This window comes from Telluria sp. RB2R28, assembly GCF_059685835.1.
Genome location: NZ_JCASIK010000001.1, coordinates 1255149 through 1370491, shown reverse-complemented (window position 1 = coordinate 1370491; position 115343 = coordinate 1255149). Strand labels below are relative to the sequence as shown.

The 115343-nt window shown below is 65.4% G+C and carries 98 protein-coding genes and 2 pseudogenes (1 of these 100 only partly in view); 46 read left to right on the top strand and 54 right to left on the bottom strand.

Annotation, left to right across the window (positions count from 1 at the left end):
* Positions 1 to 35 precede the first annotated feature (35 nt).
* The 3 genes from AC56LV_RS06070 to AC56LV_RS06060 all read right to left on the bottom strand — a co-directional run bounded on the left by AC56LV_RS06070 (position 36) and on the right by AC56LV_RS06060 (position 3543).
* The gene (locus AC56LV_RS06070; protein ID WP_499556489.1) at positions 36 to 764 is read right to left on the bottom strand and encodes an MOSC domain-containing protein; all 729 of its coding nucleotides are present in this window, start codon (positions 762 to 764) and stop codon (positions 36 to 38) included.
* A complete protein-coding gene (locus AC56LV_RS06065; RefSeq protein WP_499556488.1) occupies positions 715 to 2184 on the bottom strand; it encodes a M28 family peptidase in 1470 nt (489 codons plus the stop codon). The genes AC56LV_RS06070 and AC56LV_RS06065 overlap by 50 nt, the downstream gene beginning before the upstream one ends.
* Positions 2185 to 2322: 138 nt before the next feature.
* Positions 2323 to 3543, bottom strand: a complete 1221-nt coding sequence (locus AC56LV_RS06060; RefSeq protein WP_499556487.1) for an alkene reductase — start codon at positions 3541 to 3543, stop codon at positions 2323 to 2325.
* Positions 3544 to 3674: 131 nt separating this feature from the next.
* Between AC56LV_RS06060 and AC56LV_RS06055 the strand changes: the two genes are divergently transcribed.
* From AC56LV_RS06055 to AC56LV_RS06040, 4 genes are all read left to right on the top strand, one after another.
* Entirely contained in the window at positions 3675 to 4766 is a 1092-nt protein-coding gene (locus AC56LV_RS06055) for a sensor histidine kinase (protein WP_499556486.1), read from the top strand.
* Positions 4763 to 5548 (top strand): LytR/AlgR family response regulator transcription factor, encoded by a 786-nt coding sequence (locus AC56LV_RS06050; RefSeq protein WP_499556485.1) that lies wholly within the window; start codon positions 4763 to 4765, stop codon positions 5546 to 5548. Before AC56LV_RS06055 ends, AC56LV_RS06050 begins: the two co-directional genes overlap by 4 nt.
* Before the next feature lie 517 nt (positions 5549 to 6065).
* Positions 6066 to 6854: a ferritin-like domain-containing protein gene (locus AC56LV_RS06045; protein ID WP_499556484.1), complete on the top strand. Its 789-nt coding sequence runs from the start codon at positions 6066 to 6068 to the stop codon at positions 6852 to 6854.
* A gap of 1 nt (position 6855) precedes the next feature.
* Positions 6856 to 9267 carry a DNA polymerase II gene (locus AC56LV_RS06040; protein ID WP_499556483.1) on the top strand — a complete coding sequence of 804 codons (2412 nt, stop codon included), beginning with the start codon at positions 6856 to 6858 and terminating at the stop codon, positions 9265 to 9267.
* Here AC56LV_RS06040 and AC56LV_RS06035 read toward each other — a convergent pair.
* The 6 genes from AC56LV_RS06035 to AC56LV_RS06010 all read right to left on the bottom strand — a co-directional run bounded on the left by AC56LV_RS06035 (position 9264) and on the right by AC56LV_RS06010 (position 14526).
* Positions 9264 to 10448: an FAD-dependent oxidoreductase gene (locus AC56LV_RS06035; RefSeq protein WP_499556482.1), complete on the bottom strand. Its 1185-nt coding sequence runs from the start codon at positions 10446 to 10448 to the stop codon at positions 9264 to 9266. The genes AC56LV_RS06040 and AC56LV_RS06035 overlap by 4 nt on opposite strands.
* A 98-nt stretch (positions 10449 to 10546) precedes the next feature.
* A complete protein-coding gene (locus tag AC56LV_RS06030) occupies positions 10547 to 11353 on the bottom strand; it encodes a hypothetical protein (protein WP_499556481.1) in 807 nt (268 codons plus the stop codon).
* A gap of 79 nt (positions 11354 to 11432) precedes the next feature.
* Entirely contained in the window at positions 11433 to 12932 is a 1500-nt protein-coding gene (locus tag AC56LV_RS06025; protein ID WP_499556480.1) for a M13 family metallopeptidase, read from the bottom strand.
* A 2-nt stretch (positions 12933 to 12934) separates the two neighbouring features.
* Positions 12935 to 13474: a hypothetical protein gene (locus AC56LV_RS06020; RefSeq protein ID WP_499556479.1), complete on the bottom strand. Its 540-nt coding sequence runs from the start codon at positions 13472 to 13474 to the stop codon at positions 12935 to 12937.
* Positions 13475 to 13546: 72 nt separating this feature from the next.
* Entirely contained in the window at positions 13547 to 14305 is a 759-nt protein-coding gene (locus tag AC56LV_RS06015) for a hypothetical protein (protein WP_499556478.1), read from the bottom strand.
* Positions 14306 to 14325: 20 nt separating this feature from the next.
* A complete protein-coding gene (locus tag AC56LV_RS06010) occupies positions 14326 to 14526 on the bottom strand; it encodes a hypothetical protein (protein ID WP_499556477.1) in 201 nt (66 codons plus the stop codon).
* A 542-nt stretch (positions 14527 to 15068) separates the two neighbouring features.
* Here AC56LV_RS06010 and AC56LV_RS06005 point away from each other — a divergent pair.
* The 5 genes from AC56LV_RS06005 to AC56LV_RS05985 all read left to right on the top strand — a co-directional run bounded on the left by AC56LV_RS06005 (position 15069) and on the right by AC56LV_RS05985 (position 21235).
* Entirely contained in the window at positions 15069 to 16028 is a 960-nt protein-coding gene (locus AC56LV_RS06005; protein WP_499556476.1) for a chemotaxis protein, read from the top strand.
* A 50-nt stretch (positions 16029 to 16078) separates the two neighbouring features.
* Entirely contained in the window at positions 16079 to 17008 is a 930-nt protein-coding gene (locus tag AC56LV_RS06000; protein WP_499556475.1) for a LysR family transcriptional regulator, read from the top strand.
* Positions 17009 to 17126: 118 nt separating this feature from the next.
* Positions 17127 to 18587, top strand: a complete 1461-nt coding sequence (locus AC56LV_RS05995) for an efflux transporter outer membrane subunit (RefSeq protein ID WP_499556474.1) — start codon at positions 17127 to 17129, stop codon at positions 18585 to 18587.
* An 18-nt stretch (positions 18588 to 18605) separates the two neighbouring features.
* Complete coding sequence (locus AC56LV_RS05990) at positions 18606 to 19772, top strand: HlyD family secretion protein (RefSeq protein WP_499556473.1); 1167 nt, start codon at positions 18606 to 18608, stop codon at positions 19770 to 19772.
* Positions 19769 to 21235 (top strand): MFS transporter, encoded by a 1467-nt coding sequence (locus AC56LV_RS05985; protein WP_499556472.1) that lies wholly within the window; start codon positions 19769 to 19771, stop codon positions 21233 to 21235. Before AC56LV_RS05990 ends, AC56LV_RS05985 begins: the two co-directional genes overlap by 4 nt.
* A gap of 31 nt (positions 21236 to 21266) precedes the next feature.
* Here the strand turns inward: AC56LV_RS05985 and AC56LV_RS05980 are convergent, their stop codons facing one another.
* From AC56LV_RS05980 to AC56LV_RS05970, 3 genes are all read right to left on the bottom strand, one after another.
* Positions 21267 to 21731 carry a hypothetical protein gene (locus AC56LV_RS05980; RefSeq protein WP_499556471.1) on the bottom strand — a complete coding sequence of 155 codons (465 nt, stop codon included), beginning with the start codon at positions 21729 to 21731 and terminating at the stop codon, positions 21267 to 21269.
* A 115-nt stretch (positions 21732 to 21846) separates the two neighbouring features.
* On the bottom strand, positions 21847 to 22377 hold the full coding sequence (locus AC56LV_RS05975; RefSeq protein WP_499556470.1) for a cytochrome b: 531 nt from the start codon (positions 22375 to 22377) through the stop codon (positions 21847 to 21849).
* On the bottom strand, positions 22374 to 23441 hold the full coding sequence (locus AC56LV_RS05970) for a catalase family peroxidase (protein WP_499556469.1): 1068 nt from the start codon (positions 23439 to 23441) through the stop codon (positions 22374 to 22376). Before AC56LV_RS05970 ends, AC56LV_RS05975 begins: the two co-directional genes overlap by 4 nt.
* 280 nt (positions 23442 to 23721) lie before the next feature.
* Here AC56LV_RS05970 and AC56LV_RS05965 point away from each other — a divergent pair, with 280 nt between their 5' ends.
* From AC56LV_RS05965 to AC56LV_RS05955, 3 genes are all read left to right on the top strand, one after another.
* The gene (locus tag AC56LV_RS05965) at positions 23722 to 26223 is read left to right on the top strand and encodes a PAS domain-containing hybrid sensor histidine kinase/response regulator family protein (protein ID WP_499556468.1); all 2502 of its coding nucleotides are present in this window, start codon (positions 23722 to 23724) and stop codon (positions 26221 to 26223) included.
* Positions 26224 to 26254: 31 nt separating this feature from the next.
* Positions 26255 to 27700, top strand: coding sequence for an NAD-dependent succinate-semialdehyde dehydrogenase (locus AC56LV_RS05960; protein ID WP_499453977.1), 1446 nt, complete (start codon positions 26255 to 26257; stop codon positions 27698 to 27700).
* Between the two features lie 153 nt (positions 27701 to 27853).
* A complete protein-coding gene (locus tag AC56LV_RS05955) occupies positions 27854 to 29197 on the top strand; it encodes an ATP-binding protein (protein ID WP_499556467.1) in 1344 nt (447 codons plus the stop codon).
* A 324-nt stretch (positions 29198 to 29521) separates the two neighbouring features.
* On the opposite strand, the gene AC56LV_RS05950 is transcribed toward AC56LV_RS05955, so the two are convergent.
* The 7 genes from AC56LV_RS05950 to purU all read right to left on the bottom strand — a co-directional run bounded on the left by AC56LV_RS05950 (position 29522) and on the right by purU (position 37761).
* Positions 29522 to 31024, bottom strand: coding sequence for a tripartite tricarboxylate transporter permease (locus tag AC56LV_RS05950; protein ID WP_332531780.1), 1503 nt, complete (start codon positions 31022 to 31024; stop codon positions 29522 to 29524).
* A gap of 5 nt (positions 31025 to 31029) precedes the next feature.
* A complete protein-coding gene (locus AC56LV_RS05945) occupies positions 31030 to 31494 on the bottom strand; it encodes a tripartite tricarboxylate transporter TctB family protein (protein WP_499556466.1) in 465 nt (154 codons plus the stop codon).
* Between the two features lie 187 nt (positions 31495 to 31681).
* Entirely contained in the window at positions 31682 to 32656 is a 975-nt protein-coding gene (locus AC56LV_RS05940; RefSeq protein WP_499556465.1) for a tripartite tricarboxylate transporter substrate binding protein BugD, read from the bottom strand.
* 250 nt (positions 32657 to 32906) lie between these two features.
* Entirely contained in the window at positions 32907 to 35219 is a 2313-nt protein-coding gene (locus AC56LV_RS05935; protein WP_499556464.1) for a xanthine dehydrogenase family protein molybdopterin-binding subunit, read from the bottom strand.
* On the bottom strand, positions 35216 to 36241 hold the full coding sequence (locus tag AC56LV_RS05930; protein WP_499556463.1) for an FAD binding domain-containing protein: 1026 nt from the start codon (positions 36239 to 36241) through the stop codon (positions 35216 to 35218). The genes AC56LV_RS05935 and AC56LV_RS05930 overlap by 4 nt, the downstream gene beginning before the upstream one ends.
* A complete protein-coding gene (locus AC56LV_RS05925) occupies positions 36238 to 36762 on the bottom strand; it encodes a (2Fe-2S)-binding protein (RefSeq protein WP_258834276.1) in 525 nt (174 codons plus the stop codon). The genes AC56LV_RS05930 and AC56LV_RS05925 overlap by 4 nt, the downstream gene beginning before the upstream one ends.
* A gap of 105 nt (positions 36763 to 36867) precedes the next feature.
* Positions 36868 to 37761 (bottom strand): formyltetrahydrofolate deformylase, encoded by an 894-nt coding sequence (purU, locus tag AC56LV_RS05920; protein WP_499556462.1) that lies wholly within the window; start codon positions 37759 to 37761, stop codon positions 36868 to 36870.
* Between the two features lie 113 nt (positions 37762 to 37874).
* Here purU and AC56LV_RS05915 point away from each other — a divergent pair, with 113 nt between their 5' ends.
* Positions 37875 to 38366, top strand: a complete 492-nt coding sequence (locus AC56LV_RS05915) for a GNAT family N-acetyltransferase (protein ID WP_499556461.1) — start codon at positions 37875 to 37877, stop codon at positions 38364 to 38366.
* A 3-nt stretch (positions 38367 to 38369) separates the two neighbouring features.
* Here AC56LV_RS05915 and AC56LV_RS05910 read toward each other — a convergent pair whose 3' ends face one another.
* On the bottom strand, positions 38370 to 38837 hold the full coding sequence (locus AC56LV_RS05910; protein ID WP_499556460.1) for a hypothetical protein: 468 nt from the start codon (positions 38835 to 38837) through the stop codon (positions 38370 to 38372).
* A gap of 273 nt (positions 38838 to 39110) precedes the next feature.
* Here AC56LV_RS05910 and AC56LV_RS05905 point away from each other — a divergent pair, with 273 nt between their 5' ends.
* Entirely contained in the window at positions 39111 to 39749 is a 639-nt protein-coding gene (locus tag AC56LV_RS05905) for a PEP-CTERM sorting domain-containing protein (RefSeq protein ID WP_499556459.1), read from the top strand.
* A 16-nt stretch (positions 39750 to 39765) separates the two neighbouring features.
* Here AC56LV_RS05905 and AC56LV_RS05900 read toward each other — a convergent pair whose 3' ends face one another.
* Positions 39766 to 40299 carry an ankyrin repeat domain-containing protein gene (locus tag AC56LV_RS05900; protein ID WP_499556458.1) on the bottom strand — a complete coding sequence of 178 codons (534 nt, stop codon included), beginning with the start codon at positions 40297 to 40299 and terminating at the stop codon, positions 39766 to 39768.
* 58 nt (positions 40300 to 40357) lie between these two features.
* Positions 40358 to 41566, bottom strand: coding sequence for an MFS transporter (locus AC56LV_RS05895; protein WP_499556457.1), 1209 nt, complete (start codon positions 41564 to 41566; stop codon positions 40358 to 40360).
* A 108-nt stretch (positions 41567 to 41674) separates the two neighbouring features.
* On the opposite strand from AC56LV_RS05895, the gene AC56LV_RS05890 reads away from it, so the two are divergent.
* Positions 41675 to 42613, top strand: coding sequence for a LysR family transcriptional regulator (locus AC56LV_RS05890; protein WP_499556456.1), 939 nt, complete (start codon positions 41675 to 41677; stop codon positions 42611 to 42613).
* A gap of 18 nt (positions 42614 to 42631) precedes the next feature.
* On the opposite strand, the gene AC56LV_RS05885 is transcribed toward AC56LV_RS05890, so the two are convergent.
* Positions 42632 to 43216, bottom strand: coding sequence for a TonB-dependent receptor domain-containing protein (locus tag AC56LV_RS05885; RefSeq protein WP_499556455.1), 585 nt, complete (start codon positions 43214 to 43216; stop codon positions 42632 to 42634).
* Positions 43201 to 44667, bottom strand: a pseudogene (locus AC56LV_RS05880) (TonB-dependent receptor domain-containing protein); the annotation flags it as partial. The gene AC56LV_RS05885 and the pseudogene AC56LV_RS05880, both read right to left, overlap by 16 nt.
* 365 nt (positions 44668 to 45032) lie before the next feature.
* Here AC56LV_RS05880 and AC56LV_RS05875 point away from each other — a divergent pair.
* From AC56LV_RS05875 to AC56LV_RS05850, 6 genes are all read left to right on the top strand, one after another.
* Positions 45033 to 45347, top strand: coding sequence for a c-type cytochrome (locus tag AC56LV_RS05875; protein ID WP_499556454.1), 315 nt, complete (start codon positions 45033 to 45035; stop codon positions 45345 to 45347).
* A gap of 88 nt (positions 45348 to 45435) precedes the next feature.
* A complete protein-coding gene (locus tag AC56LV_RS05870) occupies positions 45436 to 46167 on the top strand; it encodes a hypothetical protein (protein WP_499556453.1) in 732 nt (243 codons plus the stop codon).
* A gap of 355 nt (positions 46168 to 46522) precedes the next feature.
* The gene (locus AC56LV_RS05865; RefSeq protein ID WP_499556452.1) at positions 46523 to 48109 is read left to right on the top strand and encodes a flavin monoamine oxidase family protein; all 1587 of its coding nucleotides are present in this window, start codon (positions 46523 to 46525) and stop codon (positions 48107 to 48109) included.
* Complete coding sequence (locus AC56LV_RS05860; protein WP_499556451.1) at positions 48106 to 48510, top strand: c-type cytochrome; 405 nt, start codon at positions 48106 to 48108, stop codon at positions 48508 to 48510. Before AC56LV_RS05865 ends, AC56LV_RS05860 begins: the two co-directional genes overlap by 4 nt.
* 40 nt (positions 48511 to 48550) lie before the next feature.
* A complete protein-coding gene (locus tag AC56LV_RS05855) occupies positions 48551 to 49060 on the top strand; it encodes a RidA family protein (RefSeq protein WP_499556450.1) in 510 nt (169 codons plus the stop codon).
* Positions 49061 to 49127: 67 nt separating this feature from the next.
* On the top strand, positions 49128 to 51617 hold the full coding sequence (locus AC56LV_RS05850; protein ID WP_499556449.1) for a TonB-dependent receptor plug domain-containing protein: 2490 nt from the start codon (positions 49128 to 49130) through the stop codon (positions 51615 to 51617).
* Here the strand turns inward: AC56LV_RS05850 and AC56LV_RS05845 are convergent.
* Positions 51590 to 51781, bottom strand: a complete 192-nt coding sequence (locus tag AC56LV_RS05845; protein WP_499556448.1) for a hypothetical protein — start codon at positions 51779 to 51781, stop codon at positions 51590 to 51592. The two genes, AC56LV_RS05850 and AC56LV_RS05845, sit on opposite strands and share 28 nt — an antisense overlap.
* A gap of 101 nt (positions 51782 to 51882) precedes the next feature.
* On the opposite strand from AC56LV_RS05845, the gene AC56LV_RS05840 reads away from it, so the two are divergent.
* A complete protein-coding gene (locus AC56LV_RS05840) occupies positions 51883 to 52584 on the top strand; it encodes a pirin family protein (RefSeq protein ID WP_499556786.1) in 702 nt (233 codons plus the stop codon).
* 63 nt (positions 52585 to 52647) lie between these two features.
* On the opposite strand, the gene AC56LV_RS05835 is transcribed toward AC56LV_RS05840, so the two are convergent.
* The gene (locus AC56LV_RS05835; RefSeq protein WP_499556785.1) at positions 52648 to 53571 is read right to left on the bottom strand and encodes a LysR substrate-binding domain-containing protein; all 924 of its coding nucleotides are present in this window, start codon (positions 53569 to 53571) and stop codon (positions 52648 to 52650) included.
* Between the two features lie 193 nt (positions 53572 to 53764).
* Here AC56LV_RS05835 and AC56LV_RS05830 point away from each other — a divergent pair, with 193 nt between their 5' ends.
* Entirely contained in the window at positions 53765 to 54370 is a 606-nt protein-coding gene (locus AC56LV_RS05830) for a DedA family protein (protein ID WP_499556447.1), read from the top strand.
* An 80-nt stretch (positions 54371 to 54450) separates the two neighbouring features.
* Here AC56LV_RS05830 and AC56LV_RS05825 read toward each other — a convergent pair whose 3' ends face one another.
* The 6 genes from AC56LV_RS05825 to AC56LV_RS05800 all read right to left on the bottom strand — a co-directional run bounded on the left by AC56LV_RS05825 (position 54451) and on the right by AC56LV_RS05800 (position 64687).
* On the bottom strand, positions 54451 to 55383 hold the full coding sequence (locus AC56LV_RS05825) for a diguanylate cyclase domain-containing protein (protein WP_499556446.1): 933 nt from the start codon (positions 55381 to 55383) through the stop codon (positions 54451 to 54453).
* Positions 55380 to 58853, bottom strand: coding sequence for a hybrid sensor histidine kinase/response regulator (locus AC56LV_RS05820; protein WP_499556445.1), 3474 nt, complete (start codon positions 58851 to 58853; stop codon positions 55380 to 55382). The genes AC56LV_RS05825 and AC56LV_RS05820 overlap by 4 nt, the downstream gene beginning before the upstream one ends.
* A 32-nt stretch (positions 58854 to 58885) precedes the next feature.
* On the bottom strand, positions 58886 to 59704 hold the full coding sequence (locus AC56LV_RS05815; RefSeq protein WP_499556444.1) for a carotenoid biosynthesis protein: 819 nt from the start codon (positions 59702 to 59704) through the stop codon (positions 58886 to 58888).
* A 181-nt stretch (positions 59705 to 59885) separates the two neighbouring features.
* The gene (locus AC56LV_RS05810) at positions 59886 to 61244 is read right to left on the bottom strand and encodes an oxygenase MpaB family protein (RefSeq protein ID WP_499556443.1); all 1359 of its coding nucleotides are present in this window, start codon (positions 61242 to 61244) and stop codon (positions 59886 to 59888) included.
* Between the two features lie 39 nt (positions 61245 to 61283).
* Positions 61284 to 63530: a TonB-dependent receptor gene (locus AC56LV_RS05805; protein ID WP_499556442.1), complete on the bottom strand. Its 2247-nt coding sequence runs from the start codon at positions 63528 to 63530 to the stop codon at positions 61284 to 61286.
* 203 nt (positions 63531 to 63733) lie between these two features.
* Positions 63734 to 64687, bottom strand: a complete 954-nt coding sequence (locus tag AC56LV_RS05800) for a DMT family transporter (RefSeq protein ID WP_499556441.1) — start codon at positions 64685 to 64687, stop codon at positions 63734 to 63736.
* Between the two features lie 214 nt (positions 64688 to 64901).
* Between AC56LV_RS05800 and AC56LV_RS05795 the strand changes: the two genes are divergently transcribed.
* On the top strand, positions 64902 to 65870 hold the full coding sequence (locus AC56LV_RS05795) for an IS1595 family transposase (RefSeq protein WP_499556440.1): 969 nt from the start codon (positions 64902 to 64904) through the stop codon (positions 65868 to 65870).
* 11 nt (positions 65871 to 65881) lie between these two features.
* On the opposite strand, the pseudogene AC56LV_RS05790 reads toward AC56LV_RS05795, so the two are convergent.
* A pseudogene (locus AC56LV_RS05790) lies at positions 65882 to 67415 on the bottom strand (methyl-accepting chemotaxis protein); the annotation flags it as partial.
* 92 nt (positions 67416 to 67507) lie between these two features.
* Here AC56LV_RS05790 and AC56LV_RS05785 point away from each other — a divergent pair.
* Positions 67508 to 68065 (top strand): hypothetical protein, encoded by a 558-nt coding sequence (locus AC56LV_RS05785; protein ID WP_499556439.1) that lies wholly within the window; start codon positions 67508 to 67510, stop codon positions 68063 to 68065.
* Between the two features lie 381 nt (positions 68066 to 68446).
* Positions 68447 to 69082 (top strand): TetR/AcrR family transcriptional regulator, encoded by a 636-nt coding sequence (locus AC56LV_RS05780; RefSeq protein WP_499556438.1) that lies wholly within the window; start codon positions 68447 to 68449, stop codon positions 69080 to 69082.
* Positions 69083 to 69147: 65 nt separating this feature from the next.
* On the opposite strand, the gene lpdA is transcribed toward AC56LV_RS05780, so the two are convergent.
* The 4 genes from lpdA to AC56LV_RS05760 are packed head-to-tail and all read right to left on the bottom strand — an operon-like array spanning position 69148 to position 74182.
* Positions 69148 to 70551 (bottom strand): dihydrolipoyl dehydrogenase, encoded by a 1404-nt coding sequence (gene lpdA, locus AC56LV_RS05775; RefSeq protein ID WP_499556437.1) that lies wholly within the window; start codon positions 70549 to 70551, stop codon positions 69148 to 69150.
* A 3-nt stretch (positions 70552 to 70554) separates the two neighbouring features.
* Positions 70555 to 71898 (bottom strand): dihydrolipoamide acetyltransferase family protein, encoded by a 1344-nt coding sequence (locus tag AC56LV_RS05770; protein WP_499556436.1) that lies wholly within the window; start codon positions 71896 to 71898, stop codon positions 70555 to 70557.
* Between the two features lie 2 nt (positions 71899 to 71900).
* A complete protein-coding gene (locus AC56LV_RS05765) occupies positions 71901 to 72947 on the bottom strand; it encodes an alpha-ketoacid dehydrogenase subunit beta (protein WP_229424618.1) in 1047 nt (348 codons plus the stop codon).
* Positions 72948 to 72949: 2 nt separating this feature from the next.
* Positions 72950 to 74182: a 3-methyl-2-oxobutanoate dehydrogenase (2-methylpropanoyl-transferring) subunit alpha gene (locus tag AC56LV_RS05760; RefSeq protein ID WP_332532000.1), complete on the bottom strand. Its 1233-nt coding sequence runs from the start codon at positions 74180 to 74182 to the stop codon at positions 72950 to 72952.
* A 242-nt stretch (positions 74183 to 74424) separates the two neighbouring features.
* Here AC56LV_RS05760 and AC56LV_RS05755 point away from each other — a divergent pair, with 242 nt between their 5' ends.
* A complete protein-coding gene (locus AC56LV_RS05755) occupies positions 74425 to 74982 on the top strand; it encodes a DinB family protein (RefSeq protein WP_499556435.1) in 558 nt (185 codons plus the stop codon).
* A 144-nt stretch (positions 74983 to 75126) separates the two neighbouring features.
* Here AC56LV_RS05755 and AC56LV_RS05750 read toward each other — a convergent pair whose 3' ends face one another.
* The 5 genes from AC56LV_RS05750 to AC56LV_RS05730 all read right to left on the bottom strand — a co-directional run bounded on the left by AC56LV_RS05750 (position 75127) and on the right by AC56LV_RS05730 (position 80552).
* The gene (locus AC56LV_RS05750; RefSeq protein WP_499556434.1) at positions 75127 to 75804 is read right to left on the bottom strand and encodes an outer membrane beta-barrel protein; all 678 of its coding nucleotides are present in this window, start codon (positions 75802 to 75804) and stop codon (positions 75127 to 75129) included.
* A 165-nt stretch (positions 75805 to 75969) separates the two neighbouring features.
* Positions 75970 to 77328, bottom strand: coding sequence for an amino acid permease (locus AC56LV_RS05745; RefSeq protein ID WP_499556784.1), 1359 nt, complete (start codon positions 77326 to 77328; stop codon positions 75970 to 75972).
* 316 nt (positions 77329 to 77644) lie between these two features.
* Positions 77645 to 78346: an MBL fold metallo-hydrolase gene (locus tag AC56LV_RS05740; protein ID WP_499556433.1), complete on the bottom strand. Its 702-nt coding sequence runs from the start codon at positions 78344 to 78346 to the stop codon at positions 77645 to 77647.
* A 42-nt stretch (positions 78347 to 78388) separates the two neighbouring features.
* Positions 78389 to 79207: a TlpA family protein disulfide reductase gene (locus AC56LV_RS05735; RefSeq protein WP_499556432.1), complete on the bottom strand. Its 819-nt coding sequence runs from the start codon at positions 79205 to 79207 to the stop codon at positions 78389 to 78391.
* A 19-nt stretch (positions 79208 to 79226) separates the two neighbouring features.
* Positions 79227 to 80552, bottom strand: a complete 1326-nt coding sequence (locus AC56LV_RS05730) for a hemolysin family protein (RefSeq protein ID WP_499556431.1) — start codon at positions 80550 to 80552, stop codon at positions 79227 to 79229.
* A 265-nt stretch (positions 80553 to 80817) separates the two neighbouring features.
* Here AC56LV_RS05730 and AC56LV_RS05725 point away from each other — a divergent pair, with 265 nt between their 5' ends.
* The gene (locus AC56LV_RS05725; protein ID WP_499556430.1) at positions 80818 to 81054 is read left to right on the top strand and encodes a hypothetical protein; all 237 of its coding nucleotides are present in this window, start codon (positions 80818 to 80820) and stop codon (positions 81052 to 81054) included.
* A gap of 16 nt (positions 81055 to 81070) precedes the next feature.
* Here the strand turns inward: AC56LV_RS05725 and hmgA are convergent, their stop codons facing one another.
* On the bottom strand, positions 81071 to 82366 hold the full coding sequence (hmgA, locus tag AC56LV_RS05720; RefSeq protein WP_499556429.1) for a homogentisate 1,2-dioxygenase: 1296 nt from the start codon (positions 82364 to 82366) through the stop codon (positions 81071 to 81073).
* Positions 82367 to 82537: 171 nt separating this feature from the next.
* On the opposite strand from hmgA, the gene AC56LV_RS05715 reads away from it, so the two are divergent.
* From AC56LV_RS05715 to AC56LV_RS05695, 5 genes are all read left to right on the top strand, one after another.
* Positions 82538 to 83443: a LysR family transcriptional regulator gene (locus tag AC56LV_RS05715; RefSeq protein WP_499556428.1), complete on the top strand. Its 906-nt coding sequence runs from the start codon at positions 82538 to 82540 to the stop codon at positions 83441 to 83443.
* A gap of 33 nt (positions 83444 to 83476) precedes the next feature.
* Complete coding sequence (gene hppD, locus AC56LV_RS05710) at positions 83477 to 84586, top strand: 4-hydroxyphenylpyruvate dioxygenase (protein ID WP_499502380.1); 1110 nt, start codon at positions 83477 to 83479, stop codon at positions 84584 to 84586.
* 66 nt (positions 84587 to 84652) lie between these two features.
* On the top strand, positions 84653 to 85009 hold the full coding sequence (locus tag AC56LV_RS05705; protein WP_499556427.1) for a CidA/LrgA family protein: 357 nt from the start codon (positions 84653 to 84655) through the stop codon (positions 85007 to 85009).
* Positions 85002 to 85739: an LrgB family protein gene (locus AC56LV_RS05700; protein ID WP_499556426.1), complete on the top strand. Its 738-nt coding sequence runs from the start codon at positions 85002 to 85004 to the stop codon at positions 85737 to 85739. The genes AC56LV_RS05705 and AC56LV_RS05700 overlap by 8 nt, the downstream gene beginning before the upstream one ends.
* 69 nt (positions 85740 to 85808) lie before the next feature.
* Complete coding sequence (locus tag AC56LV_RS05695) at positions 85809 to 86837, top strand: patatin-like phospholipase family protein (RefSeq protein ID WP_499556425.1); 1029 nt, start codon at positions 85809 to 85811, stop codon at positions 86835 to 86837.
* A 73-nt stretch (positions 86838 to 86910) separates the two neighbouring features.
* Here the strand turns inward: AC56LV_RS05695 and AC56LV_RS05690 are convergent, their stop codons facing one another.
* Positions 86911 to 87513 carry a hemerythrin domain-containing protein gene (locus AC56LV_RS05690; protein WP_499556424.1) on the bottom strand — a complete coding sequence of 201 codons (603 nt, stop codon included), beginning with the start codon at positions 87511 to 87513 and terminating at the stop codon, positions 86911 to 86913.
* Positions 87514 to 87841: 328 nt separating this feature from the next.
* Between AC56LV_RS05690 and AC56LV_RS05685 the strand changes: the two genes are divergently transcribed.
* Both AC56LV_RS05685 and AC56LV_RS05680 read left to right on the top strand, forming a co-directional pair.
* Complete coding sequence (locus tag AC56LV_RS05685; RefSeq protein WP_499556423.1) at positions 87842 to 88846, top strand: manganese catalase family protein; 1005 nt, start codon at positions 87842 to 87844, stop codon at positions 88844 to 88846.
* Positions 88847 to 88936: 90 nt separating this feature from the next.
* Positions 88937 to 89845 (top strand): ZIP family metal transporter, encoded by a 909-nt coding sequence (locus tag AC56LV_RS05680; protein ID WP_499556422.1) that lies wholly within the window; start codon positions 88937 to 88939, stop codon positions 89843 to 89845.
* A 50-nt stretch (positions 89846 to 89895) separates the two neighbouring features.
* Here AC56LV_RS05680 and AC56LV_RS05675 read toward each other — a convergent pair whose 3' ends face one another.
* The 3 genes from AC56LV_RS05675 to AC56LV_RS05665 form a co-directional block, all read right to left on the bottom strand.
* Positions 89896 to 92790, bottom strand: coding sequence for a putative bifunctional diguanylate cyclase/phosphodiesterase (locus tag AC56LV_RS05675; protein ID WP_499556421.1), 2895 nt, complete (start codon positions 92788 to 92790; stop codon positions 89896 to 89898).
* Positions 92791 to 92801: 11 nt separating this feature from the next.
* A complete protein-coding gene (locus AC56LV_RS05670) occupies positions 92802 to 93641 on the bottom strand; it encodes a phosphate/phosphite/phosphonate ABC transporter substrate-binding protein (RefSeq protein WP_499556420.1) in 840 nt (279 codons plus the stop codon).
* A 342-nt stretch (positions 93642 to 93983) separates the two neighbouring features.
* Positions 93984 to 95324, bottom strand: a complete 1341-nt coding sequence (locus AC56LV_RS05665) for an MFS transporter (RefSeq protein ID WP_499556419.1) — start codon at positions 95322 to 95324, stop codon at positions 93984 to 93986.
* A 162-nt stretch (positions 95325 to 95486) separates the two neighbouring features.
* Between AC56LV_RS05665 and cyoA the strand changes: the two genes are divergently transcribed.
* The 8 genes from cyoA to AC56LV_RS05625 are packed head-to-tail and all read left to right on the top strand — an operon-like array spanning position 95487 to position 102687.
* Positions 95487 to 96494 carry a ubiquinol oxidase subunit II gene (gene cyoA, locus AC56LV_RS05660; protein WP_183552478.1) on the top strand — a complete coding sequence of 336 codons (1008 nt, stop codon included), beginning with the start codon at positions 95487 to 95489 and terminating at the stop codon, positions 96492 to 96494.
* Positions 96495 to 96496: 2 nt separating this feature from the next.
* A complete protein-coding gene (gene cyoB / locus AC56LV_RS05655; protein ID WP_499556418.1) occupies positions 96497 to 98506 on the top strand; it encodes a cytochrome o ubiquinol oxidase subunit I in 2010 nt (669 codons plus the stop codon).
* Positions 98499 to 99137, top strand: coding sequence for a cytochrome o ubiquinol oxidase subunit III (gene cyoC, locus AC56LV_RS05650; protein ID WP_499556417.1), 639 nt, complete (start codon positions 98499 to 98501; stop codon positions 99135 to 99137). The genes cyoB and cyoC overlap by 8 nt, the downstream gene beginning before the upstream one ends.
* Positions 99134 to 99520: a cytochrome o ubiquinol oxidase subunit IV gene (gene cyoD, locus AC56LV_RS05645; protein ID WP_499556416.1), complete on the top strand. Its 387-nt coding sequence runs from the start codon at positions 99134 to 99136 to the stop codon at positions 99518 to 99520. Before cyoC ends, cyoD begins: the two co-directional genes overlap by 4 nt.
* An 8-nt stretch (positions 99521 to 99528) precedes the next feature.
* The gene (locus AC56LV_RS05640; protein ID WP_499556415.1) at positions 99529 to 100350 is read left to right on the top strand and encodes an SURF1 family protein; all 822 of its coding nucleotides are present in this window, start codon (positions 99529 to 99531) and stop codon (positions 100348 to 100350) included.
* 51 nt (positions 100351 to 100401) lie between these two features.
* Positions 100402 to 101751 carry an ATP-binding protein gene (locus AC56LV_RS05635; protein WP_332532023.1) on the top strand — a complete coding sequence of 450 codons (1350 nt, stop codon included), beginning with the start codon at positions 100402 to 100404 and terminating at the stop codon, positions 101749 to 101751.
* Complete coding sequence (locus AC56LV_RS05630) at positions 101738 to 102277, top strand: response regulator transcription factor (protein ID WP_183552464.1); 540 nt, start codon at positions 101738 to 101740, stop codon at positions 102275 to 102277. Before AC56LV_RS05635 ends, AC56LV_RS05630 begins: the two co-directional genes overlap by 14 nt.
* A gap of 2 nt (positions 102278 to 102279) precedes the next feature.
* Positions 102280 to 102687 carry a c-type cytochrome gene (locus AC56LV_RS05625; protein WP_499556414.1) on the top strand — a complete coding sequence of 136 codons (408 nt, stop codon included), beginning with the start codon at positions 102280 to 102282 and terminating at the stop codon, positions 102685 to 102687.
* A gap of 39 nt (positions 102688 to 102726) precedes the next feature.
* Here AC56LV_RS05625 and AC56LV_RS05620 read toward each other — a convergent pair whose 3' ends face one another.
* The 4 genes from AC56LV_RS05620 to AC56LV_RS05605 form a co-directional block, all read right to left on the bottom strand.
* Positions 102727 to 103251: a PEP-CTERM sorting domain-containing protein gene (locus tag AC56LV_RS05620; RefSeq protein WP_499556413.1), complete on the bottom strand. Its 525-nt coding sequence runs from the start codon at positions 103249 to 103251 to the stop codon at positions 102727 to 102729.
* Positions 103252 to 103400: 149 nt separating this feature from the next.
* The gene (locus AC56LV_RS05615) at positions 103401 to 104984 is read right to left on the bottom strand and encodes an ATP-binding response regulator (RefSeq protein WP_499556412.1); all 1584 of its coding nucleotides are present in this window, start codon (positions 104982 to 104984) and stop codon (positions 103401 to 103403) included.
* Between the two features lie 79 nt (positions 104985 to 105063).
* Positions 105064 to 105825 carry a ZIP family metal transporter gene (locus tag AC56LV_RS05610; protein WP_499556411.1) on the bottom strand — a complete coding sequence of 254 codons (762 nt, stop codon included), beginning with the start codon at positions 105823 to 105825 and terminating at the stop codon, positions 105064 to 105066.
* Positions 105826 to 106040: 215 nt separating this feature from the next.
* Positions 106041 to 106541, bottom strand: a complete 501-nt coding sequence (locus tag AC56LV_RS05605) for a MarR family winged helix-turn-helix transcriptional regulator (RefSeq protein WP_499556410.1) — start codon at positions 106539 to 106541, stop codon at positions 106041 to 106043.
* Positions 106542 to 106657: 116 nt separating this feature from the next.
* On the opposite strand from AC56LV_RS05605, the gene AC56LV_RS05600 reads away from it, so the two are divergent.
* Positions 106658 to 109480, top strand: a complete 2823-nt coding sequence (locus AC56LV_RS05600; protein ID WP_499556409.1) for a bifunctional diguanylate cyclase/phosphodiesterase — start codon at positions 106658 to 106660, stop codon at positions 109478 to 109480.
* 77 nt (positions 109481 to 109557) lie between these two features.
* On the top strand, positions 109558 to 112071 hold the full coding sequence (locus tag AC56LV_RS05595; RefSeq protein ID WP_499556408.1) for a penicillin-binding protein 1A: 2514 nt from the start codon (positions 109558 to 109560) through the stop codon (positions 112069 to 112071).
* Here the strand turns inward: AC56LV_RS05595 and AC56LV_RS05590 are convergent.
* Positions 112046 to 112594: a M23 family metallopeptidase gene (locus tag AC56LV_RS05590; RefSeq protein WP_499556407.1), complete on the bottom strand. Its 549-nt coding sequence runs from the start codon at positions 112592 to 112594 to the stop codon at positions 112046 to 112048. The two genes, AC56LV_RS05595 and AC56LV_RS05590, sit on opposite strands and share 26 nt — an antisense overlap.
* Positions 112595 to 112722: 128 nt before the next feature.
* Here AC56LV_RS05590 and AC56LV_RS05585 point away from each other — a divergent pair, with 128 nt between their 5' ends.
* Positions 112723 to 113208, top strand: coding sequence for an META domain-containing protein (locus AC56LV_RS05585; RefSeq protein WP_499556406.1), 486 nt, complete (start codon positions 112723 to 112725; stop codon positions 113206 to 113208).
* Here the strand turns inward: AC56LV_RS05585 and AC56LV_RS05580 are convergent.
* Positions 113198 to 114988, bottom strand: coding sequence for an ATP-binding protein (locus tag AC56LV_RS05580; RefSeq protein ID WP_499556405.1), 1791 nt, complete (start codon positions 114986 to 114988; stop codon positions 113198 to 113200). The two genes, AC56LV_RS05585 and AC56LV_RS05580, sit on opposite strands and share 11 nt — an antisense overlap.
* 166 nt (positions 114989 to 115154) lie before the next feature.
* Positions 115155 to 115343, bottom strand: partial view of a glucose 1-dehydrogenase gene (locus AC56LV_RS05575; RefSeq protein ID WP_499556404.1) — the 3' portion only. The gene runs 651 nt beyond the window's last position; 189 of the gene's 840 nt are visible here — the last part of the coding sequence; its start codon lies beyond the right edge, outside the window; it ends in the stop codon at positions 115155 to 115157.

Genomic DNA, 115343 nt, shown 5'->3' with positions numbered 1-115343 from the left:
ACAACAATCGATTGCTGCGTCCGGGGTCCGGACTGTCAGGCCAGCGTCTGGGCGAACAGGCCTGAGCCGTCCCAGCGGGGCAGGGACGAGACGGTTCGGGCAGCCATCGCCCGGCTGGCGCAGGCAGGGCCGAGGGACGCAAGCAGGCGCGGGAAGGCGCGGCAATACGTCGACTGGATGCCGGCCAGGCGCGCCAGCATCGCGTAGTCGATTACGGTGTCAGCCGGCATCGCGTCGATCACCTGCGCGACGCGTTCGTGCCAGTCGTCCGACCACGCCGGCAGCAATGGCCCCAGGTCGCGTACGGTATCGCCGGTACGGATGGCGCCGTCCTGCACGACGCGCGCCAGCACGCCACGCCTGGCGCCAATGCGGGCGGCAACCTGCGCGCCATGCAGATCGAGCCGGCCGCACGCTTCGCACGCGAACATCAGGCGCACCTGCGCCCCGTCGCCGATCTGCAGCACGGTGCCGGAGGGCAGGGCGTCGATGGGGGTGTCGAGCAGCAGGTTTTCGCGCAGCGCGTGGGGAGCGAGATCGAAGTCGGCATAGGTCGCGCTGCTTGCCAGCAGCAGCTGGCGGGGCGATGCCGGGTCGCGGTGGCGGTCACCGTCGATCCCCGCGCCGGCGACGAGCGTGAGTTGCTCGACCGCCTGCGGCGCGGCGCTGCCGGGCGGGCGGATCGACAGGCAGGCCAGCTTCACCCGCTCACCTTCACTTTGTTGCTTGCAGCGCAGCCGCCGCAGCGCGGTACTTGGCCGCATTGGGCACGCTTGTCCACGCCGGCTTGACCGGATCGTTGGCGATGTCCTGCAACGCGACGGCGATCATGCGGTTCACGCTGGCCAGGTTCTCGTAGTCGACCTTGTCCCAGGTGTCGTCCTTGCCGTGGTAATCAGGAAAGCCGAACGCGACGCACAGCGTGTGGGCCGGCACGCCGGCATCGGCCAGCGCCTGGTTGTCGCTGCGTGCAAAATAACGGTCGCTATTGGTCGGATGCTTCCAGAAGCGGATGCCGGTCTGCTCGCCCGCGCGTTGCAGCGTCGTGCCGACGGTCGAATAGTCAAAGCCGGTCATCGTGGCGGAGCGCAGTTGCGGGCCTTCGCTGTCATCGGTGCGGCCAAGCTGCTCGAGGTTCAGGTTCATCACGGTGTCCTTCAGCGGGAACACCGGATGCTTTGCGTAGTAGCGCGAGCCGAGCAGCCCCAGTTCTTCGCCGAACAGCGCGACGAACACGATGCTGCGGCGCGGCCGCTCCTTTTGCGCTGCCATGCCCGCGGCGATCTCGATCACCGACACGGTGCCGCTGCCATCGTCGTTGGCGCCGTTGAAGATTTCGCCGTCGCGGATGCCCAGGTGGTCGTAGTGCGCGCTGAGCATCACGTAGGTGCTGTTCAGGGCCGGGTCCGAACCGCGCAGCACGCCGATCACGTTGCGCAGTTTGGTCGGCGCGATCCCGGGTGCGACGATCTTCGCGGCGACGGTCGCGCCGCCTTGTTCGAGCGCGCTCGCGGCATCGGCTGCATGCACCAGCACGACCGGTGCGCCACCTTTCGCCACTGCCACGCTCGGGTCGATCAGCCAGCCGCCCTGCGTGCGCGCCTGGCGCCGTTCGCGGTCGATCAGCACGATCAGCGCCGGCTTGCTTTTCAGTTTGGCTTGCAGCGCGGCGCCTGCGCCAGGGATCGCGGCGGCCGGCACGACCAGCACCTTGCCGTTGGCTTTGTCCGGATCGTCCAGCGCCGCCTGCCAGGTCATGAAGACGGCAGGCGTGCGCGCCAGCGTGACCGGATCGACGAAGTTGGCCGATGCGCCCGTGCCGTCGAGGGTCATGGTCTTGCCGCCAGCCGTCACCGTCAACGCGATGTCCTGCGGGCTGCGTTTTGCGTATTGCCAGTTCGCGGTCTGGAAGTAGCCGTCGTCGCCCGCCGCTTCGAGCCCCGCGCGGCGGAACTGCGCCGCGATGTATTCGGCTGCCAGGTCAACACCGCGCGACGGCGTGCCGCGTCCTTCGAGCAGGTCCGACGACAGGAACGACAGGTGGCCGCGCAGCGAATCGGCCGAGATGCCCGAGGTCAGCGCATCGCGCCCAGAAGTCTGCGGCCCCTGGGCCGAGGTGGCGCACCCGGTCAGGGCGAGGGCGAGGGCGATGGAAATGGACAGCGCGGAGGCAAGGTGACGCATGCGAGGACTTCGGTGGATTGATGAGGATGGCAATATGACATGGTGGGGTGAAGCAGGTCAACCGGGATATGCGCATCCACCCAGTGAGAGCGCCGCGATGGCGCATCCCGTTTCAACCCACCATACGTCAGGCCTGCGTCAGGCCTGCGCAGCGTACGGCGGGTAATCGATATAGCCCTTGGCGTCGCCACCGTAGTAGGTGCTGCGGTCCGGCTCGGCCAGTGGCCAGCCGTTGCGCAGGCGAGCCACCAGGTCGGGGTTCGAGATGAACATCTGGCCGAACGCCGCCAAGTCGATCACGCCATCGTCGATCATCTTGTCGGCGCGTTCGCGCGTCATGCCGCCGGCCAGGATCAATGCAGTCTCGGGCAGCGTGGGGCGGAAGGCGCGCAGCAAGTCCTGGATCTTGTCGGACACGGTCGGCCCGGCCGCCTTGTCGCTCATGCCGTAGCCCGATTGGTCCATGATATGGACATAGGCGATGCGGCGTTCGCCCAGCGCCGCGACCAGTGCCGTATAGGTGGCGCCGATGTCGTCGTACAGCGGCATGTCGAACAGGCGGCCGTAGGGCGACAGGCGGATGCCCACGCGTTCGCGGCCGATGCGGGCAACGACCGCATCGACGACTTCGAGTGCGAAGCGCAGGCGGTTGTCCATCGTGGCCGCGCCGTACTCGTCATCGCGGTCATTGACCAGCGGGTTGAGGAACTGCTCCAGCAGATAGCCATTGGCGCCGTGGATCTCGACCCCGTCGAAACCGGCCTCGATGGCGTTGGCGGCGGCATTGGCAAAATCCTGCACCACGCGCGCCACTTCGTCGGTGGCAAGCTGGCGCGGTTGGGTCGTTGCCACCATGCCCGGCGTGCCGTCATCCTTGACACCGTAGGCCATGGCGCCTTGCGCGATCTTCGAGCTGGCGCCCACCGGATCGATGCCATCGGTCTGGATGCTCGGGTGCGACACGCGGCCCACGTGCCAGAGCTGCGCGAACATTTTTGCGCCGACGGCGTGCACGGATTGGGTCGTCAGGCGCCAGCCGGCGATCTGCGCCGGCGTGTAGATGCCGGGATTGAACAGGTAACCCTGGCCTTCGCGGGAAATGGGCGTGCCTTCGCTGATGATCAGGCCAGCGGTGGCGCGCTGGGTGTAGTACAGCGCCACGGTCTCGGTGGCGACGTCGTCCGGCGCACGCGCCCGGGTCAGGGGCGCCATCACGACGCGGTTGACGAGGGGAAGTGAAGCGAGCTTGAATGGCGAGAATAACTGGTGCATGGCGTCCTGGTAGCGTTGTGGATGGATGCGGCCAGCATAAATGAATTTGCAGAATGGAATGATGGGCACGCTAGCGAATCGGGCCATCGCGCGCTGCGAAGCCGGATTCACTCCCGCCTTACGCCAGTTCGTCGCACCGCCTCTTGCCGCTGGCACGCCGGCTCGGCACAATGGACTGTCCCTGTCCTTATTGCCGTTATTTTCTGAAGCGAGTCCGCATGGCCAGCCTCTCCCCGCCGATCCACCAGCAACGACGTGCGCGCCTGCGACGCCTGCTGACTGATTTGCCGCTGTCGATCGGCATCAGCGTGCTGCTGGCGTGTTTCATCAGCCTGGTCACGGGACGCTTCCTCGAAAACATGCTGGTGTCGGTCCTGATCGGCATCGTGGCCTTCACGATCGTGTATGGCGGGCGCCTGCTGCTCATCCGGCGGCCGGTCTGGCGCCTGCGCGAATGGGCGATGTTCGCTGCGCTCGCCGTGCTGGCCGCGCCGGTTGCCCATTTCACCGGCCTGTACACGGCCGGGCTGCTGCTCGGCATTCGTACACCCACGCTGGCGGAATACCCGTCCGTGGACCGCATCAGCATGATCGTCTTCACGTTCCTGGGCACGACACTGATGGTCGTGCTGATCATGAACCGCGAACGCGTGCGGCGTGCCCAGGAAGAGCAGGCCGCGGCAGACCTGCGCGCGCAGGTCATCGAACGCCAGGCCTTGCAGGCGCAGTTGCGCTTGTTGCAGGCCCAGATCGAGCCGCACATGCTGTTCAATACGCTGGCCAATCTGCAGGGACTGATCGCGCTCGACCCGGCGCGGGCCAGCGACATGCTCGACCAGCTGATCCAGTATCTGCGCGCCACGCTGAGCGTATCGCGCAGCGAGACCACGACGCTCGAGCAGGAGTTCACGGCCATGGGAGCGTACCTGGGCCTGATGGGTGTGCGCATGGGCGAGCGGCTGCGTTACCGGCTCGACCTGCCGCCGGCGCTGCGTGCCGCGCGCCTGCCCACGATGCTGTTGCAACCGCTGGTCGAGAATGCGATCGTGCACGGCGTGGAGCCGAAGATCGATGGCGGCGAGATCACCATCAGTGCGGCGATCGAGGGCGACAGCCTGGTGCTCGACGTCCGGGATACCGGTCTGGGTCTGGGCCAGGCGCCTGCGCGGCGTGGTGGTGGCGTCGGCGTGGCCACGTCGCGTGAACGGCTCGACGCCCTGTATGGTGAGCGCGCATCGATGACCTTGAATCCAGCGGAGCCACAAGGTACGCTGGCCCGATTGACCCTGCCTCTGGAGTTCGAACAATGACCCGCGCGCTGATTGCCGAAGACGAACCGATCCTGGCTGCCACGCTGGCCAGGACACTACAAGGCCTGTGGCCCGGCCTCGACATCGTCGCGACCGCACCCAACGGCGTGGTCGCTCTGGAGCAGGCCCTGGCGCTGCGACCGGACGTGCTGTTCCTGGATATCCGCATGCCGGGCCAGAGCGGTCTGGAAGTGGCCGAAGAACTGGCCGAGCGCTGGGAGGGTCCGGCGCCGTTTCCGCACATCGTGTTCGTCACCGCGTTTGATGACTACGCGGTGCAGGCATTCGAGCACGCGGCGTTCGACTACGTGCTCAAGCCGGTCAGCAGCGCGCGGCTGGGCAAGACCGTCGAGCGCCTGCGTGGGGCGCTGGAGGCGCGCACGGCGCTGGCGCCGGATGCACTGGGCCAGCTGCTCGGGCAGTTGCAGGCGCTGGCGCCACGCGCCGCACCAGGCGAGCGCTTGACGACCATCCGGGCGGCGGTCGGCAACGCGGTGCGCATGATTCCGGTGCCGGACGTCGTCTACTTCCAGGCGATCGACAAGTATGTCAATGTGGTCACGGCGGACGCGGAAGCGCTGATCCGGGTGCCGCTGAAGGAACTGCTGCCGCAACTCGACAGCGTGCAGTTTCGTCAGGTAAGCCGCAGCACGGTGGTCAATATGGGATGCGTGACCAGCGCGGTGCGCGATGATCTGGGCAAGGTGATGCTGACGTTGCGCGGCCGGCCGGAAAAGCCGCGTGTGAGTCCGGTGTATGCACATTTGTTCAGGCAGATGTAGCGGGATGGGCGCTGCGACATCACTCGACGGCCGGAACGAAGAATATGCGCTCTACCTTGCCGTTTTCCTTGTCGGTTTCAAACACCAGCAAATAGCCTTTTGTATACACGCTTTCGACGGTTGCTGGCCCGACGCGTAGGCAGGATTCGTGTCATAGTCATAGTAGCCCGTAGGGCGGCCAAGCAGCGCCACGATGTCACTGCCGTTCGACCGCTTCAAGTCATGTTTCTTTAGCAGCGATGCCGTCATCTCTCCGCGCTGCAAGCTCGACGCCGTGGCCCAGACAACGGTTGTAAACTCACGGTCACCGAGCTTGCTTGCCTGGTCTTCGACAGAATCGCGACAGCCGGCGAGCAAGGCTGCGATCAGGACAATATAGAGACAGAAGCGCATAATTTTTATATGTCCCGGTAGTTTCTCGATGTCGAGTATCCCAAGCCCTCATTGCGGATGAATTGGGAACCATCAACGACGGTAGATTGAGTAAAATGCTGCTCTCGATTTGCTAGGCCACACCATGGAACTCCGCGCCACCGCGCTGCACGCACTGCTCGACGCCGACCCCGCCGCCAAAGCCAGGGCGGTCGCCGCGCTCTCTGCTGCGTGCAAGTCCGGTCAGGTCGCCATCGACACTCAGGCCGTCATGACGGCGCCGCCCGGCATCCCTGGCCGTCCGGCGCGCCCTGAACTGGTGCCGCCGCTGCAGGTGGGCCGCCGCTCGATGGGCACGCCGGAAGGGCGCGCGATGCTGGTCCACGCGCTGGCGCACATCGAGTTCAATGCCGTCAATCTGGCGCTCGATGCCCTGTGGCGCTTCGACGGGATGCCCGAGCAATACTATCTCGACTGGTTGCTGGTGGCGGACGAAGAGGCGCTGCACTTCACGATGCTGAGCGACCATCTGGGCACGCTCGGGTATGCGTACGGCGACTTCCCGGGCCACGACAGCCTGTGGGAGATGGTCGCCAAGACCAGTGACGACGTGCTGGCGCGCATGGCGCTGGTGCCGCGCACGCTCGAAGCCCGGGGCCTTGACGCGATCCCGCCGCTGCGCAAGAAGATCGCGCAGGCGGGCGACCTGGCTGCGGCGCTGATCCTCGACCGCCTGCTGGTCGACGAAGTGGGGCATGTCGAAATCGGCAACCGCTGGTATCTCGAGCTGTGCCTGGCGCGCGGCCTCGAGCCGATCGCCACCTACGACGAACTCACGGTGCGCTACAAGGCGCCCGTGCTCAAGGGCCCATTCAATATCGAAGGGCGCCGCGCGGCCGGTTTTTCCGAGGCCGAGCTGGAACGCTATCGCTGACATGGACGATGCGGCGCCGGACAGCACCGGCTTTCTGCTGACGCGCCACTGGCGCGACACGCCTGCCGGCTGCGAAGTCGAGTTCTGGCTCGCTACCGATGTCGGCCCGCGCTGCGTGCGCATCCCGGTGCAGACCCCGGTCGCGTTCATTCCTGAAGCGCAGCGCGGCACTGTCGAACAGCTGCTGCAGGATGAACGGGGCTGGGAATTGCGCCCGCTCGACCTGCTCGATTTTCAACACCGGCCCGTCGCCGGGCTGTACTGCCGCAAATACCGCCAGCTGATGCAGATCGAACGGTGCCTGCGCCAGCATGGCCTGGACGTGTTCGAGGCCGACGTGCGCCCGCCCGAGCGCTACCTGATGGAGCGTTTCATCACCGCGCCCGTCGTGTTTGCGGGGCAGCCGGTCGAGGGCAATCCGCACCTGCTGGTCGAAGGCGTGATGAAGCCCGCGCCCGGTTACCGGCCGACCATCCGTACTGTGTCGCTCGATATCGAGACCACGTTCCAGGGCGAGCTGCGTTCCATTGCGCTCGAAGGCTGCGGGCAGCGCCAAGTGTACATGCTGGGGCCACCCAATGGCGTCGATGGCCCGCGCGATTACGATCTCGCCTACTGCGCCACGCGGCGCGAGCTGCTCGATCGCATGGAAGCGTGGTTCGTGCAGCATGACCCGGACGCGATCATCGGCTGGAACGTGATCCAGTTCGACATGCGCGTGCTCCAGCGCCATGCCGAGGGCATGAAGCGTCCGCTGCGCCTGGGCCGCGACGGCAGCGCGATCGAGTGGCGCGAAGCTGGTGGCAAAGGCGGTGGCAAAGGTGGCGGCCAGGAACACTACTTCATCTGCATCGCCGGGCGCCTCGTCATCGACGGCATCGACGCGCTGCACTCGGCCACCTGGACCTTCCCGTCGTTCAGTCTCGAAAACGTCTCGCGCACGTTGCTGGGCGTTGGCAAGGCGATCGACAATCCCCATGACCGCATGGCCGAAATCGACCGCATGTTCAACGAGGACAAGCCGGCGCTGGCCTATTACAACGTCATGGATTGCGAACTGGTCACCCGCATCTTCGACAAGACCCGGCTGCTGGACTTCCTGCTCGAGCGGGCCAGCGTGACGGGGCTGGCGGCCGATCGCAGCGGTGGTTCGGTGGCCGCGTTCGAGCATCTGTACATGCCGCTGCTGCACCGCCAGGGCCGGGTAGCGCCGAATATCGGCGACGTCGAGGGCGCTGACAGCCCGGGTGGCTTCGTGATGGATTCGCGCTCGGGCCTGTACGACTCGGTGCTGGTGCTGGACTACAAAAGCCTGTATCCGTCGATCATCCGCACCTTTTTGATCGACCCGCTGGGCATGATCGAGGGCCTGCGCGAGCCCGAGGACACCACGGTGCCCGGCTACCGGGGCGGGCGATTTTCGCGCACCCGGCACTGCCTGCCGAACATCGTCACGCAAGTCTGGGCGGGCAGGGAAGCGGCCAAGAAGGCGCAGAATGCGCCGCTGTCGCAGGCGCTCAAGATCATCATGAATGCCTTCTACGGCGTGCTCGGTACGACGGGCTGCCGCTTTTTCGATCCGCGCCTGGCCTCGTCGATCACGATGCGGGGCCACGACATCATGCATCGCACGCGCGCGCTGATCGAAGAGCAGGGCTACCAGGTCATCTACGGCGACACCGATTCGACCTTCGTCTGGCTGGGCGCGCCGCATGCGGAAGACGATGCGCGCCGCATCGGGAACACACTGGTCAATCATGTGAACGGCTGGTGGAAGACGCATCTGGCAGATGAACTGGGCATCGACAGCGCGCTCGAACTGGAATACGACGTGCACTTTCGGCGCTTTCTGATGCCGACCGTGCGCGGTTCGGACGAAGGCAGCAAGAAGCGCTACGCCGGGCTGGCCACCACGCCTGACGGTGGTGACGAGATGGTCTACAAGGGCCTCGAGACGGTGCGCAGCGACTGGACGCCGCTGGCGCAGCAGTTCCAGCAAGGCCTGTATGAACGAATCTTCAAGGGCGAACCGTACGAGGACTTCGTGCGCGAGCTGGTGGCGCGGATGCTGCGTGGCGAGTGCGATGACGATCTGGTGTACCGAAAGCGCCTGCGGCGCGCGCTGGACGACTACGAACGCAACGTCCCGCCGCACGTGCGCGCCGCGCGCATGGCCGACGAACACCACCTGCGCAACGGCCGCCACGCGCTGTACCGCAAGGGTGGCTGGATCCGCTACGTGATGACGCACGATGGGCCCGAGCCGCTGGAGCTGCGCCGCTCGCCGATCGATTACGAGCATTACCTGACGCGCCAGCTCGAACCGATCGCGGACGCGATCCTGCCGTTTTTGGGCGACAGTTTCGCCAATCTCACCCGCCACATCACCAGTGGGCAGGGCGCGTTGTTCTAGGCTGCGGCCCAGGCCTGGCGCAGGCAGCGGCGCGGCGCGGCTATGCTGCGGTACATGAGGTAGCGGCTGCCCGGGACCTTCAGCGCGCCGGCAAACAGCAGGTCGCGCCACAATCCCTTGCCGTCAAGCTGGAAGCATGGCGTGAGCGTCCGGCTCAGGGCCTGGTAGGCGCGCACGGTGCGCAGGCGGCTGGCCGAATAGCGCAGTGCCCCGGCGGCCGCACCGTGCACATCGACGCAACGGGCCAGCACCAGCGCATCCTGCACCGCCAGCGTCGTGCCCAGGCCCAGTTGTGGACTCATGGCGTGGCCGGCGTCGCCGACGATGCAGATCGGGCCGGATGCCAGCCGTGACGGGCGCGCGTGGTGGTAGCGGGCAAACGCCAGCTGGCTGTGCGAATGGAGACGGTCCACGACCGGCTTCGATTCGGGCCAGAGCGCGAGCAGTTCCCGTTTCCAGTCATCCAGCGGTGCGGCGCGCCAGGCGTCATAGCGGTCGCTGCGCAGACTCCAGAACAGCGACACGCGCAGCGCGCCGTTCACACGCTCGGTCGGCATGATGCCGTACATGCGCTCGGTGCCGCCGTAGCGCTGCGCCAGCAGATGCGCATCGGGCCAGTCGTCCAGGTCGATCAGGACCCACAGCGCGCCCCACGTGTACTGGTGCGAGGCCACCGCCAGGCCGGTGGCCGCAGGCAGTATCGACGAGGCGCCGTTGGCGATCACGACAAGGTCGAAGCGGTGCGACATGCCACCCGCATCGACGGTGCCAGCACCGTTCTCGACGCCGATGGCGCCCACGGGGCAGCCGAAGTGCAGATGCACGCCCAGCGCGTGGCATTCCCGTTCCAGCACGCCGCCCAGCGCCGAGCGGCTGACGGCGCGCGCCTGCAGGCCGGTATAGGGAATGTCGACCAGGGTCCAGCCACGCTCGCACTGGCCGACGAGGCGTTCGATCGGCAGGCTGATGGCGTTGAACGCTGCGCCCACGCCCAGTTCATCGAGCGCCGCCACACCCTGCGGCTGAATCAGCACACCGGCGCCAAGCGTTGCCAGCGCCGGGTGTTTTTCAAACACGTCGACCGTGTGTCCGGCCCGGGCGAAGGCAATTGCCGTGGCCAGGCCGGCAGTGCCGGCGCCGATGACGCCGATATGCAGGCGCGTGGCGGGTGATGCAGCCATAGGTATCCTTGTGGAAATAGTTGCACAAGTATATGCGCTGCAGGCAAAGCACGCCCGGCCCCGGAGGGCGCCACCCTAGCAGGAGGCGCTGTACAACGTCAGCGGCAACGTCGATGGCTGCCGATATCGGACAGGCTGTCGACGCGGCCATCCACCGTGATGGCCTGCAGGCACTGTCGGGTACGGCCATTCCACCAGATCGTGCCTTTGCTATCGCCGCCCGACTGGAAACCATCGACGCGGATGAACCCGCGCGACTCGAGGCTGTTCTCGGCGCCCGAAGCGCGGGCGCCGTTCAGGTCGGACACATCCACTGACGGCGCATAACCGCCGCCCCAGCGGTGATCGTCGCGGTAGGATGAATTCTGGCCACGTTGCCGGACCCCGCTTTCGTAGCCGGCGCTGTAGGCAACCGTGCGTGAATAATTGTGGTACGGCTGGTTGTACATGCCATCGTTGTGACCGCGCTCGTAATCGGCTTCCTGCTCCCGGTCCGGGTAGTGCTTGCCATTGTCGTGGTGACCCGACTTGTGCGACGCGAGCGCTGCGATGAGCGCGATGGCGCTGACGGCGCCGATTGCGACTGCCGCATTGTTATTGTCACTTTTCTGGTTGCAGTCGCTGTTGGCCACGTCGGAGATCGCCGCGAACCGGCCATCGCTGGTCCTGACCATCACGCACTGCTTGCGCGAGGCATTCCACCAGTAGGTGAAGGAGGCGCTACCGGACTGGTGGCCGGTGATCGACACCCAGCCCCGCGATTCGAGTTCGCTCTCGCCACCCGCGGCGCGGGCGCCGACCAGGTCGCGCAGGTCGTCGGCGCTGGCAGCAATGGACACCGTTGGCGTCAAGGCAGTGGCCAGTGCCACGCATGCCACGACAAGTTGCTGCATCGTTTTCGTCATCAGCGATCTCCCAGGAATCATCGGTCAAAGAAAGCCAGCGCATCAAGTAGTTCACCAGATCCGGTTCACCAAATACGGCTCACCAGATTTTTACCCGTTTTTCCGGCGCGAGATACAGCTTGTCGGCTGGCTTGATATTGAATGCCTTGTACCAGGCGTCGATATTGCGCACGATGCCATTGACCCGGAACTCGCCGGGACTATGCGGGTCGGCCAGCGTGCGGCGGCGTGTCTCGCCCGCGCTCGTGATGTTGCGCCACAGCTGTGCCCAGGCCAGGAAAAAGCGCTGGTCGCCGGTGTAGCCATCGAGAATCGGTGCATTGCCGCCCTGTTTCTCTTGCACGAAACTGCGGTAGGCCGCGTGGGCAACCGACAGGCCACCCAGGTCGCCAATATTCTCGCCAAGGTTCTGGCGGTCGTTGATCTTCAGGCCAGGAAGCACCTCGTACCCATCGAACTGGACCACCAGGCCCTGCGTGCGCTTCTCGAATTCGCGGCGCGACGCCTTTGACCACCATTCGCGCAGCTTGCCGTCGCCGTCAGAGCGACTGCCCTGGTCGTCGAAACCGTGGCCGAATTCATGGCCGATGACGGCCGCGATCGAGCCGAAGTCCACCGCAGCGTCGGCGTTTGGATCGAAAAAGGGCGGCTGGAGTATCCCGGCAGGGAACGTGATCGAATTGGCCGATGGCGTATAACCCGCATTGATCTCCTGGGGGCTGTAGGGGAACTCCCATTTTCGCGTTGGTTCATTCAGCTTTTGCAGGTAGTCGGCGCGCATCCAGTCGAACAGCCGGCGATAGTTTCCGACGAGGTCATCGGCTGCAATGCGGACGTTCGAACGGTCATGCCAGCGCTCGGGATAACCAATGTAGCGCGTGACCTTGTCGAGTTCATCCAGCGCCGCGGCGCGGGTTGGCGCATCCATCCAGTCGAGCTTGCTGATCCGGTCGCGGTAGGTGGCGCGCAGATAACTCACCATTTCTTCGACCTGTGCGCGTTCCGCGGCCCCGAAATACCGGGCGACATAGATACGCCCGATCTCTTCGCCCAGGGCTGAACCCACGGCCATGATGCTTTCGAGTTCGGCGGGGCGCCGCTGCGGCGTATCCTGCAGCCGCTTGCTGTGGAAGTCGAAATGCGCCTGCACCCAGGGTTCCGACAGCGAATCGGCCCATGCATCGAGCGTCTTGAAGACGAGGAAGGTCTGGAGGTCGGCGGCCGGCGTGGCGGAAAACAGCCGGGCCAGGTCGCGCACCGCCGTATCGGTCGTGACCTTGAATTTCGGTTGCTTGGTGTACTGCAGTTCTGCCAGATACACAGCCCACGGGAAGCCCGGCGCGAATTTTTTCAGTTCACCTGGCGTCATGACACGGTTCATCCGGACCACGTCACGGCGTTGCGCCACGGTCCAGTGCAGCCTGGCGATCGCGGTTTCCAGCGCCAGCACCTTGCTGGCGCGGGCATCGGCATCTGCAAATCCGGCGCGGCGAAAGCTCGCTGCGATGTAGTCGAGCAGGGCCTTGCGGTGCCCGATGTACGGCTCGGCCTCGGTCACGTAGTAGTCGCGCGACGGCATGGTCAGGCCACCGACGCCGAGCGCGCAATCTGCCGCGTCGGGACGGCCGCATCGGTCATGGGGCCGGCCGGGAAGAAGCCGTCGATCCAGGGGTAGGCCATGATCCGGGCCAGTTCCCGTTTGTCGGTGGTGCCTGCGATGATCGAGAGCGTGCTGGCAATCGGCGTGATGCCCAGCGCGTCGCGGCGCGCCTGGTCGGCATGCGAGCGGTGGAAGTCGCCGATCAGCTGCTCGGGGCTGCCGGGCGTCTCCGTCGTTTCGCGCGCCTGTGCGACGATGCCGGCCACGCGTTGTTCGGTGGACAGATAGACTTCGACGAAGAAATCGATGGCGGGCAGGCCGGGCGGCGCCGTGGCGGTCTTGAGCCACCCGGCATTCACATAGCGGTAGAAGTCATCGCCCGGTCGCACCGTGGTGGACAGGGCGGCCGTGTCGACGCCCCATTGACCGATCGCCGCCTTTGCGGCGGGGGCGGCCAGCGCCCACGGCCCCATGCAGAACGTCAGCGTCAGGGCGAACAGAGTACGGAGTACGTGTTTCATGTCGCTTCTCCCGCAGTGGTTGGCAGTCGCTGGCAGTGGACTCACCGAGGCACGGTATGACAGCAGGCGCGCTTACCCGCCGCCGACGAACGCGTCGGGGACCCGATAAACTTCGATCGTGCCAATCCGGATGATCTGGAGGTCGCCTTGTCGTTGCACCTCCAGGCTGGCGGCAGCATCGCTGCCCGTTGCCTGCCCGTTCGTGAAGAAAATGCGCCGGTGGCCCCCGGCGGGCGTGGTGAGCTCGATGGTGGTGGTGCCCCCCGCGCGGCGAATGACACCTGCCTTGCAGGGACCAAGCCTGCCGCCAGCCGACGTCGTGCAGGTAATGTCTGCTGTCGCGTGGTAGCGGGTGCCGGGAACCAGCGCGTCGCCAGCGGACGGCGCGCTGGCGGCTGGCATGGTGGCGGCTGACATGATGGCTGCTGACGCGTCGCGAAGATCGATGCGCAGCGTGTAACGGGCGACCTCGTTGCGGCGCGCGGCATTGCGCATCAGGTAGACCAGCACACGGTACGATCCGTCGACCGGCACCGGGGCGGCGAAGCGATTGCCGCTTGATGAGCCCACGAACAGTGCTTCGCCGGTGCTGTCCGGCGCAATGACATTGATATACGCCGATGCATTGGTCGGTTTGAAATCCACCGTCAGCAGTTGTCCTGCGCGCGCAGCGACCAGGTAGCCGTGGTCGGCGTCCCCCTTGATCGTGCCGCTCAGCGTGACGGTGTGGCGGCCAGGGGCGAACACGACATTGGTCTGCTGCTGGGCCGCGGCGGGGGCTGCCAGCAGCAGGCTGATGGCATACAGTGCGGCGAAAAGGGCATGCGACATGGGGCCTTTGGACGCACCTGTCATGGGCGCAGCGGTATCGACACCAGCGTGATGCCGTCGACGGTAGCGATGAATTTGCCGCCGAGTTGCAGCGCGTCGCCTGGCGTCGGGCACCCGACGAGGACGGCGGTGTGGTCAAGGAAATTGATGGTGGCCGCGCTTTCACCGACGCGCCGACAGGGTGCACCGGATGCTGGATAACCGTCGCCGAGGGGCGTCAACGTGTTTGGCCACGGTGTGGGCCATGCCGCCGGCCCAGCGACAGCTGCCGAAGCAGCATTGGCTGGCAAAGTGGCATGCGCTGCCGGCCGCTGAACGCAGGATCCCAGCATGAGTGTCGCGGCAAGTGCTGACACGGTGCATTTGCCATATAGATGCATGGGTCGTCCCCTTCCACCAACGAGTTCGCCAATGGTGCTGCAATCGCCATCCCTGATCCGCCTCCAAACGATACTGGCGCTGTTCTAAATCTCCTGTCAATACTGCGCTATGCAGTGCGGGCAGTTCGCCAGCCGGGTCCGATTGCGCGGGATCGCAGACGCGCTGACAGGGGCGCATGCGCACAGGTTCGGGTGTATTCTTCGCCCATGGCCACCGGGCGGCGAGCGACTGTATGGCAGTCCGGAACGGTAGGTGTGACAATTCGTGGTTTTTTTGCACCGACCGACGCTAAATCTGCGACGCTTTCGGTCTGTAATGACCCAAGGGCCTGCAGCCCGTCTACAATGATTTCCGGACAGCATTACTTTTGACAGGATCAGCCATGAAATCGGTACAACAAGAAGTCGATGAGCGCAGCAATCTGACGGGAACCAACAAGTTCGAATTGCTGCTGTTCCGCCTCGGTGGCGATGCAGAGGGCAATCATAACGAACTGTTCGGGATCAACGTCTTCAAGATACGCGAGATCGTGGCGATGCCCGAAATCACCGCCGTCGCCGGCGCACCGCAGCACGTGCTGGGCGTGGTCAATCTGCGTGGCCACATCATCCAGGTGCTCGACCTGCCGGGCATCACCGGCGTCACGCCCAAGACGGGACTGAACATCATGCTGGTGACCGAATTTGCGCGCACCACGCAGGCGTTTGCCGTCGAGAGCGTCGAAGAAATCGTGCGTCTCGACTGGAGCCAGGTGATGACGGCCGAGAACACCGCCGGCACCGGCATGGTCACCAGCATCGCCCGCCTGCCGGAAGCCGAGGGCCAGCCGGCCCGCCTGGCCCAGGTGCTCGACGTGGAAACCATCCTGCGCCGTCTGAACCCCGAGCAGGACCGCCAGGACCTGTCGCAGGCCGTGGGCAACAAGATCTCGATCAAGCCGGGCAGCGTCATCCTGGCGGCCGACGATTCGGTCGTCGCCCGTGCGCTGATCGAGCAGGGTCTGGACGCGATGGGCCTGCCGTTCATCATGACCAAGAGCGGCAAGGAAGCCTGGGACCAGCTGGGGTCGATCGCGGCCGCTGCCGAAGCCGAAGGCCGCACGGTGTACGACCGCGTCGCGATGGTGCTGACCGACCTCGAGATGCCGGAGATGGATGGCTTCACGCTGACCCGCAACATCAAGTCGAGCCAGCGCTTCGGCAACCTGCCGGTGGTGATCCATTCGTCGCTGTCGGGCACCACCAACGAGGAACACGTCAAGAACGTGCGCGCCGACGCCTACGTCGCCAAGTTCTCGGCCGAAGACCTGTCGCGCACACTGCGCAAGGTGCTGGGCGCTTAAGCCAGCTCAGGGGGGATCACGCCGCGCAGGCCCGGTGCTATGATGCGGCCGTGATTCCCGACCTGTCCCAGTTACTGATCCTCGACAGCCTGCTGCGCGAGGGCAGCCTTACCCGCACTGCCGAACTGCTCGGCATGAGCCAGCCCACGGTCAGCCGCGCGCTGGCCCGCTTGCGTACCCACTTCGACGACCCGCTGTTCGTGCGCAGCGGCCAGCGCATGGTCGCGACCACGCGCGCGCTGGCGCTGGCCGGTCCGATCGCGGCCGTGCTCGACGCCGCACGCGAACTCGACAGCGGTCCCGCTGTCTTCGATCCGCTCACCGCGCAGCGCTCGTTTGGCCTGTACATGGTCGACGGCGCCGTCGTGAACATCCTGCCGCAGCTGCTGGCCGGACTGGCGCGCCTGGAAGATGGCGCCACTGGATTGCAACTGCGCAGCGTCCACATCGACCCCGGCGCGATCGAGGCGCAGCTCGAGCGCGGTCACATCGACCTGGCCATCGGCCGCTTCCCGCAACTGGTCAACAATATTCGCCGGCGCAAGCTCTGGACCGACGAGTACGCGTGCGTGATGCGGGCCGGGCATCCGTGCGCCGGCCAGCTCGATCGCGATGCTTATCTGACGCACCGTCACGTGCTGATCGAGATGGAGCAGACAAGCCAGCACAACGGGGCCGTCACGCGCAAGCTGGAGACGCTGCTCGCGCCGTCGCGCATCCTGTGTCACGTGCCCAGTTACACGTCGGCGGCCCACATCGCGCTGCATACCGACGCCATTGCCACCATTCCGCTGCGCCTGGCCCGGCCGCTGGCGCGCGACCTGGGCCTCGTGCTTGCGCGCCTGCCCATCGACCTGCCGCCCGTGCATCTGGCGCTGTACTGGCACGAGCGCAGCCATCGCGATCCCGCCAATGTCTGGCTGCGCGCGTTCGTGCGTTCCACGCTGACCGCGTCGCACCCGGCATCCGCAAACGCCTGAGGCACCAGGTGCATGCAGGTCATGCAGATTCTGCATGACCTGCATGCACCTGGCGGCATGGCCGGCACGGGCGGCGCCGCGTAAGCTTCGGCCTTCCCGAAACAAGCCGAGGCACACCATGCTTCAACCCACACGCACGCCGGGCCGGAGCGCATGCCGCCTGGCCCTGGGCGCTGTAATCCTGTTACTGACTGGCTGCGTGTCGATGGGGCCGCAGCCCACGCCGGCCCGCCTGAATATCGATGCGGCGGCGCATTCCACGCGCACGCTCTCTGGACAGGCCCTGTCGGCATCTGCACCTGCTTCCTGGCCGGTGCAGGACTGGTGGCGCGCCTACGGCGACCCGCAGCTCGACCAACTGGTCGATGGGGCGCGCGAGGCCAGCCCCACGATTGCTGCCGCACTGGCGCGCGTGCGCCAGGCGGCCGCCCTTGAAGGCCTGGCGGCCGCCGCACTGGCGCCGCAGGCCAGCGCCACGGCGCATCCGGTGCGCCAGCGCTACAGCGACAACGGCAGCGTACCGAAACCGCTCGCAGGCAGCTGGCAGTGGGCGAACGACCTCGGCGTCAGCCTCGGTTACGAACTGGATTTCTGGGGCAAGAACGCGGCCGGCGTGGCCGCCGCTGCGGGACGCGTGAATGCACGCCAGGCCGAAGCGCAGGCAGCGCGCCTGGCCGTGGCCGGCGCCGTCGTGCAAGCCTATCTGCAGCTGGACCACCTGTACACGCGGCGCGACCTGGCCAAACAGGAGCTGCGCCAGCGTACCCGCATCGCTGACCTGGTACGTCAGCGTGTAGCGGCGCAACTGGACAGCAAGGCGGAACTCCGGCAGGCCGAGATTGGCGTGCCGTCGGCGCGCGGCGAGATCGCGGCGCTCGACGAAGCGCTGGCGCTGACGCGCGGCCAGCTCGCGGCCCTGAGCGGGCAGGGGCAGGATGCTGCCGAGACGATCGCGCGGCCGCACCTGGCGCCGGCCCGGCCACCCGGCGTGCCGGCGGATATACCCGCCGCGCTGCTCGGGCGCCGGCCGGAGCTGGTGGCGCTGCGCTGGCAGGTCGAAGCAGCCAGCGGCGACATCGACGTCGCCAAAGCGCAGTTCTATCCGACCGTGAACCTGAGTGTCTCGGGGGGCCTGGCCAGCCTGGGCTTCGACCGGCTGGTGCAGGGTGGCAGCCGCACGTTTGCCGCCGGTCCGCTCGTGACCTTGCCGCTGCTCGATGGCGGGCGCCTGCGCAGCAATCTGGCGGCGCGCAACGCCGACTACGATCTCGCCGTCGCGCAGTACAACGGCGCCGTGCTCGAAGCGCTGCGTGACGTGGGCGCGCAACTGACGTCGCTGCGCTGGCTGGGCGAGCGCCGGCGCGAGCAGGACGCGGCGCTTGGCGCGGCCGAAGAAGCCTACGCGCTGGCCGAGCAGCGCTACCGCGCGGGCCTGGGCAATTTTGTGCAGGTCTTGATTGCCGAAACCCAGGTCGTCGCGCAGCGCCGTGGCCAGGCCGACCTCGCAGCCCGTGCCTACACGCTGGACGTGCATCTCGTGCGGGCGCTCGGCGGGGGCTTTCAGGCCGCCATCCATTAAGAATGCTGGAATCATCACATGACTGAACAAACCAATCAGCCGCAAAGCCGGCGCAAGCTGGCGCTTGGCCTGTCCGCCGCCGTGCTGGCGGCTGCCGCCGGCATTGCCTGGTCCTCGCCCGGGGTGCTGGGCATCGGCTGGAACAGCCAGCAGACGGAAGACGCTTACGTGGAGGGCAATCTGGTGCACGTCACGCCGCAGGTCGCGGGCACCGTCACGCGCATCGCTGCGGACAACACGGATTTCGTGCGGCCGGGCGAGGTGCTGGTCCAGCTCAATGACGTCGACGCCCGGCTGGCGCTGGACCGCGCCGAAGCGGCGCTGGCCAGGTCGGCGCGGCAAGTGCGCTCGCAACTGGCCGGCGTCGGGCAGCTGCGCGCCACCGTCGTGCAGCGCGAGTCCGACCTGGCCAGGGCAGAGAGCGATCTGGCGCGCCGCCGTCAGCTGGCCGATACGGGCGCCGTGTCGGGCGAAGACATCCGCCATGCCGACGATGCCGTGGGCGCCGCCCGCGCAGCCTTGAACGCCGCGCGCCAGCAGGTGGATGCTGCGCGCGCGCTGGTCGATGGCACGACGCTCGAACGGCACCCTGACGTGCTGTCGTCGATTGCCGGCGTGCGTGACGCGTCACTGGGCCTGGCCCGCACGACGCTGGCCGCACCGGTGGGCGGCATCGTCGCCCGGCGCAATGTGCAGATCGGCCAGCGCGTGGCGCAAGGCGCGCCGCTGATGGCGATCGTCCCGCTCGACCAGATGTGGGTCACGGCCAACCTGAAAGAGACGCAGCTGAAGGACGTGCGCATCGGCCAGCCGGTGGCCGTGACGTCGGACGTGTATGGCGCCGACGTCGTGTTCCACGGCCGAGTAGTCGGCCAGGAAGCCGGTACCGGCAGCGCCTTTGCCGCGGTGCCGGCGCAGAACGCGACCGGCAACTGGATCAAGGTCGTGCAGCGCGTGCCGGTGCGTATCGCGCTCGATGCGCAGGAGCTGGCGCGCCATCCGCTGCGCCTGGGCCTGTCGATGAAGGTCGCGATCGATACCAGCCGCGCCGATGGTCCGAGCCTGATGCAGGCCGGCGCGGTGCGCCATTCGTACGAGACGGTCGTGTTCGAGACGGAATCGCACGGCGCCGACGCGGCGATCCGCCGCGCGCTCGGCGCGCCAGCGGCCGTGGTGGCGCGTTGAACGCAGCCGCTGGCGTTACGACGCCGCGCCCGGCGCTGCTGGGCGCCATCTTCGTGTTCAACCTGATCGAGTTCCTGTCGACGGGGATGACGGTGCTGGCCGCACCCGCGATCATGGGCCATATCGGCGCCTCGCCCGAGGAGTACGCGACGGTCTCGGCGCTCTACGCCGCCGTGGCGGTGCTGGCGATTTCGCAGATGACCGTGCTGCTGCAGCGCCTCGGCTGGCGCAACTACTTGCTGGGCGCCGTGCTGTTCTACCTGGTCGGCGCGTGGGTGTGCGCCACTGGCGCCAGCGTGGCCGGGTTTGCCGGCGGCCGCGTGCTGATGGCATTGGGCGGCGGCGTGTTCATGACGGTCTCGCGCATGATGGTCAACCTGATCCCGCCATCGCCACAGCGCCTGCAGGGCATCGCCGCGTATGGCGCCGCCTTGTCGGGCGGGCTGGCGCTCGGGCCCTGGGTGGCCGCGAAGATGCTCGGCCACGAGGCGTGGGGCGGGATGTTCCTGGTGCTGGCCGCGCTCGCGACGCTGGGCGCATTGATCACCGCGCGCTGGATGCCGCAGGACGCCGTCACGCTCGATCGCGCCTCCGGCGGGTCGCCATCGCGCATGCATGCCATCGATGCGATGCTGCTGGCAGCCGGCGCGGCCATCACGCTGTACGCGTTGCAGCACCTGACGTATGACTGGCATGGCGAACGCGGATCGCTCCTGGCGCACCTGGTGCTGGGACTCGCGCTGCTGGCCGCGTTCGGGTTGCTGCATGCGCGCCGCAGCGCGCCGTTCCTGCACCTGGGCGTGCTGCGCAGCCCACGCTATCGCTTGGGCCTCGTCATCTTCAGCGTCTGTTACGCGATGCTCGGCATGGTCAACACGCTGCTGCCGCAGGTGGTGCAGAAGGGCCTTGGCGTGGGGCTGGAGCAGGCCGGCGAACTGCAGGGAACGGGGTTGCTGGCCACGGTCATCGCGTTCTTCGTGATGCTCGAACTGGTCAAGCGGCGCCCGCATCCGACCAAGTTTTTCGTCACCGGCTTTCTGATGCTGGCCTTGCTCGGCTGGCGCTTTGCGACGCTCGACCCGCGCGCCTATGCGTGGGATGCAGTGATCTTCTGGCTCGGCCTGTTCGGCGGCTTTCTGACCCTGGGGATGGCGACGACGGCGATTCACGCCTTCAAGGAGCTGCAGGCGGACAATGTGGTGTTCTCGAACGCCCAGCAACTGAAAAACATGCTGGGGCAGGCCGGCCTCGCGCTGGGCGTGGGCATGACCAATATCGGACTGCAGGAACGCACGGCGCTGCATGCATCGCGCCTGGCCGATAAATCATCGCTGCTGTTTGGTGGCGGGGCCGAGCTGGCACGGCAAGCCGGCCTGCTGGCAGGCCAGGACCTGTTCTGGATCGTGATGTGGGTGGGGCTGGGAGGCGCGGCGCTGCTGGTGTTGCAGCGCCGCTTCGACTAGGGACGCGGGACGTGCGCTGCGCGCAGCCGGATCAGCGGCGACGCGAAGGACCGGTGAAACGGTCGGCCAGGACGGCGGTAACAACAGCCTGCAGCACGTGGATCGCCCAGCGCTCGCCGGCCTTGCGCGGGCCGGCCTTGACTTCACCCTCGGTGATGCCCAGGACCGGCGCGATGGCGCCGATATTCACGGCGTACAGCGCCGTGCCGTACAGCGTGCCGATGGCGGCCGGCGACAGGCTTGGGGCCAGTTCGCGCAGCTTGGGGACGGCGGCGGCAAATGCGGCCGAGGCGCCCAGGTGATTGACGAATTCCACGGCGCTGGTGCCGGCGTCGCCGATGACGGCGCGCGAGCCCGTCACGTCGTCGATCCAGTCGACCGCATCCCGGTCGAGCGTTTTGGTGAGCACACCGGACTTGCGGCCTGCGACCATGACCGCTGTCGTGACCACGCCTGCGATCAAGCCACCCACGATGGCTGCTGTGTATTTTTGCATGAACGTCTCGCTTGAAAAGTGAATCCGCAGCGGGGCGCCCGTGCGCCTGCTGCAGATGGAGTCAATACGATACGTGGCCGGATGCGCGGGCTCGGTGCGGTGCTGCACCGATAACTCAGTCGCCCTTGGCCATCTGCCCGAACACTTCGTCACGCCGGACCCACACGTGGTACAGCGCCGCGCCCAGGTGCGCCAGGATCGTGAAGAACAGCACATATGCGAGCACACCGTGCAGCGGACGCAGGAAGCCGTACATGGTGGGGCTGTGCGGCAGGATCGCCGGCAGGTTCACGCCGTCGAACAGCACGATCGGATAGCCGCCGGCCGACAGCATGGCCCAGCCGATCAGCGGCATGGCCAGCATCAGCGCGTACAGCGCCCAGTGCGACGCGGTGGCCGCCCACACCTGGGTGCGCGGCAGATCGGCCGGCAGCGGCGGCGGTGTATTCAGCAGCCGATTCACGAGGCGCACGATCGCCAGCAGCAGGATCGCCAGGCCCAGCGGGCGGTGCAGGTCGAGCAGAAATTCGCGGTGGCGCAGCGACACCACCATGGCGGCGCCGACGAACAGCATCGCCAGGATCGCGACGGCCATCGACCAGTGGAGTATGCGGGCGAGCAGGTTGAAGTGGCGTGGGCGGTTCATCGCACGCTCCCGGTGTGGAGGTTGCCCGTGCTGATTTCACGCTCGCGGCGGTTGAACGAGACCGAGTAGATCGACGAACGGGCATGCAGGACCGGATCGTCTGTGCCTGCAATACCCTTCGGCAGGATCAGCGGATCGAAGTTCAGATCGAGGCATGGGCCGGCGACCTGCGGCTCGGCGCGCACGAGCGTGAGCGTGCCGGCGATCGTCTCGGGCCGCGTGTCGGGCCAGGCTTTGGAGGGGTCTTCGATCGGATCGCCCGGTTCGGCGAACTGCATCACCATGTCCCATTTCAGCGGACCGGCCGCCAGGCGGCGATCGAGATCGGCCGCCAGGAAGTCGCGGTCGGCGGTCTTCAGCTGCTCGGGGTCGGCCGCCACGAACGGCGTGTGCGGGCGCATCGACCAGCGCACGGCGCGCGTCGCGCCAGCGGCATTGGTCAGGCGAAACGCATTGACGCCATTGAAGCGCGTGTTGGCCAGGCTGTCGGGCGTCGCCGCACTCTTGGACCATGCCATGAACTTCTTGATCTCCGGATGGGCAGCCAGCACGGCGTCCATCTTCGCCGGATCCGGCTTGCCGGTCGCCGGGTCGGGCAGGCGGGCGGCGTTCAGCGCCTGGAAGGCTTCCGGGGTGGATGCGGCGAAGAACGGGAAGCTGTTCATCGCCATGCGCCACTCCTGGCCGTCGTCCGTTTTCAGTTGCAGCGCCATGCCGCGCACGGCTGCCTTGTTGTCGGGCGAATGCGGGTCGTTGCCGGGGCTGGAAAAGCGGCCCAGGACCGGCGTGGACGGCTGCGAAAACACGCGCGCCGTGGACAGTTGCGCGGCGGCGGGCGTTGGTGCAAAGGTGCCAACGATGCAGATGCCCTTGGCGTGCGCACGGCGAAAGCCTGGTTGCTGCGTGCCGGAGGCTTCGGCGGTATTGACCATCGTTTGGGGGGTGACGTTCTTGTTGCCGAACCAGCCGCCGATCCAGGCAAACAGGACGGCCAGCGCGATGATGATCAGCGCGATCGGGAGCAATAACAGCGGGGAGCCGTGGCGTGGCTTGGGCGGTGACATGGAAGGAACTCTCTTGAAAGGTCTTGGTACATACAGCCGGGAAATTCGGTGGCGAATTGTCGCATGATTAACAAATTGATGCGTGCCATCCCCTGCGGCGCCGTTGCATCGGCGGTACTGCTGAGCGTAACGGTGCAACGCGAACCGCGAAATTGTGCAAAAATTCCGGAGGTCATTGATGACGTTCCACACTATATATTTACATGCGCCAACGTAATTACATGCTTGTCAAGCTGCCCCAGGCGCCCGTCATCCTGTTACGTGTCACTGAGGAAGGGGCGTGACCGCGGCGCACACCGACATCGCGGCATTCGACTGGAGCGGGACCCCACTGGGTGCACGCGCAGCCTGGCCGGCGGCACTCGAAGCCGTCTTCGGCATGATGCTGGCAACGCCCGTGGCGATGTGCGCCACCTGGGGCCCGGAGCAAACGCTGCTCTACAACGCAGCATACGTGCCGTTTCTCGGCAAACGCTATCCGGGCGCGCTGGGGCGACCACTGCCCGAGGTCTGGTCGGAAATCTGGGACGACATCGGTCCGCTAGTGGCGCGCGTGATGGCCGGCGAGGCGGTGAGTTTCACCGATCTGCCGCTGGTCATGACGCGCAGTGGCTACGAAGAAGAGACGTGGTGGTCGTTCGCGTACAGCCCGCTGCGCAGCGAGGGCCACATTGCTGGCCTTCTCAATATCGCCACTGAAACGACGGCCGGCGTCATTGCCGCCAGAGAGCGCGACGCTGCGCAGACCCAGCTCATCAAGCGCAATATCACGCTGGAGCAGGAGATTGTCGCGCGCAGGGAGGCGGCCAGCCGGCTCGCCACCGTCATCGAGCACCTGCCGGTGGGTATCTGCCTGTTCGACATGGCTGGGCAAGCCATCCTGAACAACCCGGTGTTCCTGACCTTTGTCCCCGGTTTCTCGCCCGCGCATGGCCTGCAGCGCGCCTGGGAACACTGGCGCGGGTTCGATGCGCAGGGCCGCTTGCTGGCGCCCGACGACTATCCGAGTGCGCGCGCCTTGCGCGGCGAGCTCGTCACGCCGGGCGACGAATTTCTGCGGCGCGCGGCGGACGGCACGGAAACCTGGGTCGCCGTCAGCGCCGTGCCGCTGATCGACAGCGCCGGCGCGCAGGCCGGCATCATCCTGGTGTTCGACGACATCGACCAGCGCAAGCGGATCTTGCTCGATCTCGAGCGCCAGGTGGCGGAGCGGGCGCAGGATCGCAATGCGCTGTGGACGCTGTCGTCGGACATCATGCTGCGCTGTACATTCGACGGGGCGATCACGGCCACCAATCCGGCCTGGTCGTCCGTGCTGGGCTGGCGCGAGCACGAGTTGGTCGGATCGAATCTGTTCGACCTGATTCATCCGGACGATATTGCCCATACGGTTGCCGGTGCGCGCGAGTTGGCGGAAGGGATTGGCCATCAACGGTTCGACAACCGCTACCGCCATCGCGATGGCAGTTACCGCTGGATCTCGTGGTCGACCCGTGCACACGATGCGATGATCAATGCGGTGGGCCGCGACATCACGCGCGACCAGGAGCAGATGGCCGAGCTCGAGGCAATGCAGAACGCCTTGCGCCAGAGTCAGAAGATGGAAGCGGTCGGCCAGCTGACCGGCGGCCTGGCACACGATTTCAACAATCTGCTGGCTGGTATTTCCGGCGCGCTGCAGCTGATGCAGATGCGCATGCAGCAGGGGCGCTTCAATGAGTTTGATCGTTACATTGCGACGGCGCTGGGCGCGTCCAAGCGGGCCGCGGCCCTGACCCACCGCCTGCTCGCGTTCTCGCGCCAGCAAACCTTGATGCCCAAGCCGACCAACGTGAACCGGCTCGTCACCGACATGCAGGAGCTGGTCCAGCGCACGGTGGGCCCGGCCGTGCGAATCGAGGTAGTGTGCGTTGCCGATGCGTGGCCGGCGCTGGTCGATGCGTCGCAGCTCGAAAATGCGCTGCTGAACCTGTGCATCAATGCGCGCGACGCCATGCCCGATGGCGGCGCCATCACGGTCGAAACGGCCAACAAGTGGATCGACGAGCGCGTCGCGCGCCAGCAGAACATGGCAGAGGGCCAGTACCTGGCCTTGTCCGTCAGCGATACGGGTGTGGGGATGGCGCCGGACGTCGTGGCGCGCGCGTTCGAGCCTTTCTTTACGACCAAGCCGATCGGCCAGGGCACGGGCCTCGGACTGTCGATGATTTATGGGTTTGCCCAGCAGTCGGGTGGCCAGGTGCGCATCTATTCCGAAGTGGGGCAGGGCACGACCGTGAGCATCTATCTGCCGCGGCATTACGGCGCTGGCGCCACCGAGCTGGAACCCGACGTCGCGGCGCCCACGGCGCTGACGCAGTCGGGGCAGGTGGCCACGGTGCTGGTTGTCGACGATGAGCCGACCGTGCGCATGCTGGTCATCGACATCCTGCAGGATCTCGGCTTTGGCTGGATCGAGGCGGCCGACAGCGCGACGGGTCTCAAGATGCTGCAATCGGATGCGCGGATCGACCTCCTGGTAACGGACGTGGGGCTGCCCGGCGGCATGAACGGGCGCCAGATGGCCGACGCCGGGCGTGCAGTGCGGCCCGGCCTGCAGGTCTTGTTCATCACGGGCTACGCGGAGAATGCGGTACTCAATAACGGCTACCTCGATCCGGGAATGGCGGTGCTCACCAAGCCGTTTTCGATGGAGGCAATGGCCGCGCGCATCCGTTCGATGGCCGAGACGAGCGCCGTCGAAGCGATGGGGTCCTCTGCAGGGAGTCGCTATCCACGGTAAGATTGTCGTCCTTACCACAGGACCACTTACCATGACGACTTCCAGCTACCCCGATACCCGTCTCCTCATCGCCAACGAATGGCACGACGCCAGCGGCGGCAAGACCATCCCGGTAATCAATCCGGCCACCGGCCAGCCGATCGGCAAGGTCGCCCACGCCAGCATCGCTGACCTCGATCGCGCGCTGGCCGCCGCCCAGAAGGGCTTCGAGACCTGGCGCGCCGTGCCCGCCGCCGAACGCGCGGCGATCATGCGCCGCGCCGCGACGCTGCTGCGCGAGCGCGCCGGCGACATCGCGCGCCTGCTGACGCAGGAGCAGGGTAAACCACTGGCCGAAGCCAAGGGCGAGGCCCTGGCCGGCGCCGAGATCATCGACTGGTTCGCCGCCGAGGGCATGCGCGTGTATGGCCGCATCGTCCCGTCGCGCAACCCGGCCGCCCAGCAGCTCGTGCTGAAAGAGCCGGTCGGCCCGGTTGCTGCGTTCACGCCCTGGAACTTCCCGATCAACCAGATCGTGCGCAAGCTCGCTGCAGCGCTCACGACCGGCTGCTCGTTCCTGTGCAAGGCCCCGGAAGAAACCCCGGCTTCGCCTGCGGCGCTGCTGCAGTGCTTCGTCGACGCCGGCCTGCCGCCGGGCGTCGTCGGCCTGGTGTTTGGCGATCCGGCCGAGATTTCGGGCTACCTGATTCCGAGCCCGATCATCCGCAAGGTGACGTTTACCGGCTCGACGCCAGTGGGCAAGCAGCTGGCCGCGCTGGCCGGCGCGCACATGAAGCGCGCGACGATGGAGCTGGGCGGCCACGCGCCGGTCATCATCGCGGAGGATGCCGACGTGGCGCTGGCCGTCAAGGCGGCGGGCGCGGCCAAGTTCCGCAATGCCGGCCAGGTCTGCATTTCGCCGACCCGCTTCCTCGTGCACAACGCCGTCAAGGCCGAGTTCACGCGCGCACTCGTGCAGCACGCCGAAAGCCTCAAGCTCGGCGATGGCATGGCCGATGGCACGACGCTCGGCCCCCTGGCCAACGCGCGCCGCCTGGATGCGATGGCCAAGGTGGTCGACGATGCGCGCACTCGCGGCGCCACGGTGGCAACGGGCGGTGAGCGCGTGGGCACCAGCGGCAACTTCTTCGCGCCGACGATCCTGGCCGACGTGCCACTCGACGCCAGCATGTTCAACGACGAGCCATTCGGCCCGATCGCCGGCATTCGCGGCTTCGACAGCCTGGAAGACATGATCGCGGAAGCCAATCGCCTGCCGTACGGCCTGGCCGGTTACGCGTTCACGCGCTCGATCAAGAACGCCCAGTTGCTGATGAACCGCGTCGAAGTGGGCATGTTGTGGATTAACCAGCCCGCTACGCCAAGCGCCGAGCTGCCATTTGGCGGCATCAAGGATTCGGGCTACGGCTCGGAAGGCGGCCCGGAAGCGCTGGAATCGTATCTCAACACGAAGGCCGTCTCGATGGTGGGCGTGTAATTGGCAGTGTCGCGTTGCGGCGGGATCGGGTGTAACAATTTGTAGGATAATGCGCCGTGGTGGCGGGGTATAATTCGGCCCGCCACCGGCCTCTGCACTCTTCAGATGCCACTTATTTCTGTAGAGTGACACCATGATCTTTCCCCAGCGCGCATGACGCAGGCCATTTTGACGCTCAATGTCGATACCGAATTCGACGTGATCGTCGCGCGCCAGCGTGCGCGCCAGATCGCCGGCGCCTGCGGCTTCGGTTCGGTCGACCAGGCCCGTATCGGCACGGTCGTGTCCGAGCTGGCGCGCAACATCTTCAACTATGCCGGCGCCGGTTCCGTCTCGTTCGTGGCCGAGGGGGCCGTGGCGCCGCAGCATCTTTCCATCACGTTTGCTGACCGCGGGCCGGGCATCGCCGATGTCGGGCACATCCTGTCCGGCGCGTACCGGTCGACCTCGGGCATGGGTGTCGGCATTCTGTCGGCCCGCCGGCTGATGGACCAGTTCGACATCGACAGTGGGCCCGCCGGCACCCGGATCACGGTTGGCAAGCGCTTTCCTGTCAACGCCGGTTTCATCAGTGCTGACGGGTTCGGCCCGCTGGTGGCGGGGTTCGAAACGCTGCCCAATCATGCGGCCTTGTCCGAAGCGCGGCACCAGAACCGCGAACTGGCCGACGCCCTTGGCGCGCTGCAGGCGCGGCAGGAAGAACTGCAACTCGTCTCGACCCGCCTCGAAGAGCGCAACCGCAATATCGAAGCCCTGAACGACCTGCTGGACGACAAGGCTGCCGCGCTGCAGAAAGCCGATCGCAGCAAGGACGAATTCCTCGCCACACTCAGCCACGAATTGCGCGGGCCGCTGTCGGCGGCGGCCATGGCGGCAAGCATGCTGCTGCCCGAGGGCGTCACGTCGCAGCGCGCCAACCAGATGGGCGAACTGATCCGGCGCCAGGTCACGCACATGAGCCGGCTGGTCGAGGATCTGCTGGACGTCTCGCGGGTGAGCCGCGGCCTGGTGCAACTGGAAAAAGCGCCGGTGGAACTGGCTGACGTAATCGCCGCGGCGCTCGAGCAGGTGCAGTCGGCCGCAAACCAGAAACGGCACCGCCTCGAACTGGCAGCGGGTGCGCCCAGCCTGCCGGTGCTGGGCGACCGCACGCGCCTGATCCAGGTGGTGAGCAATCTGCTGACCAATGCGATTCGCTACACGGACAGTGGCGGCATCATCCGTGTCGCCCTGGAAAAGCGGGGCACGATGGCAGCGCTGCGGGTCACCGACAACGGCATGGGCATCGCGCCCGACCTGATGCCGCGCCTGTTCGACCTTTACGTTCAGGCCGAACGTTCAGCCGACCGCACCGGCGGCGGCCTCGGCCTGGGTCTGGCCCTCGTCAAGAACCTGGTCGAAGCCCACGACGGCACCGTCACCGCCCACAGCCCCGGCAACGGCCAGGGCAGCACCTTCACCGTCCTCCTCCCCCTGCACACCGAACGCCGCGAATAACCGCTCGGCCCAGCCCGATCCGACCATCCAATTAGGGTCAGAGTCGAATTATTGAGCAATAAATCTCTCTACATTGTCCGTGTGCAATGCCGTCAGGCAGCATTCCGCGCGGCTATTGCTTTCCAATTGGGGTCGGAGTCAGATTGTTTGACAACATTGAGGAATTGCCCAATAAGTCGACTCTGACCCTAATTGTTCAGTATCTGGTGACGGGGGTGGGGCGGGGTGAAGCGTGCTCTCGGGCGTAAACGGCGACCGCCCGGGCCGGCCTGGGGGCCGGCGCCGGGCGGCGCGGGTGGTGCGGGTTGACGTTGGCTTGGTGCCTTAGTCTTCCTGGAAGGCTTCTTCGCGTTTCTTGCGCAGTGATGGCAGCAGCACGACGATCATGGCGGCGGCGGCCAGGCCCAGCATGACGCCCGAGATCGGACGCTCGATGAATACCATTGGGTCGGCGCGCGAGAGCAGCAGGGCGCGGCGCAGGTATTCTTCCATCATCGGGCCGATGATGAAGCCGAGCAGCATCGGCGCGGGCTCCAGTTCGAGCTTGGCGCACAGGTAGCCGAGCAGGCCGAACAGCGCCATCAGGTAGACGTCGAAGGTGCTGTTGTTCAAGCTGAACACGCCGATCGCGCAGAACATCAGGATGGCCGGGTACAGCATCTGGTACGGCACCATGATCATGCGCACCCAGATACCGATCATCGGCAGGTTCAGCACGACGAGGAACAGGTTACCGACCCACATCGAGACGATCAGGCCCCAGAACAGGCCAGGCTGCTCGGTCATGACGGCCGGACCAGGCTGGATGCCCTGGATGATCATCGCGCCGATCATCAGCGCCATCACTGGGTTCGATGGAATGCCCAGCGTCAGCATCGGGATGAACGAGGTCTGCGCGCCGGCGTTGTTGGCCGCTTCCGGCGCCGCAACACCTTCGATGGCGCCCTTACCGAAGTTGGCCGAGTTTTTCGACACTTTCTTCTCGAGCGAGTACGACGCGAACGAGGCCAGCATGGCGCCACCGCCCGGCAGGATGCCCAGCAGCGAGCCCAGGCCCGTGCCGCGGATGACCGGCCACATGATGCGCTTGAAGTCTTCCTTGTTGAGCATCAGCCCGGTGACTTTTTTCATCACCAGGTTGCGGTCTTCGTTGTGCTCGAGATTACGGATGATTTCGCCGATACCGAACATGCCCATCGCGACGATGACGAAGTTGATGCCGTCAGCCAGTTCCGGCATGTCGAAGGTGTAGCGCGCCGAACCCGAGTTGACGTCGGTACCGACCACGCCCAGCAGCAGGCCGAGCAGCACCATGCCAATGGCCTTGAGCAGCGAGCCGCTGGCCAGCACAACCGAAGCGACCAGGCCCAGCACCATCAGCGAAAAGTATTCGGCCGGGCCGAATTCAAGTGCCAGATCGGCCAGTGGCGGCGCGGCCAGGGCCAGCAGGACCGTGGCAACGGTACCGGCGAAGAACGACGAGATCGCCGCAGTGGCCAGCGCCTTGCCGGCCTGGCCGTTGCGGGCCATCTGGTAGCCGTCCAGTGCCGTCACCACCGACGAGGATTCGCCCGGCAGATTGACCAGGATCGCGGTGGTCGAGCCACCGTATTGCGCGCCGTAGTAGATACCGGCCAGCATGATCAGCGCCGACTCTGGCGGCAGGCCGAACGTGGCCGGCAGCAGCATGGCGATGGTGGCGATCGGGCCCAGGCCCGGCAGGACGCCCACTGCGGTGCCGACGAACACGCCGACCAGGCAGTAGAACAGGTTTTGCATGGACAGGGCCGTCTCGAGGCCCAGTGCGAGGTTACTGAAAATTTCCATATGATTTAATTCCCACCGAGCCAAGGGCCAATGATCGGCATCGGCAAGCCAAGCAGCTTGACGAACAGACCGATTGCAAACAACGTCATGCCCACGGCCAGCGCGAGTGACTTCTTCAATTCAAATTTATCGCTGGCGTACGAGCTGATCAGGATCAGCAGGAAGCCCGCAGGCGCCAGTCCGGCATTGCGCACCAGGAAGCCGAACAGCAGCACGGCGGCCAGCACGATAATCAGTTCGCGATAATAGATGCGGCCGATCGCTTCGCCAGGACGGAAGAACGAGCGCACGAACGAGGCAACGCCGATCAGCGAAAGCAGGGCGCCCAGCACGATCGGGAAGTAGGCCGGACCCATGCGGCCGGCACTGCCCATTTCGTATTCCTGGCCGATGATCACGGCGCTCAGACCGAAGAATAGAAAGACAATGCCGCTCCAGAAGTCTTTCGGATGGCGGATAAATGCTGGCACGGTGGTGGTCCCCTTTATGGTGTTGCAGATGCGGTGATGCAGATGCAGTGGTTCGAAAAGCGTGAATGCAGATCACTGATGCAGCCCCGCGCGACGACGATGACAACGACGCTGGCCAGGCTCCAGATGCGACGACGCCGCACCGCAGCCGGACAGGACGGCGCGGCGCGAAGTCGTCAATGCGGCATCAGTCGGCGAAGGCGCCGGCTTTCTTGATGATCGGGCCCCACAGGTCGATCTGCTGCTTCAGGTGCGTGCGCAGGGCTTCCGGCGTGGCTTGATTGGTCGGAACCGGCTCGGTACCCAGGTCGGCGAAGCGCTTGACCACGTTCGGATCGCGCAGTGCGGTGCGCAGGGCGTTCGACAGCGCGTCGACAGTTGGCTTCGGCGTGCCTTTCGGCGCGTACAGACCGTGCCAGACACCGACTTCGAAGCCTGGCAGGCCAGCCTTGTCCAGCGTCGGCAGGTTCGGCAGCGAGGCGACCGGGGTCTTGGTCGTTACGCCGTAGGCCTTGATCTTGCCGCCCTTGATCTGGCTGGTGGTGTTGGTGGTCTGGTCGCACATGAAGTCCACCTGGCCGCCCAGCAGGTCATTCATTGCCGGACCGGTGCCTTTGTACGGGACGGTGGTCAGCTCGACGCCCATCGCGGTCTGCAGCAGCATGCCGCACAGGTGCGACGCCGAACCCAGGCCGGCGTGTGCGTAGGTAACCTTGTCCTTGTTGGCTTTCACGTACGTGATCAGCTCTTTCATGTCCTTGGCGGGGAAGTTCGCCTTGGCGACAACGGTCATTGGCACGTCGGTGATCAGGCCGATCGGTTCGAAGCTGGTGATTGCGTCATACGGCAGCTTGCGGTACAGCGCTGGCGCGGTCGACTGGCCGATGTGATGCAGGAACAGCGTGTAGCCGTCAGGCGCGGCCTTGGCAGCGCGCGCAGCGCCGATGGTGCCACCGGCACCGCCGACGTTTTCGACGATGATCTGCTGCTTGAGCGTGTTGCCCATCGACTGCGCCACGAGGCGCGCGACGGTGTCGGTCGGGCCACCAGCCGCGAACGGCACGATCATGGTGATGGTCTTGGTCGGGTAGGCCTGGGCATGGGCCAGGCCCGTGCCGAAAGCGGTCAGGCAGGCGGCTGCGCACAGCATCTTGAGCTTCATGGTGTCGTCCTCGGATCTCATTTTTGGTTTAGTTTGGCAACCGGCACTATGACTGTGCCGTGCTCCCTGTGGCGTTGTCTTACGCACCAGATGTTTTACCAGCAAACATATTGTTGTGCAACTACGTGGAAACACGTATGTGGTTTGCATGACGCTCTTTTCAGCAAAAACGAATAGAGAGAAAACGCAAAACCGAAAACAAAAAACGCCATCCGAAGATGGCGTTTTTGGTCGCTGCAGCGCCGTATTGTCAGACCGGCGGCTGCACCGGGAGTTCCCGGTCGCCGAGCAGCAATTTCGCTGGCGTCATCGGTGTTGTGCGCAGGCGCGTACCGGTGGCATGGAAGATGGCGTTCGAGATCGCCGCCGCCACGCCCACGATGCCGATCTCGCCCACACCCTTGGCGCCCAGCTGCTTGCTCACGATGCGATCATCCTCTTCGACAAAGATCACGTCGATATCGTGGATGTCGGCATTGGCCGCCACGTGGTATTCGGCGAAATTGTGGTTCATGAAGCGCCCGTACTTGTGATCGGTATGGGTTTCTTCATGCAGGGCCTGGCTGATGCCCCAGACGACCGCGCCGCTGATCTGGCTGGCGGCCGTCTTGCCACTGATGATGCGGCCGGCTGCAATCGCGCTGACCACGCGCGTGACGCGCACCATGCCGAGCTTTTCGTTGACGCGCACTTCGCAGAACACGGCCGAGTGCACGGCGCGCGCGTACTTGCGCTGTTTGAGCATCTGCGGCGTCATGAAGTATTTCTCTTCCACCTGGTCGACGCCTGCATTCGCCAGCGCCTGGGTGAGCTCCACGCGGCGCGACGGGTCGGTTTTCAGGAAGACTGCGCCGTCGCCGAATTCGACGTCGCGCATGCGCGCCTTGGCCAGTGGCGAATCAGGCATCTTCACCGCCATTTTCAGCAGGGACTTCTTGAGCTTTTCACAGGCCCCGAACACGCCGGAGCCCACGGTGGCTACGTGCGACGAACCACCCTCGATCGGCGCCATCGGCAGCGTCGAGTCGCCCAGCTGGAAGGTCACCAGCTCCATCGGCAAGCCCATGGCCTCGGCGGCAATCATCGACATCACGGTATAGGTGCCAGTGCCGATATCGGTGGCCGCACTGCTCACGACCAGGCGGCCATTGCTGTGCATCACGGCGCTCACGCGCGCCACCATGACCAGGGCATCCCAGATGCCGGATGCCATGCCCCAGCCCACCAGCTCGTCGCCGTCCTGCATCGAGCGTGGCTCGATCGGACGCTTGTCCCAGCCGAAGCGCTCGGCGCCCTGGCGGTAGCACTCGCGCAGTTCCTTGCTCGAGAACGGCTTGTCCTCGATCGGCGAGATCTCGGTGTAGTTCTTCAGGCGCAGTGCCAGCGGATCCATTTTCAATTCATAGGCCAGCTCGTCCATCGCCACTTCCATGGCGTGCACGCCGTGGGCGGCGCCCGGGGCGCGCATGTCCAGCGGCGTGAAGCGGTCGTTCGCGACCACCTGGTAGCCGAGCTTGATGTCGCTGCACGCATACAGCTGGCCCGACCAGTTGACGATCACTTCGACGTAATCCTCGAGGCGCGAAGTTTCCTGGATCGCTTCGTGCCAGATCGCCTTGAGCGTACCGTCCGGCGCAGCGCCCAGACGGATGCGGTGCCAGGTTTCCGGACGGTGGCCGAAGCTGAACATCTGCTGGCGCGTCAGCACGACACGCACCGAACGCTCGAGCTGCAGCGCGCCCATCACGGCCAGCGGCAGCTGGTATTGCGGGCGCAGGCCGGAACCGAAGGCGCCGCCCACGTACGGGTTGCGCACCGTGACTTCGTCGCTCGACAGGCCGAAGCCGTGCGAGACATACCAGCGGCTGTTTTGCGAGCTTTGCGTCTTGTCGTAGATGGTCAGATGGCCGTTTTCGCCGCGAATCACGGTCGAGGCGAACATTTCCATCGGATTGTGGTGCTCGACGCCGTTGTAGTACTGCGAGTCGACCCGTACTTCGGCCGCCTCGAACGCCTTCTCACCGTCGCCGATCGAGCTTGGCGGTACAAAGCCCGCTTTCATCTTGCGTGGTTCGTAGGCCTGATCGAGACTCTTGAGCAGATTGGTTTCGTGCGCGTCGACATCGTAATGCACGCGCACCAGCGAGGCGGCGTAGCGCGCGGCTTCGAAGGTCTCGGCGAGCACCAGCGCCACCGGCTGGCCGCTGTAGAAAATCTCGTCCGAGAACAGGGGGCGGAACGGCGAGCCGGCCGGGGCCGTCATGTCTTTCCAGGCCAGGTCGAACGAGCGCATCTTGGGGCGGTTCTCATGCGTCATCACGGACAGCACGCCCGCGACAGCCAGCGCCTCGGCCGTGTCGATGCCGGTGATGCGGCCCTTGGCCACGGTGCCGCTCACGACCACGCCATAGGCCAGGTCGGGAGCGAAGTATTCGGCAGCGTATTGCGCCTCGCCGGTCACCTTGGCGCGGCCATCAATGCGCGAGACCTGCATGCCGCTTTTCACGCGGCCGGTGCCGGCCGGCGCGCTCGGCGCGCGCAGTTCTGGAATCAGGTCGGTCATGCTTGTTCTCCTTGTGCATCGAGTCCGCGCGCATGGTCGGTGCCACGCGCAGCAGTGGTCAAGGCTTGCACGATGGCGTTGCGCGCCAGCGGCAGCTTGAAGTCGTTTTGGCCGAAGCCCTGGGCGCCCTGCAGGATCGTTTCGGCGGCCTTCAGGAATGCCGCTTCGCCGACCGCCTGGCCGACGAGCGCTTCTTCAGCCGCTTCGACGCGCCACGGCTTGTGGGCCACGCCACCGAGCGCAATGCGCGCGGCGCGGATCGTGCCGTCGGCATCGAGGTCGAGCGCAGCAGCGACGGACACCAGCGCGAACGCGTACGACAGCCGGTCGCGCACCTTGATGTAGGCACTGTGACCGATAAAGCGGTCAGCCTCGGGCACGGTGATGTGGGTGATCATCTCGCCTGGCTGCAGCGTGTTGTCGATCTGGGGCGTGTCGCCCGGCAGGCGGTGGAAATCGGCAAACGGAATTTCACGTGCACCGCTCATCGAGCGCACGTGCACCGTTGCATCGAGCGCGCGCAGGGCCACGCACATGTCCGACGGGTGGGTGGCGATGCAGCTTTCGCTGGTGCCCAGGATTGCCAGCTGGCGGTTCAGACCCTCGCGGGCCGGGCAGCCGGTGCCGGGTTCGCGCTTGTTGCAGGCGGTGCCGACGTCATAGAAGTAGACGCAGCGGGTGCGCTGCATCAGGTTGCCGCCGTTGGACGCCATATTGCGCAGTTGCGGCGAGGCGCCGGCCAGGATCGCCGACGACAGCAGAGGATAGCGCTCGCGCACCACCGGGTTGTAGGCTGTGTCCGCGTTGCGGGCGAGGGCGCCAAGCAGCAGGCCGCCGTCTTTTTCTTCGACCTGGTCCAGGCCGAGGTTGTTGATGTCGACCAGGCGTGACGGCTTCATCACGCTTTCCTTCATCAGGTCGAGCAGATTGGTGCCGCCGGCGATCGGGCGGGTGTCAGGGTCGAGCAGGGCGGCCAGCGCCGCGTCGACGTCCGTGGCTTGGGTAAAGGCGAACGGGTTCATGACAGCACCGCCCCGGTCGTGAAGCCTTCGGTGGTTTTCTTCGTGTCGCGCATGTCGAGAACCTTGATGACCGCATCGGCGATCTGCGGGTAAGCGCCGCAGCGGCACAGGTTGCCGCTCATGAGTTCACGCACGTCGTCGCGCGACGTGGCCTGGCCTTCGTTGATCAGGCCCACGGCCGAACACAGCTGGCCCGGCGTACAGTAGCCGCACTGGAACGCGTCGCAGTCGATGAACGCCTGCTGCAGCGGATGCAGGTCTTCGCCGGTAGCCAGGCCTTCGACGGTGGTGATCTCGCGGCCGTCCTGCATGACGGCCAGCGTCAGGCACGAGTTGATCCGTTTGCCGTCGACGAGCACGGTGCAGGCGCCGCACTGGCCCTGATCGCAACCCTTCTTGGTGCCGGTCATGCCTGCGCGCTCGCGCAGCAGGTCAAGCAGCGTTACCCACGATTCGACGTTGAATTCCCGGTCCTGGCCGTTGATGCGCAGGCGCACCGGATGCTGCTGTTGATGTTCCATGTTCTTCCCCTCTGTGAGAAGGTATGAACATAACGTCCTGTTACATTTGCGACGGTTAGATGACGCACTTATATTAGGTATAAGTCAACGTTGCCAGGGATGTCATTACGGCCCGCGGAACACGACAGTCTTGTTGCCATCCACGAACACACGGCGCTCGATATGGAACTTGACGGCCGTGGCCAGCGCCAGGCATTCGTTGTCGCGCCCCACGCGGGTCAGTTGGTCGACCCGGTAGTTGTGGTCCACGCGCGTGAGCACCTGTTCGATGATCGGACCTTCGTCCAGATCGGGCGTGGCGTAGTGGGCCGTCGCGCCGATCAACTTGACGCCCCGGTCGAACGCCTGCTGATACGGCTTGGCGCCCTTGAAGCCTGGCAAAAACGAGTGGTGGATATTGATGCACTTGCCCGCCAGGCGGCGCGCCAGGCCATCCGACAGAATCTGCATGTAGCGCGCCAGGACCACGAGTTCGGAGTCGGTCTCGTCGACGATTTCCAGCAGGCGCGCCTCTTGCTGCGCCTTGTTGTCCTTCGTCACCGGCAGGAAGATGAAGCGGATGCCTTCGCGTTCGACCATCGGGCGCAGGTCGAGGTGGTTCGACACCACTGCCGTGATCGACAGATTGAGTTCGCCCGTGCGGCGGCGGTACAGCAGGTCGTCCAGGCAGTGATCGGTTTTGGACACCATGATCACGGTGCGCACCGGGTCGAGCGGATCGTAGATTTTCCAGCCCATGTCCAGGCGCGTGGCGACCGTGCTGTCGAATTCCGCGCGGATGGCGTCGATGGCCGGCGACTTGTCCTGCTGGCGAAACACGGCGCGCATGAAGAAACGGGCGGTCGAATCGTCGTCGAACTGTTCGAGCGCGCAGATATAGCAATCGCGCTCGGCCAGGAAGGTCGCGACGGCCGCGACGATGCCGATGCCGGCCGGGCAACTGGCGTGGAGGATGTATTCGGGGCGGGTTGGCGGCGTGACGTCGCTGGTGCTGCGCATGCTGGTTCCTGTCGGTGATGAGGCGATGTTGTCAAGACAGCTAGAATGCGCGATGCCGGGACGGGCGTCAAGGCCATGCTACGATGCCCGTTTTTTTCGCCCGCTCATCTCCCATGTCCACCACCCTGCGCCCGATGCTGCCCACCGATCTCGACGCCGTGCTGCGCATCCAGGCGGCCTGCTATCCGGCCGCGATGCAGGAGCCGGCAGCGGTCGTCGCAAGCCGGATGGCGGCGGCGCACGGGACCTGTCTGGTTGGCATGCACGAGGGCGTGGTGCGCGGCTACCTGTTCACCTATCCGTCGCGTCTGGGACTGGTGACGGACCTGAACGCACCGTTCACGGTAGCGCGCCAGCCGGACACCCTGTATCTGCACGACCTGGCAATCGAGGCATGCGCACTCGGGCGTGGAATGGCGCGGGCATTGGTCGACGAAGCATTGCGTCGCGCGCGCACGCTCGGACTGGCACACGCGGCCCTGGTATCGGTGCAGGACAGCGAGCGCTTCTGGCATGCGCTGGGCTGGCGTGAAGCCTCGATGCGGTGCGCCGGCCTGCACACCTATCCGCCCGGCGCGCTGTACATGGTACGCACGCCTGTCTAACGTTTATTGGACCCGGCGCACTTTGGCCGAGCTGTTGCCGCCATCGACTTTCAGGAACAGCGTGCCGAACACGTTGCGCTCGATGGTCACTCCCGCATCCTTCGTGCGCGGCAGGACGGCGTCGCTGCCGTCGATGACGCGCCAGACCTGGCCATTGGCCAGGCGGATCTGCGAGCCGGGCCCCCAGCCATCGAAGTCGCCCACGACAGTGCTGCGGATCGACGCCGGCTGCGCTTCGCGCTGCTTGACCGCTTCCAGGCCAAAATTCTGTTCCGGCGTACGGGCCGGCGCAGCGGCAGCGGCAGGGGTGGCCGGACCGGCGGCGCCGACGGGAATCGCGTCATAGCAGGCCACGCGCGTGGCGGTGTCGCTCAGGGCGCGGCATTTGAGCAGCGCAACATCGTCGGCAAGCGCGGTGCCGCTGGCAGTCAGCAGTGCAACCATAAGGACGGGCAGGGACAGGGCTTTCATCGGGGGCCTTCAGGTAGTTGGAATCGCGCCCTGGCATCAGGGCGGTCACGATTATAGGGGATGTGCGGGGCCTGGTGGCTGGCACGTCAGGCCGCCGCAGCAACGGTGCAGAGCATGACAAAGCTGACGTGCTTTGTCGGAGAACTTGACACCGCGTCTGTGCCGAATAACCACCCATGATAAATGTTGTTTAGAATCAATGGGATGCTGGTACTAAATCCACGGGCGCGATTCTTGCTGACGTATTGTAGGAACTTTCCGAGGAGATCATCGATGACGCGCATTGCCCCCATCGCCTTACTGCTGGCCGCCGCCCTGGCGCTGCCGGCGCAAGCCGCAGTCACCTACAGCTGGCAGCAAGTGAGTACGTCCAGTTCAATGCCGACCGGCCTCAACCTGGAATTGGTGTTCTCCGAGGAGGCTGTCACCGCCGGCGCGTTGTCAGTAGATATCCGCAACGACTGCCACATGGGTCCGCCGTGCCTCGACCCTCAGTCCAGTTTATTGTCCATGCGCTACTGGTTCGACGACCCGTACATCGGTGGCCAGCACAACCTGATCGACTTCGGCTACCGCACCCTGCCGCGCAATTATTACGACCGTATCGTCATGGACCTGACTTTCCTGGCCGGTGGCCTCCTCGGGGGCAGCATCTTCGCCTCGGACGGCAACTCGGATTTCCAGATGATGAGCGAGGGTGCACTGTTCAGCGTGATGACCGCCAACAGTGACGAACCGTTTGGCTGCGGTTGGCAGTACCCCGACTGCAGCGGCGCCAGCGGCATGCTGGTGGCTGCCGCGCAGGAAGCGAGCGAGGTGCCGGAGCCGGCCACGGGCGCCATCGTCGGCCTCGGCCTGGTGGCGGCCTGGTTCGCGCGCCGCCGTCAGCGGCCGGCGCGCAGCAGCGCCTGACGCACGGGCTTCGCCGTCAGTTCGCCGGCGCCAAGAGGGCCGCAGTGTCGGTGGCGCCCATTTTTATCGCCGCATCGTAGGCGGTCACGCCTGACGCGTCGCGCGCCGCCGGGTCGGCGCCGCGTTCCATCAGCAGCCGGGCAATGGCAACCCGGTTGAACATCGCGGCGAACATCAGCGCCGTGCGGCCGGACGGGCCGGCGAAGTCCGGCAGCGCGCCCTTGTCGAGCAACAGCGTCGTGACCGCCAGGTCGCCCTTGAACGCGGCGCCGTGCAGCGGCGTTTGCCCCGCATCGTTGATCAGGTGCGGATCCGCGCCATGCTCGAGCAAGACCCGCGTCGCGTCCAGATGGCAGTGGTAGCTGGCCAGCATCAGGAGGCTGTCGCCTTTCTCGTTGCGCAGGTTTGGCGGCAGCCCGCGCGACAGGAAGGCGGCGAGGTGGTCGGCGTCGCCTGAGCGCGCATACTGGAACATATTGCGCGCCATGTTCAGCGCGGCTTCGTCCAGTTCGGCTTTGGTCGGCGTCGCCGCTTGGTCGTTCGTGTGCATTGCTTGCTCCGGATCGGGATAAAGGTTGATTAAAACACATCTCAATCCGGCGCGTCGTCTAGGCGCTCTGGCGTGCGGCCGCATGCCTGGTGGCTTCGTGGATCCAGACCGGCAGCGCCAGCGCTGGCAGCAGCATGCCGACCAGCAGCGCCGCGTGCCAGCCATAAGCGGCATACACCCAGCCGCCCAGCGCGGAGCCGACCGCACCACCGGCAAAGAACAGCGCGAAGTACAAGCCATTCAGGCGGCTGCGCATGTCCGCACCCAGCGCGAACAGCGCGCGCTGGCCCAGTACCAGGTTGGCGGCCACCGCAGCATCGAGGGCGATGGCGGCCACGGCCAGCAAGCCGAGCGCGACCGGTTTTGACGAGGGTGCAAACAGGGGCAGCAGGAAGCTCAGCGCGCCGACGACCAGGGCGACGGCGGTGGCTTGCAGCGTGTGCCCGTCATCGGCCAGGCGCCCGGCGACAGGCGAGGCCACGGCGCCAGCCATGCCGACCAGGGCAAACAGCGCGATGCCATTTTGCGTGAGGCCGAAGGCCGGGCCGGCCAGCGCCTGCGGCGCCACGGTCCAGAACAGGCTGAAGGCGCCGAACAGGCCGGCGTGATACAGCGCGCGCCGGCGCAGCACCACCGTCGTGGCCAGCAGCGGCCACAGCGAGCCGATCAGGCGCCGGTACGGCTGTGTCGCCGTTGGCTGGCGCAGCGGCAACTTCAGCTGCAGCACCACGGCCAGCAGGGCGGCCAGCGCGGCGGCGATCCCGAACACGGTGTGCCAGCCACCGAGGCCCGCCAGCACGCTGGCGACCGGGCGCGCCACCATGATCCCCAGCAGCAAGCCACTGACCACCTTGCCGACGATCTGGCCGCGCGTGGCTTCCGGCGCCAGGTGCGCGGCGAACGGCACCAGCACCTGGGCCACTACGGCGCCCAGGCCGATGGTCAGCGCGGCCAGCAGGAATGCCCACGCCGTGGTGGCGGTGGCCGCGACCAGCAAGGCAGCGCTCGTGACAAGAAGACCGGTGACGATCAGGCGCCGGTTTTCCACCAGGTCGCCCAGCGGCACGATGAACAGGAGGCCCAGTGTGTAGCCAATCTGGGTCAGCGTGACAATCAGCCCGGCCGCTGCCGGCGGCAGGCCCAGCGCGGCGCCGATCGGGCCGACGAGCGGCTGCGCATAATAAAGGTTGGCGACGATGATGCCGGCCGCAGCGGCCAGCAGCATGACCATGCCGGACGAGATGGACGATGACCTGGGGGTGTTCATGGCGAGCTCCATGGGATTGAATGAGGGAATGACGCCATGGTAGCCAGTTCGCCTGCGAAGATAATCAGGGCATAATGCGCTTATACCATTCACTTTATATGAACAATCATGGACAAGGTGAAAGCGATGCAGACGTTCGTGCGCATCGTCGAGGCGAACAGTTTCACGCGCGCGGCCGAGTCGCTCGACCTGCCGCGTGCATCGCTGACGGCGACGCTGCAGAATCTCGAACGCTATCTGGGCGCGCAACTGCTGCAGCGCACGACGCGCAGGCTGTCGCTGACGCCCGAGGGCGAGCGCTACTACGCCCACTGCAACGCCATTCTGGCCGCCATCGATGATGCCGAGTCCGATTTTTTGGGCGAGCACGCGGGGCGTATGCAGGGCCGGCTGCGCATTGACTTGCCGGGCGCGCTGGGGCGCGCCATCGTGCTGCCGCGCATCGGTGAATTTCGCCAAACGTATCCGGCGCTCGACCTGACGATCAGCCTGGGCGACCGCCTGGTCGACCTGACCGCCGAAGGCATCGATTGCGCATTGCGCGTGGGCGACTTGCCCGATTCCAGCCTGGTCGCGCGCCGGATTGGCCTGATGCGCTTCGTGATCGCCGCCACGCCCGGCTACCTGGCGGGGCGGGGCACGCCCGCAAGCGTCGATGCATTGGGCCAGCACGATGCGATCGTGCATTTCTCCGGCAAGACCGGCCGCGCATTCGAGTGGACGCTCGCGGGTGAAGAAAAGGGGGAGGGCGCGGGGAGCGTGGTCCGGGTGGCCATCGATGGCGGCATCGCCGTGAATGACGCCGAGGCCAACCTGCTGTGCGCGCTGCAGGGGCTGGGACTGGCGCAACTGGCGCGCTACCAGGTGCGCACGCACGTGGCGCAGGGCACGCTGGCCGTCGTGCTGCCCGCCATGTGCCCGACGCCGATGCCGGTGTCCCTGCTGTATCCGCGTGGGCGTATCGCCAATCCGCGCCTGCAGGCATTTGCCAGCTGGCTGGCCGGGGTGTTCGAGGCCGACCCCGACCTGCGCCTGGCGGATGCCTGACGCCAGGTCAGCCGCCGCTCAGAAGTCCACGTTCATCGACAGCCACAGGCGGCGCCCGTCGAGGTTGTTGACGTAGACGCTGCTGTAGGTCGGCGCTGCCGCCGGCGTCGCGCGATACGGCCGGTAGTCGATGAAATCCTTGTCCAGCAGATTGTAGATCGCGGCATTGAGCGTGATGGCCGGCGTGACCTGGTAGCTGGTGCCAAGGTGCAGCATCGTGTAGCCCTTGAAGTCGCCCAGCGCATCCCGCGCCGCGCGGGTGGCGGCCGACGTTCCCGGATCGCGGAAGCGCTCGCTGCGGTGCTCGGCGCGCAGCCATGCATTCCAGTCGGGCGAGACGTCCCACGTCAGGCGCGCATTGAACGCGTGCTTCGGTGTGTCCGACAGCGGTTTGCCGGCATTCGCGCCACTTTCCTGTTCGCTGTCGGTATACGTGTAGTTGGCGCTGGCGGCCCAGCCGGCGGCGAGCGGGAAGCGGGTGGCAAGTTCGACGCCGCGCGTGACGCCTCGTCGACGTTGATCGACTGGCCGAAGGCGTCGACGTTCGGCCAGTTGCCGAAGCTGACGCAGCCCGGCCGGTTGAGTGCCGGGCGGTAGGTGCAATTAATCAGGCCAGTACCGCTGGTGATCTTGTCCTTGAAATCGTTGTTGAAGACCGTGGCGTTCGCGGTCCAGCCGGCGCCATTGTCGAAGTAGGCGCCCAGTTCGGTGGTGACGCTGGTTTCGGGTTGCAGGTTTGGGCTGCCCACGAGCGGGATCGTACCCTGGCCACCGAAGCCGTTGATGCCGGGGGTGAGCTGCTCGACGCGCGGGGTCTTGTACCCTTTGCTCACGCCGCCCTTGACGGTCCAGCGGGGCGAGGCGCTCCAGACCAGGTAGCCGCGCGGGCTCGTCTGGCCGCCGAAGATGCTGTGGTCGTCGTAGCGCGCACCGATGGTCAGCGACACCCGTTCGTGCAGGCGCCATTCGTCTTCCACGAACAGGGCTTTCTGCGTGAACGCGAACGATTGCGGCGCGACGCCGTCGATCATCTCGGCATCCCAGTGCTGGGCGCCGATGGTGATCAGGTGCGTGCCCCATGGCACCAGGAGCTTCGTATCGAATACCTTGCTCTCGACTTCCAGCGTGCGGGGCGTGCCGGGCACCGCGCCCGGCGTACCCGGCGGAATCGTGCGGCCGATGGTTTCCGTGTTGTTCACCATATAGCTGCTGTCCCAGGTGCCGAACGGCAGGCGCGCCTTGTACGACAGCGTGGTCTGCTCGCGGTTGTATTGTTGCTCTGGCCCGTAGCCGCCCGTGCCCAGCGTGCCGAGCTGGCCGCGCGTGTTGTCATAGGTCTGGCGCGTCCTGTCGGCGTCGAGCACCAGTTCGTGGTTGCGGTACGGGGTGAACGCCAGCCGCGCGCCCACGTTGTCGATCTTCTGCTTGACGGGGTTCGCGTTCTGGGTCAGCGGTCGCGCCGGGTTGATTTCGTCGTACGAGATGCTGGCCTCGTCGCGGCGCAGGGTGCTGCCGCGCAGCGAGAGCCCCAGCACGTCGGCCTTGAGCGGGCCGCTCAGGTAGAACTTGGCGCCCTTGACGTCGCCGAATTGGGCGTCTTCCTGCAGCGTGTAGTCAGCTGCCACCGAACCGGCCCAGCGCTTGCCGACCTTGCGCGTGATGATGTTGATCACGCCGCCCATGGCGTCCGAGCCATACAGCGTCGACATCGGACCGCGGATGACTTCGATGCGCTCGATGGCGCTGACCGGCGGCATGAAGCTGGTCGAGGTGCCGCCGAAGCCATTTGGCGTGACGTTGCCGGCCGCGTTCTGGCGCCGGCCGTCGATCAGGATCAGCGTGTAGTCGCTCGGCATGCCACGGATGCTGATGTTCATGCCGCCGGTCTTGTCACCGGCCGCGCCGACGTCGATGCCTTCCACGCTTTCAAGCGCCTGCGCCAGATTGCCGAATCGCTCTTTTTCGAGCTGTTCACGGGTCAGCACCGTGATCGAGGCGGGCGCATCGCGGATCGTCTGCTCGAAGCCGGCTGCGGTCACGACCACGGTCGGCATCGTTGCCGGGAAAGCGTCGGCAGGCAAGTCAGCGGCAAAGCCGGCGAGCGGCATGGCGCCGATGGCCAAACTCAATACGGTGCGGGCACCCCGCGGGGCAGGCAGACGGTCAGTCATTGTTCAGGCATCCTTTTTATCATTCGAAGCAAATTTCCGCGTAACTACGTAAAAAGAAGTAAATTCCGCGGAACGGCGCCATTCTAGTCGTTAATGCGAATCATTCCCATTCAAATTTATTGAAGGGCGTGTCGGATGCTGTTCATGCAACGCCGGGCAGCCCATGCCAATGGGGTTTCCCGCTATGATGTCAGGTGGTGCCCGCCCGGGCGCCTGCGCCTTACGATCAACCCAGCCACTGGAGCATCATGAAGAAGTACCTGACCCTGACCCTGGCAGCGACCTTTGCCGTCGCCGCCGTCCCTGCCGCCCACGCAAACGCCGACCTGGCCAAGGCCCGGGCCTGCATGGCCTGCCACGCCGTCGGCACCAAACTGGTTGGCCCGGCCTACAAGGACGTCGCGGCCAAGTACGCGAAGGATGCCGGCGCCGAAGCGCGTCTCGTCCAGAAGATCCAGAAAGGCAGCAGCGGCACCTGGGGCCCAATCCCGATGCCGGCCAATCCGCAGGTGACAGAAGCTGAAGCCAGGGTGCTGGCGAAATGGATCCTGGCGCAAAAATGATCCAGCGGCGGCCCCGGCGCGGGCCGCCATGACCGTACCTGGCGCGTTCTTTGCATATAAGCAATGAACTCAACGCCAGGAGCGGCCGATGTTCTTGCATAACGATGTCCTCGAATACCGCGATCCCCCGGGCCATCTGGTGCGGATCCTGTGGATCGACGTGATGCATTCGGTGGCGTATACCTTTGCACTGCGCTGTCCAGGCGCGACACCGTGCAGCACGCCGCTGCACGTGCTGGTGGCGGACGTGTCGACGCGGCGCGCCCGGTTGCTGCTCACCGATCCGTGTCGTGCGCCGCGCGTCGACGCCCCATCCGGCAAGCACCACCTGCTGCAGATGAAAGCGTGGGATGCGGTGAGCGCACTACATCGCGATTTGCCGCAACTCTATCTGCCGCGCCCGCGCGCGGCCCTGCTCAGCGCCTACAGTCGCGCTCACGGGATTTCCGTCGCCAGCCTCATGCGCTATCTGCGCCGCTACTGGGAGCGGGGTCAGACGATCGACGCGCTGCTGCCCGATTACGCCAACTCCGGTGCGCGTGGCAAGACGCGGACGGCCAGCGCCGGCGTCAAGCGCGGCCGCCCGCGCAGTGGTACGAAGGGCAGCGCCAATGCGGGCACCAATACCGACGCCGCGCTGCGGGCGCTGTTCCTCGCTGCCGCGGCGCACTTTGCCGCTACGCATCCGCGCTTTTCGCGGCCGGCCGCCTATCGCCAGATGCTGCGCGACCACTTCGCCGACTGCCCGCCCGGCACCATTCCCAGTTACGGCCAGTTCAACTACTGGCTGGGACGCGACGGGATCGACGACACCCATTGAAGTGCGTCTTTACGCCACAACGGTGCAATGTCGATTTGGCATGCTCGCGGCGCGTGCGCGGCGTCGATACGTCGCCTGAGCACGATCCCTGACAGGGCAGGAAAAATAAAGTATTGAAGCAGCATGCGCCAGGAATCGGGCGAAGTGCGTCACGTTTGTCAATACGAATGAAGAAATGTGAACTCTGAATCTTCTTTGTAAAATGACGCTTACGCCGGACTTACGTTCGGAAAAATGAACGCTGTACTCTATTTTAATAATATTCGTATTGACGATTGCACCACCCACTTGGCACAGGTATTGCTGATAGGCCACTAGTTGCAAGGTCTTTCAGTAACGTCAAGTGGAGGTAGAAATGAAACGTTTGACACCGTCGCTGACCCGACGTGAGTTTTTGTACCGCGCCGCCGCCGTTGGTGGTTCGGCGCTGTTGATGGGCTCGATGAATGCGTGGGGCATGGGGATTGCCTCCAGGACCACGACACCGCCCGTGCTTGCTGGCTCCGGCAAAGGGAAAAAAGTGGTCGTGCTCGGCGCCGGCCTGGCCGGCCTGACGGCGGCCTACGAACTGGGCAAGCTGGGCTACGAGGTCCAGGTGCTCGAGGCGCGGCCCTATGCGGGCGGGCGCTGCCAGACGGCGCGCAAGGGCTTCAAGCTGCACGAACTGGGCGGCGAGGCCCAGCAGTGCCGCTTCGACGCTGGCCAGTACATCAACCACGGCCCGTGGCGCATCCCGCTGGATCACCAGTCCACGCTCTACTATGCGCGCCAGTTCAAGGTGCCGCTCGAAGTGATGGTCAACGAGAATGACCATGCCTATGTGTACCTCGAGGATGGCGGCCCGCTGTCGAAGCAGCGCCTGCGGGGCGCGCAGATCAAGGCCGACATGCGCGGCCACGTCGCCGAGCTGCTGGCCAAATCGGTCACCGGCCACGCGCTCGACACCCAACTGACCGGCGACGACCAGCGCCTGCTGCTCGATTACCTCAAGCGCGAAGGGGCGCTGGACGCCGGCGACCTGGCCTACAAGGGCCGCAGCGGCCGTGGCTTTGCCACCAACCCCGGTGCGGGGCTGGTGCCGGGCGCCGGCACGCCGTCCGATCCGCTGGCGTTTCACGATCTGCTGGCCGCCCGCGTCGGCAAGGTCTACAGCGCCGTGCAGGAGTTCCCGATGCACGCCACGATGTTCCAGCCGGTCGGTGGCATGGACGCGATCCCACGGGCATTTGCCAGCCGGCTGGGCGGCCGCATCCGCTATCACGCCGAAGTCCAGCGCATCCGCCAGGGCGACGACAAGGTCACGATCGACGTGCGCGACACGGCCAGCGGCGCGCTCTCGCGCGTCACGGCCGACTATTGCCTGTGCACGGTGCCGCTGTCGGTGCTGCGCATGATCGACACCGATTTCTCCGATGGGTTCAAGGCCGCGGTCAAGGCCGTCCCCTACGCCCCGGTCGGCAAGATCGGCCTGCAGATGAAGCGCCGCTTCTGGGAAGAAGACGACCATATCTACGGCGGCCACGTGCTGACCGACCTGAAGGGGATCAACACGATCTCGCTGCCGTCCGGCGGCTGGCAGCAGAAAAAGGGTGTCGTGCTGGGCTACTACCACTACGCGCTCGACGCCATTGAAGTGAGCGGGATGACCCCAAGCGAGCGCACCGAGTTTGCACTCGCGGCCGGCGAAAAGATCTTTCCTGCCTACCGGGCGAATTACGAAAGCAGCTTCTCGGTTGCCTGGCACCGCGTGCAGTACAGCCTGGGCGGCTGGGCCGAATGGACCGACGCCGCGCGCAAGAGCGCCTACCCGGTTCTGCTCGATGGCGAGCGCCGGGTGCTGCTCGCGGGCGAACACCTGAGCTACCTGACCGGCTGGCAGGCCGGCGCCATCGAATCGGCTTGGCAGCAGGTCGAAGCGCTGCACCGGAGGGCCAGCGCATGAAGGCCCCGATCCTTGCACTCGCAAGCGCCGTTCTGTGGACCGGCGCAGTCCAGGCCCAGGCACCCGCGCCGGCAGACGGCAAGACCTTGTTCGCCAAAAACTGCGCGGCCTGCCACCAGGCCAATGGCCGTGGCATTCCCGGCGCATTCCCGGCGCTCGTGGCCAGCCCGGTCGCCATCGGGCCGGCCGACGCCGTGGCCGAGGTGCTGCTCAGGGGGCGCGGTGGCATGCCCGATTTCAGCACCAGCCTGGATGACGCCGATATCGCCGCCGTCCTGACCTATGCGCGCAGCAGCTGGGGCAACCGCGCGCCACCGATCGCAGGCGCCGAGGTCGCCATGCGGCGCGCGGCGCTGCAGGTCGCACCGGCGGGCGACAGCCGCTTCGGCAACAAGCACTAGTGTTTTTCTTTTCCTTCCCATGCCCATGAAAGACGATCCAATGACATTTGCCGCTTTCCGCTCCATCTCGTGCCTGGCCGCTGCGCTGCTGCTGGCGCCCGCCAGTGCCAGCGCCGCAGCCACGGACATCGTGCGCCACAAGATCCCGAACTCGGATTTCCCCATCGCCCTGGCCGTGTCGGTGCCGCCAGGCGCGACGATCCACTTCATCAGCGGCCAGGTGCCGCCCATCGTCGACAAGGCGGCCGGCCCCGACACCATCGCGGCCTTTGGTGACACCAAAACGCAGACCGTCGGCGTGCTGCAGAAGATCAAGGAGATCCTCGCCGGCATGGGGTTGGGCATGGGCGACGTCGTCAAGATGCAGGTGTTCCTGGTGGGCGACCCGGCGCAGAAAGGGCGCGCCGACGTCACCGGCTTCATGGCCGGCTATACCCAGTTCTTCGGCGGCGCCCAGCCCAACCTGCCGGCGCGCGCGGTGATGCAGGTGGCGGGCCTGAGCAATCCCGGCTGGCTCGTGGAAATCGAAGTCGTGGCAGCAAAGAAGTAAGCGGCGCGGCCCGTGCCGGGCCACGCCAATCATACCTATAACAGATCACGCCAACCAGGGAACCACCATGTACAAGACCATCATTCATACCAGTGTCGCCGCTGCTTTGCTGTCGTGGGGCGTGGCGGCGCACGCCGCCGACAAGGCGGTCGAGCCGGCCGTCGATTCCGTTGTCGACACCGCGGCGGCGGTCGTGGCACCGGACGCCCCCGCGATCGCCAGTACCGGCGTCGTGATCGTCACGGGCACGCGCGCCGCCGGCCTGACGGTCGAAGACAGCGCTTCGCCGATCCAGGTGCTCGACGCGTCGTCGCTGGCCCGCACCGGCCAGCCCGACCTGATCCAGGCCCTGGCCCAGAACCTGCCATCGCTCAACGCCCAGGCCTTCGGCAGCGACATGGCGGCGATGACGCTGTCGGCACGCCTGCGCGGCCTGTCCCCGAACAACACGCTGGTGCTGGTCAACGGCAAGCGCCGCCACGGCACCGCCAACCTGGCCGTGCTGGCCGGCGCCTTCCAGGGCGGCGCTGCAGCCGACCTGAATTTCATTCCCGTGGCGGCGATCGAGCGCGTCGAAGTGCTGCAGGACGGCGCGGCGGCGCAATACGGCACCGACGCCATCGCCGGCGTCATCAACATCATCCTCAAGTCCAATTACCGTGGCGGCAGCGCCAACGTCAGTGGCGGCGGCTACATGGACGGCGGTGGGCACACGGGCGACGGCATGGCCAATATCGGCCTGACCCCGTTCACCGATGCCTGGCTGTCGCTGACGGCGGAAACGAAGTACCACGGCTTCTCGGAGCGCGGCGGGATCGATCCGCGCGTCGTCGATCCGGCCACGATGGCGGCGATGCCGTCGCTCGTCAATGCGCCAGGCTACCCGTACCTGAACAAGATCCAGGGCGACGCCCAGTACCGCCAGCACATCTTCGCCGCCAATTTCGGCGTCGACCTGGGCGGCGACACCGAGTTGTACAGCTTTGCCACCTACGGCAAGAAGGAAGCGCGCGCCTTCGAGAACTACCGCATGCCCAACCGCCTGCCGACGATCTACCCGCTGGGTTTCAGCCCGCAGGAGACGTTCGACGAAGAAGATTTTGCGTTCACGTTTGGCATCAAGGGCAAGGTGTTCGGCAACTGGAACTGGGACCTGTCGAGCACTTACGGCAAGGACGTGGCCAAGCTGGGCGTGGCCAATTCAGCCAATGTGTCGTTGTTTGCCGATACGGGCGCGACACCGCTGTCCTTCAAGGCCGGGCAATTCCAGGCCAGCCAGTGGACCAACAACCTCGACCTGCGGCGTGAGTTCGACGCCGGCATGGCCACGCCGCTGACGCTGGCGCTGGGCCTCGAGCATCGCCGCGACACCTACGCGATCGTTGCGGGCGACGCCGCATCGCGCTACAAGGAGGGCGCGCAATCGTTCCCGGGCTTCTCGCTGACCGACGCCGGAAAACACAGCCGCAACAACAAGGCGGTCTACGCGAATATCGCCGTGCAGCCCGTGACCGGCTGGACGGTCGACATCGCCGGACGCTTCGAGGATTTCAGTGACTTCGGCAATGCCAAGGTCGGCAAGCTCACCAGCCGCTACGATTTCACGCCGGACGTGGCCGTGCGGGCCACCTACAGCAACGGCTTTCGCGCGCCGACGCTGGCCGAATCGTTCTATTCGGCCACCAACGTGTCGCCGCGCAGCGCCTTCGTGCAACTGGCGCCGAACTCGCCGGGCGCGCGCCTGGTGGGCATCGACGGCCTGAAACCCGAAGCGTCGACCAATATCAGCGCGGGCCTCGTGCTCAATCCGGTGGCCGGCATGTCCGTCACGCTCGACGCCTACCAGATCACGATCCGCGACCGCATCGTCGGCAGCGGCTCGCTGTACGGTTCGGGCGGCGCGATCAATTCGCCGGCCGTCACGGCGGCGATCCTGGCCAACGGCAACGTGCTCGACCCGACCGTCGTGCAAACCGGCATCAACATCTTCACCAATGCCGTCAACACCCGCAGCCGCGGCGCCGAAGTCGTGGCCACCCTGAGCAGCAACTACGGCGCATACGGGCGCGTGGACTGGTCGGCAGCGGCCAACTACAACAAGGTCGAGGTCATCAAGATCAACCAGGCGCCAACGCAGCTGGGCGCGCAGACGCTGCTCGACGCCACCGCGATCTCGCATCTGGAAACGGCCTCGCCCAAGGTGCGGGTGAACCTGGGCGGCTTGTGGCGCATGGGTGACTGGACCGTGAACCTGCGCGAGAACTACTTCGGCAAATCGTCCGAACAGTTCTCGACCGACGGCGCGGTGTATCGCGAAAACCGGATCAAGGCCAGCCTGTTGACCGACCTGGAAGTGAGCTACCAGATCAGCAAGGCCTGGAGCCTGTCGCTGGGCGCGAACAACCTGTTCAACGAGTACCCGGACAAGGTCAATGCGCTGACGCTGGCCGAGCAGCGCGCCAATCTGGACAACGGTGCGGTGACGATCTATCCGGGCTTCTCGCCGTATGGCATCAACGGTGGTTACTACTATGCGCGCGCGGCCGTGAAGTTCTGATCCGCGACATCAGGCGTCAAAACGTCGGGCGGGTGGCCGTGGCGGGCCAGCCGCTTGATTGCCGCTACAGGTTCGATGCAGCCCGGAATGCACATTCGATAATCGAAAATATCGATCATAGGGCGGCAGTTAACTCGTTTTTCATCATGGCCGGTGGCGCGCATAATAGCGTCATCGCATCGGGAACCAGGAGCGAATCGGTAAATGCCTGCAACGGCATCAAGATTCGAGCAGCTCGATGATCCAATCACGAAAGGAGCACATGATGTTGGACGTCCGTAAAAGCAATGAACGTGGTGGCGCCAGTTTTGGCTGGCTGAATTCGCAGCACTCGTTTTCGTTCGGTCACTACCACGATCCGAAACACATGGGTTTTGGCCCGCTGCGCGTCATCAATGATGACCATGTAGAGGCAGGCCGCGGTTTCGATTCGCACGGTCACCGCAATATGGAAATCATTTCGTATGTGCTCGAAGGCGCCCTGGCGCACAAGGACAGCATGGGCAACGGCTCGGTGCTGCGCTACGGTGACGTGCAGGTCATGAGCGCCGGTACGGGCGTCGTGCACAGTGAATTCAATGGTTCGACCACAGAAGGCGTGCACTTCCTGCAGATCTGGATCGAGCCGAACGAGATCGGCGCCGAGCCGCGCTACGAAGAAAAGCACTTCGACACGGCCTCGAAGACCGGCAAGCTGCGCGTGGTGGCCTCGAACGACGGCCGCGATGGCTCGGTCTCGATCCGCCAGGATGCATCGATTTATGCCGGCATCTTCAACGGCGCCGATGGGGCGACGCATGCACTGGCCGATGGCCGCCAGGCGTATGTCCACGTGATTCGTGGCCAGATCACGGTCAACGGCGTGGCGCTGGGTGGCGGCGACGCGCTGAAGATCACCGGTGAATCTGCGGTGACGCTGGGCCAGGCAGAAGCGGCCGAAGTGCTGGTGTTCGATCTGCCGCAGTAACACGCTCAGGCAGCATGGCAGCAACGCTGCCCCGAACCTGGGGCGGCGTGTCGTGTTTGGCGTTTACATGGCCGCACACGGATCGGCGGCCATGCGCGCGAACGATGAACCCGTGCGCATCCGGTCGATCCACCAGGTGAGCGCCGCGCCATCCTCGGTGCTGCGCCAGGCGAGATAAAAGGTTTCGTCGGGCTTGGGTTCCACGACCTGTTTTTCAATGAGCTGGCCGCGCGCGATGGCCGGCCTGGCCCAGGCCTCGGGCAGGAAGCCAAAGCCCAGTCCCTGTACCTGGAATTCATACTTGGTGCGCATGTCGGGTACGGCCAGCGTGGCCTGTCCGAACAGGATGCCCACGGTGCGTGCGCCCAGCACGCGCGCCGAATCCGACACCGTGATTGCCCGGTACGGCAGCAGATCGGCCTTGTCGAGCGCGTGATCCAGCGCTGCCAGTGGATGGTGCGGCGCGACCGCGAACACGAAGCTGCTCGTGCCGATCGGTTCGGCCGTGTAGCCGCCGCCCGACGGCCCGTCGCCGGCGGCGCCTACGAGCAGGTCGACGCGGCGGTCGAGCAGGGCGTCCCAGGTGCCGCCCAGCGACTCGCGCACGATGCGCAGGCGCGTGTGGTCGGCGACCTGGTAAAAGTCTTCAATGTCCGGCTGCAGGCCACCCGCGCCCAGCACCGAATCCATCCCGATCGCAAAGTCCGTTTCCCAGCCGGAGGCCACGCGCCGCACGCGCGACTCCAGGTCGCCAGCGGCGCGCAGCAGGTAGCGGCCTTCCTTGAGCAACGCCTGGCCCGCCGGCGTCAGTGTGACCTTCGGCCCGAAACGGTCGAACAGGCGCACGCCCAGGTCGTCCTCGAGCTTGGACACCGTGTACGAGATGGTGGACGGCACGCGAAACAATTCCTTGGCCGCGCCCGCGAACGAGCCGCGGCGGGCGATGGTGTCGATGATCTGAAGGGCGTCGAGGCTGAGCTTGAGCAAGTAGGCATCCTGGAATCGGTATCCAGCCATGGTAGCGGCAAGCGCCGGCGCCACCAAGCCCCGACCGCAAAAATAGCGGTCTGGTCGTGCCGCCATGGTTGGCCGGCGCGCGCACCATGCGTGCGCAGCAGAACAGATCCCTTGTTTGAAAATTGGTATCGTACGGGCTGCCCAATCATATGGAGTACGTCCCGTGTTCGAGTTCATCACCGAGTTCATGCAAAAGAGCGGCTATCTCGGCGTCTTCGCGCTGATGGCGCTGGAAAACATCTTTCCTCCGATTCCATCCGAGCTGATCATGCCGTTTGCCGGATTTGTCGCTGCGCGCGGTGACCTGAACGTGATCGGCGTGCTGCTGGCCGGCACCGCCGGATCGGTCGCAGGCGCTTTGCCCTGGTATTACGCCGGCAAGGTGTATGGCAAGGAGCGGCTGGAAGCCTTCGCCGACAAGCACGCGCGCTGGATGACCGTCACCCACGGCGACATCGAGCATGCGATGGACGCCTTCGAAAAGCACGGCAAGAAAGTGGTCCTGCTGGGGCGCTTGATTCCGGCGATCCGCACGCTGATTTCGGTGCCGGCCGGTCTGGCCAAAATGTCGATGGGCCAGTTCCTGTTGTTCTCGACGATCGGGTCGCTGATCTGGACCGGCATCCTGACCGGCGCCGGCTATGCACTCGAAAGCCAGTACGAGCGCGTGGCCGAGTATGTCGATCCGGTGTCGAAGGCAGTCCTGATCGGCCTGCTTGGCTGGTATCTGTACCGCGTGGTGACGTTCAAGTCGCGTAGCAAGACCTGAACGGTTCATGAGTGCCGGTCGGGCCAGGCCAGGCCGGCTTGCCGCCGCCCCTTGCAGGTCAAACCACGCCAGCCAGCGGGCTACGCCGACGCCGCCGCCAGCGCCAGCGCGCGCCACCACACCTGGTCGCGCCCGGCCTGCTTGGCGCGATAGAGCTGGGCGTCGGCCGCTTCGAACAGCTCGAATGGCTGTTCGTTGCCGGCCGGGTTGAACGTGGCGCCGCCGATGCTGACCGTCAGCACCGGCGCGACACTCGACGCTTCGTGCGGGATCGCCAGGCCGGCGATGGCCGCGCGCAGCGCTTCGGCCATTGCATGCGCGGACTGGGCATCGGTCTCGGGCATCAGGAGCAGCAGTTCTTCGCCCCCATAACGCGCCGCCAGGTCGCCCGGGCGGTGCATGGCCGCGCCGGTGGTGCGCGCCACCGAGCGCAGCGCGCGGTCGCCCGCCGGGTGGCCGTAGCGGTCGTTGAACTGCTTGAAGGCGTCGATGTCGAGCAGGGCCAGCGACAGCGGCCGCCCGCTCTGGCAGGCGCGCTGCCATTCCTGCTCATACACTTCGTCAAAGCGGCGCCGGTTGGCCAGTTCGGTCAGGCCGTCGATGTTCGCGAGGCGCTCGAGCATCCGGCGCTGGCGCACGACCTGCAGGTGCAGCGCCACGCGCGCCATCACGACCGTCTGGTTGAACGGCTTGACGATGTAGTCCGACGCGCCCAACTTGAGGCCGTTGGCTTCGTCTTCGGGCCGGTCCAGGCCAGAGATGAAGATGATGGCGATGTGCGCCGTCTGCGGATCGCCACGCAGCCGGCGCAGTACTTCGTAACCGTCCATGTCCGGCATCATCACGTCGAGCAAAATCAGGTCGGGCAGGTGACGTGCCGCGCGTTCCAGCGTCTGCGCGCCGTTACGGGCCAGCACCACCGTGTAGTCGGGCTTGAGCAGTTCGCCCAGCACTTCGCGGTTGATCGCGTCGTCGTCGGCGACCAGCACCTTCTGCGGCTGATCGATATTCATCGGCTCTCCTCCAGACTCGGATCGAGTTGCGCGCCCAGCGCCGCCAGTGGCCCCAGCGCCGCGGCATATTCGATCTCGGCCACGGCGCGCCGCACGGCGCCCAGTGCCTGTTCGACAGGATCGGCGTGCATCCCCGCGCCCAGCAGCGACTCGAGCTGCGCCAGTGCATCTTCGGCGCGCGCGTCGTCGGTGCGCAGGTAGCCGTCCAGGCGCGCGATCACCAGCGACAGCGCTTCCGGGTCGCCCGCTTGCGGCAATGCCAGCGCCGCCATCTGGGCCAGGCCGGACAGCACCGTCTCGGCCGCGTTCACGAGGGCCGGCACCTGGACGCCGACACGATCGGACTGGCCGGCGCGCAGGTCCTGTTCGAGGCGGGCGGCCGCGCTGCTGAGTTCAAACGCGCCCACATAGGCGGCGCTCGACTTCAGGTTGTGCGCCAGCGCCTGCAGGCGCGGATGGTCGCCGGCCTGCAGCGCTTCGCGCAGGATGCGCGGGGCGCTGGCGTATTCGCGGATGAAACTGCCGGCGCGCTTTTCCAGGCGGCTGCGCTGGCCATCCACATTCTCCAGCGCCATGCGCCAGTCGATGCCCGGTACCGCGGGCAGCGGCCGGCCGGACAGCTGCTGCATGGCGGACAGGGCAGACGTGGCGGGCCGGATGGCCTGCGGCACCGGACGGCCCTTCAGGCGCACCGGATCGATCCATTTGAGCAGCGTGCAAAACAGCAGGTCGGGGTCGATTGGCTTGACGACATGGTCGTTCATGCCGGCCTGGCGGCTCTGGGCCCGGTCGCTGGCCAGCGCATGCGCCGTCATGGCCACGATCGGCAACGCGCGCAGGCGCGGGTCGAGCCGGATTTCGCGCGTGGCCGCCAGGCCGTCCATCCCGGGCATCTGGATGTCCATCAGGATCAGGTCATAGTCGCCGGCCCGCGCCATGCGCACCGCGTCGACGCCATTGAAGGCAACATCGACCTGCATGCGCGCGGCCGCCATAAAGTCGAGGGCGACTTCGCGGTTGTTGTCGTTATCCTCGGCCAGCAGGATGCGCGCGCCATCCAGGCGCGGCAGGTCGGCCAGCGCCGGCAGGTAGTGGTCGTTCGTTTCCACGGCGCCCAGCTGCGGATGCAGCACCTGCAACAGGCTGTGGTACAGGAGCGCCGGGCCGACCGGTTTGTGCAGGAAGGCATCGATCGGCAGGTCGCCCTGGCCTTGTTCCTGCATCACGGTCTCGCGGGTGCAGGCCGAGATCATCAGGATTGCCGGCGGCGGCGTCATGTCGCCCTGTTCGTGGGCATGCCGGTGAATGCGGTCGATGGTCTGGATGCCGTCCAGGCCCGGCATCAGGTAATCCATCAGCACGATCTGGTACGGCGCCCCGTCGCGCGCGGCCCGCGCCAAGAGTGCCAGGCATTCTTCGCCCGAGGCGGCCGTATCGGCGTGCACGCCCAGGCCGGCGAGCATTTCGGCCAGTGCGCCGCGCGCGGTGGCGCTGTCGTCGACGACCAGCGCGCGCACGTCCAGCAACAGCGCCTTGCGCACCTCGCTGGCGGCGGCATGTCCTTCGGCGATCCCCAGTTGCACGGTAAAGGTAAAGCTGCTGCCGACGTTGGGCGTGCTGCGCGCCGTGATCTCGCCACCCATCAATTCGACGAGCTGGCGCGAGATCGACAGGCCCAGGCCCGTGCCGCCGTACTTGCGGGTGGTCGAGCTGTCGGCCTGGCTGAACGAGACGAACAGGCGTGCCAGCTGCTCGGGTGTCATGCCGATACCGGTGTCGCTGACCGTAAAGGCCAGCACGATCCTGCTGTCGTCGACCTGCTGCGCTTCGACGGCCACCACGATTTCACCTTGCTCGGTGAATTTGACGGCATTGCCGGTCAGGTTGATCAGGATCTGCCCGAGGCGCAGCGGGTCGCCGATCAGGCGCTGCGGCACGCCGGGGCCGATGCGGAAGATCAGTTCGATGCCCTTGGCGTCGGTCTTCACGCCGGTCAGGTTCGCCAGATGATCGAGCATCTCGTCGAGGTCGAACGGCACCGCTTCCACCTGCAGCTTGCCCGCTTCGATGCGGGAAAAGTCGAGGATGTCGTTGATGATCCCCATCAGGTGCTCGCTCGCGCCCAGGATCTTGCTCAGGTAATTGCGCAGCAGCGGCGCCGGCTCGCTCATCAGGGCCAGCCGGCTCATGCCGATGATGGCGTTCATCGGCGTGCGGATTTCATGGCTCATATTGGCCAGAAATTCCGACTTCATGCGGGTGCTGGCTTCGGCGCGCAGCATTGCCTGTTGCATCGCCTCGGTGCGCAGGGCCAGGATGCGCATGAACACCAGCATGTCGAAGGTGCTGCCGAAGACCAGCGCGTGCATGGTCCAGAAGTTCGCCGGGAGCTTGCCGTTGATGAGCTGCGCGGTGACGAACGCGGCCGCGAATGCCACCGCCCAGCCGGCCAGAAAGTAAATGCCGACCGCGTCGCCGGCCCGCGCGCGCCGGTAGGCGCCGGGCAGGCCGAGCAGCATGGGCATGATGCCCAGCGTGCCGACGATCAGGACCAGGTATGTGTGATTGATGACGCCGGCGGCGAAACCGATCGCGGTGACCAGGCACAGCGCGGCCAGCGTCTTCATCATGCGGCTGAAGATGCGGTCCTGGCCGGGCCGCGCGAGCGACTGCTCGACGAACAGGTAGGCGCCGCACGAGGCCATGATCGAGGCCAGGCCCGCCCCGTGTTCGAGCAGCCAGGCGTTGCCCGGGTACAGGTACTGGCCAGCGATGCCGAACCAGGCGGCCGAATACAGCGTGACGCCGGTGGCCTGCAGCGCATACTTGCCGAACAGCGGCTCGCGCAGCGCATACCACTGGCCCAGCGCGTACAGGATCAATGTCAGGCGCAGGCCCAGCAGGATGCCCTGCATCAGCTGCTCGCCCAGTTCGGCCGACAGGACGGCGTCGGGCTGCCTGAAGCTGATCGGCAGGATCTTGGGGCCCACCGTTTTCACGCGCAGCAGCACGGTGTAGGCCGTGCCCGGCGTCAGGCGCAGCACCGCGCCGGGCACGCGGCCCTTGAGCGCGTCCCCCGACTGCTGCTGCATGCGCCCGACGCCGGCGATCTTGCGCAGGCCGTCGGGGAAGCGCACCCAGACGTCGACCTCGTCGAGCAGCGCGAAATCGATCTGCATCACCCAGCCATTGGTGGCGTCGCGCGCTACTGCAACGGGGATCCGGACCCAGGTCGTCCCCGGCTGCATGCCCAGGCTGGCGTCGGCGGTCGCTGGCCGCGCAAAGCGCGTCCCGGCGGCCAGTGCGGCGTGAGCGTCGAGTGTGTTGGCCGGATCGGCCAGGGTCGTCACGGCTGGCCAGGCATCGACGACGTCGGCGTCGCGCGTGAGCTGCAAGGTCTGGGCCACGGCTGGCGTCGCGGCCATCATGCCCAGCACGAGCAGCGCCACCAGGCAGGCAAAGGAAGCCATCCGGGCGCACATGGCGCGCCTCATCCAGGGCTTCATGCCGCGCCCCGCACTGCAGGGGCCAGTTGCCAGCGGTACAGCCCGCACGCGGCGCACAACAGTGGCATGCCCATCACGAACAGGGCAATCGTGCGGGTTTCGACCGGCACGCCCTGGGTGGCTTCGAACAGCATCAAGGCGCCGTACAGACCGAGCGGGACCAGGACATCGCGGGTGCGCGCGGACGGCGCCGGGCGGGCCCCGGTCCGGCGCAACAGCAGCCGGAACACGAAGACGATGCAGAACGCCACCAGCATCCAGCCGGCAAAGCCCTGCAGCGTCTCGCCGAACCACCAGCCATCGTGTTTCACCATGATCCAGGCCTTGAGCTTGTAGACCATGTACGGATCCACGCCCAGGTCGTAGGCGGTCACGATCAGTGCCGCAAGCAGGGCCATGACGAGGCTGCGGCGGATCGAGGTTGCGCCATCGGCCGGGACCTGCCAGACGATCAGGTTGGCCATCACATAGCCGATATACGACAGCGCGAACCACATGAGCGGAATGACCACGGGCACGCTGCCCAGTTGCGGGCCGAGAACGGGCGTGTAGTCGTAACTGCCAAAGAACCAGCCGTAGTTCGCGCCCATTTCTTCGGCAAACCAGCCGATCGGCAGCGCGATCAGCACGAGGCAGATGGCCGGACGCGGGCCGAGCACGCGCGCAGCGCTGGCCAGGCAGGCGAGGAACATCAGCACCGAACTGGCCACCAGCAACTGGGTCCCGGCGCTCCAGCCGCGCAGCAGCAGCGCCAGCAGTGCAGCGCCGCCAAGAGCTGCAGCGAGACGGGACAGGACAGTTGGCGTGAGCATCATCTTCGGATTCATCGGTGCGAGGCGCGATCTGTTCCGTCGAAATGACGTCAGCGCACGTGTGTTGACGGGGATGTTGCGGTATTGACAGTTTAGCAGGTCGTCCCTGTCAGCAACAATATTGTGATTCTTGGGTGTAAGTTTTTGGCACGCCGCGATCGCGCCCATGATGCCGGCGCCCGGGCTATGAGGGCTGATCAGGCTTTGCATCTCCCCCGGCCAGGCGCACTTCCAGGCGGCGCATCCAGTGCGATGCCTTTGGATCCGTGCGCCAGGCGGTGGCGGCGTCGCTCACATCGCCCAGCAGCGCGTCGGGCAGGCGCAGCGGCCGCGTCTGGTCGAGCAGAAAGTGCGTGACAAGGCGCCGGCCCAGCGCGCGCGTGAGCATGCGGCTGAGCGAAAAACCGGGCACGAACAGGCGCGCCACGCCGTCGATACAGCGCACGCCCGCCAGCCCGAGCGCAAACACGGCCCGCGCCAGCAGCGGCACGCGCGCGTCAAGGCCCAGGTCGCGCGTGGCATCGCCCTTGCACAGCAGGCGGGTGAGCAGCGTCGGCACGGGCTTCAACAGACGGAGCGGGATCTCGTTTTCCATCGCCTTCATCAGGTCAGCCGCCAGCAGCGGGCGCGGATCGGGGCTGCGCGCCAGCAGGCGCGCGCGTGCCTGGATGGCCTCGAAGTCGTGCTGCGCCTGTGCCATCGTTGTCGCCATCAGGCCCTGTTCGATGCCCAGTACATGGCCCAGCACGTTCCAGGTGTGCAGGTAGGCTTCCTCATCCTGCGGGGGCAGCGCGAGGCGCAGCGTGCGCAGGCCCCGCACGAACACGTAGCTGAACGTGAGCAGGGTATAGGCCAGTTCTTCCTGGTTGCACGGCAAGCCGTTGACGGACGTGTCCCAGCCGTGCGCGTACAGCGTGTGATAGATGCTGGCGCCGGCCGGCGCCAGTGGCGGCACCGGTGGGGCGTCCAGCGCCTCACGCGGGGTGCCGCGCAGGATCAGGTAACGAATGGTAGCGTGAATCAGGCGCACCTTGAGCGCCTGGGCCACGCCGCCCCCTTCGGGCGTGGTCAGACCGCCGGCCAGCATGACCGGGAAGATCATGGCGGCCGTGGAGCGCACGCGGTAATCGGTATGCGCCTCCAGCTGGCCGGCCGCGTGCAGCACGGCCGACAGGTCGGGCAGCACATAGCATTCGGGCAGGCTGGCGCAGAACAGCAGCGTGCACGAGAGCATGCTCATGTCCATGAACAGCGTCTCGGCGCGCGCGATGGCCGCCCGGTCGGTCCACGCCGGCAAGTGCTGGCAGGCGGCCAGGTAATCGGTCAACGCCTCGGCCGCGCGCGGATCGAGACCGGGGGCGGGCCGCCAGGACGCCAGCGCGCCATTGGTCTGCCAGCGCGCCAGTTCGGCGTTGATCTGCGCGATGCGCGCCGACAGCCCGGCCGGCCCGCTGGCGCCGGCCAGCATCCGCGCCACGGTGTCATCGGCGGGCGGGTCGGCGCGCAGGGTTGGGCAGAGAAACTCAGGGGCAATGCGGTCCATCGGCGTTCCTTCTGGCGTAAGGGGGACTGGCTGTGCGGATCAGAAGCGCAGATCGAGGCGCACGTCGGCCGTGCGCGGGGCCGTCGGCGTGGTCATGCCGAAGCTGTCGATCAGCGACGGGCGCACCGAATTTTCCAGGTTGCGCACGCGTGCCAGCAGGCTCCAGGCGGCGCCGGCCGGGGCGTAGCGCAGCGTGGCGTCGGTGGTCGTGTGCGCCGGGATCCGGTATTCGAGCAGCTGGCTCGGGATCGTGATCACATACTCGGCGCTGCGGCGCGAGAACACGCCCGCATGCAGCTGCCCGCCGAACACGCCGAAGCGGTGCTCGTAGCCGAGCGTATAGACATGGCTCGGCGCGCGATCGAGCTTGCGGCCCGCCCATGACGCGGTGGGGGTCGGGTTGTAGGTCACGTAATGCGCGTCGAGCGCGGTCGCGCCGTAGCTGAGGCGCCCGTTGCTGCCGACGCGGATGTCGCCATCGAGTTCCAGGCCGCGCGAGCGGGCGACGCCGGCATTGCCGGTCAGGATGCGCGGGGCGCCCGAGACGATGGCGGTGCCGCTCAGTTGCAGGTTGGTGTAGTCGTACACGAAGGCGGCGGCGTTGACGGTGACGCGCCCACCCCACAGGCGCGACTTGACGCCGGCTTCCCAGGCGCGCAGTGCTTCCGGCTGGTAGTACAACGCGCTTTCCTGGACCGCGACCGCCGCCGGGCATGCGATGCCCAGCGCGGTGGTGCCGGCGATGCAGCCGTCGTTGAAGCCGCCCGCCTTGTAGCCGGTGGCCAGGCTGCCATACAGCAGCGTCGTGGGTAGCAGGTCGTAGTCAAGGCCCAGGCGCCAGGTCGTGCGCGCGGTGTTCAGTTCGGCTGCGTTGAGCAGGCGCCGGTCGGTTGCGGCGTTGAACACGGGTCCTTGCCGGAAATCGGTGGAGCCGACGCGGTCCTTGTCGTCCTCGGTGCGGCGCGCGCCGGCGGTCAGGCGCAGGCCGTCGATCACGCGCCAGGTCAATTGGCCGAACACGGCGCGGCTGCGCGCTTCGGTCACCAGCGGAAACGCGTAGAACGGCGGCAGGCCGACCGCTTGCAGGCCCTGAAACGCGTACGACGTGTCGGACGTTTCGCTGAAGTAGTACAAGCCGCCCTGGGCGCTGAGCGGACCGGCGCCATTGGTGCCCAGGCGCAGCTCGTGCGAATCCTGCTCGTTGTGGCTATCGTAGTTGTTGATCACGCCAAGGGCGAGTTGCGGGGCCACGCGGTAGTAGTAATTCTGGCGCAGTTCCTGGTCCAGCTTGCGCCGCGCGCCGAGGTAATACAGGGTGGCGCGCCCGAGATCCCAGCGCAGGTCGGCGGACCAGCCCTGGACCACGCGGTCTTGCCAGCCCTGCACGGGCGTCATGTTCGGCGGGCGGAAGCTGTTGGTCAGGCGTTCGTCGGTGGTGCTGTCGCGGTACACGGGCTTGCCGCTGGCCACGCCGGTATAAAAATTCGTGTCTGGCACGAAGCGGTCGTTATTGCCTTTCGCCTGGCCATGATCGTAGCGCAGCACCAGCGTGGCGTCGCGGCTTAGTGTGAGCCTGGCGCTCAGGCGCGCGTCACGGTCGTCCCCGTCCATGCCGGGGCGCAGCAGCGTGCCCTGGCCGTTGTTCAGGTAGGGATCATGCGTCAACTTGCTCACGGCAGCGCGCAGCGCCAGCATGTCGTTCACCGGCACATTGATGATGCCGTCGACCTTGCGCCGGTCGTAGGTTCCTGCTTCGAATCCGATGGTGCCCTCGAAGCGGTCGGTCGGCAGGTTCGAAATCACGTTGACCAGGCCGGCGGTCGTATTGCGGCCGTACAGCGTGCCCTGCGGGCCACGCAGCACTTCGACGCGGTCGACGTCCAGAAAGTTGCCGCTCTGGCCGGCAGGCCGTGCGATATACACGCCGTCGAGCATGAAGGCGGCCGACGGGTCGCCCTTGTCAGTGGTGTCGCTGTTGCTGATGCCGCGGATCGTCAGGCGCAGGCCCGAAAAGGCCTGGTCGATAGACACATTCGGCAGGCGCGGGCCGATGGTGCCGGGGCTGTCGGCGCCGAGGTCGCGCAACTGTTCGCCGGACAGAACGCTGATCGCGAGCGGCGTGCGCGACGCCAGCGATTCGGTACGCTGCGCGGTGACGACGACTTCTGGCACGGCCAGGCTGCTGTCGTGTGCGGGCACGGTTTGTGCCGTGGCGATACTGCAGACGATACCTGAGACGGTCGCGGCCAGCAGCGTGTGCGCCGGGCGGACTGGTGTTGCTTTCATTGCGACGACTCCCGGTGGGACGGATGCGTGCCCGTCTTGGGCAAGGCATGTCCATTGTTGTTCTTTTCGGCAAATTAAATTGCGCTGGGAAATTCCACGCCCGAGAGTCTAGCAGCACATTCCGAGGTGAAATAGTCCCCGGAAGTTAATTGAACAAAAATGACACCTGCACACAACGGTCAGTGCATTGGCTGACCAATCTGTCAATGAAGCTCGGGAGCAGGACTGATGATTTTGTCATCCTTGAGGGCGCCGTGCAGTCTGACCGACCAGGCCACGCCGGCGATCAGCAGCGCGATTGCCGCGAGTTCGAGCGGCCGTGGCCCGGCGCCGCGATAGATGCAGCCGTACAGCAGCGCGAACAGTGTTTCGAACAGGATCAGCTGGCCCGTCAGCGTGACAGGCACGCGGCGGCTGGCCACATTCCAGAAATGATTGCCAATGACCGATGCGCCCAGCGCGAGCAGGGCGTTGCAGGCCCAGAACACGGTCCAGTCGCGCTCGCCCGCCACTGGCCCGCCGGCATCCCAGAATGCGAACGGTGCCAGCAGCAGTGACAGCACGCCCGTGGCCAGGCCGTACAGCGCCGACCATTCCCCGCTGCCAAAGCGCGGGTTGTTCTTCAGGTAGCGTGCATTGTCGAGCGCGTACCAGCTCCAGCACAGCAAGGCGCCGGTGGCGCACAGCACGCCGCCGGCGATGGCGATGCCGGATGCATCGACCGGTGCATGCATGAAGGTGTCGATATTGATGCAGGCGATGCCGGCCGCAACCAGCAGCAGCGGGGCCAGCATGCGCCGCAGCGGCACGGCGCCATGGTCATGGCGACCGAGCAGCGTGACGACCAGTGGCACCATGCCGACGATCAGCGACGTGGGCGCGACGCCGGCATACTGCACGCCGTACGCCAGCAGCACGTAATACACGAGGTTGCCGGCCAGCGCATGACGCACCAGGGCGTACAGGTCGGCCCGGGACAGGCTGGCGAGGAGGGCGCGCAGGCGCGTACCCAGGAGCATGAGGGCGATGGCGCCGTAGGCCAGATAGCGTCCGACGGTCAGTTGCAGCGGCGTGAACGCGGCCAGATAGGCAGGCGCAACGAACACGATGCCCCACATGGCGCCAGCCAGCAAGCCGCACAACACACCGATACCCATGCCTGTTCCTTCCCGTGATCCCATCAGCCGGGCATTCTAGCAGCGGCTCAGGCTGCCGAAGCGAGACGGGACGCCGGCGGCGCCAGACGCGCGCCATGCGCAGGGGGCTGGTGGAGGCGGAGGCGGAGGCGCAGTCAGCGTTAAATAGAGACTACTTTTGAACTGATGAGCAATCCAGTGGTCCAACCCCTGTCCACAGCGTCAGGAGTCGATCATGAAAGCGCCCCGTTTCAAGGGCTGGTTTGCAAAACTGCCTTCGCTGAACGGGCCCCAGCGCCGGCAAGTGCTCGATGCCCTGCACCCTGCAGCCGGGCTCGATCAGGTAGTCGCACTCATCAGTGAGGCCAGAGCGCCAGGCCGCTGCTGTCCCAGATGCGGCAACGAGCGCTGCTACCGGCACGGATTCGCCAACGACTTGCAGCGCTACCGCTGCTGCGCTTGCGGTCGCACTTTCAACGACCTGACCGGTACGCCGCTGGCTCGGCTGAGGCTCAAGGCCAAATGGCTCGCGTATTCTCAGACGCTGCTCGATTCACTCCCGGTGCGCAAGGCAGCAAACCGGGTTAGCGTACACCGCACCACGGCCTTTCGCTGGCGCCACCGCTTCCTGCATTGGGTCAAGCTCGACCGCCCCCCAGCGCTTAACGGCATCGTCGAGGCCGACGAAACATTTCTGCTCGAGTCACAAAAAGGTTCACGCACGCTTGATCGACCACCGCGCCACCGTGGCGGCCGCGCTGCCAAACCGGGCATTTCCAGCGAACTGGACTGTATCCTGATCGCGCGCGACCGCGAAGGGCGCACGGTCGATGCCGTTACTGGCCGCGGCGCACTGACGGCTGCGCAACGCGAGCGTGGCTTGCTGCCCAGGCTCGATCAGCAGGCGTTGCTGGTCAGTGACAGCCATGCCGCCTACCGCGCTTTTGCACGCAAGTACAGGATCGCGCACGAGACGGTCAACCTAAGCGCCGGTGTGCGTGCGAGGCGACTTGGCAACCTTGCCATCCATGTGCAGAACGTGAATGCCTACCACCAGCGCTTCAAGGTCTGGTTACAGGGCTTTCATGGCGTGGCGTCGCGCTACCTGCCCAATTACCTGGGCTGGCGCTGGGCGCTGGATGGCGAGCGAATTATTTTGCCAGGCCAATTGCTTCGAACTGCTATCAGCGTCATCAACAGATAACACTGACTGCGCCAGGCGGAAGGTGGCCACGACCGACGCGAGCTGGCTGGCCTGCTCGCGCATCGCGTCGGCCGCCGCGGCGGCTTCTTCGACGAGGGCGGCGTTTTGCTGCGTGACGCGGTCCATCTCGACGATCGCGGTATTGACCTGCCCGATGCCGGCGCTCTGCTCTTCGCTGGCGGCGGCGATTTCGCTCACGATCACCGTGACCTGGCCGATGCTGTGCACGATCTGCTGCATGGTTGTGCCGGCCAGGTCGACCTGACGCGTGCCTTCGCGTACCTGGGCAACCGAATCATCGATCAGCTCCTTGATTTCGCGGGCCGCGGCCGCCGACCGCTGGGCCAGCGTGCGCACTTCGCCGGCAACGACGGCAAAGCCGCGACCCTGTTCACCGGCGCGGGCCGCTTCGACAGCGGCATTGAGCGCCAGGATATTCGTCTGGAACGCAATGCCGTCGATCACGCCGATGATGTCGACGATGCGCTGCGACGACGCGTCGATGCGGCCCATCGTGCCGATCACGTCGCCCACGATGCGCCCGCCGTCGCCGGCCACGCCGGCGGCAGTGGCGGCCAGGGTATTGGCGCGGTGCGCGTGTTCGGTATTCTGGCGGACGGTCGACGTCAGTTCTTCCATCGAGGCGGCCGTTTCTTCGAGCGAGCCGGCTTGCTGCTCGGTGCGTGCCGACAGGTCCTGGTTGCCGCTGGCGATGTCGCCCGAGACGTGGGCAATGGTCGCGGTGCCGTCGCGCACCTGCCCGACGATGCCGGCCAGGTTCCCGTTCATGCGGCCCAGCGCATCGAGCAACTGGCCGACTTCGTCGCGCCGTCCCGACTCGATGCGGCTGGTCAGGTCGCCCGCAGCAACGCGCTCGGCCACTGCGACCGCGCTGCGCAGCGGCTGGGTGATCGAGCGGGTGATCCACCACGCGCAGCCGATGCCCAGCAGCAGCGCAGCGCCGGCCAGCGTGAACAGGATGACCCTGGTTCTGGCGTACGAATCGAGGATGGTCGTTGCAATGACGCCCGTGGCCGCGCTTTGCATCTCGGCGAACTTGCGTACCGCTGCCAGGTACGAGCCCGTCTGCGGTGTCAGGCGGTTGCGGTAGAGTTCCTCGACCTGGGCCTGGTCGCCCGCGCGCTTGGCCGCAAACAGGGCATCGCGCGCGCTCATATACGCCACGCGCTCTGCCTTGACGGTCTTGAACTGCTCGCGCACGCCCAGGTTGGCAAGTGCTGCGTCAATCTCCTGCTGCAGCACGTCCGAGCGCGCGGTAATGGCAGCGCGGCGCTCTGCGATCACGTCCAGGATCGACGCATCGGGCGCGTGGTAGACGGTGTCGTTGATCGCGGTGTTGACTTCAATATTGCGACGCCATTCGGCGATATTGCGCTGGTTCTTCATGCTGGTGTTGACGAGGCGGTGGGTCTTGCTGCCTGCCTCATCCATGCGGGTAAGGGCGGTCGCGCTCAGTGCAACGAGCAGCGCGAGCACAATGGCAAAGCCCAGCCCGAGGCGGGCGCCTAATGGTAGGTTCTTCATGGGGATGGTCCTGAAAATCAGTGGTGCAGCGCCGGAAACCGGACTGCAGATGATGGAATGCGCAAACCAGGCATGCACGGGCGGCGCCGGGCATGCGGTTCGTCGCAGTATACCGCGACACGCTGCAAAAATGTTTCCTTGAGGCAAAACTGCAACTCGGTAATGGTGCTGATTGCCATATGGCCTCGATGATGCATGCCGTGCGCTCCCAGTCCTACAGCAAACGGGCGCACGCGCCTATGGCGGCGGCGCACGATCGGCATAAGATGGCTGCATCCATCACACATCAGGAGTACCGCATGCCAATCGATAACGACAACAAGGATCAGGACGTCAAGGGCCGTAACTGGGACCAGATCACCACCGGCACCACAAGTGTGGCGACCATGGGCGCTGGTTCGACCGGCGACGTTGCCGGTAGCGGCAGCAAGCAGCCAGCGCCGGGTACGAATAGCGAAAGCGAGAACGAAACGGCGGGCGGCGGACTGCAACAGCTTGGTCGCACCGATGATCTGCTGGCAGGCGGCTCGACCGAAGAGCAGACCGATGAGGGTTTCCAGGGCAAGACCGACGAGAATGGCACGCAAGGCAGTCAGGCCGCCGCTGCCGGTACCAGCGACCGTGCTGGCAAAGGGGCGGACAACAAATAAGCACTGCACTGCTGCTGCGCTGGCGAATCGCGTTGCAGCGTTCGCCGGGCCACGCGAGATCTCCGTTAAGGCTCGCCGGCGTGGCGCGGGTGGACTAGAATGAATCTGGTCACCTTGTCTGCCAGATAACGGTGTTTGGCCACAACCGAGAGCATGATGCCAACTGCTGGCGCCTTCGATTCGATCCGGCTCAGATCTGCCCATCGGGTGCGGTGCCATTACCCTGTTTGCATAGAGAAATTGAACAGCAGGTGCGTCAATTACCTGCTGCCTGCGGGAGAACATCGGATGCCCGTGGGAGTGTCACGCCCTTGACCCAGTTGCAATGACTGACATGGCAGATTGTCATCATTATTAGTGATAATGTGTCAGAATGTTGCAATGACTCAAGAGCTTTCAAACACTCGCTCCTATCGCGGACAGACGCCGGAGCAGCGTCGCGCCGACCGGCGTAGCCGCCTCATTGCCGGCGCCATCAGCGTGTATGGTGAGCGGGGCTATCACAACGCGACCGTCAAGGCTGTGTGCGACGCCGCGGGTCTTACCGAGCGCTACTTCTACGAATCGTTCGCGAACAGCGAAATGCTGTTGATAGACAGCTACAACTTTATTACCGATCTGGTGCGTGAAAGAGTGCTGCTTGCCGGAGAATCGGCGCGAGGCGGCAGGATTGCGCGCTCGCGAGCCATGCTCTACGCTTATTTCTCTTCGATTCAGCGCGACCCCCGCTCAGCACGTGTATTCCTCGTCGAGATCCGTGGCGTGAGCGCTGCCGTGGACCGTACCTTCGACGATTCGCTGCGCGAATTCGGTCAGGCTGTCACGCGCCTGGTGGCGCCGGATCTGATTGACGACGAGTTGCTGCAGGCAGGCGTCATTGGCGGTGTGATCCATATTGCGATGCGCTGGATCGCCTGCAACTACGAGCCGCCGATCGACGAGGCCGTCGCGGCGGCGCTACGCCTTGGCACCGCTCTCTCCAAGCGGCGCCGCGGCGCGCCAGCGACCAGCGCGTAAGCAATCACCGGAAATAAAAGGGAAACAGGGCGGAAGCGCCATCCCTGTGCGGGATGGCGCCTGCGTCAGATATGCAGTGCGTGGCCCAGCGCGCGCAGGGCTGCTTCCTGCACCGCTTCACCGAGCGTCGGATGCGCGTGGATCGTGCGTGCCACGTCTTCCAGCTGCGCGCCCAGTTCGATCGACTGCGTGAAGCCCGCCGCCAGTTCGGCCACGCCGACCCCCACCGCCTGCCAGCCCAGGATCAGGTGATTGTCCTTGCGCGCGACGACGCGCACGAATCCGTCGGTGCTCTCGATCGTCATCGCCCGCCCGTTGGCGCTGAACGGGAAGCTCGCGCTGATGGCATCGATGCCGGCCGCTGCGGCTTCGCCGGGCGACATGCCGGCCACCACGATCTCGGGATCGGTGTAGCAGACGGCCGGAATGGCCGCCGGATGGAACCAGCGCCGCTTGCCGGCGATGATCTCGGCCACCATCTCACCCTGCGCCATCGCGCGGTGCGCCAGCATCGGTTCGCCGGTCAGGTCGCCAATCGCCCAGACATTGCGCATCGACGTACGGCATTGCTCGTCAACCTTGACTGCGCGCCCGTTCATGTCGAGCATCAGGTGTTCGAGGCCCCAGCCGGTGGTTGCCGGCTTGCGGCCGACGGCCACCAGCACGCGGTCGGCCTCGAGATAGGCTTCCACGCCGGATGCGTCGCGCACCTTGACCCGCTCGCCCTCCATGCCCAGCACCGACGTGGCCAGGCGGACCTCGACACCGAGGCGCTCGAGCGAACTGGCAACCGGTTTGACCAGATCCGCATCGTAGGCCGGCAGGATGCGCTCGGCCGCCTCGACGACCGTGACCTGGCTGCCCAGCTTGCGAAACGCGGTGCCCAGTTCCAGCCCGATATAACCGGCGCCGACCACCACCATGCGGCGCGGCACCTCGCTCAGTGACAGCGCCTCGGTCGACGATATGACCGGCCCGCCGAATGGCATGAATGGCAGTTCGACCGCATGCGAGCCGCTCGCCAGCAGCAAGTGTTCGCAGCGGATGCGCACCGGCTCTTGCCCGCTGCCTTCGTGCGGCTGCACTTCGACCGTCTTGCCGTCAAGGACGCGGGCCCAGCCGCGCACCACACGCACGCCCTGTTTCTTGAGAAGGGCGCCCACGCCGCCCGTCAGGCGCTTGACGATGCCGTCTTTCCAGGCCACCGTCTTGTCGAGGTCGATGCTGGGCGAATCCACCCTGATCCCGAGCGGCGAGGTTTGCGCCGCGTAGTGCACGGTCTTCGCGTATTCGTCGGCCGCATGGATCAGCGCCTTCGATGGAATGCAGCCGATGTTCAGGCACGTGCCGCCCGGCTGCGCGCCTTCGACAAGGACGGTGGGGATGCCCAGCTGGCCGGCGCGAATGCCCGCCACATAGCCGGCCGGGCCGCCGCCAATAATCAGCAATGTCGTGTTGATTGTCTCCATCGCTTACTCCACGAACAGGGTGGCAGGAAATTCGAGGTAGCCCCGGATCGACTGCACGAACTGGGCGGCCACCATGCCGTCGATGACGCGGTGGTCGAACGAGGATGACAGGTTCATCATCTTGCGCGCCACCATCGCGCCGTCACGGATGACGGGACGGTCGACGATCCGGTTCACACCGACGATGGCGACTTCGGGCCGGTTGATGACGGGCGTCGTGACGATGCCGCCCAGCGCGCCCAGGCTCGTGATCGTGATCGTCGAGCCGGTCAGCTCGTCGCGCGTGGCCTTGCCGCTGCGGGCCGCTTCGGCCAGCCGCGCGATTTCGGCGGCGCTCGACCACGGATCGCGCGACTCGGCGTGGCGCACGACCGGCACCATCAGGCCTGATTCGGTCTGCGCCGCGATGCCGATATGGGCCGCGTCATAGGTCGTCAGCGTATTGGCCTCGTCGTCGTAGCGCGCGCTCATCATCGGATAGCTGCGCAGCGCCAGCACCACGGCGCGCATCAGGAGCGGCAGCAGCGTGAGCTTGCCGCGTTCCTGGCCATAGCGGGCATTGAGTTGCAGGCGCAGCGCTTCGAGTTCGGTGACATCGACTTCTTCGACGTAGGTGAAGTGCGGGATGTTGCGCTTGGCTTCCTGCATCTTCTCGGCGATCTTGCGGCGCAGGCCAATGATCTGCGTGGCGTGTTCGCCGTGCTGTTCGGCATAGCGTTCGTCCATCGCGCCATTGGCCGCGGCGCCGCGACGGCCGGCCACGTGCGCATCCAGATCGGCATGCGTGATGCGGCCCGCAGGCCCGCTGCCAGGCACGAACTGCAGCTCGACGCCCAGGTCCCAGGCGCGCTGGCGCACGGCCGGCGGGGCAAGTGGTTTTTCGCCGTCGGCGCGCAATGGTGCACCGGACGCGGCCCTGGCTGGCGCTGGCTTGGCTGCCGGAGCGGGTGCCGGCTTTGCCGGTGCAGCGGCCGGCGCTGGCGCGGCTGACGCATGCGCTGCCACGGCCTCGAGCTGCGGTTCGGCCACTTCTTCGGCTGGCGCGGTGGCCGCGCCGGATTGCACGGGTTCACGGCGCGCCTTGTCGGCGCTGACGTTGCCGGCGCCGGCGACTTCGAGGCGGATCAGTTCCGCGCCGACGGCCAGCGATTGGCCAATGGCGCCGCCCAGGCTCGTGATCGTCCCGGCGACAGGCGACGGAATTTCCACCGTCGCCTTGTCGGTCATGACGTCGGCCAGCACCTGGTCTTCGCGCACTGTGTCGCCCGGCTGCACGTGCCAGGCGACCACTTCCACTTCGGCGATGCCTTCGCCCAGGTCCGGCATCTTGATGACATGAATCCCCATGATCAACCCTCCATCACGCGTTTCAGGGCCGCGCCGACACGGTCGGGCCCCGGAAAATAAGCCCACTCCTGCGCATGCGGATACGGGGTGTCCCAGCCGGCCACGCGCCCGATCGGCGCTTCCAGCTGGTAGAAACAGTGTTCCTGAATCAGCGCGGCCAGTTCGGCGCCGAAGCCGCTCGTCTGCGTGGCCTCGTGCACGATGACGCAGCGGCCCGTCTTTTGCACCGACTTGACGAGCGTGTCCAGGTCGAGCGGCCAGATGCTGCGCAGGTCGATCACTTCGGCATCGACGCCCGATTCACGTGCGGCCGCTTCAGCCACCCAGACCATGGTGCCGTAAGCGATGACGGTCACGTCGTTGCCGGGGCGGACGATGGCCGCCTTGTCCAGCTCGACCGTGTAGTAGCCGGTCGGGACGTCGCCTTTCGGGTGGCCCGACCATGGCACGACAGGGCGATCATGATGGCCGTCGAACGGGCCGTTGTACAGGCGCTTGGGTTCCAGGAAGATCACCGGGTCGTCGTTCTCGATCGATGCGATGAGCAAGCCCTTGGCGTCGTACGGATTCGACGGCATCACGGTGCGCAGGCCGCACACGTGCGTGAAGAATGCTTCCGGGCTCTGGCTGTGGGTCTGGCCGCCATAGATGCCGCCGCCGCAAGGCATGCGGATCACCATCGAGGCCGTGAATTCGCCGGCCGAGCGGTAGCGCAGGCGCGCCGCTTCGGACACGATCTGGTCGGTCGCCGGATAAAAGTAATCGGCGAACTGGATCTCGACCACGGGGCGCAGGCCATACGCGGCCATGCCGACCGCGGTGCCGACGATGCCGCCTTCGGAAATCGGCGCGTCGAATGCGCGCGATTTGCCGTACTTCGCCTGCAAGCCGTCAGTCACACGGAACACGCCGCCGAAGTAGCCGACGTCCTGGCCATACACCACGACGTTGTCATCGCGTTCCATCATCACGTCCATGGCCGAGCGCAGCGCCTGGATCATGGTCATCGGCACGGTGGCCGCATCTTTTGGTAAATCGTCGCGTGCCATGCTCATACCCCCAGCTGTTGACGCTGACGGCGCAGGTGCTCCGGCATGTCTTTATAAACGTCCTCGAACATCGTCGCGGCGCTCGGTGCGCGCTCGTCGCCCAGGATGCCGAAACTCTCCGCTTCTTTTTGCGCGGCCAGGATCTCGGCTTCGAGCGCCGTGTGCGTCGCGTCGTGCTCTTCGTCCGACCACCAGCCCAGGTTGGTCAGGTACTGGCGCAGGCGGGCGATCGGGTCGCCCAGCGGGAAGCGGGCATAGTCGTCTGCCGGGCGGTAGCGTGCCGGATCGTCCGACGTCGAGTGCGGGCCGGCGCGGTAGGTGACCCATTCGATCAGCGTCGGGCCCAGATTGCTGCGCGCGCGTTCGGCGGCCCAGCGCGAGGCGGCCAGCACGGCCAGAAAATCATTGCCATCGACGCGCAGCGACGCGATGCCGCTGCCGACGCCGCGGGTGGCGAAGGTCACGCTCTCGCCGCCGGCAATCGCCTGGAAGCTCGAGATCGCCCACTGGTTGTTGACCACGTTGAGGATGACCGGCGCGCGGTAGACGTGGGCAAAGGTGAGGGCGGTGGAGAAGTCGGATTCGGCGGTGGCGCCGTCGCCGATCCAGGCCGACGCGATCTTGGTGTCGCCCTTGATGGCCGAGGCCATGGCCCAGCCGACCGCTTGCGGGTACTGGGTGGCGAGGTTGCCCGAGATCGTGAAGAACCCGGCGCTGCGCACCGAGTACATCACCGGCAACTGGCGGCCCTTGAGGGGATCGCGCTCGTTCGACAGCAACTGGCAGATCATGTCGACCAGCGGCACTTCACGTGCCATCAACAGGCTTTGCTGGCGGTAGGTCGGGAAATTCATGTCGCCGTCCTGCAGCGCGAGCGCGTGGGCGGTGCCGATCGCTTCTTCGCCGAGGCTGATCATGTAAAACGACATTTTTTTCTGGCGCTGGGCGATGACCATGCGCGCATCGAAAATTCGGGTTTTCATCATCGTGCGCAGGCCGAAGCGCAGGAGGTCGCGGTCGGGCGCTTCGGCCCAAGGGCCGACGGCGTTGCCGTGCTCGTCGAGCACGCGGATGAGTTGCTGGGCCATGTCGCTCGTCTCGAGCGGGGCCACGTCGATGGGCGGGCGCCGGACAGCGCCGGCAGGGGTCAACTGGAGGTACGTAAAATCGGTCTTGCAGCCCGGACGGCCGGTAGGCTCCGGTACGTGCAGCGACAGAGGATTGCTCTGGCTCATATGTGCTTTCCCTTGTGAGGTGGTGTGCAGCATGAAGATCATAGCGTGCTGATTGACGTTTACGTCAACTGCGGCGAACTATTTTCATATTGCTATGCACCATACGGGAGCGGCATACGCAGAAGAAACGGGGGGCTCGTGCAGCGTCATGCAGTGTGTGCGGCCAGGTAGTGCGGGCAACGCGATGCAGCAATTTAATTTTCGAAGGAAAGACGCGCGGGTGAGAGAATCGAGCTTCCCCCATGACCGGAGGCATCATGCCGACCTGTGACGACATCCTTCTGCTCGCACGCTACAACGCGACGATGAACCGCCAGCTGTACGACGCGGCCTCGACCTTGCCGCATGAACTGGTTACCGCCGAGCGGGGTGCCTTCTTTGGTTCATTGCTGGGAACGCTGAACCATCTGGTTGCAGGCGACAGCATCTGGCTGTCACGCTTTGCTGGCCATGCGAGCGACTTTCGCGCGCTCGAGGCGTTACGTGGCGCAGCGATCCCCAGCGACTTGCGTCAGTCGTACGGGGACAGCCTGGCGCTGCTGCGCGTGCAGCGCGAGCGGATCGACGGGATCATCATGGCGCTGGCGGCCGAGGCAACGGCGGCCGATCTGGCCCACGTGCTGGCTTACCGCAACACGCGTGGCGCCTCGTTCTGCAAGCCGTTCGGCAGCCTGCTGCTGCACTTCTTCAATCACCAGACCCATCACCGCGGCCAGGCCAGCACATTGCTGACGCAGGCCGGCGCCGACATCGGCGTGACCGACCTGCTGGTGCTTATCGGGGACCAATCGCCGGCATGACGCCGGCGCGCCGCTCGCGCAGCCAGAACCCCAGGCCCGGCAGCGCCAACCTGCTGAAGCGGGAAAGTGGTGCTTAAATTCTATGCAGCAAATTCAACGAGCGAAGCAGGCCGCTGAAAGGCGGTTGGACTTGCCTCGGGCCGCTCAGAACAGATAGGTGATGCCGAAATTGAGCGAGGCAGGTCGATATTTCGGCTTGCCGATCAATACATTGCCAGCATCAGAGGCCTTGAACGTGCCGCTCTCGACGCTCGTCCAGCGCGCATCGCCGCTCAGGCGCCAGCGGGGCGCGAGGATGTACTCGGCGCCCACGATGGCTTGTACCGCCACGCCGCCTTTGCGCGAATACTCCTGCTCCGACCCGTTGCGGTCAACGTCGATATCCAGCCCGATCACGTAGCCCAGACCCGCGCCGATGAACGGACGTAACGCGCCGCGGGCGGGGAAGCGGTAGTACGCGTTCAAGAGGACCAATTCTGAAAAGATGTTGCCATCGACTTCGACACCACCGACGCGCCTGAGATAATTGCCGCGCTCGTCCAAAGCCAGCTCGACGGCCCACCCGTTGCCGAAGCGACGACCCACGGCGGCGCCGAAACCAAGACCGCCACCAAATTTGGCCGTGCCTCCCACACCGGGACCGGTAGGACGGAACTCCGAAAAGCTTGTCGATGGCGCTGCGGGGACGCCCCCGTGAGCGCTGGCGTAGAAGGCTGCTTCGTCCTGGGCGACTGCCGCCAACGGCGCCAGCAACAGGACTGCGGTGACGTAGGTGACGTAGGTGACGTAGGGGACGTAGCGCGACTTGAAAGGCTGGTTCATGGCAGTCCTTTGGCAATGGAACTACAGAGCAGAACAGCCAATCACTTTACAGTTTTTTCGCTTGCTGTAAATACCATTTTCGCCACACACCCGGTTAACGGGCGGGCGTCCTGTGCGCGCACAACAGGGCGTTGCTGCGCCGTCGATAGCACAACGAACCCCAGCTTATTCCGTCAGAGCGGCGCGCCGCTCGCGCAGCCAGAACCCCAGGCCCAGCAGCGCCAGCCAGATCGGGATCAGGATGACCGAGATGCGCAGCCCCGGCGTGATCGCCATGATCACGAGCAGGATGGCGACGAACGCCAGGCAGATATAGTTCGACAGCGGGAACCACGGGCTGCGGAACAGCGTCACCGCGCCTGCTTTGTCCTTGCTGCGCCGGAAGCGCAGGTGGCTCCACGAAATCATCGCCCAGTTGATGACGAGCGCGGCGACGGCCAGGCTCATCACCATGCCGAGCGCTTCTTCCGGCAGAAAGTAATTGATCAGAATGGCCGAGCCGGTGGCGATGGCCGACACGGCCAGCGCATTGAGCGGCACGCCCCGTGCATTGGTCCGCATCAGCGCGCGCGGCGCATTGCCTTGCGCGGCCAGGCCGAACAGCATGCGGCTGTTGGCATACACGCAGCCGTTGTAGACCGACAGCGCGGCCGTCAGCACGACCAGGTTCAGGACGTTGGCGACCCAGCCGTTGTCGAGCGCCGCAAAGATCAGCACGAACGGGCTGCCGCCGGTGACGACTTTCTGCCACGGGAACAGCATCAGCAGCACAGCCAGCGCGCCGATGTAGAAGATCAGGATGCGGTACAGCGCGTTATTGGTCGCGCGCGGAATCGTGCGCGACGGATCGTCCGCTTCGGCGGCGGTGATACCGATCAGTTCCAGCCCGCCGAACGAAAACATGATCACCGCCATGGCCATGGCCAGACCGCCCACGCCATTGGGGAAGAAGCCACCATGGCGCCACAGGTTGGACACGCCCGCTTCGGGGCCGGCGCCGCCGCCGATCAACAGGTACAGGCCAAACACGATCATGCCGACCACGGCCGCTACCTTGATGACGGCAAACCAGAATTCCAGCTCGCCGAACGCTTTTACGTTCAACAGGCTGAGCAGGTTGACGAGCACGAAGAAGCCGAGCGCCGAGACCCACGTCGGCAGTTCCGGGAACCAGTACTGCATATAGATACCGAGCGCCGTCAATTCGGCGAGGCTGACGAGGATGTACATGACCCAGTAATTCCAGCCCGACACGAAGCCGGCCCGGCGCCCGCAATACTTGTCTGCGAAGTGGCTGAACGAGCCGGCCACCGGTTCGTCAACGATCATCTCACCCAACTGGCGCATGATCAGGAAGGCGACCGCGCCGGCGATCGCATAGCCGAGCAGCACCGAGGGGCCAGCCATCTGGATGGTCGAGGCAATCCCGAGGAACAGGCCGGTGCCGATGGCGCCGCCCAGGGCGATCAGCTGGATGTGGCGGTTCTTGAGCCCGCGCTTGAGTTGGTGGTGCCCGTCGTCCATCATCGGCTTCTTGATCTTGCTATAAAGACAGGGATTCTACTGCATCGGCGGGGCGCGGCAAACTCGCGCCACGGTTTTGCTTGTCACGCTATGCTGATGACGATGGCAATTCGCCGACACTCACTGGAGACAAGCATGCGCAAGATGATCATGATGGCCCTGGCGGGCCTGCTGTGGAAACAGTTTCAGACCAAGGTCATGAAACGTCCGGTCGCACCGAAGAAGACCTGGCGTTACTGATAGTGTCATAACCGTCACTCGACGGGTAGCAGTTTGATCGCGCGGCCTCGGCCGCGCTTTTTTTCGCCCGTGACAACTACACGCTGTGCGCCAGTCCCAGATTGCGATTGGCCGGCACCGCAACATCCATCAGACCCGGGCGTGGCAGGTCGAGCGCCGCCATCAGCGCGATGAAGTCAGCGCGCTCGCGCCCGGCCAGGCGGGCATTGTGTGCGCGCTCCCAGCCGATCGTGGAGACCGACTGGCCCTTGTAGTCGTGACCGGGCCAGACCCGCGTGGCGGCGTCGAGCGTGAACAATTTGCCCGTCACGCTGTCGTACAGATCGCCCGCGCTGCCGCCCTGGAAGTCGGTGCGGCCGCATCCGCCGATCAGCAGCGTGTCGCCGCTGAACAGGTTGCCGCGCCACAGGTAGCACATGCTGCCGGCCGTGTGGCCCGGCGTTTGGATCACCGCAAGTTCTTCGCCGTCGGCAAACGCGATCCGGTCGCCGTCCTGCAGCTGGATTTCTGCCGGCGCGATGCCGCAGCCGCCCGGCGCGCACGCCTTCGCGCCCGTGTGCGCGCGCAGGCGCCCGGCCGACGTGACGTGATCGGCGTGCGCGTGCGTCTCGAACACGTGCGTCAGGCGCAGGCCAAGCCGCTCGAGGTGCGCCAGATCGCGTTCGAAGTGGCGGTCGACCGGGTCGATGATGGCTGCGTCAACGGCGCCAGGTGCGGCCAGGATGTAGGTAAAGGTGGACGACTCGGCGTCGAACAGCTGGATGGGATTGAGTTGCATGATGGATTCCTCGGTAGGGCCATGTTGTACCACAAACGTGGTTCAGGGCCGGATCGCGGCCAGCTTGTCGGCCAGTGTGGCTGGCGAGAGTTCACCCACATGGCGCGTGCGCAGGTGGCCCGCCGCATCGTAGAACAGCGTTGTCGGCATGCCGGCCGCGCCAAGGCGCGCGGCGATCTGGCTGCCCGGGTCCAGCACGATCGTGCTCGACTGCGCTTGCACTGGCAGGCGCTCGCGCGCGAAGTACGCTGCCACGGTGGCGGCGGATTCACCCTGGTTGACCAGCACGAACGCGATCTCCGGATGCTTCGCCTGCGCCGCCATCAGGGCCGGCATCTCGCGCCGGCAGGGCGGACACCAGGTGGCCCACAGGTTCAACACCACCGGGCGGCTGGCGAAACTGCGCAGCGCGACTTCACGGCCGTCGAGCTGGCGCAACATCACGTCGGGCAGCGGCGTGCGCGCAGGCGTCAGTGCCTGGTTCAGCAGCGTGCCGCCGAACCAGACCGCGCAGCCGGCCAGCATGCAGGCCAGCACGGGCCGCCGCAGTGCCGCCTGGCGGCGCGTCAGCTCGGCCCCGACCACACAGGCTGCGATCAGGCCGGCGACCGATGCGAAGCCGCCGTCGCGGATATCGAATACGCTGGGCGGCGCGGCCAGATAGATCGCATGGTGCTTCAGCACGAACACGAGACGCGCCGAGACGAAGCCGGCCACGATCATGTACCACAGCGCGCCGCCCGGGTCGATGCCGCGCCGGCGCCTGAACCATTCGGCGACGAGCGTGGCCGCCAGCACCGCCGCCAGCGACAGGGCGACGGCGATCGGGAGGTACAACGGGCCCAGCCGGATGGCGTCCATTGGCTCTAGCGCGCCCGCATCATTCTTCGGCCGGCGCCGGGTCGGGCAGTGCGAGTTGCTCGATCAGGAGCTTGTCGATCCGGTTGCCGTCCATGTCGACGACCTCGATGCGGTAGCCATTCCAGTCGAACGACTCAGACGGTTTCGGGATATATCCGAACTGGTAAAGCACGAAGCCGGCCAGTGTGTGGTACGCGCCCAGTTCTTCGTCCGGGAAGCGCTCGGTGGTGTTGAAGACGTCGCGGAAACGGTCCAGATCCACACCGCCATCGAGCAGCCAGCTGCCATCCTGGCGCTGGACGGCGTCGGGATCGGTTTCTTCGCCATTGACGGTGACGTCGCCGACCAGTGCGCTCATGACGTCCGACAGCGTGACCATGCCCTGGATGTCGCCGTATTCGTCGACGATCAGCGCCAGCTCGGCCCGGTTTTTCTTGAACAGCTCGAGCAGTACCATTGCGCCGACGGTCTCGGGCACGAACAGCACGTCCTGCACCGCGTGCTCGATATTGACCGCTTCGAGCGAGCCGTGGCGTACCGACTGGGCGAGCAGGTCGCGCACCTTCACGAAGCCCAGGATCTGGGCGCGGTCGCCACGGTAGACCGGGAAGCGGCTGTAGGTGTGGCAGGCGATCAGTTCGAGCGTGTCGCGGCGTTCGGCGTCCAGGTCGATCATGATGAGGTCGACGCGCGGCGTCATCAAAGCTTTCAGGTGCCGGTCGTCCAGGCGCAGCGCGCGCGAGACGATGTCGTATTCGGTCTTTTCGAACAGGCCGGCGTCCGTGCCTTCCTTGAACATGCCGGTGATGTCTTCTTCCGTCGGCGCTTCTTCTTTTGCGTCGTGGATGCCAAACAGGCGCACGATCGCTTCGGTCGTCAGCGACAGCACCTTGACGAACGGCGACATGATCAGCGACAGGGCCGACAGCGGCGGAGCGATCAGGGTCGCCATCGTCTCGGGATGGCGCATCGCGATGCGTTTCGGGACCAGTTCGCCCAGCACGATCGACACGAAGGTAATGGCCAGCACGACGATGAACAGCGCGATTTCGTAGGCGTACGGCGCCAGGAACCCCACCATTTCGATCTGCGGCTTCAGGCGCGAGACCAGTGATGCTTCGCCGAAGGCACCGGTAAAGATGCCGATCAGCGTGATGCCGACCTGGACGGTCGACAGGAAGTGACTCGGGTTGTCTGCCAGCGCGATGGCGCTGCGCGCGCCGCGGCTGCCTTCCTGCGCGCGCCGTTCGAGGCGCATGCGTTTTGCGGAAACAAGCGCCAGTTCGCTCATCGCGAACACCCCGTTCAGCAGGATCAGAACGAGGATGATCAATATATCTGACATGACAAGCAGAAGGCCTATGGCCGGGCATTCCGGGCCGTGGCCGGGTCCGCCACAATGGCGTACGGCAGAATCATGGCATAAATGACAAAAACGTGGGGGACAGCATGGACGATGACGGGGCACCCGTATGATCGACCGCGCCATCGCTCCCGACTGGGACATTTTGTCCGGGTATGAACAGCGCGGTTAAGGAGTATCCTCACAGACTGCCCTGGCGCGCTCTGGCCGCCACCGGCTTCACTCACAGCTTGGAAATACCCAAAAAATGGAATGGTTCCCGATCGTCTTCTTCACGTTCAAAGCGCTCGTGCTTGGCACGGGCATGTTTTTCGCCATCAAATGGCACTATGACCAGGGCAAGAAAGAGAACGGCATGGACCGGCGCAGGCTGGTGATCGGCGTGGCCAAGGTCGTCCTCATCTTCGTGGTCCTGCTCGCGGTGCTCGGCTACCTGACGCTCCTGCTGGTCCGTAAGCTCGGCCTGGACTGGACCATCCCTTGACGGCCGTGGGCCCTGATCAAGGCGTCGTGCGAAAACGCTTGGTGATGCCGGCCCAGCACTCCTGATAATTCCCCTGCAATTGCGGTGACACCAGTGCCTGTTCGGTCGGCACCAGCACATTGCGCGTCTCGAACATGAACGCCATCGTGTCGCCCACCTTGTGGGGCTGGCGCGTGTCTGCGCTGCTGGCCTTGTCGAAAGTCGCGGCATCGGGTCCGTGCCCGCTCATGCAGTTGTGCACGCTGGAGCCGCCCGGCACGAAGCCGTCCGCCTTGGCGTCGTAGGCGCCGTGAATCAGGCCCATGAATTCGCTGGCCACGTTGCGGTGGAACCAGGGCGGCCGGAACGTGTCTTCAGCCACCAGCCAGCGCGGCGGGAAGATCACGAAGTCGAGCGTATCGACGCCCGGCGTGTCCGATGGCGCCTGCAGCACGAGGAAGATCGACGGGTCCGGATGATCGTAGCTGATCGAGCCGATGGCATTGAAGTGGCGCAGGTCGTATTTATAGGGCGCGTAGTTGCCGTGCCACGCCACCACGTCCAGCGGCGAGTGGCCGATCGGCGCGCGCCAGAGCCGCCCACCGAACTTGGTGACCAATTCGAAATCGCCTTCGATATCTTCGTACTGCGCCACCGGCGTCAGAAAGTCGCGCGGGTTGGCCAGGCCGTTCGAGCCGATCGGCCCCATGTCGGGCAGTTGCAGCAGTGCGCCGAAGTTCTCGCACAGGTAGCCGCGTGCTTCGCCATCGGGCAGCGTCACCTGGAAGCGCACGCCGCGGGGGATTACGGCGATTTCCTGCGGCTCGACGTCCAGCACGCCCAGTTCGGTGGCGATGCGCAAGCGCCCCAGTTGCGGCACGATCAACAGTTCGGCGTCCGCATTGTAGAAGTAGCGACCGGTCATCGACTGGTTGGCCGCGTACAGGTGCACGGCGCAGCCCGTCATCGCCTCGGCCGAGCCATTGCCCGCCATGGTCACCCAGCCATCGATGAAGTCAGTCGGGGTCGTCGGCATCGGCAACGGACTCCAGCGCAACTGGTTTGGCGGCGCGGCATTATCGAAGCGGCTGACCAGGCGCGGCGCGTCCAGCGGCACGAAGCTGCCATGCACGGCCGCCGGGCGGATCCGGTACAGCCACGAGCGCCGGTTATGGCTGCGCGGCGCGGTGAATGCGGTGCCGGACAACTGCTCCGCATACAGGCCATACGCCACTTGCTGCGGCGAATTGCGATGCTGCGGCAGGGCGCCGGGCAAGGCTTCGGTGGCAAATTCATTGCCTAAGCCGGACAGGTAACCTGACGGGTGGGCCATGCGGTGTCTCCTGGAACTGATCATGTGGTGCGATTGGTCGATGGCGCCACTCTAGAATAATCCGTGCAGTTTTACGAGATGAATAGAAAAATGTAGACTATTGATTCCATGAATACTGCTGGCCTCCACCACCACCGCGCATGGACAATGCGCCGGCAACCTGGAAAACCCATGATCGAACCGCGCACCATCGACCTGAACCTGCTGTCCGTGTTCCAGGAAGTCTACCGGGAACGCCAGATTTCCAGTGCCGCCCGCCGCCTTGGCCTGAGCCAGTCGGCGGTGAGCAATGCACTGGCACGATTGCGGCGCGCCTTTGGCGACGAGCTGTTCGTGCGCACGGCCAGCGGGATGCAGCCGACGCCGCTGGCGACGCAGATGGCCGAACCGATCGGGGCGGCGATGGCGCAGGTGGCGCTGGCGCTGAACCAGCGCAGCCGGTTCGAGCCAAGCACGAGCAGCCGCCGCTTCGTGCTGGCGATGACCGATGTGGGCGAGGTGTACTTCATGCCGACGCTGATCGAGCGCTGCCGGCAGGTGGCGCCGCACGTGGAACTCAGTTCGGTACGCGTGGGCGCGACGACGCTAAAGGAAGAAATGGAAGGCGGGCGGGTCGACCTGGCGGTGGGTCCGTTCGAGGATGTGTCCGATGCGCTGTACCAGCGGCACCTGTTTCGCCAGCCGTTCGTGACGATGTTCCGCAAGGGCCATCCACTAGGCAAGGGCGCGCTGACGCTGGCGCGCTTCGCTGCCGCCGAGCATTTGCTGGTGGACGCGGCCGACAGCCCGTACGACCGGGTCAACGCGGTGCTGGCCCGGGCCGGGATTGCGCCAGCGACGCGCTTTCGGGTGCCGCACTTTACGGCGGTGCCGTACATCGTCAGCTCGAGCGACCTGGTGGTGACGGTGCCGCAAAAACTGGCCGAACGGGCCGGCCTGCCGTTCGCACTCGAATGGGCGACGCCGCCGCTGGATCTGCCGCCGCTGCAAACGAATATTTTTTGGCACCGCCGCTTCAACCAGGATCCGGGCAATGTGTGGTTGCGCGGTTTGCTGGCCGACGTGTTCGCGGAATGACCGTCAACGTAGGACGAATAAAAGGAAGAGACAATGGCAGACCTGTTTGACAATCCCATGGGCCTGATGGGCTTCGAGTTCGTCGAGTTCGCTTCGCCAACCCCGGGTGTGCTCGAACCCGTGTTCGAGGCGCTGGGCTTCACCAAGGTGGCCGTGCACCGCTCGAAGGACGTCGCGCTGTATCGCCAGGGCGGCATCAACTTCATCATCAACAACGAGCCGAAAAGCTACGCCGCCTACTTCGCGGCCGAGCACGGCCCATCGGCCTGCGGCATGGCGTTTCGCGTGCGCGATGCGCACAAGGCCTACGCTCGCGCGCTGGAACTGGGCGCGCAGGCGGTCGAGATCCCGACCGGGCCGATGGAGCTGCGCCTGCCGGCGATCCGCGGCATCGGCGGTGCGCCGCTGTACCTGATCGACCGCTTCGACGAAGGCGACACGATCGGCAAATCGATCTATGACATCGACTTCAAGTTCATCGACGGCGCGCCGCGCAACCCCGAGGGCCACGGCCTGAAGATCATCGATCACCTGACGCACAATGTGTACCGCGGCCGCATGTCGTACTGGGCCGGCTTCTACGAGAAGCTGTTCAACTTCCGCGAAATCCGCTACTTCGACATCAAGGGCGAGTACACGGGCCTGACCTCGAAGGCGATGACGGCGCCGGATGGCATGATCCGCATCCCGCTGAACGAAGAAGGCAAGGCGGGTGGTGGCCAGATCGAGGAATTCCTGATGCAGTTCAACGGCGAAGGCATCCAGCACATCGCGCTCTTGAGCGACGACCTGATTGCCACGGTCGACAGCCTGCGCGCGGCCGGCGTGCCGTTGATGACGGCGCCGCCCGAGACGTATTACGAAATGCTCGACGAGCGCATCCCGGGCCACGGCGAAGACGCCGAGCAGCTCAAGGTGCGCGGCCTGCTGCTCGATGGCACGGTCACGGACGGCAAGGCGCGCCTGCTGGTGCAGATCTTCGGCGTGGCGCAGTTGGGCCCCGTGTTCTTCGAATTCATCCAGCGCAAGGGCGACGACGGCTTCGGCGAAGGCAACTTCAAGGCGCTGTTCGAATCGATCGAGCGCGACCAGGTCAAGCGCGGCGCTCTCGGCGCCGCCAGCGAGGCAACCACCGCCGCTTGATCGGTAATTTGCTATCCTGCGTGTTTGCGGCGGCCCCTGGCCGCCGTCTTGCGTAAAGGAGAAAGCATGCTGGCGGCGTTTGCGGTCCTGTTGTTGTTCCAATGCCTGGGGGAGGGCATCGTGTTCGTGCTGCGCCTGCCGCTGCCCGGCCCCGTCGCCGGCATGCTGCTGCTCGTGGCTGCGCTGATCGTCTTTCCCAAATTGCAGGTGCTGGTCGAACAGGCGGCCAACGCGCTGCTGGCCCATTTGTCGCTGCTGTTCGTGCCGGCCGGCGTGGGCATCGTGGTAGCTGCCGCCAGCGGCAGTGGCCACTGGCTGGCGATTGTCGCGTCGGTTGTCGTCAGCACGCTGCTGGCGCTGGCCGTCACGGGCCTGCTGCTGCGCGGCATGAAAGGCAGCCCGGCGAAAGATCGCGATGCCTGATTTCGCCGGCTTGCACCAGTTCTGGGTCTATCTGGCGGCCTCACCCTTGCTCGGCTTGGCCATGACGCTGTGCGCCTATCTGGTGGCGCAACGGATCGGCGCCTGGTGCAAGGGTGCGCCGATCGCCAATCCGGTCGCCATCGCGATTGCCATCGTGGTGGGCATCCTGAGCCTGTCCGGCATGTCGTACGAGCGGTATTTTGCCGGCGCGCAGTTCGTCCACTTCCTGCTCGGCCCGGCAACGGTGGCGCTGGCCGTGCCGCTCGTGCGCCAGCTGCCGCGCCTGCGCCAGCACTGGCTGCCCCTGACGGTGGCGCTGCTCGCTGGCTCGGTGACGGCCATCGTGTCGGTAGTCGTGGTGGCGCGGTTGCTGGGCGCGACCCCTGCGCTGATCGCGACGCTCGCGCCCAAGTCGGTCACGTCGCCGATCGCAATGGCCGTGGCCGAGCGGCTGGGCGGCCTGCCTTCCCTGACTGCCGCGCTGGTGATTGGCACAGGCATCTTTGGCGCGATGTTCTCGACCTGGCTGTTTCATGGGCTGCGCGTGCGGTCGGACGCGGCGCGCGGGTTCGCCATGGGCCTGGCCGCGCACGGGATCGGCACAGCGCGTGCGTTCCAGCTCAGTCCCGAAATGGGCGCGTTCGCCGGGCTGGCGATGGGACTGAATGGCGCGCTGACCGCGCTGCTTGCTCCCTGGCTGGTGCCGCTCGTGACGCGCTGGATGGCGTAACGCCTGCGCTGCGCCGCACAATCGGTTCACGGATTACGCTGACGCTTTGATGATTTTTCGGAGTAGAACGTGACCGACCATAGAACAATCAGTCTTGCCATCCAGGGCGGTGGCAGCTACGGCGCCTACGGGTGGGGTGTGCTCGACCGCCTGCTGCAGGAGCCGGGGTTACAGATCGACGCGCTCAGTGGTTCGAGTGCCGGTGCGATCAATGCCGTCGTGGTCGCAGACGGCTACGCACGCGGCGGCGGCCGCGAAGGTGCGCGTCGGGCGCTCGACAAGTTCTGGCGCGCGATCGGCACCGCCGCAGCGATGAGCCCGTTGCAGCGCACACCGCTTGACCGCATGGCGCCGCACTTCACGATGGCGTTTTCGCCGGTGTACCACTTGCTGGAAATGGCCGGGGCCATGGCCGGTCCGACGCTGGAAGGCCCGCTGACGCTCAATCCGCTGCGCCACTTTCTCGCAGCCACCATCGACTTCGAACGGGTACGCGCCTGCGAGGAGCTGCAGCTGTTCATTGCCGCGACCAATGTGCGCACCGGCACGGGCAAGCTGTTCCGGCGCGATGAGATGGATGTCCAGCGCCTGTTGGCCTCGGCCTGCCTGCCGACCGTGTTCGCTGCGGTCGAGGTCGATGGCGAGATGTACTGGGATGGCAGTTATGTCGCCAATCCACCGCTGGCGCCGCTGATGGCGCATGGCGACGGAACGGATGTCGTGATCATCCAGAACAATCCCATCGCGCGCCCCGACATGCCACGCACGGTGGCCGACATTGCCAATCGCGCCAACGAGATTGCGTTCAATATCAGTTTCGTTCGTGAAGTCAGTGCACTGCAGTTTTTGGGAAGCGCCACGGACGAGATGCGCGGTGCGGGGGCGACGCCTGCCGCCAAGTTCCTGCACCTGATCAGTGGCAACGAGCATCTGGCGGCGCATGGCATTTCCGCCAAATTCAGCGCCGAGATGCCGTTCCTGCAGCATTTGCACGATCTTGGGGTGGCCTCGGCCGATACCTGGCTGAAGGAGAACGGCGCGCATCTCGGCGTGAAATCGACGCTTGACCCGATGCCCGTCTTTTATCCCGACCTGTAGCACGCAAAAAAAGCACCGTCGCCGTTGCCGGGGCCGGTGCTCGAGAGCGGTATTGGGCTACATCGATGACGCGTTATGCGTCTGCCGACTTGTCCTTCCAGGTCTTTTTCGGCGTCAGTGCAAAGGCGGCAATCAGGGCGCCAACCACACCGACGGCCAGCGCCGCGCTGCTACCCGAGAAGCCGACCAGATGTTCCTTGGCCAGTTTGCCAGCCTTTGGTCCGACGAGCTGCAGACGCCGACGCGTCATCGCGGCCCCCAGTTCCGACAGGCGCGCCTTGCCCAGGATGTTCTCGGCATCGGGCAGCAGGCGGGTTTCTTCATCGGCCACGTGATGGATCACGTCGCGCATCAATTCCATGACCAGATCGTCGTGGCGCGGATCGGCGCCGCTGGTGCGGCGCAGCTGGGCGATCAGGCGGCGCATCTCGTCATGCTCCGGTTCAGCCTCGTGGATGAATGGCTGTTTCGCATCTTCGCGCCGCATCACGGGATAGAAAATCTCTTCTTCCAGCGTTGCATGGATTTCCAGTGCATCGCAGATGGTGTCGGCCAACGCCTTCTTGACGGTCGGGCTCTTGTCGCTGGAGTATTGATGGAAGGTCACCATGACGTGCGAGTGATCGAAGCGGATCATGTCGGTGATAGTTGGGCTCAGTTGTTTCAGGTTAAACATGGTGGTACCCCCGTTCGTGGTTGTTTGATCAACATCGTGAGGGAGTCCTTGTCAAATGGCTGTAGGCCTGTACGCCGAGGTCGTGTCAGTGCCGTTCCACATCGGCCAGAACCACGAGACAATTTTTCCAGCCCTCTATTCAAGTTGAATTGAAATAACTACTTGTCACACTAGTCCTACACGAACTCGGGATTACCCCTGACGGGCTACCAACAGTTGTCATGCGATCATGTGTTCACTGGCCTGCCGTTCCCGGCGCTGGCCCGTCCTGGATGGTCACGCACCACGCGTGCCGAAAGGATGAACAACCTTATCGAGGACACTATCCATGTTTGCTCATAATAAGCGTTTGCAGTACACCGTCCGCGTCAGCGGCCCCAATCCCGGCTTGGCGAACCTGATGCTCGAACAGTTCGGCGGCCCGCAGGGCGAGCTCGCCGCCGCCATGCGCTACTTTACCCAGGCCGTTGCCGAGGACGATCCAGGCCGCAAGGACCTGCTGTTCGATATCGCCACTGAAGAACTCAGCCACCTCGAGGTCATCGGCAACATCGTCGCGATGCTCAACAAGGGGGCCAAAGGCCGTCTGGCCGAGGGCGTCGATATGGAAGCCGATGCCTACCGCCGCATCACCGGTGCCGGCAATGACAGCCACATCACACAAGTGCTGTATGGCGCGGGCGTGCCTCTGACCAATTCGGCCGGTGTGCCATGGACGGCAGCCTATATCGACTCGATCTCCGAACCGACCGCCGATTTGCGCTCGAACATTGCCGCTGAAGCGCGTGCCAAGATCGTCTATGAGCGCCTGATTGCGCTGACTGATGACCCGGGCGTCAAGGAAGCCCTGGGCTTCCTGATGACGCGCGAAGTAGCGCACATGAAGTCGTTCGAGAAAGCCCTGTATTCGATGGAGCCGAACTTCCCACCCGGCAAAATGCCTGTGGTGCCGGCGTTTGCCAGCGTCTACTACAATATGTCGCAAGGCGAGGGCGAGGTGCGCGGCGCATGGAACCAGGGCGCCGATTGGGACTTCATCAGCGACCGCGACAAGCAGATGGCCGTCGATGGCGGTGCGGGCGATGCCGAAGTGGCGTTGCCGACCGAGGATATCGACGTGCTGGAAATGATGGCGGCGCGCACGCTGTCGGACCCGATGGCCATGCCCCGCACCGGTTCCGAACTGGGCATGATGCAATCCGCATCCGGTGGTACGATAGGTGGCAGTAGCGGGAACGCAATGGGCGAGCCGACGGTGGCTTCGCGCGGCGGTCCGCTCGACGACACCGGTATTGCCAAGAAAAAGAAGGCCAGCGTGAAGAAAACGCCGTAAGCAAAACGACGTAAGCAAAACGCACTGCATCTGCCCACGCCGCCTGCCACATGATCTGTGGCAGGCGGTATTCAGTTATCAGGAAGCCGCATGGATAGTCAAGTCGAAAAAGCCCCACCACACCGCGGCATGCCGAGCTGGCTCACCCCACGTCGCGTCATTATTGCTGGTATCTGCACCGTAGTCCTGTTCGTCCTGATCGGCAGCATGATCGAGCAGTTCATGAATGCCAACCCGAAAATGCTGGCCGCCTTGCTGGGCGGCAGTGCGGCGGCAGCAGCCACCGCACTTGGCACCTTGCCAGTCTTGTTTGCGCAGAATTTTTCTCGTCGTACCTACGATTCATTCCTCGGTTTCGGCGCCGGTGTCATGCTGGGCGCCACCGCGTTTTCGCTCGTCATTCCGGCACTGAACGCAGCCTCGTCGGCCGGGGCGGGCAGCTGGGAAGCCAGCCTGATGGTGGGCGCGGGTATTCTGGCCGGCGCTGGCGCGATTCTCCTGATGAGCCGCGCGGTCCATACCGACGGCATCCTTTCTACCGATCCCGACCAAGTCTCACTGCGGCGCGCATGGCTGTTCGTGTGGGCCGTCGCGCTGCATAACCTGCCAGAAGGCCTGGCCATTGGCGTCGCCTTCGCTGGCATCGATCTGGAAAAAGCCACGTCACTGGCCACCGGTGTATCGATCCAGGACGTGCCTGAAGGCCTCGTCGTGGCGCTGGCGCTGCATTCTGTCGGCTACAGCCGCCTCGCCGCCGTCGGCATGGGCATCGTGTCGGGGCTGATCGAGCCGATCGCCGCCGTGTTCGGCGTCGCGCTCATCGGCATCGCGGCCGGTCTGCTGCCTTATGCACTGGCTGCCGCGGCCGGCGCCATGCTGCTCGTCATCGTCAACGACGTGATTCCCGAATCGCGCCAGTCGGGCAACGGCACCCAGGCCAGCATTGCGCTGGTCATCGGGTTCATCGTGATGACGGTGCTCGATACGGCGCTGGCCTGATCGGCCAGACAAAACCGGCCCGCACCCCTGCGGGCCGCTTTCGACGCCTCTTACATCACCAGCGCAGCGTCGCGCTGCGTTTCTATCGGCACGGCGCTTTCCACCTGTGCAAAACAGCGAGCCGGCACCAGCGGCCGATCGACATAATAGCCCTGGATTTCGTCGCAGCCAAAGTGCTTCAGTTCGCACAGCTGCTCGAGATTTTCCACGCCTTCCGCCACCACCTTCAGATTCAGGCTGTGCGCCAGGTTGATGACGGCGCGTGTGATCGCCGCGTCATCGCTGTCATGCGGCAGGTCGCGCACGAAGGTGCGGTCGATCTTGAGCGCGTCGAGCGGGAAGCGCTTCAGGTACGCCAGGCTCGAATAGCCGGTACCGAAATCGTCGATGGACAGGCGCATGCCCAGCGCCTTGATGCGCCCCAGGATCGCGACCGCGGCGTCCGGGTTCACCATCAGCATCGATTCGGTGAGCTCGAACTCGAGCAGTGCCGGCGCAATGCCGCCGGCAGTCACGATCCGCTCGATCGTTGCGGCCAGGTCGTCCTGCTCGAGCTGGCGTGCCGACAGGTTGATCGCGACCGGCACGATGGGGAAGCCGTCTGCGCGCCAGACGCCAAGCTGGCGGCAGACTTCCGCCACGACCCATTCACCGACTGCGATGATGAGCCCCGTGTCTTCGAGCACTGAAATGAATTCAAGCGGCGGTACGAGGCCGCGCTGCGGATGGTTCCAGCGCAGCAGCGCCTCGAAGCCGCTGGTCTTGCCCGTGACCAGATCGAGCTTGGGCTGGTAGTGCAGCAAAAACTCACTCTGCTCCAGCGCCTGGTGAAGCTCGGCTTCGAGCTTGATGCGCTGGGTGGTTGCATCGTGCATGGCGGCGCTGAAGAACTGGAAATTGCCACGGCCATTGTGTTTGGCCGCATACATGGCCGTATCGGCGCTCTTGAGCAGCGCCTCTGCACTGGCGCCGTCTTCCGGATAGCGTGCGATGCCGATACTGGCCGAGACGAACAACTGCTGGCCCTGCAGCAGGAACGGCGCCGCCAGCGCATCGATGATGCTGGTGCACAGGGCGGCGACGTCGCCGTCCTCCACGACGTCGGGCAGGATCAGGGCGAATTCGTCGCCGCCAAGCCGCGCGACCAGATCGCCCGGCCGGGCGCAGGCCTGAAGACGCTTGGTGGCCTGCACCAGCAGCTGGTCACCGACGCCATGCCCCAGCATGTCGTTGACTTTCTTGAAGTGATCGAGGTCGATGAACATGACGCCGGTGCGGCGTGCCTGCGCGGCAGCCGCGCCGATGGCCAGGTCGAGCGACTCGGACAGGTAGCGCCGGTTCGGCAGGTCGGTCAAGGCGTCATATTGCGCCAGATAGGTCAGGCGCTGCTGCGCCGTATGGCGCTCGATCGTGGTGGCCAGGATGTGCGCGATGCTGCGCAGGAAGTTGCGGTCGTCCGGGCCGAACTGGCGGGCGTCGTCGGTGAATACTGCCAGCACGCCAAACGGGCTTTCCGTACAAATCACGCAGGCATCGACGCTGCTGCGCACCTGGTAGGCAGCGCCGACTGTCGCAAACAGCGGCCGTAGCAGGTCGGCCGGCTCTTGCTGCGGCATCGGACCCAGCGGGCAGTCAAGGGCGAACCCGGTGGCGGCGGCAAGGGCGCCGCTGCCCGCGCGGATCACCAGTGAGCGCCCGATCGGCGCCGGTTCCAGAGAAAACAGCGCCGCGCTCGGGGCATCCAGGCCACCCGCAGCAGCCTGGATGGCTTCCCGGAACACGTGGTGCAGGTCGTTCGCCGTCAGGGCCACGCGGCCCAGCTCGGCAATCAGGTTTTCGCGGCGCGCCGTGGCCAGGATCGTGCGCTCGAAGGCCTTGCGCTCGGTGATGTCAATATCAATACAGATATAGCGCACCGTGCCGCCCGCATCGAACATCGGCACGATCGTGCGGTGCCATTGCAGCGTGCGGTCGCGCCCGGCGATCATGACGTCGCTTTTCCAGACAGCGGGCCCGGGTGCCCAGGCCGGCGCCGACCCCGGAATGGTCAGGTGCGCCAGGGGCTGGCCAACGACCTCGTCGCGGGACAGGCCGCTGTTGGCGATGAACTGGTCGTTGACCACGGCGATGCGGCCGTCGACATCGATCTCGGACACGATTGCCGCCTGGTCCATCGCGCTCTTGTGCTGGACGAGCGAATTCATCAGCAGCTCGATGCGCTCGCCGTACTGCACGCGCAGGCTGGCGGCGCCGCGGTTGACGGCCAGGATCGCTTCCTGGATCTCGAGCGGCGCGTCGTCGTGCAGTGGCGCCTCGGCGGTGACCAGGCCTGCGGCGACATCGTGCTCGAACGCGCGCAGGCCGCCGAGACGTTCCAGCCAGCGGCGCAGCAGCACGCGCATCATCAGCAGGCTGGCCGAGGCCAGCACCAGGGCCACCGCCGCCGTTTCGATGATGAGCTGCCACAGCTGGGCTGCCAGTCTGGTTACATCGAACGACAGGCGCATCACGCCGTAATCCTTGCCACCGACCGCGATGACCCGGTTGACATCGTAGAACCGCTCGACGATCAGCGCCGTGAACCAGTCGGGCGGCGCTGCGTGCTGGGTGTCCGGCGCCTCAAGGCTGATGGCGCCGCCACCGACCTCGAGGAACTGGGCGCGTTTAAAGGGCGATTTGACGATCATCTTGCCGAGCGTGCGCTTGACGGTGTCGTAGTCGCCGATGACCACGCTCTCTTCGATTGGCTGGATCACCGCCTCGACCAGCATCAGCGCATTGTCCTGCGTCTCTTCGATATGCTGCAGGTACTGGTAGCGGTAGAACATGCCGAGGCCAGCCACCAGCAGGAGCAGCATCGTGGCCGCGAACACGCCGAATACGCGGCCCATCAGGGAGCGCGGCAGGAAGACGCGCTTGAGCAGGCGCAGTGGAGCAACTGTCATGGCGAAAAGTGTCACCGCAGGCTGGCCGGCGCGTCGGCGTAGAATGCACGATAGCTGGCGTAGTCGGCCTGGCTGGCCGCGACGAACGACAGCGGCACCGGGGCGTGGATCAGTGCGCCAGATTCGGCGAGCACGCGTTTGCCTTCCGGATCATTGTGCATCGTCAGGAAAGCATTGGCGACGGCGCGCACCTGGTTGGCCGGCACCCGTGGCGAGGCCATCAGCGCGAGATCATTGAAGGGCGCCGAACTCCACAGCACGCGAAACGCGTTGCCTTCGCGGCCGCTCCAATTCGCCACCAGCTGCGAATTTGCACCAACGGCCTTGACCATCCCGGCAAACAGCTGCGTGAATGCGGCGTCATGATTGCCTGCGAACACGACGTTCACAGGAATGTCCGCGCGCAGCAATTGCGCATAGTTGACCTTGTAAGCAACCAGCGCTTCCGGGCCGGGAAAGCTGACCGCAGCGCCGGCAAGTTCGCGGATATCCTTGATTGGCGAGTCGGCCGGCACGACGATCTGCCCATGCACGGGCGGCGAGTTACGCCTGCCGAACACGGTCCAGCGCATCTTGTCGCGCTCTGGGCTGAACAGGTGATTGGTAAAAGCAAAATCCACCTCACGGGCCAGGACGAAACTGGTCGTGTCTGCCGACGTACGGCCCAGCTTGAGCTTCATGCAGACCTTGCTTCGGGCCGACACATAGCTGATGATCGGATTCCAGAAGCTGGCCGAGACCTGAACATTGAACTGGTTAACCGGTGAAAAGTTGTAGCAGGCCGGCGGGGCGGCGATGGCCGATTGCGTGACGAGAAGGGCGCCAGCCAGCAGTGACAAATGCAGATTCATGGTTGTGCGATCGTGAGAACAGGATGAAATTCGGCCACGTCCCGTGTGCCAGGCTGGGCTCCGTGATGTCGTGCCATGCGGCAGACAAGCCGGGCGCGCGGTAGCGATCGGGGCAAGTGCCTGCGTCGCCATCCGTCGATGGATGCGCGAGCCAGTCACTGTAGCGCGGGCTGGTGGGGCACACGCGTGTCGGCTGTAACGATCATACCATCAGCAAAGATTGCTGGCTGGAATGCAATGTTGTATTTTGTAATGCAAACGGTTCACGGCCTGTGCACGCAGCCGAAAACAACAACGGCCCCGAAGGGCCGTTGTTGTTACTGCCAAAAAGAGCAGGGCAGATCAGTCACGAATTTCCAGCTTGCGGTTCAGGCTCAGCGCAGCCAGCGTGGCCACGGCTGCCGACAGCAGGTACAGGCTGACGTAGCCCAGGCCGAAGTTGGCCGACAGACCCAGGGCAACCAGCGGGGCGAACGCCGCGCCGACCAGCCATGCCAGATCCGACGTCAGTGCCGCACCGGTGTAGCGGAATTGCTTCTGGAAGTTCGACGTCGTGGCGCCCGCTGCCTGGCCATACGACAGGCCCAGCAGGGTAAAGCCGACCAGGATGAAGGTATTCTGGCCAGCGGTGCCGCCATCGATCAGCGATGGCACGAAGACCGAGAACAGCGCGATCAGTGCAGCCAGCGTACCGAGCGTCGTGCGGCGGCCGACCTTGTCGGCGATATAGCCCGACGCCAGGATGCCCAGCGCGGCCAGGGCGGCGCCACCCATCTGGACCAGCAGGAACGACTCGACCGGACGCGTGTCATACAGCTGGATCCACGACAGGGGGAACACGGTCACCAGGTGGAACAGCGCGTAGCTGGCCAGCGCGGTCATGGCGCCGATGACGATGTTGGTGCCCTGATTACGCATCAGTTCGCCAACCGGGGCAGGCGTCATGTGCTTGCTGTCCAGCAGGCGTGCGTATTCGGTGGTCGAGACCAGGCGCAGGCGGGCGAACAGGCCAACGACGTTGATGGCGAAGGCGACGAAGAACGGGAAGCGCCAGCCCCAGGTCAGGAAGTCTTCCTGCGACAGGTTGCCGATCAGGTAAGCGAAGACGCCGGCGGCGATGACGAAGCCGAGCGGTGCGCTCAGCTGACCCAGCATCGCGTACCAGCCGCGCTTGCCTTCAGGCGCGGACAGCGCCAGCAGCGACGGCAGGCCATCCCACGAACCGCCCTGGGCGATACCCTGGCCGATGCGCAGCAGCGCCAGCATCACGATGGCGGCGCCGCCGATTTCGCTGTAGCTCGGGAGCAGGGCGATGACGACGGTGCAGGTACCCATCATGAACAGGGCGATCAGCAGTTTCATGTCGAGGCTCCAGCGTTTCTGGATCCACATGAAGAGCAGGGTGCCGAACGGACGCGCGATGAACGCGAACGCGAAAATGACAAAGGCGTACAGTGTGCCTTCGAGGCGATCGGCAAACGGGAAGAAGATCGACGGGAACACCAGCACCGAAGCGATGGCATACACGAAGAATTCGAAGTACTCCGCCGAACGGCCGACAATGACGCCGACGGCGATATCGCCGGGGGAAATGTGTTCGTCGCGGGCGTTGATGTTACGTGCGCCGCTGTTCGGGCTCGTGATTGGAGCGGCGTCGTCGCTGCCGTGGGTCGTGCTTTGCATGGTTAATTCTCCAAAAGTCGTGTCGCGGTCGCCACTATTGTGGGTAACACTATTGTTAAAATTGCATTATGGCAAAGGGTGGGACAAACTGTCCAATGTTCTTTGACGACCGTTGGCAGTACAGTAGCATGCTCTCCCTCCATGTAACGTTAGATACCTAGCATGATTCCACAAATTGTCCGCCGCGGACTGCCATTACTTCTTCTTGCAGCGCTTGCTGGCTGCAATACCGTCGTAATGAATCCCACCGGCGATATAGCAAAGCAGCAGGCCGATCTGATCGTCATATCGGTTCTATTAATGTTGATCATCATCATTCCGGTGATGCTGTTGGTCGTCTGGTTCGCCTGGCGCTACCGCAAGGGCGCCAACGCGGCCTACGAACCTGACTGGGACCATTCGACCAAGCTCGAACTGATCATCTGGGGCGCACCGCTCCTGATCATCATCGTGCTGGGCCTGATTACCTGGGTCAGTACCCACAAGCTCGACCCGTATCGTCCGCTCGACCGCATCGACGCCAACCGGCCGCTCGCTGCGTCCGTCAAGCCACTCGAAGTGCAAGTGGTGGCGCTGGACTGGAAATGGCTGTTCATTTATCCAGAGCAGGGCATTGCATCGGTCAATCACCTGGTGACCCCGATCGACGTGCCGGTGCGCTTCAAGATCACGTCGTCGACCGTGATGAACACGTTCTACATCCCGACCCTGGCTGGCATGATCTACGCGATGCCGGGCATGGAAACGGAACTGAACGCGGTGCTGAACAAGACCGGCGATTATCGCGGCCTGTCGGCCAACTTCAGCGGCGACGGTTTCTCGCACATGAAGTTTGCCTACAAGGGCGTGACGCAGGCCGATTTCGACACCTGGGTCAAGGAAATGAAGACCGGTACCGAAGTGCTCGACCGCGCTGACTACATGGTGCTCGAAAAGCCGACCGCCAAGGAGCCGGTGCGCCATTACGCACAGGTCGAGCCTGCGCTGTTCAACCGCATCCTGAACCGCTGCGTTGCTGAAGGCACCATGTGCATGAATCAGCAAATGCACGAGGATCACAAGCGCAACGAAATGGCCGCGGCCATCCGCCAGCTGCCGAAGGATGGCAAATCCATGCTGGCCGAGGCGCTGGAAATGTGCGTCGCCCCTTTTAACACTGTGAAGAAGTAACCATGCAAGACACTTTCGACTTGACGAAGTTTATCTTCGGTCGGCTTGGCTGGGACGCGATTCCCTTCCATGAGCCGATCCTGCTTGCTACCTTCGCAGGTGTGATCGTAGGCGGTGTTGCCCTCGTGGGCATCCTGACCTACTTCCGCCTGTGGGGCTCCTTGTGGAAAGACTGGATCACCAGTATCGACCACAAGAAAATCGGCATCATGTACATGATCCTCGGTCTGGTCATGCTGCTGCGCGGCTTCGCCGACGCCCTGATGATGCGTACCCAGCAGGCGCTCGCCTTTGGCGACAACGCCGGCTTCCTGCCGCCGCACCACTACGACCAGGTCTTCACCGCCCACGGCGTGATCATGATCTTCTTCGTGGCGATGCCGTTCGTGACGGGCCTGATGAACTACGTGGTGCCACTGCAGATCGGTGCGCGCGACGTGGCATTCCCGTTCCTGAACAACTTCTCGTTCTGGATGACCACGATGGGCGCCGTGCTGATCATGGCATCCCTGTTCGTCGGTGAATTCGCACGTACCGGCTGGCTCGCGTATCCGCCGCTGTCGGGCATCCTGGCCAGTCCGGGAGTAGGCGTCGACTATTACATCTGGTCATTGCAGATCGCGGGTGTGGGTACCTTGCTGTCGGGTGTGAACCTGATCGTCACCATCATCAAGATGCGCGCACCGGGCATGGGCCTGATGAAGATGCCAGTCTTCGTCTGGACTTCGCTCGCCACCAACATCCTGATCGTCGTGACCTTCCCGATCCTGACCGCCGTGCTGGCCATGCTGGGCATGGACCGCCTGTTCGACACCGCGTTCTTCACGAACGACCGTGGCGGTAACGCGATGATGTACGTGAACCTGATCTGGATCTGGGGTCACCCCGAGGTCTACATCCTGATCCTGCCAGCCTTCGGTATCTTCTCCGAAGTGGTCTCGACCTTCTGCGGCAAGCGCCTGTTCGGCTACACCTCGATGGTCTACGCGACCTGCGTCATCATGGTGCTGTCGTACCTGGTCTGGCTGCACCACTTCTTCACGATGGGTTCGGGCGCCAGCGTCAATGCGTTCTTCGGTATCACGACGATGATCATCTCGATCCCGACCGGCGCGAAGCTGTTCAACTGGCTGTTTACGATGTACCGCGGCCAGATCCGCTTCGAACTGCCAATGATGTGGACGATTTCGTTCATGCTGACCTTCACCATCGGCGGCATGACCGGTGTGATGCTGGCGATTCCTGCGGCTGACTTTGTGCTGCACAACTCGCTGTTCCTGATCGCCCACTTCCACAACGTGATTATCGGTGGCGTGGTGTTCGGTATCTTTGCGGGTCTGAACTACTGGTTCCCGAAAGCGTTTGGCTACAAGCTCGACAAATTCTGGGGCACCGTGTCGTTCTGGCTCTGGTCGATCGGTTTCTGGGTTGCATTCACGCCGCCGTACATCCTGGGCTTCATGGGCTACACCCGCCGCGTGAGTCACTTCGATGATACGTCGGTGCAGTGGCTGTTCCAGATTTCGTTCCTGGGCACCCTGATGATCGCTGGTGGTATCGGCGCGCTGCTGATGCAACTGTATGTCAGCTTCCGTGACCGCAACACCGCACGTCTGCGCGATTTCACGGGCGATCCGTGGGATGGCCGTACGCTGGAATGGTCGACCTCGTCGCCACCGCCGGACTACAACTTCGCGTTCACGCCGGTGGTGCACGACAACGACACCTTCGCCGACATGAAGAAGAACGGTTACCAGCGTCCGCTCGCCGATTTCGTCGCGATCCACATGCCCAAGAACACCTGGGCCGGTTTCGTGATCTCGGCACTGGCGTGCGCGGTCGGCTTTGCCATCATCTGGCATATGTGGGCTCTCGTGATCGGGGCGTTCATCGTCCTGCTCGGTACGATCATTGCCCATACCTTCAACTACAAACGCGATTTCTACATTCCGGCTGAAGAAGTCCTGAAGACCGAAACCGCACGTACTCGTATGCTGGAAAGCCATGTCTGACATTAAAGCAACCATGACAGGCGGGTTGACACCCGCCGAAGTGACCGCGCGCTACATGGCGCGGGAGCACCACCCGGAGCAGGGCACGTTGCTCGGCTTCTGGCTCTACCTGATGAGCGACTGCCTGCTGTTCGCATCGCTCTTCGCTGCCTACGCCGTGCTGGGCCGCAACTACGCGGGCGGCCCGACCGGCGCCGAGCTGTTCGAACTGCCGCTGATCGCGCTCAACACCGGCTTCCTGCTGGTGTCGTCGATCACCTTCGGCATGGCCATGATCTCGGCGCAAGCCAAGAACGTGGGCAAGACCAAGCTGTGGCTGGTCGTCACGGGCCTCCTGGGCGTGGCGTTCCTGTCGCTGGAAATCTATGAATTCCAGCACCTGATCCACCTGGGCGCCGGTCCACAGCGTTCGGGCTTCCTGACCGCGTTCTTCTCGCTGGTCGGTACCCACGGCCTGCACGTGCTGTTCGGTATCGTCTGGCTGGTGACCCTGTTCGTGCAGCTGTCCAAGCACGGCATGACGCCGGAAAACTTCCGTCGCCTGGCCTGCCTGTCGCTGTTCTGGCACTTCCTGGATCTGGTCTGGATCTTCGTGTTTACCTTTGTCTACCTGATGGGAGTGCTGCCATGAGCGATCATCATAACGAGCACGACCATGGTCATCATGGTCATGACAGCTACCAGATTCACTACAGTGGCCGGGATTATGCAATCGGCTTCGCGCTGTCGCTGATCCTCACCGCGATTCCGTTCTGGCTCGTGATGGGCAATGTGCTGGCCCCGGACATGACCCGCTGGGTCATCCTCGGCTTCGCCGCGGTCCAGCTGGTGGTCCAGATGGTCTACTTCCTTCACCTGAATTCGAAGGCTGAAGGCGGCTGGAACATGATGGCACTGGTCCTGACGCTGGTCCTGCTGGTCATCGTGATGTCGGGCTCGATCTGGGTCATGCACCACATGAACACCAACATGATGCCGGGCATGGGTGCTGAAAACACCTCCGACATGACCTGACAGTGGTGATGCACGCGCAGCAGCCGCCGACCCTGTCGGTTCAAGATCAGCCCTCGCCACGGCGCTCGCCTTTCGTGCGGCGCCTGGTGGCGGTGCTGGCCTTGCTGCTGCTCGTGCTGTTTGCAGGTTTGGGGACCTGGCAGGTGTTTCGCCTGCAATGGAAACTGGACCTGATCGAACGCGTCGATGCACGTGTTCATGCGGCGCCTGCTGCGCTCCCTGCGGTGGCGCAGTGGCCGCAGATTTCCAAAGAATCCGACGAATACCGGGCCGTTGTCCTGTCGGGTCACTATCTCTACCAATACACCGCACCCGTCCAGGCGCTGTCCGAGCTGGGCGCGGGCTTCTGGCTGCTCACGCCGTTCTGCACGGACGAGGGCCACATCGTGTTTGTCAACCGCGGCTTCATCCCGTCATCGGGCGATATCGCCACGCGCTTCCCGGCGCGCACCGCCGGGCCGGACGCCTGCGCCGCCCCGGGCGAGACTGTCAAGCTGACCGGTTTGCTGCGCATCACCGAACCCAAGGGTGGCTTCCTGCGCGACAACGACCCGGCCGGCAACCGCTGGTACTCGCGCGATGTCATCGCCTTGACGGCCGCGCGCGGGTTCGACGCGGCCCGCACGGCGCCGTTTTTCGTCGACGCCGGCAAGAACCAGGATCCTGCGTCGGCGCCCGAACGCGCCGTGGGCGGCCTGACCGTCATCTCGTTCCCAAATAATCACCTCGTGTACGCGCTGACTTGGTATGCTCTCGCCCTCATGGTGGCCGCAGCCTGGTGGTGGGTGGCCCGCTACGAGGCGAAGCGCTCCCGCGACGCCAACGATTAAAGACGCTCCGACCGCATTGCCGCGCACGGGGCATTGAACGGACGGGTTTCGATGCAATCTCCACTGGATTTCTTCGCCAGGGCGGCGCGCACCTCGCCGTCGGCGGCGGCTGCGAACGTGGAGTTCGCCGCCGGCCACAAGAACATGCTGCAGCTGATCGAGCTGCGCTGGATCGCCGTCATTGGCCAGGTCACCACCATTGCCGCCGCGATCCTGCTGTTCGGGATCGCGCTGCCGCTGGTACACATGCTGCAGGTGCTCTCGTGCCTGATCGCTTTCAATATCGCCAGCCACCTGCGCTGGCATGAACGGCGCCCCGTCTCGAACGGCGAGATGTTCATGGCCATCCTGGTCGACGTCTCGAGCCTGACCGTGCTGTTGTACCTGTCCGGCGGCACCACCAATCCCTTTGCATTCCTGTACCTGCTACAGGTGATTGTCTCGGCCGTGCTGCTCGACGTGCTGTGGACCTGGAGCATCGTCGTCATCACGATCACGTGCATGGCGGGACTGGCGGCGTTCGCCGAACCGCTCGCGCTGCCGTTCGACCATGAGCGCGGGATCGGCAGCCTGTATGTCCAGGGCTTGCTGGTCTGCTTCGCGCTCAATGCCGGGCTGCTGGTGATGTTCGTCTCGCGCATTTCGGACAATGTGCGCGACAAGGCCACGCAGCTGGCCGCGCTGCGCCAGAGTGCGGCCGAAGAAGAACACATCGTGCGCATGGGCCTGCTTGCCAGCGGCGCCGCGCATGAACTGGGCACGCCGCTGTCGACGGTGTCGGTGATCCTGGGCGACTGGAAGCGCATGCCCGCGTTTCGCGACGACGCCGAGCTGCTGGGCGAACTGACCGAGATGCAGACCCAGCTCAAACGCTGCAAGTCGATCGTCAGCGGCATCCTGCTCTCGGCCGGCGAAGCGCGAGGCGAATCGGCCGAACGCACGACGGTGCGGGGCTTTCTCGATGGCCTGGTCGAACGCTGGCAGGCCAGCCGCCCGGTGCGCGCTTTCACGTACAATAACCGCATCGCCGACGACTGGCCGGTGGCGAGCGATTCGGCGCTGCGCCAGACGGTCGACAACCTGCTCGACAATGCGCTGGAAGCCTCGCCCGACTGGGTCTGCTTCGATGCGCACATCGACGAGCGTACGCTGGTGCTGTCTGTGCTCGACCGTGGTCCCGGCTTTGCGCCCAGCATGCTGGCGCAATTCGGCAAGCCCTACCAGTCCACCAAGGGCAAACCGGGCGGTGGTCTTGGGTTGTTCCTGGCCGTGAACGTCGTGCGCAAACTCGGCGGCACGGTGACGGCGACCAACCGCCCGGAGGGCGGCGCCGTGGTCATGCTGCGACTGCCGATGTCGGCCATTGAACTGGAAGAGGAACTGAACGATGCCGAACCCTGAGCCGCTGCTGCTCATCATCGAAGACGACGAAGCCTTCGCCCGCACGCTGAGCCGCTCGTTCGAGCGGCGCGGTTACCGCGTCCTGGGCGCAACCGGCCACGATGAAGCCGCCGCCATCCTGGCGCAGCACAACCCCGGCTACGCCGTGGTCGACCTGAAGCTCAAGGGCCAGACCTCGGGCCTGGCCTGCGTGCAGCTGCTGCATGAGCACGACCCCGACATGCTCATCGTGGTGCTGACGGGCTTTGCCAGCATCGCCACCGCGGTCGAAGCGATCAAGCTCGGCGCCGTCCAGTACCTGGCCAAGCCATCGGACGCCGACGATATCGAAGCGGCGTTCGGGCACGTGGCCGGAAGCGCCGAAATCGAGGTCACCAACCGCTCGACGTCGATCAAGACGCTCGAATGGGAGCGCATCCACGCCGTGCTGGCCGAGACTGATTTCAATATTTCCGAGGCGGCGCGCCGGCTGGGCATGCATCGCCGCACGCTCGCGCGCAAGCTCGAGAAACAGCGGGTGAAGTGATCATGCGCGCGCTCATTATTGGTGTCGCGCTGTTGCTGGGACCGGGCGCCGAGGCACTGGCGGCACCTGCGCAGGCGCAGGTCGATGCCGGCCGCAGGCTGTTCGCGCGCTGTACCAACTGTCACGAGGTTGGCGCGGGCGCCCGCAATGGCTTCGGGCCGCAACTGAACGGGATCGTGGGCCGCAAGGCGGGCAGCGCCCCTGCGTATGCGTACTCACCGGCGTTGAAGCAGGCAGGTTTTGTCTGGAACGAGCAGAAACTGGTCGCGTTCATTCGCGACAGCGAAAAGGTCGTGCCGGGCAACAAGATGCGCTTTCTCAGCTTCATGAGCGAGAAGCAGGCGGCCGAGATCGTGGCGTACCTGCGCACGCAGGGTGCGGTGGCTGCGCCGCCAGCGCCGAAAAGATAGCAAGGCTGTTTCAGCGCAGCCTTGCCGGTATTACGATGATTACCTGGCCTGGCGGCGCTTGCGCGACGCGAGCATGACGCCCAGGCCGCCCAGCAGCAGCGCAGCGCTGGCTGGTTCCGGGACGTCGACCGGTGGTTCAGGCAGTACATCCAGATCCGTGACCGTCAGGGAGTATCTGCCAGCGCCCAGGTACTCGGTCAGCGCAAACGTGCCAAGGCGGAAAGTTGGATTGTCTTCGGAACCCGTGTAGAGCTGGAAGCCCTCGGTGCTCAACAACAAGTTATTGCCATAGAAGTCGAAGATCTCCAGGCCGCCATCGATGGCCTCGTTGTAAAAGTACAGGTCCACGACGTCTTCAGCCGAGCCGGGGAAATTGCCGGCAATGTCCCACAGGACGAAGCTTTCGCCGTCAGCGGCGAGATCGGGCAAGACGGTCGAATTCAATTGCCAGCTGGCTGCGTAGTCGCCGGTCAGCTGGAACTGGTAGAGCGCTGCATTGGCCACACCAGCGGAAAACAGCATGGCGGCAAGGGCGACATTCCTCAAGTTCTTGATCGGTTTCACAAAGCACTCCGTTCTATGAAAGGATGGATGAACATTCGCGTGACATGGAATTCCGAACATTGCTGTTGCGATATCCAATAAGCACGGACCGTGCCTGTTCAAAATCCTCAATACCAACAAGTACTTAAGTCAATCTACCTCGAGTCGTGTCACGCACTTGTAAGATTGGTCGACAACGTCCGCGCATCGAACAGGCGCAATAGCGCCTCCATCTGCACCGGCTTGTTCAGATGATGGTCGATGCCCGCATCGACCGAGCGCTGGCGCGACTCGGCATCGCTCCAGCCCGTCAGCGCGACGATGAAGGTCGTGTCGTCCAACAAGCCCTGGGCGCGTGCAGCGATGGCAACCTCGTAGCCGGACATGTCGGGTAATCCAATATCGAGCAACAAGACGCGGTAGCGATCCTGGGCCAGCGCGGCCAGGGCGGCGCCACCGGTATGGGCGATGTGCACATCGAAACCGTGCAGTGCGAGCAGCGCCTGCAGCAGCTCGGCTGCATCGACGTTGTCGTCCACGACCAGCACCGACGGCGCCTGCTGGGGTGCATCGAGCACCGCCGGTGCCGCCGCGGCGATGGCGGTCGCGTGCACTTCGGTGCTCAGGGGCAGGGCAATTTCGAATGATGCGCCGCGGCCATGGCCGTCGCTGTGCGCGGTGAGCGTGCCGCCGTGGCGCAGTACCAGGTCTCGCGTCAGCGCCAGGCCGATGCCCAGGCCACTATTGCCATCGTTGCCGCTGCGACCTTCCTGCGTGAACATGTCGAACAGGCGGGGGAGCATGTCAGGCGAAATGCCACGGCCGGTATCGGTGACCCGGATGCGGGCCATGCCGTCGGCCCCGGTGCTGATGTGCAGATGGATGTCGCCCTGATTGGCCGAAAACTTGAAGGCGTTGTGCAACAGGTTCGACACGCACTGGGCGATGCGCGTGCTGTCGACATCCACGGGAATGGGTTGCGGTGGCAACGTCAGCTGGAAGTTGGCGGCCGATTGTTCGATCATCGGCGCGCTCGTTTCCAGCGCGCTGGCGATCACGTCACGCAGGTCGGCCGGTGCGACCTGCAGCGTCAGCTTGGCCGAGTGGATCCGTGACGCGTCGAGCAGGTCGTCGACCAGCCGCGTCAGTTGCAGCCCCTGGCGCGTGATGATGGCCGCGGCGCGGGCCAATGGTTCGTCGTTGCCCGCGCGCATGGCGATCAGCTGGGCCGCCGACAGGATCGGCGCCAGCGGATTGCGCAGTTCGTGCGCCAGCATCGCGATGAAGACGTCTTTTTGCCGGTTCGCTTCGCTCAGCTCGGCCTGGCGCGCCACCAGCGCATCTTCGCTTTCGCGCAAGCGGGTGCCGGTCGTGCGCAGCTTGCGCATGGCCAGATTCATGCGCTCGATGACGAGGCAGTCGACGACGAGGATCGACGCGAAAAAGACCAGCGCGATCAGGTCGCTGTGCGCCATGGCAGCTGGCGCCAGGCGCGGGCCCATGAAAAATGCCCAGGCCGCCCAGGTGCTGAGGAACGCGGCAAGCAGGCCCGGCCCGAGACCGGCGAGGTAGGCCGCCAGCAATACCGCAGGGAAGAACGACAGGAACGGAAAACCGCGCGCCGGCAGGATGTCCACCAGCATGAAGCGGGCCGCCAGCGCAACGACGAACAGGAACAGCGCGAACAAATAGCGCAATGCGAGCGGCGCCGCGCCGTCACGCCAGGTGCCGCCGGAAAACTGGGGTTGCATCATCAGGATGGGATAGAGGTTGCGACGCCGGGGAGGTGGCGTCACTTGAACGAGTGATTATAAACAGTAATGCACGGCAAGTTCAGGAAGAAAACTTACTGAGTGTGAAGGCAGCGAGAAATCCCGCCGCGACGATCAGGCCGGCGAAATCATGGGTTTCGTCGAAGGCCTCGGGGATCATCGTGTCGACCACCATTGCCAGCACGCTCCCGGCCGCTACCGCTGTGATTGCCGCGATCATTTCAGACGGGAACTGGTGAAACAGCGTGAAGCCCGCCATCGCTGCCAGGCCCGAGGCGAACGCAATCGCTGCCCAGACGCCAAAGATGTACCCGGTCGACTGGCCGGCGCGCTTCATGCCCGCAGCGCTGGACAACCCTTCCGGCAGGTTCGACAGGAACACTGCGGCCACCATCGCCATGCTGACACCCTCACCACCGAGCAGCGACAGGCCGATGACGATCGACTCGGGAATCCCGTCGAGCAGGGCGCCGATGGCAATCGCCGTGCCGCTGGCGTTCGCCTTGGAGTTGGTGTCCTCCTGCGGTGTGGAACGCTTGCGGTGTTTGGCGCCCTTGCGCGCCAGCAGCCAGTTGGCGCCGGTATAAATGCCGGCGCCAACCACGAAGCCGGCTGCCGTCGACGCGAGCCCGCCGGTCTCGAGTGCTTCATCCATCAACTCGAACGACAGCGCCGAGATCAGCACGCCGCTGCCAAACGCCATGATGGCCGCGACCATACGCTGCGGCACGGCATAGCGCACCCCGATCCCGGCGCCAAGCAGCAGGGCGCCGCCTGCCAGCAATCCCCATCCACCTGCCTGCAACCAGCCTGCTATTTCCATACCTGTTCCTGTCGTGTTCGCGTGTGCGGCGTCCTCACGTGTCCATTGGCACAAATAAGGTTGCCTTGATTATACTTTTCGGGCAATATAGGGACGTGGCAAGTGGGTCGTTCGACCCCCTTGCCCCGATCAGCGAAGAGGCGGTCAGCGCCGCTTCTTTTCGTCCCCCGCATTCGCCGGGGGGCTTTTTTTTTTGTTTCTCTCGATTGGTGCTGTTACGACTGGCCGAGCGGAATCTTGCCCGCCGCCTCATCGGCATCGAGTTGCGCAATCAATCTACCCAGATCCTGTTCGAGCCGTAGCAGCGTCGATTCGTCGAGCGTGGCCAGGGCATTCGGCAGCACGCCGGCGAGGGGCGCCGGGGCGCGGCGCAGCACTTCCTGGCCCGCCGGCAGTACGCGCAGGGCGACGCTGCGCCGGTCCGTGCCTTCGCGCGCGGCACTTACATAGCCACGCTCGACCAGGCCGCGCACCAGGTTGCTGGCAGTGGACTGGTGAATATCGAGCGCGCGGCTCAGGCTGGTTGCGCCGATGCCGGGCTGGCTGTCGATCACCGACAGCGCCCAGACCTGGGCGCCTCCCAGCCCGGATTCATGTTCGAGCTGGCGAAAGTGGGTCTTGACCGCATTGAAGACGATACGAAACTGACGCAATACGCGTTGGGGCGGCGCATCGGGCGGCAAGGGCTGCGAAGGGGCTTGGGGTTCGGACGACATGCGCGAGATGATAATGCAAGCGTTGTCAAAACACATCATCGCACGGCAGATTCTTGTGCATGGACGTCGTGTCAGCGCTGCGCCCGGGCGACCCGTTCTGCGCTAGCATCTGCTGTATGTACAGCGTATCTGTCCGCCGCTTGCTGGGTACCGGACGCGGCCTGTCGAGGGCCGCGGTGCTCACCTGTCTGCTCGGACTGATGCTGACAGCGGCGTTGTGCGGCGTGGTACGCACGCTGGAGACCGAGCGCGCCAACGCCGAATTCGCGCAGCGCGCCAGCGTGCGCGTGGCCGCGGTCACGCAGGCATTTGCCGACGCCGTCGATGCGGCGCGCGCCGTCAATCTGTTCTTCCGCGCGTCGCGAAATATCTCGCGTGAAGAGTTCGATGCGTTTGCGCTGCCGCTGGTGGCGAACCACGGTTACCTGAAGGCAATCGTGTTCCAGCGTTTCGTCAGCGCGGCCGAACGGCCGGCGTTTGAAGCCGAGCGCCGCGCGTTCTGGCCAAACTTTCAGATCCGGGAGCGCGCGGCAGACAGCGCGACGGGGCTGGTGCGCGCCGGCGAGCGCCCCCTCTATCTGGTCAACGATTATGTCGCGCCCATTCTCGGCAACGCCATCGCGTTTGGCAGCGACGTATGGTCGCATCCGCCGCTGCGCCGTGTCAGCCAGGCGGCGATCGATGCCGGCGAACCGGTCGCCAGTCCCCTCGTTACGCTGCTGCAGGGTGGCGGTGGGCGGCGCGGCATCCTGATCACCGTGCCGGTCTACCGGGGCAACGAGCGCCCCGTGGACGTGTTTGCGCGGCGCGCCGCCGTGGTCGGCCACACCGAGGTCGTGATCGATGTCGCGCTGCTGGTGGGTGGCACACTGCATGCGGTACGGTTGCTGGATGACGATGCCGTGGGGTTGTCGCTGCAAGGGCCGGATGTCGATGGCCAAATCGTGACGGCCTACCGCCATGGCCCCGGCGCGCGCGCCGGCGGCTGGCTTTCCGGCATTGGCAATGGCAACACGTTGCGTCACGTCGAAGCGGTCGACATCGCCGGCAGCCATTGGCAGGTCGTGGTCGAGGAACGGCCCCAGGCGTTCGCACGTCACACTGCCGAGCTGGTGGCGCTGGCGCTGGGCCTGATCCTGAGCGCCGCGACCGCCACGCTGGTACAGCAGCGTGTGGCGCGCACGCGCCGCATCGAAGCGCTGGTTGCGCAGCGCACCGCCGCGCTCGAGCGGGCCACCGGCTCGCTGCGCGTGTACGAGCGGGCGATGGCGTCCAGCGCCAACCCGATCCTGCTGGTCGATGCACGTGCACCGGGTTACCCGATCGGCTACGCCAATCCGGCCTGCGAGCGCACCTTCGGCTACGCGCCGCAGGAACTGGCCGGCCAGCCGCTCGCGTTCCTGCTCGCTTCGGACGCCGACCAGCCGTCAGTGCAGGTGCTGTGCGCGTCGCTGCGCCAGCAGCGCGAGGAAAACACCCTCGTGACGATGCACACGCGCGACGGCGCCGAACTGATCACCGATGTCTACATCGCGCCCGTGCGCCGCGCGGATGGCACAGTCGGCCACTTCGTCGTGACCGTCTACGATGTCACCACCGCCAAGCGCTACGAGGCCGAACTCGAGCGCCACGCCCGTTACGACACGCTCACGGGCCTGGCCAACCGCGCGCTGCTGGCCGACCGTATCGAGCGCGCGATTGCCGCCGCCGCCACCACCAGGGCGCCGGTCTGGGTCGTGCTGCTCGATGTCGACCACTTCAAGCTGATCAACGATACGCTGGGGCGCGCTGCCGGCGACGCGGCGCTGCGCCTGCTGGCCACGCGCATCAGGCGCACGCTGCCCCCGCTCGACACGGCGGCGCGTGTCGGCGGCGACGACTTCGTGCTGGTGCTGTGCGGCTGCAGCGACGAACGCCAGGCCGCCACCCGCGTCAGGCAGGTGCGCGACGCGGTGGCCGAACCCTTGCAGCTCGGCGACCAGCATCTGGTGCTCGGCTGCAGTGCCGGCGTGGCGGCCTGGCCGGCTGACGGGGCCGACGCCGATACGCTGGTCAAGCATGCCGAAATCGCGATGTACCGCGCCAAGTCGGACGGCCGCAATGGGGTCCAGTTCTACGCGCCGCACATGAATGCGCAGGCATTCGACCGGCTGGCGCTGGAAAGCGCGTTGCGGCGCGCGTTGCACGAGCAGCAATTCACGCTGCATTTCCAGCCGCAGATCGACCTGGCCACCGGTTGCGTCGTGGGCACCGAAGCGCTGATCCGCTGGCGCCACCCGCTGCTGGGCACGATCCAGCCGGAGCGGTTCATCGGCCTGGCCGAAGAAACGGGCCTGATCGTGCCGATCGGCGCCTGGGTGCTGCAGACAGCATGCCGCCAGAACCGGCACTGGCAACGCAGCGGGCTGGGGCCGCTGCGCATCGCCGTGAACCTGTCGGCGCGGCAACTGGCCGAGCCCGGCCTGCTGGAGGTCGTCGAGCGCGTGCTCCACGAGACCGGCCTGCCGCCCGCGTCGCTCGAGATCGAGCTGACCGAAAGCATGATGATGGGCGACATCGAGTCGGCCATCCACACGATGGCGTGTTTCAAGCGCATGGGCGTCAAACTGTCGATCGACGATTTCGGCACCGGCTACTCCAGCCTGCAGTACCTGAAACGCCTGCCGGTCGACGTGCTCAAGATCGACCGCTCGTTCGTGCAGGACATGGTTGGGAGCGCCGACGGCGCGGCGCTGGTCGACGCCATCATCTCGCTGGCCCACGGCCTGCGCATGCACGTCATTGCCGAAGGCGTCGAGACGATCGCGCAGCTCGACTTTTTGCGCGGCGCCGGTTGCGACTCGGTGCAGGGCCACGTCTACAGCCGCCCGCAGACGGGGGAACGGATCGAGGCGCTGCTGCGTGCCGGCCACATCGAGCCCAATCCCAGTGCGGTATGAGGCAATGGCGTGCCGGGCGCAGGCCAGCGGTCGGCTATACTTGCCGAATTGACAGATTGAGCAGGCAGGGATAGCGCGTGGACCAACAGCAGAATGATGACAACGCGGGCAGCACGCCTGCGCCGACCTTCCAGCAACGCTTGCAACGCCTTGTCGGGCGTGGTTTCACCGGGGCCCGGACCGGGGCCGGCGCGCTCAGGTCCGGCGCGCAGCAGCGCCTGCACGGGCGGCCGATGCCGGTCAAGCTGGCGCTGATTGCCTTGTGGACGATGGCGGCCGGGCTGATGGCGATCCTGGCCTGGCTGTTGATCCTGGTGCCGCTGACGCCCGGCATCGACGACCTGGAGCAGGCGAGCCAGGCGCGTCCGACCGTGATCCTCGACGCCGGCGGCAAGTCGCTCGGCACCTTCGAGCACGGCCTGCAGGAGCGCGTCAAGCTGTCGCAAGTGTCGCCCCACGTCGTCAAGGCGCTGATCTCGACCGAAGACCACCGCTTCTACGATCACCACGGCATTGATTTCCGGCGCGTCGGTGGCGCCCTGTGGTCGAGTGTGAAAGGTACCCCGCAGGGCGGCTCGACGATCACGCAGCAACTGGCGCGCAATATGTTCCCGCAAGAGATTGGCCGGGCGCGCAGCATCAACCGCAAGATGAAGGAGCTGATCACGGCGATCAAGATCGAGAACACCTACAGCAAGACGCAGATTCTCGAGGCCTACCTGAACACGGTGCCGTTCCTGTACAACGCCTACGGCATCGAAATGGCCGCGCGCACGTATTTCAACAAACCCGCGCTCAAGCTTGATGTGCTGGAGTCGGCCACGCTGGTGGGCATGCTCAAGGGCACGCATTATTACAATCCGGTGGCCAATCCGGTGCGCTCGCTGGCGCGCCGCAACGTCGTGCTGGGCCAGATGCGCAAGCACGGCGCGTTCGACGAGCGGCGCTATGCGGCGCTGATCAAACGCCCGCTGCGCCTGCGTTTTGCGCGCCTGCCGGACCGCAGCGGCAAGGACAACCACTTCAGCGCCTATGTGCGCAAGTGGCTGCTCGACTGGGCCGACGAAAACGATGTCAATCTTCAGCTCGACGGCCTGGTCGTGCGCACGACGCTCGACACCGCGCTACAGGCCGATGCCGAGCGCGCCGTCAAGCGTCAGGCCGACATGCTGCAGGCCATTGCCGACGTCGAATGGGCCAATCCGAATGTCCCGCGCTCGACGTCGGGCGGCATGTACACGTCGATGCGGCGCAATGTCGATCCGTTCTCGTACTACTGGATCACGCACGGGCGCGAACTCGATGCGTTCGTGCGCGAGACGGGCGCGTACCGCAACGCCGTCGAAGGCGGCGAAGCGCCAGCCGACGCACTCAAGCGCATCAAGGCCGACCGCAGCTTCATGGCCGACCTGAAAAGCGCCAAGTCGCGCCTGGAAGCAGGCTTTGTCGCGATCGATCCGGCCACCGGCGAGGTGAAAGCCTGGGTGGGCAGCCGCGACTTCGAGCGCGACCAGTTCGACCACGTGGCCCAGGCCGCGCGCCAGCCGGGCTCGACCTTCAAGCCGATCGTCTACGGCGCCGCGCTGGAGCGGGGCATCCCGCAGGACCAGATGTACCGCGACGTGGTGCAGTCATTCCGTGGCGAGAACGGCAGCGTCTGGAAGCCGACCGACATGAGCGGCAACACGGGCCGCGCGATGTCGATGCGCGAGGGGCTGATCTATTCCAAAAACACGATCACCGCGCAGGTGAGTCAGGAAGTGGGCCTGCAGCCGATCATCGACCTGGCCCAGCGCCTGGGCATCCGCCAGAGCAAGCTCGAAGCCGTACCGGCGCTGGCGCTGGGCACCAGCCCCGTCACGCTGCTGGAAATGGTCAGCAGCTATGCGACCATTGCGGCGCAGGGTGAATACCGCAAGCCGATTTTTGTCCGCCGCATCGAAGACCGCGACGGCAACGTGATTGCCGATTTCGGCGGCAGCGCGCCCGAGCGCGCGATGTCGCAGCAATCGGCCCTGACGCTGATCGACATGCTGCGCGGCGTCGTCACGCGCGGTACCGGCGCCGGCGTGCGCAGCCGTTTCGGCATCTATGGCGACGTCGCCGGCAAGACCGGCACCACGCAGAACAATACCGATGGCTGGTTCATCATGATGCATCCGAACCTCGTCGCCGGCGCCTGGGTGGGGTTCAACGACAACCGCGTGGCCATCCGCAGCACCTATTGGGGGCAGGGCGGCCACAATGCGGCGCTGCTGGTGGGCGACTTCTTCCGCGGCGCGCTCGATTCAAAACGCCTCGATGCGGCAGCCTTGCTCCCGGGCGGCAAACGTCCGGAGCCACGCCGCTACGAAGAAGAAGCGCCCGAGGAAGAGATCTTCGAGGAAGCCCCGATCGAGCTGGCGCCGGGCTCGCGCGCCGACCAGCTGGATATCTTGCAGCAGCCGGTGCCGATCCAGCAGGAAGAGGCGATCGAGGTGACCGAGCCGCAGCAGCAGGAGCAGGAGCAGGAACGGCCGGCGTCCAGCGGCCAGTTCCCGCCGGCGCCGATTCCGCCCGGTGATGTCAGTCCGGCTGCTGTACGGCCTTAGCTTCCGGCTCGGCACGCAGCAACGGGTACGGGTTGATGGCGCCACCCGTCTCGTAGATGCCGTAGTGCAGGTGGGGCGGCGTGCCTTTTGCATTGCCGGTGTTGCCGACATAGCCGAGCACGCGGCCGGCCTCGATGCGCATGCCGGCCTCGACGTCGGAATAACGGTCCAGGTGCGCATAATAATGGCGCTGGCCGCCCGGACCCGTGACCCAGACCACCAGGCCGCCAAGGCGGTTGGTGCCGACCTGCGCCACGATGCCTTCCGTGCTCGACAGCACCGGCGTGCCGCGCCTGGCGAAGATGTCGATGCCCTCGTGCTTGCGGCCTTCGCTGCGCGCCCCGCCCCAGGTGTCGCGCAGCGCGCGGACCGCAACGCCGTCAACGGGCACGGGCAGCGCAACAGGTTTGGGCATCGACGCCAGGCGCATCGTATACAGCGCCCGCTCGATGGTGGGTTGCAGCAGGGCGTAGCCCAGGATCAGGATGACGGCAACCACGAGGGCGCGCAGGAAGATTCGCATGGTGGTCTCGTATTGACAAGGTGATATCAATCAGGTGGGGACGCTTTGGCAGATTCCCAGCCTCCAGGGCGGGTCATCCTTTGCAGATGCGATATTCTGGGCACCTACAACCTCTGGAAAGAACCACTATGCGCGCAAGCCTTTGCCTCCTGTCCGTCAGCCTCGCCCTGGGTGCCTGCTCCAGCATGCCTTCAACTGCGCCTTCAAATTCGCCATCTGGCGCACCGGCAACGACTGCTGCGACACCAACGCTGGCGGGCACGAGCTGGCGCCTGGCGTCGTTCCAGGCGAACGACGATGGCAGCCAGGCGCTGCGGCCTGGGACGCCGGATGGCTTCACGCTGTCCTTCGGCCAGGATGGCCGCCTGGCCGTCAAGCTCGATTGCAATCGCGGTAACGGTCCGTGGCAGGCCGTGGCCACCGGTGCAACGGGCGGCACCCTGAACCTGGGGCCGGTTGCGACGACCCGCGCGATGTGTCCGCCCGATGCAGTGGGTGCGCGCCTGGCACAAGATCTGCCGGCACTGCGCACCTGGCGCCTGCAGGACAATCGCCTGCACACGGGTTTGCCGGCCGACGCCGGTGTTTATGTGTGGGAACGCATCACGCCATAGCCGGCACGCGCACGACAAAGCAACTGCCCTTGCCGGGCCCGTCGCTGTGCACGGCGACGGTGCCGCCGTGCAGGGCGGTGAGTTGCTTGACCAGCGCCAGCCCAAGGCCCAGGCCACCCTGGCCGCGGTCGATGCTCGTCGGCCCCTGCACCAGCACGTCGAAGATCAGCGGATGCAGTTCGGGCGCAATGCCCACCCCCGTGTCGCTGATGCTGATCGCCACCTGATCCCCGTCGCGCCAGACGCGCACGTCGACGCGGCCGCCTTTCGGGGTGTACTTGATGGCGTTGTGCAGCAGGTTATCGACCACCTGTTCCAGGCGCGTGCGGTCGCCATCGACCCAGGCGTCCGGTTCTGTCTCGATGGTCCATGCGTGGGCGCCAGCGTCGACCAGCGCCTTGGCTTCGGCGCTGCTGCGCACCACCTGCGCGACATCGATGCGGGCGCGGTGCAGCACGATCTTGCCCGACAGGATGCGCTGTACGTCCAGCAGGTCGTCGACGATGCAGGTCAGGTGACGCATCTGGCGCCGGCTGATGTCGCGCGCATTGGCCGCGACCTGCGGCTTGAGGTTGGGCATGTCCAGCACCGACATCGCCCCCGAGATCGCTGCCAGCGGGTTGCGTAGTTCGTGACCCAGCATGGCAAGGAAATCGTCCTTGGCCCGGCTCTGGGCCTCGGCCAGCCGGCGCGCGCGCTGTTCGCTGACCAGCAACTGTTCGCGTTCTTCCTGGAGCGATTTGCGCACCTGGCTTTCGCTGGACAGCGCTTCGCTGGTCCGGGCAAGACCTTCGACCAGGGCATCGACTTCCTCGACCCGGGTGCGGGCGGGCAGGGCAATCGCGCCGTCAGCCAGCAGCGTGACGGCCGCCGCTGCCTGGCTCAGCGCCCGCTCGAGGGTGCGCCCGAGATACAAGACGACGGCCACCGCCAGGCCCAGCAGCAGCAGCAGCACGAGCGCCGCGTACCAGGTTGCAGTACGCGCAGCCGCCTCGATCTGCGCCACCGGCACGCCGATGACGATGGTCCAGTCGCTGCTTTTCGAACGGGTGAACACGCCGTAGACGTCACGCCCATCCTGCGTTACGTGGCGGAAGACGCCGTGGTTCGCGGCGCGCGTGGCGGCCAGGAAATCCGCGCCCATCGGCTGGCCCAGCGTGTCCGACCCGCGGTTGCGCATGATGGCCAGCCCGTTGCGATCGAAGATCCCGACTTTCCAGTCTTCGCCGATGGCGTCATGGCGCAGGATGCGCTCGAAGAAGCGCACGTCGAAAATCTGGCTGACGATGTTGTACTGGCCATCTTCGAGCGGGGCCGGGACGCTGACCGCGACGGTCGGCAGGCCCGAATACTCGTCGATGAAATAGCCCGACACGAGGGTGCCGCCGGCAAGCGAGACCTGACTCGCCCAATCGCGGGTTGTTGACAGCAACTTGGTGCCGACCGGCGCCTGTGTGGTGAACAGTTCACGGCCTTTGCTGTCGTACAGCACGGTCCAGGATTGTGCGTTGTTGGCGTTCGTGCTCGAGGTCCAGCGATGCAGGCGCGCATAGTCGTGCTGGCGCATGCCTTCCGAATAGGCGACAGCGCGCAGCGACGCCTCGGCAGCGGCGATCTCGCGGTCGATCTGGAATGCGGTGGCGCGGGCCATCTCGCGCACGCTGCGCAGGCGCGATTCGCGTTCCCAGTCAAGCAGCATGGACAGGCCGATCCATGAGGCGATTGCCACGGGTAGCAGGATCGCCCCGGCCATCAGGAACAGGTAAGTGCGGGTTTTCATCGATAGTCGGCGACGGGCGCGACAAGAAGGCGGGAGGCAGCAGATGCTGCGCGCCGTGCCGGGTAAGCGCGTATTGTACTTAAGTTAATAGTTGGATGCGTCGACGTGACGTGCGCGTGCAGGCCGGGCTTGCCAGCCCTGCCAGCACGCGCACACGGGATAGTGATCAGAGAATCGGCGTGCCGCCGGTGACGGCGATCCGCGCGCCGGAGATATAGCTGGCTTCATCCGAGGCCAGCATCACGAACACGGGCGCCACTTCCTTTGGCTGGCCCGGGCGCTTCATCGGTGTTTCGTTGCCGAAGCTTTCCACTTCATCCGCCGGCATGGTCGACGGGATCAGCGGCGTCCAGAT

Bases quoted from the DNA above. Each gene is read 5' to 3' on its own strand.
- AC56LV_RS06070 (WP_499556489.1), bottom strand. From the start codon at position 764: ATGCGGCCAAGTACCGCGCTGCGGCGGCTGCGCTGCAAGCAACAAAGT.
- AC56LV_RS06065 (WP_499556488.1), bottom strand. From the start codon at position 2,184: ATGCGTCACCTTGCCTCCGCGCTGTCCATTTCCATCGCCCTCGCCCTC.
- AC56LV_RS06060 (WP_499556487.1), bottom strand. From the start codon at position 3,543: ATGGCCCGATTCGCTAGCGTGCCCATCATTCCATTCTGCAAATTCATT.
- AC56LV_RS06055 (WP_499556486.1), top strand. From the start codon at position 3,675: ATGGCCAGCCTCTCCCCGCCGATCCACCAGCAACGACGTGCGCGCCTG.
- AC56LV_RS06050 (WP_499556485.1), top strand. From the start codon at position 4,763: ATGACCCGCGCGCTGATTGCCGAAGACGAACCGATCCTGGCTGCCACG.
- AC56LV_RS06045 (WP_499556484.1), top strand. From the start codon at position 6,066: ATGGAACTCCGCGCCACCGCGCTGCACGCACTGCTCGACGCCGACCCC.
- AC56LV_RS06040 (WP_499556483.1), top strand. From the start codon at position 6,856: ATGGACGATGCGGCGCCGGACAGCACCGGCTTTCTGCTGACGCGCCAC.
- AC56LV_RS06035 (WP_499556482.1), bottom strand. From the start codon at position 10,448: ATGGCTGCATCACCCGCCACGCGCCTGCATATCGGCGTCATCGGCGCC.
- AC56LV_RS06030 (WP_499556481.1), bottom strand. From the start codon at position 11,353: ATGACGAAAACGATGCAGCAACTTGTCGTGGCATGCGTGGCACTGGCC.
- AC56LV_RS06025 (WP_499556480.1), bottom strand. From the start codon at position 12,932: ATGCCGTCGCGCGACTACTACGTGACCGAGGCCGAGCCGTACATCGGG.
- AC56LV_RS06020 (WP_499556479.1), bottom strand. From the start codon at position 13,474: ATGAAACACGTACTCCGTACTCTGTTCGCCCTGACGCTGACGTTCTGC.
- AC56LV_RS06015 (WP_499556478.1), bottom strand. From the start codon at position 14,305: ATGTCGCATGCCCTTTTCGCCGCACTGTATGCCATCAGCCTGCTGCTG.
- AC56LV_RS06005 (WP_499556476.1), top strand. From the start codon at position 15,069: ATGAAATCGGTACAACAAGAAGTCGATGAGCGCAGCAATCTGACGGGA.
- AC56LV_RS05995 (WP_499556474.1), top strand. From the start codon at position 17,127: ATGCTTCAACCCACACGCACGCCGGGCCGGAGCGCATGCCGCCTGGCC.
- AC56LV_RS05990 (WP_499556473.1), top strand. From the start codon at position 18,606: ATGACTGAACAAACCAATCAGCCGCAAAGCCGGCGCAAGCTGGCGCTT.
- AC56LV_RS05980 (WP_499556471.1), bottom strand. From the start codon at position 21,731: ATGCAAAAATACACAGCAGCCATCGTGGGTGGCTTGATCGCAGGCGTG.
- AC56LV_RS05975 (WP_499556470.1), bottom strand. From the start codon at position 22,377: ATGAACCGCCCACGCCACTTCAACCTGCTCGCCCGCATACTCCACTGG.
- AC56LV_RS05970 (WP_499556469.1), bottom strand. From the start codon at position 23,441: ATGTCACCGCCCAAGCCACGCCACGGCTCCCCGCTGTTATTGCTCCCG.
- AC56LV_RS05960 (WP_499453977.1), top strand. From the start codon at position 26,255: ATGACGACTTCCAGCTACCCCGATACCCGTCTCCTCATCGCCAACGAA.
- AC56LV_RS05955 (WP_499556467.1), top strand. From the start codon at position 27,854: ATGACGCAGGCCATTTTGACGCTCAATGTCGATACCGAATTCGACGTG.
- AC56LV_RS05950 (WP_332531780.1), bottom strand. From the start codon at position 31,024: ATGGAAATTTTCAGTAACCTCGCACTGGGCCTCGAGACGGCCCTGTCC.
- AC56LV_RS05940 (WP_499556465.1), bottom strand. From the start codon at position 32,656: ATGAAGCTCAAGATGCTGTGCGCAGCCGCCTGCCTGACCGCTTTCGGC.
- AC56LV_RS05935 (WP_499556464.1), bottom strand. From the start codon at position 35,219: ATGACCGACCTGATTCCAGAACTGCGCGCGCCGAGCGCGCCGGCCGGC.
- AC56LV_RS05930 (WP_499556463.1), bottom strand. From the start codon at position 36,241: ATGAACCCGTTCGCCTTTACCCAAGCCACGGACGTCGACGCGGCGCTG.
- AC56LV_RS05925 (WP_258834276.1), bottom strand. From the start codon at position 36,762: ATGGAACATCAACAGCAGCATCCGGTGCGCCTGCGCATCAACGGCCAG.
- purU (WP_499556462.1), bottom strand. From the start codon at position 37,761: ATGCGCAGCACCAGCGACGTCACGCCGCCAACCCGCCCCGAATACATC.
- AC56LV_RS05915 (WP_499556461.1), top strand. From the start codon at position 37,875: ATGTCCACCACCCTGCGCCCGATGCTGCCCACCGATCTCGACGCCGTG.
- AC56LV_RS05910 (WP_499556460.1), bottom strand. From the start codon at position 38,837: ATGAAAGCCCTGTCCCTGCCCGTCCTTATGGTTGCACTGCTGACTGCC.
- AC56LV_RS05905 (WP_499556459.1), top strand. From the start codon at position 39,111: ATGACGCGCATTGCCCCCATCGCCTTACTGCTGGCCGCCGCCCTGGCG.
- AC56LV_RS05900 (WP_499556458.1), bottom strand. From the start codon at position 40,299: ATGCACACGAACGACCAAGCGGCGACGCCGACCAAAGCCGAACTGGAC.
- AC56LV_RS05895 (WP_499556457.1), bottom strand. From the start codon at position 41,566: ATGAACACCCCCAGGTCATCGTCCATCTCGTCCGGCATGGTCATGCTG.
- AC56LV_RS05890 (WP_499556456.1), top strand. From the start codon at position 41,675: ATGGACAAGGTGAAAGCGATGCAGACGTTCGTGCGCATCGTCGAGGCG.
- AC56LV_RS05875 (WP_499556454.1), top strand. From the start codon at position 45,033: ATGAAGAAGTACCTGACCCTGACCCTGGCAGCGACCTTTGCCGTCGCC.
- AC56LV_RS05870 (WP_499556453.1), top strand. From the start codon at position 45,436: ATGTTCTTGCATAACGATGTCCTCGAATACCGCGATCCCCCGGGCCAT.
- AC56LV_RS05865 (WP_499556452.1), top strand. From the start codon at position 46,523: ATGAAACGTTTGACACCGTCGCTGACCCGACGTGAGTTTTTGTACCGC.
- AC56LV_RS05860 (WP_499556451.1), top strand. From the start codon at position 48,106: ATGAAGGCCCCGATCCTTGCACTCGCAAGCGCCGTTCTGTGGACCGGC.
- AC56LV_RS05855 (WP_499556450.1), top strand. From the start codon at position 48,551: ATGACATTTGCCGCTTTCCGCTCCATCTCGTGCCTGGCCGCTGCGCTG.
- AC56LV_RS05850 (WP_499556449.1), top strand. From the start codon at position 49,128: ATGTACAAGACCATCATTCATACCAGTGTCGCCGCTGCTTTGCTGTCG.
- AC56LV_RS05845 (WP_499556448.1), bottom strand. From the start codon at position 51,781: ATGCGCGCCACCGGCCATGATGAAAAACGAGTTAACTGCCGCCCTATG.
- AC56LV_RS05840 (WP_499556786.1), top strand. From the start codon at position 51,883: ATGTTGGACGTCCGTAAAAGCAATGAACGTGGTGGCGCCAGTTTTGGC.
- AC56LV_RS05825 (WP_499556446.1), bottom strand. From the start codon at position 55,383: ATGAATATCGATCAGCCGCAGAAGGTGCTGGTCGCCGACGACGACGCG.
- AC56LV_RS05820 (WP_499556445.1), bottom strand. From the start codon at position 58,853: ATGGCTTCCTTTGCCTGCCTGGTGGCGCTGCTCGTGCTGGGCATGATG.
- AC56LV_RS05815 (WP_499556444.1), bottom strand. From the start codon at position 59,704: ATGATGCTCACGCCAACTGTCCTGTCCCGTCTCGCTGCAGCTCTTGGC.
- AC56LV_RS05810 (WP_499556443.1), bottom strand. From the start codon at position 61,244: ATGGACCGCATTGCCCCTGAGTTTCTCTGCCCAACCCTGCGCGCCGAC.
- AC56LV_RS05805 (WP_499556442.1), bottom strand. From the start codon at position 63,530: ATGAAAGCAACACCAGTCCGCCCGGCGCACACGCTGCTGGCCGCGACC.
- AC56LV_RS05800 (WP_499556441.1), bottom strand. From the start codon at position 64,687: ATGGGTATCGGTGTGTTGTGCGGCTTGCTGGCTGGCGCCATGTGGGGC.
- AC56LV_RS05795 (WP_499556440.1), top strand. From the start codon at position 64,902: ATGAAAGCGCCCCGTTTCAAGGGCTGGTTTGCAAAACTGCCTTCGCTG.
- AC56LV_RS05785 (WP_499556439.1), top strand. From the start codon at position 67,508: ATGCGGTTCGTCGCAGTATACCGCGACACGCTGCAAAAATGTTTCCTT.
- AC56LV_RS05780 (WP_499556438.1), top strand. From the start codon at position 68,447: ATGACTCAAGAGCTTTCAAACACTCGCTCCTATCGCGGACAGACGCCG.
- lpdA (WP_499556437.1), bottom strand. From the start codon at position 70,551: ATGGAGACAATCAACACGACATTGCTGATTATTGGCGGCGGCCCGGCC.
- AC56LV_RS05770 (WP_499556436.1), bottom strand. From the start codon at position 71,898: ATGGGGATTCATGTCATCAAGATGCCGGACCTGGGCGAAGGCATCGCC.
- AC56LV_RS05765 (WP_229424618.1), bottom strand. From the start codon at position 72,947: ATGGCACGCGACGATTTACCAAAAGATGCGGCCACCGTGCCGATGACC.
- AC56LV_RS05760 (WP_332532000.1), bottom strand. From the start codon at position 74,182: ATGAGCCAGAGCAATCCTCTGTCGCTGCACGTACCGGAGCCTACCGGC.
- AC56LV_RS05755 (WP_499556435.1), top strand. From the start codon at position 74,425: ATGACCGGAGGCATCATGCCGACCTGTGACGACATCCTTCTGCTCGCA.
- AC56LV_RS05750 (WP_499556434.1), bottom strand. From the start codon at position 75,804: ATGAACCAGCCTTTCAAGTCGCGCTACGTCCCCTACGTCACCTACGTC.
- AC56LV_RS05745 (WP_499556784.1), bottom strand. From the start codon at position 77,328: ATGGACGACGGGCACCACCAACTCAAGCGCGGGCTCAAGAACCGCCAC.
- AC56LV_RS05740 (WP_499556433.1), bottom strand. From the start codon at position 78,346: ATGCAACTCAATCCCATCCAGCTGTTCGACGCCGAGTCGTCCACCTTT.
- AC56LV_RS05735 (WP_499556432.1), bottom strand. From the start codon at position 79,207: ATGGACGCCATCCGGCTGGGCCCGTTGTACCTCCCGATCGCCGTCGCC.
- AC56LV_RS05730 (WP_499556431.1), bottom strand. From the start codon at position 80,552: ATGTCAGATATATTGATCATCCTCGTTCTGATCCTGCTGAACGGGGTG.
- AC56LV_RS05725 (WP_499556430.1), top strand. From the start codon at position 80,818: ATGGAATGGTTCCCGATCGTCTTCTTCACGTTCAAAGCGCTCGTGCTT.
- hmgA (WP_499556429.1), bottom strand. From the start codon at position 82,366: ATGGCCCACCCGTCAGGTTACCTGTCCGGCTTAGGCAATGAATTTGCC.
- AC56LV_RS05715 (WP_499556428.1), top strand. From the start codon at position 82,538: ATGATCGAACCGCGCACCATCGACCTGAACCTGCTGTCCGTGTTCCAG.
- hppD (WP_499502380.1), top strand. From the start codon at position 83,477: ATGGCAGACCTGTTTGACAATCCCATGGGCCTGATGGGCTTCGAGTTC.
- AC56LV_RS05705 (WP_499556427.1), top strand. From the start codon at position 84,653: ATGCTGGCGGCGTTTGCGGTCCTGTTGTTGTTCCAATGCCTGGGGGAG.
- AC56LV_RS05700 (WP_499556426.1), top strand. From the start codon at position 85,002: ATGCCTGATTTCGCCGGCTTGCACCAGTTCTGGGTCTATCTGGCGGCC.
- AC56LV_RS05690 (WP_499556424.1), bottom strand. From the start codon at position 87,513: ATGTTTAACCTGAAACAACTGAGCCCAACTATCACCGACATGATCCGC.
- AC56LV_RS05685 (WP_499556423.1), top strand. From the start codon at position 87,842: ATGTTTGCTCATAATAAGCGTTTGCAGTACACCGTCCGCGTCAGCGGC.
- AC56LV_RS05680 (WP_499556422.1), top strand. From the start codon at position 88,937: ATGGATAGTCAAGTCGAAAAAGCCCCACCACACCGCGGCATGCCGAGC.
- AC56LV_RS05675 (WP_499556421.1), bottom strand. From the start codon at position 92,790: ATGACAGTTGCTCCACTGCGCCTGCTCAAGCGCGTCTTCCTGCCGCGC.
- AC56LV_RS05670 (WP_499556420.1), bottom strand. From the start codon at position 93,641: ATGAATCTGCATTTGTCACTGCTGGCTGGCGCCCTTCTCGTCACGCAA.
- AC56LV_RS05665 (WP_499556419.1), bottom strand. From the start codon at position 95,324: ATGCAAAGCACGACCCACGGCAGCGACGACGCCGCTCCAATCACGAGC.
- cyoA (WP_183552478.1), top strand. From the start codon at position 95,487: ATGATTCCACAAATTGTCCGCCGCGGACTGCCATTACTTCTTCTTGCA.
- cyoB (WP_499556418.1), top strand. From the start codon at position 96,497: ATGCAAGACACTTTCGACTTGACGAAGTTTATCTTCGGTCGGCTTGGC.
- cyoC (WP_499556417.1), top strand. From the start codon at position 98,499: ATGTCTGACATTAAAGCAACCATGACAGGCGGGTTGACACCCGCCGAA.
- cyoD (WP_499556416.1), top strand. From the start codon at position 99,134: ATGAGCGATCATCATAACGAGCACGACCATGGTCATCATGGTCATGAC.
- AC56LV_RS05640 (WP_499556415.1), top strand. From the start codon at position 99,529: ATGCACGCGCAGCAGCCGCCGACCCTGTCGGTTCAAGATCAGCCCTCG.
- AC56LV_RS05635 (WP_332532023.1), top strand. From the start codon at position 100,402: ATGCAATCTCCACTGGATTTCTTCGCCAGGGCGGCGCGCACCTCGCCG.
- AC56LV_RS05630 (WP_183552464.1), top strand. From the start codon at position 101,738: ATGCCGAACCCTGAGCCGCTGCTGCTCATCATCGAAGACGACGAAGCC.
- AC56LV_RS05625 (WP_499556414.1), top strand. From the start codon at position 102,280: ATGCGCGCGCTCATTATTGGTGTCGCGCTGTTGCTGGGACCGGGCGCC.
- AC56LV_RS05615 (WP_499556412.1), bottom strand. From the start codon at position 104,984: ATGATGCAACCCCAGTTTTCCGGCGGCACCTGGCGTGACGGCGCGGCG.
- AC56LV_RS05610 (WP_499556411.1), bottom strand. From the start codon at position 105,825: ATGGAAATAGCAGGCTGGTTGCAGGCAGGTGGATGGGGATTGCTGGCA.
- AC56LV_RS05605 (WP_499556410.1), bottom strand. From the start codon at position 106,541: ATGTCGTCCGAACCCCAAGCCCCTTCGCAGCCCTTGCCGCCCGATGCG.
- AC56LV_RS05600 (WP_499556409.1), top strand. From the start codon at position 106,658: ATGTACAGCGTATCTGTCCGCCGCTTGCTGGGTACCGGACGCGGCCTG.
- AC56LV_RS05590 (WP_499556407.1), bottom strand. From the start codon at position 112,594: ATGCGAATCTTCCTGCGCGCCCTCGTGGTTGCCGTCATCCTGATCCTG.
- AC56LV_RS05585 (WP_499556406.1), top strand. From the start codon at position 112,723: ATGCGCGCAAGCCTTTGCCTCCTGTCCGTCAGCCTCGCCCTGGGTGCC.
- AC56LV_RS05580 (WP_499556405.1), bottom strand. From the start codon at position 114,988: ATGAAAACCCGCACTTACCTGTTCCTGATGGCCGGGGCGATCCTGCTA.